107 protein-coding genes and 1 pseudogene (1 of these 108 running past the window's edge) are annotated in these 111,719 nt (G+C 67.4%); 68 read left to right on the forward strand and 40 right to left on the reverse strand.

What is annotated here, in order from left to right:
• On the forward strand, positions 1 to 368 hold a 368-nt coding region (locus tag AC6EUH_RS03330), incomplete at its 5' end, for an acyl-CoA carboxylase biotin carboxyl carrier protein subunit (protein WP_499737800.1).
• On the opposite strand, the gene AC6EUH_RS03335 is transcribed toward AC6EUH_RS03330, so the two are convergent.
• Positions 334 to 1,248: a helix-turn-helix transcriptional regulator gene (locus tag AC6EUH_RS03335; protein ID WP_499737801.1), complete on the reverse strand. Its 915-nt coding sequence runs from the start codon at positions 1,246 to 1,248 to the stop codon at positions 334 to 336. The genes AC6EUH_RS03330 and AC6EUH_RS03335 overlap by 35 nt on opposite strands.
• Positions 1,249 to 1,438: 190 nt before the next feature.
• On the opposite strand from AC6EUH_RS03335, the gene AC6EUH_RS03340 reads away from it, so the two are divergent.
• From AC6EUH_RS03340 to AC6EUH_RS03355, 4 genes are all read left to right on the forward strand, one after another.
• On the forward strand, positions 1,439 to 2,479 hold the full coding sequence (locus AC6EUH_RS03340) for an NAD(P)-dependent alcohol dehydrogenase (RefSeq protein WP_499737802.1): 1,041 nt from the start codon (positions 1,439 to 1,441) through the stop codon (positions 2,477 to 2,479).
• 109 nt (positions 2,480 to 2,588) lie between these two features.
• On the forward strand, positions 2,589 to 2,978 hold the full coding sequence (locus AC6EUH_RS03345; RefSeq protein ID WP_082492638.1) for a DUF7793 family protein: 390 nt from the start codon (positions 2,589 to 2,591) through the stop codon (positions 2,976 to 2,978).
• A gap of 74 nt (positions 2,979 to 3,052) precedes the next feature.
• A complete protein-coding gene (locus AC6EUH_RS03350; protein ID WP_499737803.1) occupies positions 3,053 to 5,458 on the forward strand; it encodes an ATP-binding cassette domain-containing protein in 2,406 nt (801 codons plus the stop codon).
• A gap of 33 nt (positions 5,459 to 5,491) precedes the next feature.
• Positions 5,492 to 6,118, forward strand: coding sequence for a dihydrofolate reductase family protein (locus AC6EUH_RS03355; protein ID WP_056428577.1), 627 nt, complete (start codon positions 5,492 to 5,494; stop codon positions 6,116 to 6,118).
• A 46-nt stretch (positions 6,119 to 6,164) separates the two neighbouring features.
• Here AC6EUH_RS03355 and AC6EUH_RS03360 read toward each other — a convergent pair whose 3' ends face one another.
• Complete coding sequence (locus AC6EUH_RS03360) at positions 6,165 to 7,004, reverse strand: SDR family NAD(P)-dependent oxidoreductase (RefSeq protein WP_056428575.1); 840 nt, start codon at positions 7,002 to 7,004, stop codon at positions 6,165 to 6,167.
• Between the two features lie 147 nt (positions 7,005 to 7,151).
• On the opposite strand from AC6EUH_RS03360, the gene AC6EUH_RS03365 reads away from it, so the two are divergent.
• Complete coding sequence (locus AC6EUH_RS03365) at positions 7,152 to 8,024, forward strand: helix-turn-helix transcriptional regulator (RefSeq protein WP_499737804.1); 873 nt, start codon at positions 7,152 to 7,154, stop codon at positions 8,022 to 8,024.
• A gap of 82 nt (positions 8,025 to 8,106) precedes the next feature.
• Here AC6EUH_RS03365 and AC6EUH_RS03370 read toward each other — a convergent pair whose 3' ends face one another.
• On the reverse strand, positions 8,107 to 8,805 hold the full coding sequence (locus AC6EUH_RS03370; RefSeq protein WP_056428568.1) for a TetR/AcrR family transcriptional regulator C-terminal domain-containing protein: 699 nt from the start codon (positions 8,803 to 8,805) through the stop codon (positions 8,107 to 8,109).
• A 263-nt stretch (positions 8,806 to 9,068) separates the two neighbouring features.
• Between AC6EUH_RS03370 and AC6EUH_RS03375 the strand changes: the two genes are divergently transcribed.
• The 3 genes from AC6EUH_RS03375 to AC6EUH_RS03385 all read left to right on the forward strand — a co-directional run bounded on the left by AC6EUH_RS03375 (position 9,069) and on the right by AC6EUH_RS03385 (position 11,188).
• Positions 9,069 to 9,326: a hypothetical protein gene (locus AC6EUH_RS03375; RefSeq protein WP_056428565.1), complete on the forward strand. Its 258-nt coding sequence runs from the start codon at positions 9,069 to 9,071 to the stop codon at positions 9,324 to 9,326.
• 510 nt (positions 9,327 to 9,836) lie between these two features.
• Complete coding sequence (locus tag AC6EUH_RS03380; RefSeq protein WP_056428562.1) at positions 9,837 to 10,889, forward strand: iron-containing redox enzyme family protein; 1,053 nt, start codon at positions 9,837 to 9,839, stop codon at positions 10,887 to 10,889.
• A 44-nt stretch (positions 10,890 to 10,933) separates the two neighbouring features.
• Positions 10,934 to 11,188: a CDGSH iron-sulfur domain-containing protein gene (locus tag AC6EUH_RS03385; RefSeq protein ID WP_056428558.1), complete on the forward strand. Its 255-nt coding sequence runs from the start codon at positions 10,934 to 10,936 to the stop codon at positions 11,186 to 11,188.
• Positions 11,189 to 11,274: 86 nt separating this feature from the next.
• On the opposite strand, the gene AC6EUH_RS03390 is transcribed toward AC6EUH_RS03385, so the two are convergent.
• Positions 11,275 to 11,967, reverse strand: a complete 693-nt coding sequence (locus tag AC6EUH_RS03390) for a TetR/AcrR family transcriptional regulator C-terminal domain-containing protein (protein WP_499737805.1) — start codon at positions 11,965 to 11,967, stop codon at positions 11,275 to 11,277.
• A 91-nt stretch (positions 11,968 to 12,058) separates the two neighbouring features.
• On the opposite strand from AC6EUH_RS03390, the gene AC6EUH_RS03395 reads away from it, so the two are divergent.
• Together AC6EUH_RS03395 and AC6EUH_RS03400 are read left to right on the forward strand one after the other, a co-directional pair.
• Complete coding sequence (locus AC6EUH_RS03395; RefSeq protein WP_499737806.1) at positions 12,059 to 13,105, forward strand: NAD(P)-dependent alcohol dehydrogenase; 1,047 nt, start codon at positions 12,059 to 12,061, stop codon at positions 13,103 to 13,105.
• A 147-nt stretch (positions 13,106 to 13,252) separates the two neighbouring features.
• Entirely contained in the window at positions 13,253 to 13,897 is a 645-nt protein-coding gene (locus AC6EUH_RS03400; protein ID WP_056428553.1) for a class I SAM-dependent methyltransferase, read from the forward strand.
• Here AC6EUH_RS03400 and AC6EUH_RS03405 read toward each other — a convergent pair.
• The 3 genes from AC6EUH_RS03405 to AC6EUH_RS03415 all read right to left on the reverse strand — a co-directional run bounded on the left by AC6EUH_RS03405 (position 13,894) and on the right by AC6EUH_RS03415 (position 17,496).
• Positions 13,894 to 16,578: a PEP/pyruvate-binding domain-containing protein gene (locus tag AC6EUH_RS03405; protein WP_056428551.1), complete on the reverse strand. Its 2,685-nt coding sequence runs from the start codon at positions 16,576 to 16,578 to the stop codon at positions 13,894 to 13,896. The genes AC6EUH_RS03400 and AC6EUH_RS03405 overlap by 4 nt on opposite strands.
• A gap of 226 nt (positions 16,579 to 16,804) precedes the next feature.
• Positions 16,805 to 17,251, reverse strand: a complete 447-nt coding sequence (locus AC6EUH_RS03410) for an NUDIX domain-containing protein (RefSeq protein ID WP_499737807.1) — start codon at positions 17,249 to 17,251, stop codon at positions 16,805 to 16,807.
• Entirely contained in the window at positions 17,248 to 17,496 is a 249-nt protein-coding gene (locus tag AC6EUH_RS03415) for a GNAT family N-acetyltransferase (protein WP_056428545.1), read from the reverse strand. Before AC6EUH_RS03415 ends, AC6EUH_RS03410 begins: the two co-directional genes overlap by 4 nt.
• A gap of 118 nt (positions 17,497 to 17,614) precedes the next feature.
• Here AC6EUH_RS03415 and AC6EUH_RS03420 point away from each other — a divergent pair, with 118 nt between their 5' ends.
• On the forward strand, positions 17,615 to 17,851 hold the full coding sequence (locus tag AC6EUH_RS03420; RefSeq protein WP_056428542.1) for a hypothetical protein: 237 nt from the start codon (positions 17,615 to 17,617) through the stop codon (positions 17,849 to 17,851).
• A 103-nt stretch (positions 17,852 to 17,954) separates the two neighbouring features.
• On the opposite strand, the gene AC6EUH_RS03425 is transcribed toward AC6EUH_RS03420, so the two are convergent.
• Positions 17,955 to 19,241, reverse strand: coding sequence for an MFS transporter (locus AC6EUH_RS03425; protein WP_499737808.1), 1,287 nt, complete (start codon positions 19,239 to 19,241; stop codon positions 17,955 to 17,957).
• A gap of 22 nt (positions 19,242 to 19,263) precedes the next feature.
• Positions 19,264 to 20,502, reverse strand: coding sequence for a M20 metallopeptidase family protein (locus AC6EUH_RS03430; RefSeq protein ID WP_056428535.1), 1,239 nt, complete (start codon positions 20,500 to 20,502; stop codon positions 19,264 to 19,266).
• 139 nt (positions 20,503 to 20,641) lie between these two features.
• Between AC6EUH_RS03430 and AC6EUH_RS03435 the strand changes: the two genes are divergently transcribed.
• From AC6EUH_RS03435 to AC6EUH_RS03460, 6 genes and pseudogenes are all read left to right on the forward strand, one after another.
• Entirely contained in the window at positions 20,642 to 21,676 is a 1,035-nt protein-coding gene (locus tag AC6EUH_RS03435; protein ID WP_056428533.1) for an Lrp/AsnC family transcriptional regulator, read from the forward strand.
• 294 nt (positions 21,677 to 21,970) lie between these two features.
• Positions 21,971 to 22,235, forward strand: a pseudogene (locus tag AC6EUH_RS03440) (GntR family transcriptional regulator); the annotation flags it as partial.
• 56 nt (positions 22,236 to 22,291) lie between these two features.
• On the forward strand, positions 22,292 to 22,864 hold the full coding sequence (locus AC6EUH_RS03445) for a GNAT family N-acetyltransferase (RefSeq protein ID WP_499737809.1): 573 nt from the start codon (positions 22,292 to 22,294) through the stop codon (positions 22,862 to 22,864).
• A gap of 263 nt (positions 22,865 to 23,127) precedes the next feature.
• On the forward strand, positions 23,128 to 24,528 hold the full coding sequence (locus AC6EUH_RS03450; RefSeq protein WP_499737810.1) for an MFS transporter: 1,401 nt from the start codon (positions 23,128 to 23,130) through the stop codon (positions 24,526 to 24,528).
• Positions 24,529 to 24,584: 56 nt separating this feature from the next.
• On the forward strand, positions 24,585 to 25,844 hold the full coding sequence (locus AC6EUH_RS03455; RefSeq protein WP_499737811.1) for an aminopeptidase P family protein: 1,260 nt from the start codon (positions 24,585 to 24,587) through the stop codon (positions 25,842 to 25,844).
• A 79-nt stretch (positions 25,845 to 25,923) separates the two neighbouring features.
• Positions 25,924 to 26,748, forward strand: coding sequence for an IclR family transcriptional regulator (locus tag AC6EUH_RS03460; protein WP_499737812.1), 825 nt, complete (start codon positions 25,924 to 25,926; stop codon positions 26,746 to 26,748).
• A 16-nt stretch (positions 26,749 to 26,764) separates the two neighbouring features.
• On the opposite strand, the gene AC6EUH_RS03465 is transcribed toward AC6EUH_RS03460, so the two are convergent.
• Positions 26,765 to 28,336: a PucR family transcriptional regulator gene (locus AC6EUH_RS03465; RefSeq protein ID WP_499737813.1), complete on the reverse strand. Its 1,572-nt coding sequence runs from the start codon at positions 28,334 to 28,336 to the stop codon at positions 26,765 to 26,767.
• A gap of 124 nt (positions 28,337 to 28,460) precedes the next feature.
• Here AC6EUH_RS03465 and AC6EUH_RS03470 point away from each other — a divergent pair, with 124 nt between their 5' ends.
• From AC6EUH_RS03470 to AC6EUH_RS03480, 3 genes are all read left to right on the forward strand, one after another.
• Positions 28,461 to 29,978, forward strand: a complete 1,518-nt coding sequence (locus tag AC6EUH_RS03470; protein ID WP_499737814.1) for a purine-cytosine permease family protein — start codon at positions 28,461 to 28,463, stop codon at positions 29,976 to 29,978.
• A 28-nt stretch (positions 29,979 to 30,006) separates the two neighbouring features.
• Positions 30,007 to 30,810, forward strand: coding sequence for a creatininase (locus AC6EUH_RS03475; protein WP_499737815.1), 804 nt, complete (start codon positions 30,007 to 30,009; stop codon positions 30,808 to 30,810).
• A 148-nt stretch (positions 30,811 to 30,958) separates the two neighbouring features.
• Positions 30,959 to 31,546: a TetR/AcrR family transcriptional regulator gene (locus AC6EUH_RS03480; protein ID WP_056428509.1), complete on the forward strand. Its 588-nt coding sequence runs from the start codon at positions 30,959 to 30,961 to the stop codon at positions 31,544 to 31,546.
• 27 nt (positions 31,547 to 31,573) lie between these two features.
• Here AC6EUH_RS03480 and AC6EUH_RS03485 read toward each other — a convergent pair whose 3' ends face one another.
• The 6 genes from AC6EUH_RS03485 to AC6EUH_RS03510 all read right to left on the reverse strand — a co-directional run bounded on the left by AC6EUH_RS03485 (position 31,574) and on the right by AC6EUH_RS03510 (position 38,449).
• Complete coding sequence (locus AC6EUH_RS03485) at positions 31,574 to 33,313, reverse strand: CocE/NonD family hydrolase (protein ID WP_499737816.1); 1,740 nt, start codon at positions 33,311 to 33,313, stop codon at positions 31,574 to 31,576.
• Positions 33,306 to 34,274 (reverse strand): MBL fold metallo-hydrolase, encoded by a 969-nt coding sequence (locus tag AC6EUH_RS03490; RefSeq protein ID WP_499737817.1) that lies wholly within the window; start codon positions 34,272 to 34,274, stop codon positions 33,306 to 33,308. Before AC6EUH_RS03490 ends, AC6EUH_RS03485 begins: the two co-directional genes overlap by 8 nt.
• Positions 34,271 to 35,203, reverse strand: coding sequence for an alpha/beta hydrolase (locus AC6EUH_RS03495; RefSeq protein WP_499737818.1), 933 nt, complete (start codon positions 35,201 to 35,203; stop codon positions 34,271 to 34,273). Before AC6EUH_RS03495 ends, AC6EUH_RS03490 begins: the two co-directional genes overlap by 4 nt.
• 5 nt (positions 35,204 to 35,208) lie before the next feature.
• Complete coding sequence (locus tag AC6EUH_RS03500) at positions 35,209 to 36,348, reverse strand: FAD-dependent oxidoreductase (RefSeq protein WP_499737819.1); 1,140 nt, start codon at positions 36,346 to 36,348, stop codon at positions 35,209 to 35,211.
• 81 nt (positions 36,349 to 36,429) lie between these two features.
• On the reverse strand, positions 36,430 to 37,383 hold the full coding sequence (locus tag AC6EUH_RS03505) for a phosphotriesterase family protein (protein WP_056428493.1): 954 nt from the start codon (positions 37,381 to 37,383) through the stop codon (positions 36,430 to 36,432).
• Positions 37,384 to 37,438: 55 nt separating this feature from the next.
• On the reverse strand, positions 37,439 to 38,449 hold the full coding sequence (locus AC6EUH_RS03510) for a phosphotriesterase family protein (protein WP_499737820.1): 1,011 nt from the start codon (positions 38,447 to 38,449) through the stop codon (positions 37,439 to 37,441).
• Positions 38,450 to 38,761: 312 nt separating this feature from the next.
• On the opposite strand from AC6EUH_RS03510, the gene AC6EUH_RS03515 reads away from it, so the two are divergent.
• From AC6EUH_RS03515 to AC6EUH_RS03535, 5 genes are all read left to right on the forward strand, one after another.
• Positions 38,762 to 40,483, forward strand: coding sequence for an MFS transporter (locus AC6EUH_RS03515; protein WP_499737821.1), 1,722 nt, complete (start codon positions 38,762 to 38,764; stop codon positions 40,481 to 40,483).
• A 53-nt stretch (positions 40,484 to 40,536) separates the two neighbouring features.
• The gene (locus AC6EUH_RS03520; RefSeq protein WP_499737822.1) at positions 40,537 to 41,709 is read left to right on the forward strand and encodes a cytochrome P450; all 1,173 of its coding nucleotides are present in this window, start codon (positions 40,537 to 40,539) and stop codon (positions 41,707 to 41,709) included.
• Positions 41,706 to 41,900 (forward strand): ferredoxin, encoded by a 195-nt coding sequence (locus AC6EUH_RS03525; RefSeq protein WP_499737823.1) that lies wholly within the window; start codon positions 41,706 to 41,708, stop codon positions 41,898 to 41,900. The genes AC6EUH_RS03520 and AC6EUH_RS03525 overlap by 4 nt, the downstream gene beginning before the upstream one ends.
• Positions 41,897 to 43,144: an NAD(P)/FAD-dependent oxidoreductase gene (locus AC6EUH_RS03530; RefSeq protein ID WP_499737824.1), complete on the forward strand. Its 1,248-nt coding sequence runs from the start codon at positions 41,897 to 41,899 to the stop codon at positions 43,142 to 43,144. Before AC6EUH_RS03525 ends, AC6EUH_RS03530 begins: the two co-directional genes overlap by 4 nt.
• Before the next feature lie 100 nt (positions 43,145 to 43,244).
• Positions 43,245 to 43,859 (forward strand): TetR/AcrR family transcriptional regulator, encoded by a 615-nt coding sequence (locus AC6EUH_RS03535; protein ID WP_499737825.1) that lies wholly within the window; start codon positions 43,245 to 43,247, stop codon positions 43,857 to 43,859.
• Positions 43,860 to 43,892: 33 nt separating this feature from the next.
• Here the strand turns inward: AC6EUH_RS03535 and AC6EUH_RS03540 are convergent, their stop codons facing one another.
• Together AC6EUH_RS03540 and AC6EUH_RS03545 are read right to left on the reverse strand one after the other, a co-directional pair.
• Positions 43,893 to 44,708 (reverse strand): CPBP family intramembrane glutamic endopeptidase, encoded by an 816-nt coding sequence (locus AC6EUH_RS03540; RefSeq protein ID WP_499737826.1) that lies wholly within the window; start codon positions 44,706 to 44,708, stop codon positions 43,893 to 43,895.
• Positions 44,709 to 44,754: 46 nt separating this feature from the next.
• Positions 44,755 to 45,930, reverse strand: a complete 1,176-nt coding sequence (locus tag AC6EUH_RS03545; RefSeq protein WP_499737827.1) for a zinc-dependent alcohol dehydrogenase — start codon at positions 45,928 to 45,930, stop codon at positions 44,755 to 44,757.
• 178 nt (positions 45,931 to 46,108) lie between these two features.
• Between AC6EUH_RS03545 and AC6EUH_RS03550 the strand changes: the two genes are divergently transcribed.
• The 3 genes from AC6EUH_RS03550 (at position 46,109) to AC6EUH_RS03560 (ending at position 49,433) form a co-directional block, all read left to right on the forward strand.
• A complete protein-coding gene (locus tag AC6EUH_RS03550; protein ID WP_499737828.1) occupies positions 46,109 to 46,582 on the forward strand; it encodes a MarR family winged helix-turn-helix transcriptional regulator in 474 nt (157 codons plus the stop codon).
• 87 nt (positions 46,583 to 46,669) lie between these two features.
• Positions 46,670 to 48,127 (forward strand): MFS transporter, encoded by a 1,458-nt coding sequence (locus AC6EUH_RS03555; protein WP_499737829.1) that lies wholly within the window; start codon positions 46,670 to 46,672, stop codon positions 48,125 to 48,127.
• Between the two features lie 232 nt (positions 48,128 to 48,359).
• The gene (locus tag AC6EUH_RS03560; RefSeq protein ID WP_499737830.1) at positions 48,360 to 49,433 is read left to right on the forward strand and encodes a TRAP transporter substrate-binding protein; all 1,074 of its coding nucleotides are present in this window, start codon (positions 48,360 to 48,362) and stop codon (positions 49,431 to 49,433) included.
• A 16-nt stretch (positions 49,434 to 49,449) separates the two neighbouring features.
• On the opposite strand, the gene AC6EUH_RS03565 is transcribed toward AC6EUH_RS03560, so the two are convergent.
• The 4 genes from AC6EUH_RS03565 to AC6EUH_RS03580 all read right to left on the reverse strand — a co-directional run bounded on the left by AC6EUH_RS03565 (position 49,450) and on the right by AC6EUH_RS03580 (position 53,119).
• A complete protein-coding gene (locus AC6EUH_RS03565; protein ID WP_499737831.1) occupies positions 49,450 to 50,217 on the reverse strand; it encodes a maleylpyruvate isomerase family mycothiol-dependent enzyme in 768 nt (255 codons plus the stop codon).
• Complete coding sequence (locus tag AC6EUH_RS03570; protein ID WP_499737832.1) at positions 50,217 to 51,038, reverse strand: fumarylacetoacetate hydrolase family protein; 822 nt, start codon at positions 51,036 to 51,038, stop codon at positions 50,217 to 50,219. The genes AC6EUH_RS03565 and AC6EUH_RS03570 overlap by 1 nt, the downstream gene beginning before the upstream one ends.
• Positions 51,035 to 52,180, reverse strand: a complete 1,146-nt coding sequence (locus AC6EUH_RS03575; protein WP_499737833.1) for a cupin domain-containing protein — start codon at positions 52,178 to 52,180, stop codon at positions 51,035 to 51,037. Before AC6EUH_RS03575 ends, AC6EUH_RS03570 begins: the two co-directional genes overlap by 4 nt.
• Positions 52,181 to 52,297: 117 nt before the next feature.
• Complete coding sequence (locus AC6EUH_RS03580) at positions 52,298 to 53,119, reverse strand: IclR family transcriptional regulator (protein WP_499737834.1); 822 nt, start codon at positions 53,117 to 53,119, stop codon at positions 52,298 to 52,300.
• A 49-nt stretch (positions 53,120 to 53,168) separates the two neighbouring features.
• Between AC6EUH_RS03580 and AC6EUH_RS03585 the strand changes: the two genes are divergently transcribed.
• Together AC6EUH_RS03585 and AC6EUH_RS03590 are read left to right on the forward strand one after the other, a co-directional pair.
• Positions 53,169 to 54,521 carry an MFS transporter gene (locus tag AC6EUH_RS03585; RefSeq protein WP_056428444.1) on the forward strand — a complete coding sequence of 451 codons (1,353 nt, stop codon included), beginning with the start codon at positions 53,169 to 53,171 and terminating at the stop codon, positions 54,519 to 54,521.
• The gene (locus AC6EUH_RS03590; protein ID WP_056428441.1) at positions 54,514 to 55,785 is read left to right on the forward strand and encodes an FAD-dependent oxidoreductase; all 1,272 of its coding nucleotides are present in this window, start codon (positions 54,514 to 54,516) and stop codon (positions 55,783 to 55,785) included. Before AC6EUH_RS03585 ends, AC6EUH_RS03590 begins: the two co-directional genes overlap by 8 nt.
• Before the next feature lie 180 nt (positions 55,786 to 55,965).
• On the opposite strand, the gene nagA is transcribed toward AC6EUH_RS03590, so the two are convergent.
• Both nagA and AC6EUH_RS03600 read right to left on the reverse strand, forming a co-directional pair.
• Positions 55,966 to 57,207: an N-acetylglucosamine-6-phosphate deacetylase gene (gene nagA, locus AC6EUH_RS03595; protein ID WP_499737835.1), complete on the reverse strand. Its 1,242-nt coding sequence runs from the start codon at positions 57,205 to 57,207 to the stop codon at positions 55,966 to 55,968.
• 6 nt (positions 57,208 to 57,213) lie between these two features.
• The gene (locus AC6EUH_RS03600; protein WP_268753747.1) at positions 57,214 to 57,342 is read right to left on the reverse strand and encodes a hypothetical protein; all 129 of its coding nucleotides are present in this window, start codon (positions 57,340 to 57,342) and stop codon (positions 57,214 to 57,216) included.
• A 128-nt stretch (positions 57,343 to 57,470) separates the two neighbouring features.
• Here AC6EUH_RS03600 and AC6EUH_RS03605 point away from each other — a divergent pair, with 128 nt between their 5' ends.
• Positions 57,471 to 57,797, forward strand: a complete 327-nt coding sequence (locus AC6EUH_RS03605) for an antibiotic biosynthesis monooxygenase family protein (protein ID WP_235500166.1) — start codon at positions 57,471 to 57,473, stop codon at positions 57,795 to 57,797.
• On the opposite strand, the gene AC6EUH_RS03610 is transcribed toward AC6EUH_RS03605, so the two are convergent.
• Complete coding sequence (locus AC6EUH_RS03610; RefSeq protein ID WP_499737836.1) at positions 57,794 to 58,414, reverse strand: DUF6919 domain-containing protein; 621 nt, start codon at positions 58,412 to 58,414, stop codon at positions 57,794 to 57,796. The genes AC6EUH_RS03605 and AC6EUH_RS03610 overlap by 4 nt on opposite strands.
• A gap of 178 nt (positions 58,415 to 58,592) precedes the next feature.
• Between AC6EUH_RS03610 and AC6EUH_RS03615 the strand changes: the two genes are divergently transcribed.
• From AC6EUH_RS03615 to deoC, 7 genes are all read left to right on the forward strand, one after another.
• Entirely contained in the window at positions 58,593 to 59,210 is a 618-nt protein-coding gene (locus AC6EUH_RS03615; RefSeq protein ID WP_499737837.1) for a LacI family DNA-binding transcriptional regulator, read from the forward strand.
• A 164-nt stretch (positions 59,211 to 59,374) separates the two neighbouring features.
• Positions 59,375 to 60,385 carry a LacI family DNA-binding transcriptional regulator gene (locus AC6EUH_RS03620; protein ID WP_499737838.1) on the forward strand — a complete coding sequence of 337 codons (1,011 nt, stop codon included), beginning with the start codon at positions 59,375 to 59,377 and terminating at the stop codon, positions 60,383 to 60,385.
• Between the two features lie 33 nt (positions 60,386 to 60,418).
• A complete protein-coding gene (locus tag AC6EUH_RS03625) occupies positions 60,419 to 61,393 on the forward strand; it encodes a ribokinase (RefSeq protein ID WP_499737839.1) in 975 nt (324 codons plus the stop codon).
• A 50-nt stretch (positions 61,394 to 61,443) separates the two neighbouring features.
• The gene (rbsD, locus tag AC6EUH_RS03630; protein ID WP_056428425.1) at positions 61,444 to 61,848 is read left to right on the forward strand and encodes a D-ribose pyranase; all 405 of its coding nucleotides are present in this window, start codon (positions 61,444 to 61,446) and stop codon (positions 61,846 to 61,848) included.
• A gap of 1 nt (position 61,849) precedes the next feature.
• Positions 61,850 to 63,340 (forward strand): sugar ABC transporter ATP-binding protein, encoded by a 1,491-nt coding sequence (locus AC6EUH_RS03635; RefSeq protein ID WP_499737840.1) that lies wholly within the window; start codon positions 61,850 to 61,852, stop codon positions 63,338 to 63,340.
• On the forward strand, positions 63,337 to 65,328 hold the full coding sequence (locus AC6EUH_RS03640) for an ABC transporter permease/substrate-binding protein (RefSeq protein ID WP_056428417.1): 1,992 nt from the start codon (positions 63,337 to 63,339) through the stop codon (positions 65,326 to 65,328). The genes AC6EUH_RS03635 and AC6EUH_RS03640 overlap by 4 nt, the downstream gene beginning before the upstream one ends.
• Before the next feature lie 22 nt (positions 65,329 to 65,350).
• Complete coding sequence (gene deoC / locus AC6EUH_RS03645) at positions 65,351 to 66,025, forward strand: deoxyribose-phosphate aldolase (protein WP_499737841.1); 675 nt, start codon at positions 65,351 to 65,353, stop codon at positions 66,023 to 66,025.
• A gap of 69 nt (positions 66,026 to 66,094) precedes the next feature.
• On the opposite strand, the gene AC6EUH_RS03650 is transcribed toward deoC, so the two are convergent.
• Both AC6EUH_RS03650 and AC6EUH_RS03655 read right to left on the reverse strand, forming a co-directional pair.
• Positions 66,095 to 67,093: a bile acid:sodium symporter family protein gene (locus AC6EUH_RS03650; protein WP_499737842.1), complete on the reverse strand. Its 999-nt coding sequence runs from the start codon at positions 67,091 to 67,093 to the stop codon at positions 66,095 to 66,097.
• A 115-nt stretch (positions 67,094 to 67,208) separates the two neighbouring features.
• Positions 67,209 to 67,595 carry a helix-turn-helix domain-containing protein gene (locus AC6EUH_RS03655; protein WP_499737843.1) on the reverse strand — a complete coding sequence of 129 codons (387 nt, stop codon included), beginning with the start codon at positions 67,593 to 67,595 and terminating at the stop codon, positions 67,209 to 67,211.
• A 178-nt stretch (positions 67,596 to 67,773) separates the two neighbouring features.
• Between AC6EUH_RS03655 and AC6EUH_RS03660 the strand changes: the two genes are divergently transcribed.
• The 7 genes from AC6EUH_RS03660 (at position 67,774) to AC6EUH_RS03690 (ending at position 75,843) form a co-directional block, all read left to right on the forward strand.
• Entirely contained in the window at positions 67,774 to 69,297 is a 1,524-nt protein-coding gene (locus tag AC6EUH_RS03660; protein WP_499737844.1) for a SulP family inorganic anion transporter, read from the forward strand.
• 147 nt (positions 69,298 to 69,444) lie between these two features.
• Entirely contained in the window at positions 69,445 to 69,885 is a 441-nt protein-coding gene (locus AC6EUH_RS03665) for a protein-tyrosine phosphatase family protein (RefSeq protein WP_499737845.1), read from the forward strand.
• 122 nt (positions 69,886 to 70,007) lie between these two features.
• The gene (locus AC6EUH_RS03670) at positions 70,008 to 70,292 is read left to right on the forward strand and encodes a DUF1540 domain-containing protein (RefSeq protein ID WP_056428399.1); all 285 of its coding nucleotides are present in this window, start codon (positions 70,008 to 70,010) and stop codon (positions 70,290 to 70,292) included.
• A 148-nt stretch (positions 70,293 to 70,440) separates the two neighbouring features.
• Positions 70,441 to 72,015, forward strand: a complete 1,575-nt coding sequence (locus AC6EUH_RS03675) for a pyridoxal phosphate-dependent decarboxylase family protein (protein ID WP_499737846.1) — start codon at positions 70,441 to 70,443, stop codon at positions 72,013 to 72,015.
• Entirely contained in the window at positions 72,012 to 73,385 is a 1,374-nt protein-coding gene (locus AC6EUH_RS03680) for a lysine N(6)-hydroxylase/L-ornithine N(5)-oxygenase family protein (protein ID WP_056428396.1), read from the forward strand. The genes AC6EUH_RS03675 and AC6EUH_RS03680 overlap by 4 nt, the downstream gene beginning before the upstream one ends.
• The gene (locus AC6EUH_RS03685; RefSeq protein WP_056428394.1) at positions 73,382 to 73,945 is read left to right on the forward strand and encodes a GNAT family N-acetyltransferase; all 564 of its coding nucleotides are present in this window, start codon (positions 73,382 to 73,384) and stop codon (positions 73,943 to 73,945) included. Before AC6EUH_RS03680 ends, AC6EUH_RS03685 begins: the two co-directional genes overlap by 4 nt.
• Entirely contained in the window at positions 73,942 to 75,843 is a 1,902-nt protein-coding gene (locus AC6EUH_RS03690; protein WP_499737847.1) for an IucA/IucC family protein, read from the forward strand. Before AC6EUH_RS03685 ends, AC6EUH_RS03690 begins: the two co-directional genes overlap by 4 nt.
• A gap of 19 nt (positions 75,844 to 75,862) precedes the next feature.
• Here the strand turns inward: AC6EUH_RS03690 and AC6EUH_RS03695 are convergent, their stop codons facing one another.
• The gene (locus AC6EUH_RS03695; RefSeq protein ID WP_056428387.1) at positions 75,863 to 76,969 is read right to left on the reverse strand and encodes a GTP pyrophosphokinase; all 1,107 of its coding nucleotides are present in this window, start codon (positions 76,967 to 76,969) and stop codon (positions 75,863 to 75,865) included.
• A 224-nt stretch (positions 76,970 to 77,193) separates the two neighbouring features.
• Between AC6EUH_RS03695 and AC6EUH_RS03700 the strand changes: the two genes are divergently transcribed.
• The 10 genes from AC6EUH_RS03700 to AC6EUH_RS03745 all read left to right on the forward strand — a co-directional run bounded on the left by AC6EUH_RS03700 (position 77,194) and on the right by AC6EUH_RS03745 (position 86,756).
• Positions 77,194 to 77,988, forward strand: a complete 795-nt coding sequence (locus AC6EUH_RS03700; RefSeq protein WP_499737848.1) for an alpha/beta hydrolase — start codon at positions 77,194 to 77,196, stop codon at positions 77,986 to 77,988.
• A gap of 52 nt (positions 77,989 to 78,040) precedes the next feature.
• A complete protein-coding gene (locus AC6EUH_RS03705; RefSeq protein WP_499737849.1) occupies positions 78,041 to 79,432 on the forward strand; it encodes a TrkH family potassium uptake protein in 1,392 nt (463 codons plus the stop codon).
• Positions 79,425 to 80,120 (forward strand): potassium channel family protein, encoded by a 696-nt coding sequence (locus AC6EUH_RS03710; RefSeq protein ID WP_235500165.1) that lies wholly within the window; start codon positions 79,425 to 79,427, stop codon positions 80,118 to 80,120. Before AC6EUH_RS03705 ends, AC6EUH_RS03710 begins: the two co-directional genes overlap by 8 nt.
• 76 nt (positions 80,121 to 80,196) lie before the next feature.
• On the forward strand, positions 80,197 to 81,546 hold the full coding sequence (gene nhaA / locus AC6EUH_RS03715; protein WP_499737850.1) for a Na+/H+ antiporter NhaA: 1,350 nt from the start codon (positions 80,197 to 80,199) through the stop codon (positions 81,544 to 81,546).
• A gap of 133 nt (positions 81,547 to 81,679) precedes the next feature.
• Positions 81,680 to 83,053 (forward strand): MBL fold metallo-hydrolase, encoded by a 1,374-nt coding sequence (locus tag AC6EUH_RS03720; RefSeq protein ID WP_499737851.1) that lies wholly within the window; start codon positions 81,680 to 81,682, stop codon positions 83,051 to 83,053.
• A 51-nt stretch (positions 83,054 to 83,104) separates the two neighbouring features.
• A complete protein-coding gene (locus tag AC6EUH_RS03725; RefSeq protein ID WP_499737852.1) occupies positions 83,105 to 84,100 on the forward strand; it encodes a carbohydrate kinase family protein in 996 nt (331 codons plus the stop codon).
• A 9-nt stretch (positions 84,101 to 84,109) separates the two neighbouring features.
• Positions 84,110 to 84,616: a YbhB/YbcL family Raf kinase inhibitor-like protein gene (locus tag AC6EUH_RS03730; RefSeq protein ID WP_499737853.1), complete on the forward strand. Its 507-nt coding sequence runs from the start codon at positions 84,110 to 84,112 to the stop codon at positions 84,614 to 84,616.
• Between the two features lie 109 nt (positions 84,617 to 84,725).
• Positions 84,726 to 85,544, forward strand: coding sequence for an HAD family hydrolase (locus tag AC6EUH_RS03735; protein WP_056428368.1), 819 nt, complete (start codon positions 84,726 to 84,728; stop codon positions 85,542 to 85,544).
• A gap of 100 nt (positions 85,545 to 85,644) precedes the next feature.
• Positions 85,645 to 85,893 (forward strand): hypothetical protein, encoded by a 249-nt coding sequence (locus AC6EUH_RS03740; protein ID WP_056428366.1) that lies wholly within the window; start codon positions 85,645 to 85,647, stop codon positions 85,891 to 85,893.
• A gap of 50 nt (positions 85,894 to 85,943) precedes the next feature.
• Positions 85,944 to 86,756, forward strand: coding sequence for a glycerophosphodiester phosphodiesterase family protein (locus tag AC6EUH_RS03745; protein WP_056428363.1), 813 nt, complete (start codon positions 85,944 to 85,946; stop codon positions 86,754 to 86,756).
• A 17-nt stretch (positions 86,757 to 86,773) separates the two neighbouring features.
• On the opposite strand, the gene AC6EUH_RS03750 is transcribed toward AC6EUH_RS03745, so the two are convergent.
• Positions 86,774 to 87,733: an ADP-dependent NAD(P)H-hydrate dehydratase gene (locus AC6EUH_RS03750; protein ID WP_499737854.1), complete on the reverse strand. Its 960-nt coding sequence runs from the start codon at positions 87,731 to 87,733 to the stop codon at positions 86,774 to 86,776.
• A complete protein-coding gene (locus AC6EUH_RS03755) occupies positions 87,717 to 88,499 on the reverse strand; it encodes a histidine phosphatase family protein (protein WP_499737855.1) in 783 nt (260 codons plus the stop codon). Before AC6EUH_RS03755 ends, AC6EUH_RS03750 begins: the two co-directional genes overlap by 17 nt.
• A gap of 112 nt (positions 88,500 to 88,611) precedes the next feature.
• Here AC6EUH_RS03755 and AC6EUH_RS03760 point away from each other — a divergent pair, with 112 nt between their 5' ends.
• On the forward strand, positions 88,612 to 89,736 hold the full coding sequence (locus AC6EUH_RS03760; RefSeq protein ID WP_499737856.1) for a glycerate kinase: 1,125 nt from the start codon (positions 88,612 to 88,614) through the stop codon (positions 89,734 to 89,736).
• An 18-nt stretch (positions 89,737 to 89,754) separates the two neighbouring features.
• Here the strand turns inward: AC6EUH_RS03760 and AC6EUH_RS03765 are convergent, their stop codons facing one another.
• Positions 89,755 to 90,465: a DUF6766 family protein gene (locus tag AC6EUH_RS03765; RefSeq protein ID WP_499737857.1), complete on the reverse strand. Its 711-nt coding sequence runs from the start codon at positions 90,463 to 90,465 to the stop codon at positions 89,755 to 89,757.
• A 1-nt stretch (position 90,466) separates the two neighbouring features.
• Positions 90,467 to 90,955 carry a DUF6328 family protein gene (locus AC6EUH_RS03770; RefSeq protein ID WP_499737858.1) on the reverse strand — a complete coding sequence of 163 codons (489 nt, stop codon included), beginning with the start codon at positions 90,953 to 90,955 and terminating at the stop codon, positions 90,467 to 90,469.
• A 265-nt stretch (positions 90,956 to 91,220) separates the two neighbouring features.
• Here AC6EUH_RS03770 and AC6EUH_RS03775 point away from each other — a divergent pair, with 265 nt between their 5' ends.
• Together AC6EUH_RS03775 and AC6EUH_RS03780 are read left to right on the forward strand one after the other, a co-directional pair.
• Complete coding sequence (locus AC6EUH_RS03775) at positions 91,221 to 92,120, forward strand: SDR family oxidoreductase (RefSeq protein ID WP_499737859.1); 900 nt, start codon at positions 91,221 to 91,223, stop codon at positions 92,118 to 92,120.
• A gap of 61 nt (positions 92,121 to 92,181) precedes the next feature.
• Positions 92,182 to 92,706, forward strand: a complete 525-nt coding sequence (locus AC6EUH_RS03780) for a hypothetical protein (protein WP_056428348.1) — start codon at positions 92,182 to 92,184, stop codon at positions 92,704 to 92,706.
• Between the two features lie 121 nt (positions 92,707 to 92,827).
• Here AC6EUH_RS03780 and AC6EUH_RS03785 read toward each other — a convergent pair whose 3' ends face one another.
• Positions 92,828 to 94,165 (reverse strand): uracil-xanthine permease family protein, encoded by a 1,338-nt coding sequence (locus AC6EUH_RS03785; RefSeq protein ID WP_056428346.1) that lies wholly within the window; start codon positions 94,163 to 94,165, stop codon positions 92,828 to 92,830.
• Between the two features lie 211 nt (positions 94,166 to 94,376).
• On the opposite strand from AC6EUH_RS03785, the gene AC6EUH_RS03790 reads away from it, so the two are divergent.
• A complete protein-coding gene (locus AC6EUH_RS03790) occupies positions 94,377 to 94,982 on the forward strand; it encodes a malonic semialdehyde reductase (protein WP_499737860.1) in 606 nt (201 codons plus the stop codon).
• 347 nt (positions 94,983 to 95,329) lie between these two features.
• Positions 95,330 to 96,493 (forward strand): GGDEF domain-containing protein, encoded by a 1,164-nt coding sequence (locus tag AC6EUH_RS03795; protein ID WP_056428344.1) that lies wholly within the window; start codon positions 95,330 to 95,332, stop codon positions 96,491 to 96,493.
• Between the two features lie 45 nt (positions 96,494 to 96,538).
• Here the strand turns inward: AC6EUH_RS03795 and pgm are convergent, their stop codons facing one another.
• A complete protein-coding gene (pgm, locus tag AC6EUH_RS03800) occupies positions 96,539 to 98,188 on the reverse strand; it encodes a phosphoglucomutase (alpha-D-glucose-1,6-bisphosphate-dependent) (RefSeq protein ID WP_499737861.1) in 1,650 nt (549 codons plus the stop codon).
• Between the two features lie 135 nt (positions 98,189 to 98,323).
• Between pgm and AC6EUH_RS03805 the strand changes: the two genes are divergently transcribed.
• A complete protein-coding gene (locus tag AC6EUH_RS03805) occupies positions 98,324 to 99,019 on the forward strand; it encodes a DUF4190 domain-containing protein (protein WP_499737862.1) in 696 nt (231 codons plus the stop codon).
• Here AC6EUH_RS03805 and AC6EUH_RS03810 read toward each other — a convergent pair.
• From AC6EUH_RS03810 to AC6EUH_RS03825, 4 genes are all read right to left on the reverse strand, one after another.
• Positions 99,016 to 99,873 (reverse strand): phosphotransferase, encoded by an 858-nt coding sequence (locus AC6EUH_RS03810; RefSeq protein ID WP_499737863.1) that lies wholly within the window; start codon positions 99,871 to 99,873, stop codon positions 99,016 to 99,018. The two genes, AC6EUH_RS03805 and AC6EUH_RS03810, sit on opposite strands and share 4 nt — an antisense overlap.
• A gap of 4 nt (positions 99,874 to 99,877) precedes the next feature.
• Entirely contained in the window at positions 99,878 to 101,347 is a 1,470-nt protein-coding gene (locus AC6EUH_RS03815) for a peptide MFS transporter (protein WP_056428333.1), read from the reverse strand.
• A 195-nt stretch (positions 101,348 to 101,542) separates the two neighbouring features.
• On the reverse strand, positions 101,543 to 102,655 hold the full coding sequence (locus AC6EUH_RS03820) for an alcohol dehydrogenase catalytic domain-containing protein (RefSeq protein WP_056428330.1): 1,113 nt from the start codon (positions 102,653 to 102,655) through the stop codon (positions 101,543 to 101,545).
• Positions 102,656 to 102,759: 104 nt separating this feature from the next.
• Positions 102,760 to 104,202: an amidase gene (locus AC6EUH_RS03825; protein WP_056428327.1), complete on the reverse strand. Its 1,443-nt coding sequence runs from the start codon at positions 104,200 to 104,202 to the stop codon at positions 102,760 to 102,762.
• Positions 104,203 to 104,589: 387 nt separating this feature from the next.
• Here AC6EUH_RS03825 and AC6EUH_RS03830 point away from each other — a divergent pair, with 387 nt between their 5' ends.
• The 3 genes from AC6EUH_RS03830 (at position 104,590) to AC6EUH_RS03840 (ending at position 106,254) form a co-directional block, all read left to right on the forward strand.
• Positions 104,590 to 104,916, forward strand: coding sequence for a rhodanese-like domain-containing protein (locus tag AC6EUH_RS03830; RefSeq protein WP_056428324.1), 327 nt, complete (start codon positions 104,590 to 104,592; stop codon positions 104,914 to 104,916).
• 18 nt (positions 104,917 to 104,934) lie between these two features.
• On the forward strand, positions 104,935 to 105,915 hold the full coding sequence (pheA, locus tag AC6EUH_RS03835; RefSeq protein ID WP_056428321.1) for a prephenate dehydratase: 981 nt from the start codon (positions 104,935 to 104,937) through the stop codon (positions 105,913 to 105,915).
• A gap of 93 nt (positions 105,916 to 106,008) precedes the next feature.
• Complete coding sequence (locus AC6EUH_RS03840; protein ID WP_056428319.1) at positions 106,009 to 106,254, forward strand: hypothetical protein; 246 nt, start codon at positions 106,009 to 106,011, stop codon at positions 106,252 to 106,254.
• Here AC6EUH_RS03840 and AC6EUH_RS03845 read toward each other — a convergent pair.
• Positions 106,251 to 107,315 carry a diacylglycerol/lipid kinase family protein gene (locus AC6EUH_RS03845; RefSeq protein WP_499737864.1) on the reverse strand — a complete coding sequence of 355 codons (1,065 nt, stop codon included), beginning with the start codon at positions 107,313 to 107,315 and terminating at the stop codon, positions 106,251 to 106,253. The two genes, AC6EUH_RS03840 and AC6EUH_RS03845, sit on opposite strands and share 4 nt — an antisense overlap.
• A gap of 89 nt (positions 107,316 to 107,404) precedes the next feature.
• Between AC6EUH_RS03845 and serS the strand changes: the two genes are divergently transcribed.
• Together serS and AC6EUH_RS03855 are read left to right on the forward strand one after the other, a co-directional pair.
• Positions 107,405 to 108,685, forward strand: a complete 1,281-nt coding sequence (gene serS / locus AC6EUH_RS03850) for a serine--tRNA ligase (protein WP_499737865.1) — start codon at positions 107,405 to 107,407, stop codon at positions 108,683 to 108,685.
• A 132-nt stretch (positions 108,686 to 108,817) separates the two neighbouring features.
• Positions 108,818 to 109,708, forward strand: coding sequence for an HAD family hydrolase (locus AC6EUH_RS03855; RefSeq protein ID WP_499737866.1), 891 nt, complete (start codon positions 108,818 to 108,820; stop codon positions 109,706 to 109,708).
• Positions 109,709 to 109,729: 21 nt separating this feature from the next.
• Here the strand turns inward: AC6EUH_RS03855 and AC6EUH_RS03860 are convergent, their stop codons facing one another.
• On the reverse strand, positions 109,730 to 110,329 hold the full coding sequence (locus AC6EUH_RS03860) for a MarR family transcriptional regulator (RefSeq protein WP_499737867.1): 600 nt from the start codon (positions 110,327 to 110,329) through the stop codon (positions 109,730 to 109,732).
• Between the two features lie 220 nt (positions 110,330 to 110,549).
• Here AC6EUH_RS03860 and AC6EUH_RS03865 point away from each other — a divergent pair, with 220 nt between their 5' ends.
• On the forward strand, positions 110,550 to 111,719 hold the 5' portion of the coding sequence (locus tag AC6EUH_RS03865) for a phosphoketolase family protein (protein ID WP_499737972.1). Its footprint extends 1,251 nt past the window's final position; 1,170 of the gene's 2,421 nt are visible here — the first part of the coding sequence; it begins with the start codon at positions 110,550 to 110,552; its stop codon lies off the right edge, out of view.

Consider the following 111,719-nt stretch of genomic DNA (forward strand, 5'->3'; position numbering starts at 1 on the left):
TCACCGTCGAGGTGGACGGCCGCCGGATGGCCATCGGGCTGCCCGCGGATCTCCTGGACGGCTGGGCCCGCTCCGGTGGTCCTGTCCCAGCGGGAGTCTCCGTGGACGGGGCGTCAGAAGGCGGATCCTCCGACGGCGGCTCTGCCGCCGCGGACCCGGGGGAGCTGCGCGCCGGCATGGCCGGGACCGTGGTGAAATGGCTCGTCGCACCGGGCGCCGCAGTTTCGGCGGGGGATCCCGTCGTCGTGCTGGAAGCGATGAAAATGGAAACCCAAGTCGCCGCCCACCGCGACGGGACGGTGACGGGCCTCCGCGCGGAGGCCGGCGGCGTCGTTACTGCTGGAGCGGTGCTGGCCCTGATTGGGTAGGCGCTGGCTTCTGCGCCTGGTCCGCTTCGGATTGCTGCGTCGCGGCCCAGCTGGCCAGCAGCCGCAGCCCGTCCGCGGTGGCAGAACCGGGCTCCGCGGTGTAGACGAGCAGGGACAGTCCGGCATCGGCCGGAAGATCCAGTGCCTCGTACATGAGGTGGAGGTCCCCCACCACCGGGTGCCGGAAGTGCTTGCGGCCGGTGTAGTGCAAGCGCACGTTGTGGGCCGCCCACCGGGTCCGGAACTCCTCACTGCGGGTGGACAGTTCCCCCACCAGGTCGGTCAGGCCGCGGTCGTATGGGTCGCGGCCGGCCTCGGTACGCAGGATCGCCACCGTGTCATTCGCGGCGCGCTCCCAGTCCGGGTAGAAGCCGCGGGAACGGTCGTCCAGGAAGAGGAACCGCGCAAAGTTGGCCGGCCGGACCGGGCCGCCGTACATCTCGTAGTACATGGCGCGGCCGAGCTGGTTTGCGGCGAGGACGTCCAGGCGCCCGTTGCGCACGAACGCCGGGGCGTTGGTGATCGCGTCGAGCATCAGCTGCACGCTCGCCCGGACGGGCTGGACGGCGGCGCGGCGGCGCTGCGGCTTGAGGGTGGTGCTGGCGGCCCGGGCCAGGTCGAACAGGTGCGCCCGCTCCGCCTCGTCCAGCTGCAGCGCCCGCGCGAGGGCGTCCAGGACCCCCTCGGACACTCCGGAGAGGTTTCCGCGTTCCAGCCGGGTGTAATACTCGACACTGACCCCGGCCAGCAGGGCGACCTCGCCTCGCCGCAGCCCGGGGACGCGGCGGTTGCCGCCATAGACCGGCAAACCCGCCTGCTCCGGGGTGATTTTCGCCCGCCGCGTGGCAAGGAAGTCCCGGGTTTCGCTTTGGTTGTCCATACGTCAACGGTAGAGGGTGCGGCCGCTTAAGGGAGTCCCTGCCAGTACCCCTCACAGCAGGACCTCCCTCACCGGCAGCTCAGTGGTGTTTGATGGATAGTGCCCCCCGAAGACGTCCGGGCCGAAAGACCGCACCTGACCCGTGCCGGACGCCGGGGAACCCCCAAGACCATCCACAAGCAGGAGATCCATGCTTACCGTTAACGCTTACGCCGCCACTTCCGCGACGGAACCCCTCGTCGCCACCACCATCGAGCGCCGGGATGTCGGCCCGCACGACGTCCTGATCGACATCAAGTTCGCCGGCATCTGCCATTCCGACATCCACACCGTCCGCGGTGACTGGGGCCCGCAGCAGTACCCGCTGGCACCGGGCCACGAAATCGCCGGCATCGTCACCGAAGTCGGTTCGGCCGTCACCAAGCACGCAGTCGGCGACCGCGTCGGCGTCGGCTGCATGGTCAACTCCTGCCGCGAGTGCGTCAACTGCCTGAAGGGCGAAGAGCAGTACTGCCTGGCCGGGAACACGGGCACCTACGGCGCCGTGGACCGTGACGGGACCATCACCCAGGGCGGCTACACCACCCACGTGGTGGTGACCGAGGACTTCGTCGTGCGGATCCCCGAGGGCATCGAGCTCGACGTCGCCGCGCCGCTTCTCTGCGCAGGCATCACCACCTACTCGCCGCTGCGCCACTGGGGCGCCGGACCCGGCAAGAAGGTCGCCGTCGTCGGGCTCGGCGGGCTGGGACACATGGCCGTTAAGATCGCGCACGCCATGGGCGCCGAGGTTACGGTCCTTTCGCAGTCGCTGAAGAAGCAGGAGGACGGACTGAAGCTGGGCGCGGACCACTACTACGCCACCAGCGACGAAAACACCTTCACGGACCTGGCCGGCTCCTTCGACCTGATCATCAACACCGTCAGCGCCTCGATCGACATCAGCTCCTACCTGCAGCTGCTGACCCTCGACGGCGCCCTGGTGAACGTGGGCGCCCCGGCGGAACCGCTGCCGGTGAACGCGTTCGCCCTGATCATGGGACGCCGGTCCTTCGCCGGATCCATGATCGGCGGCATCCGGGAGACCCAGGAAATGCTTGACTTCTGTGCCGAGCACCAGCTTGGCGCCGAGATCGAGGTCATCCCGGCCGAGAAGATCAACGACGCCTACGAGCGCGTGCTCGCCTCCGATGTGCGGTACCGCTTCGTGATCGACACGTCCACGCTGTAATCGCAGCGCAGGGGCCCGGCCGGTGAGAGAACCGGCCGGGCCTCTTTCGTCTGGCCGGGAGGGAACCGGCTGCAAAGCATCGTCCCTGCTCAGGCCTAGAATGAAGTTAATGATGCCTGATCGAGCTGTCGCCGCTGAAGGGAAGAATTCCTTGCGCGTGCGCGCCGGGATCATTGAATCCGTCTGGCGTCCCGGCTCGTTCGTCGACGTCGAAGACGCCAGGGACGCCATGCTGGCCGTGGAGCGGATCAGCGGCGGAATCCCGATGCCGATGCTCTCGGAAATGTCCGACGTGGAGATCACGGCGGCAGCGCGGTACGAGTTCGCGCGGACGACGGGTGTGCTCGCTATCGCCGTCCTCGGATCCAACGCCGTGGACCGGGTCATCGCGGCTGCCATGAGCCGGCACACGCATTACCCACACGCCTTCTTCACCTCCAGGAGCGCGGCCATGATCTGGCTGACGGATGTCACCTCCCTGGAGCCGCGGGGTCAATGAGCCGCTGCTAGCATGACCGTCAGGGGCATGAGCAGGCAGCCCTCCCAAGAGATGGAGACACGATGAGCATGGCCATGACATCGGAAACGCAGCCGGGTGCACAGACGGACCAGCAGCCGGCAGCACTGCACGAAGCGGACAGCCACGATCTGATCCGCGTGCAGGGCGCGCGGGAGAACAACCTCAAGGACATCAGCATTGAGATCCCGAAACGCCGCCTGACGGTGTTCACGGGCGTCTCCGGCTCGGGCAAGAGCTCGCTCGTGTTCGCCACCATCGCCGCCGAGTCGCAGCGCATGATCAACGAGACCTACAGCGCCTTTGTGCAGGGATTCATGCCCAACCTGGCGCGGCCCGATGTCGACCTCCTCGAAGGGCTGACGACGGCGATCATCGTCGACCAGGAGCGGATGGGAGCGAACCCCCGCTCCACGGTGGGCACTGCGACCGACGCCAACGCCATGCTGCGCATCCTCTTCAGCCGGCTGGGGACGCCGTACGTGGGGCCCCCCACCGCGTTCTCCTTCAACGTCCCGACGCGGAAGGCCAGCGGCGTGATGAGCACCGAAAAAGCCGGCGGCAGGGTCGAGAAAAGTGTGGTCCAGAACGCGGTTTACCTCGGCGGAATGTGTCCGCGCTGCGAGGGCATGGGCTCGGTCTCCGACTTCGACCTCACGGCGCTCTACGACGAGTCCAAGTCGCTCGGCGAGGGTGCGCTGACCGTCCCCGGCTACAGCATGGACGGCTGGTACGGCCGCATCTTCAGCGGCGCCGGCTTCGACATGGACAAGCCGATCGCGAAGTTCACCAAAAAGGAAATGCACGACCTCCTCTACAAGGAACCGACCAAGATCAAGGTCGAGGGCATCAACCTCACCTACGAGGGCCTGATCCCGAAGATCCAGAAATCGATGCTCTCCAAGGACGTCGACGCGATGCAGCCCCACATCCGGGCTTTTGTGGAGCGCGCCATCACCTTCCAGGCCTGCCCCGAGTGCGACGGCACACGGCTCAGCCCGGAGGCCAGGTCAGCGAAGATCCGCGGCAGGAACATCGCCGAGCTGTGCGAGCTGCAGATCAGCGACCTCGCCGACTGGGTCCGCGGGCTCGACGAGCCGTCGGTCGCGCCGCTCCTCAAAGGCCTGCAGCACCTGCTCGACTCCTTCGCCGAAATCGGGCTGGGCTACCTCTCGCTGGACCGTCCCGCGGGCACACTCTCCGGCGGAGAGGCGCAGCGTACCAAGATGATCCGGCACCTGGGCTCGTCCCTCACCGACATCACCTACGTCTTCGACGAACCGACGATCGGCCTGCACCCGCACGACATCCAGCGCATGAACCAGCTGCTGCTGCAGCTGCGGGACAAGGGCAACACCGTGCTCGTCGTCGAGCACAAACCGGAAACCATCGCCATCGCCGACCACGTGGTTGACCTCGGTCCCGGCGCGGGCACCGGCGGCGGCAGCGTTTGCTTCGAGGGAAGCGTGGAGGGGCTGCGGAGGAGTGACACCATCACCGGCCGCCACCTCGACGACCGGGCAAAGGTCAAGGAATCGGTGCGCACGCCGTCCGGCGCGCTCGAGGTGCGGGGGGCGTCGACGCACAACCTCAAGGACGTCGACGTCGACGTTCCGCTCGGTGTGCTGTGCGTCGTCACCGGGGTTGCGGGCTCGGGTAAGAGCTCGCTGATCCAAGGCTCGGTGGCCGGCCGCGAGGGTGTGGTGGTGATCGACCAGGGGGCCATCAAGGGCTCGCGGCGCAGCAACCCGGCAACGTACACGGGCCTGCTCGAGCCGATCCGCAAGGCGTTCGCCAAGGCGAATGGCGTCAAGCCCGCGCTGTTCAGCTCCAACTCGGAGGGGGCCTGTCCCAGCTGCAACGGCGCAGGCATCATCTTCACCGAACTGGGCGTGATGGCCACCGTCGAATCCATCTGCGAGGAGTGCGAAGGCCGGAGGTTCCAGGCGTCAGTCCTGGAATACCGGCTGGGCGGCCGCAACATCGCCGAAGTGCTGGCCATGTCGATGACCGAGGCCGAGGCGTTCTTTAGTGCCGGCGAGGCGAAGACACCGGCGGCACACAAGATCCTCGACCGGCTGGTGGATGTCGGGCTCGGCTACCTCACCCTCGGCCAGCCGCTCACCACACTGTCCGGCGGCGAGAGGCAGCGCGTCAAACTGGCCACCCAGATGGCGGAGAAGGGTGACGTCTACGTCCTCGACGAGCCCACCACCGGCCTGCACCTCGCCGACGTCCAGAACCTGCTGGGCCTCCTCGACCGCCTGGTCGAGTCCGGCAAGTCGGTCATTGTGATCGAGCACCACCAGGCGGTCATGGCGCACGCCGACTGGCTCATCGACGTGGGCCCCGGCGCCGGTCACGACGGCGGGCGGGTGGTTTTCGAGGGCACCCCGGCCGAGCTGGTCGCCGCCCGCTCCACCCTTACCGGCGAGCACCTCGCGGCCTACGTCGGCGGCTGATTCTTCCCGGTCTGATGTTTCAAAGGAGAGACCATGAAGCTGACGGTATTCGAGTTCGTGAGTGTCGACGGCGTATCGCAGGGTCCGGGTTCGCCCGAGGAAGACACCAGTGACGGGTTCACCCAGGGTGGATGGCTTGTCCCTTTCATAGACGGAGCATTCATCCGCCAGGCCGCGGCATGGCTCGGCCAGGCCGACGCGCTTCTGCTCGGGCGCCGCACCTACGACGCGTTCGCGAGGGACTGGCCGCAGATCACAGATCCGGACGATCCCTTCACCGTGCTCATGAATGGCCTGCCGAAATACGTCGCCTCGCACACTCTTACTGCGGGCAGTTGGAATCCGACCACCATCCTCTCGGGCGACGTCGCAGCGCAGGTCGCAGAACTCAAGCAGCAACCCGGGCGGGAGCTCCAGATCCACGGAAGCGCCCGGCTGGCGCAATCGCTGCTGGCCGCAGGGCTGATCGACGAGTTCCGGCTCGTGGTCGCTCCGGTCATCGTCGGTCGCGGCCGCCGCCTCTTCCCCGACGGCGGCGCGTCAGCGGGACTGCGCCTCGTCAGCAGTCAGACCACCCCCGGCGGACTTACCCTCCAGGTGTACGAACGAACCGGTCCCGCCACTTACGCGACCTACACGGGCGTTTCAGACCTGGGCTAAGTTTCTGGACGTGTCGGCGGGCTGATGAAGGGCGGGGTGGTGCGGGTTAGGCGTCGTCGAGCTGGAGGTTGGAGGACAGTTCGCGGTGCGCGTTCACCTGCTCGAGAAGAGCCGCGATTTTTTGTTCGACTCCCGCGATGACGTCGGCGCCGGCCTGCCAGCGCAGTGGCGGGGTCTCCAGGGCGGCGATGGTGACCAGGGCTGCGCCGAGCTTGGCAGGGTCTCCGCCCTGCTGGCCGTTCATGCTCTTCCACGCTGCGATGGTCCGGGTGGTGCGCTCGGCGTAGTCGTCGATGGACAGTTCGGGCCAGATGGAGGACGCGCCCTCGACCAGGAGTTCGGTGCGGAAGAAGCCGGGTTCGACGATGGTGGTGTGGATGCCGTAGGGCTGGACGTCGTACTGGAGGGATTCCATCCAGCCTTCGAGGGCGAACTTCGAGGCGGCGTACGCGGCGCAGAATTCCTGGCCGATGATGCCGGCGGCGGAGGTGATGGTGATGACGTGGCCGCTGCGCTGCTTGCGCATGACCGGCAGGATCGCGCGGGTGACGCTCAGCGGGCCGAAGAAGTTGGTCTCCATCTGCCTGCGGAACTGGTCGTCACTGATCTCCTCGAAGTAACCGGCGTAAAAGTTGCCGGCGTTGTTGACGAGAACATCAATGCGTCCAAAACGTCCGACGGCGGTCTCGGCGGCGGCAGCGGCCGCTGCGGCGTCGGTGATATCCAGCGACAGGGCGAGAAGGTTCTCGTGTTCGCCCAGCGCCGCGGTGACCTTGGCTGCGTTGCGGGCGGTGGCGACGACGCTGTGGCCGGCGTCGAGGGCGGCCTTTGCCAGGTCGACGCCCATGCCGCGGGCTGCTCCGGTGATGAACCAAACGTTGGTCATGATGATGCCTTTCTCAAGTCCTGGCCGGCCGGTTCGGGCGGCTGATGTTAAAAGTCAACAGGCCGGCGCAGGGGCCAGCGAGACCCTATCTGGAGGTTCCCTGACAGGGACCCCCTAGGGAGCGCGGGGTGCGGTACCTTCGACTTCATGGACAACCGGGACGACCTCAGCAAGTTCCTCATCTCGCGCCGCGCCAAACTCGACCTGCAGCAAGCGGGCCTGCCCGACTACGGCGGACGGCGCCGCGTTCCCGGCCTGCGACGAGAAGAAGTCGCCCTCCTGGCCGGCATGAGCTCGGAGTACTACAAACGCCTTGAACGCGGCAACGCCAAAGGAGTGTCAGAGGCAGTGATCGACGGGGTCAGTCGTGCCCTCCAGCTGGATGAGGCCGAGCACGCGCACCTCTATCAGCTCATCCGCTCAGCCAATGCCGGGACCCACCCGCAGCGCAGACGCCCGACACGCAAAACCCAGGTCAATCCGACCTTGCAGCAGACCATCGACGCCATGTCGACCGTTCCGGTGTTCGTGCAGAACGGCCGGCTCGACGCGGTCGCCACCAACCACCTCGGTCGGGCTCTCTTCTCGGAGATGTTCGACGACGCCCGGCCGCCGGTGAACGCCGCGCGCTTCGTGTTCCTCGATGCCAGGGCCCAGACGTTCTACCAGGACTGGGAATCCAACGCCAGACAGGTCGTCGCCCTCCTCAGAGTCGAAGCGGGCCGTTCCCCCTACGACCGCCAGCTCAGCGACCTCGTCGGCGAGCTCTCAACGCGCAGCGACCTCTTCCGAAAGCTTTGGGGAGCGCACGATGTCCGCGAACACCGCACCGGCGTCAAGAGCATTCACCACCCGCTCGTGGGCGACCTCGACCTGAACTACCTCGGGCTGGACCTGGCCTCCGACCGCACCCTCCAGATGCTGGTGTTCTCCGCCGAACCAGGCTCCGCGTCCCACGACGGACTGCAGCTGCTGGCTAACTGGGCGGACACGAACAGCGTCGGGTTGAAATCCACGTAAGCTCCCGGCCGGGTTGGTCCTTCGGGGCGGTCTTGAGGCGGAACAGGAGGAACATCGGCGGCGTCTTGCGAAAGGGAGCGGATTACGCTTCCGGCGAGAGTCGGGCGGCGAGGCCAGAGAGGAGGATGGTGATTCCTTCGTCCAGTTCGGCCTTCCCGTCGTAGTCGGCGAGGACGGGTGCGAGGGCCCGAAGGCGGGGGAAGTCTTTTGGCGGCAAGCGATGAAGACCCAGGCGGAGGAGGGCCTCATTTTCGTCGGGGTCGACGATGAACTCCTGCAGCTCGTTGAGGATGTGCCCGTAGAGGTAGCCGTAGTAGGCGCGGTAAACGTGCAGGGCGTCTGCGGGAGCGAACCCGGCGTCGATCAGCAGGGACAGGATCTGTTCCAGCGGCCGCAGCGTCCCCAGCGGCCGCAGGCCCAGGGGGGTGGACAGCGGGCGGGTCACGAGGAGCGGCACAACATTGGGGTGACGGAGTGCCAACTCGCGCAGATCGTGGGCAATGCGGCGCAGCTGTGCCTGCCAGTCGGGGTCATCGGGAAAGATGGCCAGTTCATTGAGGACCAGTTCGGAGACGCCGTCCAGCAGTGCTGCGCGGTTTTCCGCGTAGCGGTACAGGCCCATGGGATCCCGCCCGAGTTGCTGGCCCAACCTGCGCATGGTGAGTGCCTCGAGTCCTTCCGAGTCCACCAATTCCAGCGCCGCGGAGAGGACAATCTCCCGGCTGAGCCGCTTCTTCGTGCCGGGAGCCGCCGGCGGTACCGGATTCTCTTCGGGTGACATGATGTTCCGTTCGGGTCGGTGCTGCAGGCCGCAACGAGTCAAAAAGATGCAAGTTGCTTATTCTGTAGTCTACGCCTAGAGTCTACATTGTAGAGACGTTCAGCCGGTGTCCGCACCTGGATAACCCACGGCGACTCTTCCACCCCGGGACTGCCGTAACGCAGCCCGGGATGACGCTTCGGTGCTCCCGTGCAGGACCTTGAGGCTTTAGCTGCTGTAGCCACACGGCGGCACCAAATGCACCGCGAGGAAACGAGCCACTCATGGCAAATTCTCAGTACGACAAATTCCTGCAGGAAGCCACCACAGCTGACCCTGCGTCCGACCGCGCCCTGGGCCGGAGCCGCCTCTACGGCCTCTACACCAGCTGGTGCTTCCTTCACCAGGCCGCGCCCCAGCCTGAAGTGGCCTTCTGGGCGGCGATGAAAAAGAAGCAGATCCACCCCAAGGGGTCCGGCCTGCGCATGAAAGGCCCTGCCGCTGCGGACTACATCCTGGCCAGCTACCCGGGCCTGGTCTGACCCGGGTGAGCAGCACATCCAACACGTATGTGCCCCGTGAGGCCCACCAGCCCCGTGGCGGGCGCCCCTGGTGCTCCACCTGCCGCACGGACCGGCACCTTCTCGCCGACTCGGTCACCGACCTGAACTCAGGGCAGGAGACCCTCGCACTCGCCGTCACCTGCACCCGATGCGGAGGCTCCCGGGTTCTGGCAACCACCGCAACGCTGGCCGCTGACGTTTTGGGCAGGACCGGAAAGGGCGACACCTCCGATCCGGCGTCGGCCGCCGTCCACTGCAGGGAACCGATGTATCGGGTGGCACTAGCCAAAAATTCCGCTGCCGGACAGACCGTGCCGCCGAACGCACCAAGGGGATTCGTCCCTGCCCACGTGCTGAAGTGCCGATGCGGATTTCAGATGGATGCCCCTGCCGGCCGCCGACCCACCCTGCCGGTCGGACGACGAAAGACACGGACGCCATGACGGGCCACAGCGGACCGACCACCTCCGCCGTCGCCAAGGAGAATAAATGAACATCCCAGAACCACGGGGACCCATCAGCGCCGGAGTGTGCGCCCTCCTGACCGGAGACCCCGGCGCCGATCCGTCCGCCTTGGCCGCCTTGCACGCACTCGTCACGGAGCGCATGGCCGTGGTCGAGGATCTGATCGACGACGACGTGCAGCTCGCCTTGTTCTGCCTCTATGAGCTGCATTATGGCGGGTTGGCCGGCGTCGATGACCGCTGGGAATGGCACCCCGGGCTGATCGGAATCCGGCAACTGCTGGAGGAACCCTTCGAGGCGTGGCTTCGCTCCGAGGCCGGCGTGGTGACGGATTCCGTCCGGCGGCCGGTGTCGGGAACCCCAGGCAGCGATGCCACCGCGGCCCTCCTGTTTGACCTGGCGGCCCGTGACTGCGGGCCCAGCGTCTCCCGCCACGTGGCGAAGAAGGCGACTGCCGAACAGCTCAGCGAATTCCTGATCCACAAGTCCTTGTATCAACTCAAGGAAGCAGACCCGCATACCTGGGCCATTCCGCGCCTCACCGGCCGGGCCAAGGCCGCCCTCGTTGAAATCCAGGCCGACGAGTACGGCGGCGGTCGCCCGGAGCGCATGCACAGTGCACTGTTCGCCCGCACCATGAGGGGCCTGGGACTCAAGGACAGCTATGGCGGCTACGTCGACGTCGTACCGGCCATCACCCTGGCGTCGGTGAACATGATGTCCTTGTTTGGGTTGAACCGGAGGCTCCGCGGAGCCATCGCAGGGCATCTGGCGATGTACGAGATGACTTCCTCACGCCCCAACCAGCTGTACGGAAACGGATTCCGGCGTCTCGGTTTTGACGCGGCCGTCACCGGCTACTTCGACGAGCACGTCGAGGCGGACGCTGTCCACGAGCAGATCGCCGGAAGGGACCTTGCCGGGGGACTCGTCGAGGCGGAACCGGATCTCCTCGAGGACGTTCTCTTCGGCGCGGCGGCGGTGTCCTGCATCGACGCGCGCTTCGCCGCCCTCCTCCTGGACGCCTGGGAAAACGACCGGTCCTCGCTGCGCCCGCTTGTACCCGCCACGACATAACGACCCGGATCCTGCCCGTCCCCACGCCGAGATCGGAACCACTCATGAACGAGATCCCCCTGCATCCCGCCAACGCCTCGCTTGTCCTCTGCCCCGACGGGCCCATTCTGGTCCGCGGCGACTTCGACGTCGTGATGCCCTCCGGGGAACCCGTGCCACGGCAGCGCAAAACCGTCGCTCTCTGCAGATGCGGAGCATCCGCCATCAAGCCCTACTGCGACGGCACGCACAAAATGATCAACTTCCGCACCGAACCTCCTGACGTGCAGGGTCGCGGAACGTCCGGGCGTCCGAATTAAGGAAAGTCTCCGCGCGAATCCTGAGGACTCAAGCGCGGAGACTTCCTGGCTCTCCAAGCTGGGGGGACTGGAGAGCCGCTTCCAGCCTAGTCGCTCCAGGTGTTGCCGGCGCTCTCAGCGTGCTGCAGCGACCTCGCGAGGCCGTCGAGGACCAGGTCCAGCCCAAACTCGAACTCCGCGCCATAGTTGTAGCCAGGCTTCATCACGTGTTCGACCGTGAACTCGACAAGGTGGGGATAGTCCCCGGGGGAATACTGATCCATCATCCGCCCGGCAACCTCGGTGACGGTTTCGGGGCCGTTGACGGGCAGCGTGGCCTCCGAGAGGGCGAATCCGTAAACGTAGGCATCGATCAACGCGAAGGCGTGGGCGGTCATTTCCACCGAGAAGCCCGCCTGACGCAGAGTGCCAATGACGGCGTTGTGGTGCTTCAGCGTCGCCGGGCCGGGGCTCGTCCGCGTCTCCACGAGCCCGATCGCCCAGGGATGGCGCCGCATCGCCTCACGGGCCGAGGAGGCCCGCCGCCGCATCTCGGCGTGCCAGTCGCCGCCGATGACGGGCAGGTCGATCTCGCTGAAGACGATGTCAACAATGCCGTCAAGGACGTCATCCTTGTTGGCGACATGGTGGTAAATCGACATCGGCTTGACCTCGAGAGCGTCCGCGAGTGAGCGCATCGTCAAGGATCCAATGCCGCCGGCATCGGCCACCGCGACGGCGCCGCGCAGCACCGACTCCCGGCTGAGCCGCGGGCGGCTCGGGGACATTCCTGCAGGCATTTGCACTCCACGTTTCCTCAGGCCATAGACCATTCGTACTTAGTACGATACATTAACCGTACTTAGTACGAAACCTCTGAAAGGGCACGACATGACGAACCACATCAGCGCGATGGCGGGGGACAATTCCGGAACCACTGACGGCACGATGCGCGCCATCGTGCAGGACGGTTACGGCCCCGTCGATGTCCTTCAATCCGGCCGGGCCGCGCTGCCGCGCATCGCGGAGAACGAGGTCCTGATCCGTGTGCACGCCGCCGGCATGGACCGCGGAACGTGGCACATGATGACGGGGCGCCCCTATCTCCTGCGCGTCCTGGGATTCGGGTTCCGCAGGCCGAAGAACCCGGTGCCGGGCATCGACGTCGCCGGCACTGTCGCTGCGGTCGGTTCCGCCGTTACCCGCTTCGCAGTGGGGGACGAGGTGTACGGGATGTCCCGGGGGGCGTTCGCCGAATACGCCGCCGCGCTGGAGGACAAGCTGGCCCACAAGCCCTTGAGCCTGTCCTTCGAGCAGGCGGCGGTGGTTCCCATCTCGGCGGGCACGGCCCTCCAGGCCCTTGACGCCGGGCGGGTAGAGCGCGGGCAGAAGGTGCTGATCCTGGGTGCCTCCGGCGGCGTCGGCTCCTACGCGGTGCAGCTGGCCAAGTCCCTTGGGGCGGAGGTCACCGGCGTGAGCAGCACCGGGAAGACCGGTCTGGTGCGTTCCCTCGGGGCCGATCACGTCCTCGACTACACGCAGGATGACTTCGCCGACGGGGCGCGTCAGTTCGATCTGATCCTCGACATCGGAGGGAACCCGCCGCTGTCACGACTGCGCCGCGCCCTCACCCCCACCGGCACCGCCGTGATCGTCGGAGGCGAGGAAGGCGGCAAGTGGACAGGAGGTTTCGGCCGGAGCCTAAGGGCTCCTTTTGTGTCCCTGTTTGTGCGTCAGCGCCTTACCATGCTCGCCTCCAAGGAGCGCGCCAGCGACCTCGAACGGCTCACGCCCCTCCTCGAGGCCGGGCAGGTGACGCCAAGCGTCGAGAGGACATACCCGCTCGACGAGGTACGGGATGCCATGCGTCATCTCGACGCCGGACACGTGCGAGGCAAGATCGCCATCACCGTTTTCAGCAACGAAGGAAACTCATGATCACGCCCTAATTTTGCCATTTTGGCAACGCTGCTTGCATATTTGCCCGGCCCATCGGCACGATCGACTGTAGAAAGTGAGTTCCGGGCGGAAAGGGTACGACATGGCAGGGACGGTAGCGGCGTTGGCCGATGTGGTGGTGGCCCGATGACGCACAGCTTCGACAGGGATTACTGGGAAGGGCACTGGGAGCAGGCTCACGACGCTGCCCCGGCTGATTTGGCAGGGAGCGGCCCAAACCCCTATCTCGCCAGTGGAACCAGCGGTCTCGCCCCCGGCACCGCGCTGGATGCCGGCTGCGGGACGGGCGCAGAGGCAGCATGGCTGGCCGCGCACGGCTGGCAGGTGACCGGCGCCGACATCTCGGCCGCCGCTCTCGCGCAGGCAGCCGAGCGCGTGGCCTCGCAGCCAGGGTCCGGAAGGCTGGCCTGGGTCGAGGCAGACCTGACGATGTGGGAGCCGGGGCGCCGGTTCGACCTGGTGACCACCAACTACGCGCACCCCGCGATGCCGCAGCTGGCCTTTTACGAACGAATCGCCGATTGGGTCGCCCCCGGCGGCACCCTGTTGATCGTCGGGCATCTGCACGACGCCGCCGCGGATAGTCACGGGCATCACCCTCCCGCCGAGGCCACGGTTACCCTCGCGGACATCACCCGTGGACTCGGCTCTGACGCATGGAGCATCAACCGCGCAGAGGAGCGGACGCGCACACTCGCCGGACCCGGCGGCCTGGCCGTCACCCTGCGCGACGCCGTTGTGCAGGCCATGCGGCACCCCGACGGCGGCTAACTGGCGTGCCCTGATCCCGGCCCCTGGGTAACAGGTGGCCGCTCGGTCGTCACAGTGCCCGCGTCTCCGTCTACGGTGATCTGTTGGCCGCTGGTGAGCCGTTGGGTGGCGACTCCGGTGCCGAGCACGGCAGGGATGCCGTACTCCCGGGCCACGATGGAGCTGTGGCTCAACGGGCCGCCGACGTCGGTGACCACGGCCGAGGCCATCGCGAACAGAGAGGTCCAGGCAGGAGTGGTGATGCGGGCGACCAGGACGTCGCCCGGGACCATCGCGGCGAAATCCTGAGGTCCGCTCAGGACGCGGGCAGGAGCGCTGACCCGCCCCGAGCTGGCGCCGGCGCCTTTGATGATGTCGCCGGGCTGGTCCGGCGACCCTGCCGGCATCATTGAGCCGAAGGCCCGCTCCATCCACCGGCTCTCGGGCAGCAGTTGCGGGGCCGCGGCCTTAGCCTGGCCCCGCCACAGCATCTTGCGCTCTTCGACGGCACCGGCACGGACTGGCCTGTCCGCCCCCGTAATTGCCACGGCCGCCTGTGTGCCCGCCCCCGCGAGCCCGAACTCGACGGCGCTGCGCAGCTCCCGGTGGCGCAGCCAGAAGACGTCGGCGGGCTCGGCGATGACAGTCGAGTCGACCAGGCGTCGACCGAGCTCGAAGAGCATCCCCCGCAGCAGCGGCCACGCCAGGCCGACGTCGGCCAGGGCATCCTCGCGGATCGGGGCCGCACCTTGTGCCCACCGAAGCAGGCGGAGGAACGCGGTCCGGCGTTTCGGCCCGAGCCGCGCGATCGTTCGGCTCGTTTCATCCTCCCGGCGGGCGGCCGACAGCCGCTGGCGCTCGTGCGGGTCATTGCCGTGTCCCCGCAGGTAAAACTTGACAGTCTCCAACAGCGGCGAGGGATCGTCGGCCGGCACCGGGCTGACGAAGTCCAGGTTGTAGACCGCATGGCCGAACCGGCCGAGGTGTTCCTGGAAGCGGGGATGCCATTGCTGCCACAGGGCCGGGTCCACCCCGGCAGGCGGGAGCCCGGTCCGCTGCGACTCGGCCAGTGCCGCGGTGGGTTCAGTGAGGATCGCCTGGGCCAGCCCCGGAACTTCCCGTGCCCAGGCCGCGAGATCGTAAAGCGACTTCTCGGTCCGGATGGGTTCGCTGTCGTAGCCGAGGAGGAACGTCAGCGCGGGGGGATCCCCGTCGCGGCGCACAAACTTGTCGTAATAGGCCCGGAAGGAGATTTCGCTGGTGGCCGCGATCGGAATGATGGACTGCACGGCCGTGTAGTACACAGTACCGGCGTCCAGCAACGTCTGCACCCCGTCGAGCAGTTCCTCGCCGGAGAGCTCCCCGACGGGCTTCGCCGACCAGTCCTTGATCACCTCCTCGTAACGGGGATGCGAGAATTCCCGCCAGCCGGCCACTCCCATGTGCGCCTTGCCGCGGGCCAGCGCGCGCATCGCGGTCAGCGACTTGCCCATCACCCGCCACATTCCCGAGTTGCTGTAGTAGTAATAGGCGTAGCCGTTAATGGTGGGCAGTCCGACGTCGTCCTCGCGGATGACGTCCTTGCCGACGGCGCCGGCCATCAGTGCCCGCAGCGACCGGGACACCGAGCCGTCGATCATGTCGGCGAACAGCGGCGAGAGCGGGTCGGGCAGCTGTTCCACGATGCTCGCCCGGAAGTAGAGCCCGTGCGGATAGGGCACCGTCCACGTGTCCGGGATATCGGCGGCCGGTTCGGGCAGTGCGGTGATGGGCCGGGATTGCAGGATGAAGAACCCGCCACCGGACCGTGCCCATTCGATGTCCTGCGGCGTCCCGAAATGCGCCGCAATCCGTGTTCCGTAGCCGGCCAGCTCGGCCGCCGCCCGGTCGTCCAGTACGGGCTGGCGCCGGCGCGCCGCCGGCACCGGCTGCTCCCGCGTGCCGTGCTCCGCGTAGACAGTCATGACCTCCTTGTCAGCGGTCCGTCGCGACAGCACACTGCCCGTCCCCGCTTCGACGACGACGTCGTCCGTGGTGACCGTTCCGCTGACTACGGACTCGCCAAGGCCCCATGCGGCACTGATAGCTGTCTGGTCGCGGCGTCCGTTGGCCGGATTGGCGGTGAACATCACCCCGGCGGCCTCGGCCTCGACCATCCGCTGAACCACGACGGCGAGGCGTACCGTGTCCGGCCCGATGCCTTCACGGGCCCGGTAAGCCATGGCACGCGCCGTCCACAGGGAAGCCCAGCAATCGGTCACGGCCGCGGCAAGGGCCTCCGCCCCGCGGACGTTTAGGAAGGTTTCCTGCTGACCGGCGAAGCTGGCCGAGGCGAGATCCTCCGCCGTGGCTGAGGAGCGCACCGCTACGGCGGCATCCCCGTTGCCCAGCTTCACGTAGGCGGCGCCGAGTTCACCTGCGATTGCTGCCGGCATGGTTCCGCCGCTGAACAGGGCACGAATCCGCTTCGAGGCATCCTCGTAGTCCCGTGGCGCCGCCGTCGGTGACAGCGCAGCCAGCTCATGAATGCCGCCCTGAAGGTGATTGGCTTCCACAAAGTCGGCATAGGCAGCGGTGCTCAGCACAAACCCGGAAGGGACCGGCAGTCCGGCCTGAACGAGGCCGCCCAGGCCCACGCCCTTGCCGCCCGCCGTGGCCACGTCACCTGGTCCCGCATCCCCGAAGTTGTAGATGTAGGTCATGACCGTCCATCCCTTCTGGAGCCGGGCCGCCCTCGCCGGGCCTGATTCTCAACATACTGGCACTCCGGCAGGGTGGAGGCTATAGCTGGGCTCGGCGCCGCTGCCCGGAATCGAGGGCCTGTGACGGGAAGCTGAGGGGATTCAAACGTCCGCGAAGAAGTTGAGGGCGTCGTGGCGAGAGCCGACCCGCAGGGCGAATTGTCAGCGCAGGCCGCCTGAAACCGGTTCAAGGCAAGAACTTCGCCTGCATCTGGCGCGGGGCGGGCGTGCTCCGGTAAAGCTGCTTCAGGAGGGCGAAGTAAGCGTGATGTGCGAGGTCGAGTTCGAGGGCCTGGATTGGGGTGAACCACCGTATATCGTCGTGTTCATCCCGGGCCAGGTTCTCCGGAGCGCCTGACCACTCGGTGATTACCCACCCGGACAGTGCCAACCCGTCGGTTGCGCCGCGGTTGTCGTGGATACTGAACGTCGGCGCATCCTCGGGGACGACTATGCGGATATTGACCTCTTCGAGGAGCTCCCGGGCCAGGGCCTCGCCGGCCGTTTCGCCATCCTCGATGTGGCCTCCAGGAAAATCCCACTTGGCCGGGTACCACTGCAATGATGGGCGCCGGTGGCACATCAGAACGCCCAGCGGGCCGACCAGTGCGCCGACTGCGATGCGGTGGGTCATGGCGTCTGCCGACCACACCGGGGTCCGGTGCGCAGGTCCAGCGTGAAACCTGGATAGTCGGGGAAGTCCCCAACGCGATCGGCCGGGAAGCCCAGCGCTTCGTAGAAGGCAACCGCGGAGGGGCTTGCCTGCCAGTCAAGGACCATAGCGTGGGGCCGGGCCCCCGCCCATCCGAAGATATAGTCCATCAGAGCTTGGCCCGCGCCGGTCCGGCGCGCGTCGGGATCCACAAAGAGGTCATGCACGCTGGTTGTCCCGATTCCTGATCAGCATACGGTCAACTTCCGTCACGGTGACCGTGGTGCCGCGGTAGCTGGTTCGGCCGGACTATCAGCGGCTGTCGGGGCATGACAGACTGCGGGCATGAGCATGGAGCAATGGTGGCCGAAGCTGAATCCCTCAACGCGGGAATGGCTGATTGACAACAACGGCGACGCAGTTCCGGCCGAGACGCTCGTTGAGATTGCGGATGCTGGCGGGTCTGTAGCATCCGGCGACTGGTGGGTGGGGGAAAACGGGCCCTCAGGGTTCCATTTTTCGGACGAAGCCGTGGACTGGATTGAAGCTGTGGGCAACGGAGAGACACCCCGCAGTCGCTGAAAGTCTTCAGGGAAATTGGCCTTCAACCCGCGAAGTGCCCCCTGGCCTGCAAAGGTAGGGGGCACTTCGTGGAGTCCGGAACGGCCCGGACGAGCCGTTGCAACTAGTGCGTCAGGTCCTTGCCTTTCGTCTCCGGGATGGTGAAGACGAACAGCGCGCTGACCAGCAGCAGCACTACGGCGTACACGTTGAACACGTTGGCGAGGCCGAGGGTGCCGAGCCAGGTCTGCAGGTACGGGGCGGTCCCGCCGAACACGGCCACGCAGATGGAGTACGGGACGCCGACGCCGATGGTCCGGATGCTGGTAGGGAACAGTTCCGCGTAGACGGCCGGAACAATCGCGGCGCTGGCGGCGATGAAGATCAGCATGACTGACATGGCCACGGCCAGCTGCCAGGCTGAATCCTTCAGCAGCCAAGTCATGGGGAAGTGCATGACGGCACTGCCGGCGGCGCCGGCCCAAAGGACCTTTTTGCGGCCGATCCGGTCGGACAGCTTGCCCCAGACGGGCAGGGCGGCAATGAACACGATGTTGGCGATCACGCTGGCCCAGAGGGTTTCCCCGCGATCGATCTTCAGGGTGGTGGCGGCGTAGCTCGGGGCCACAACGCCCCAGATGTAGTAGATCACCGTCAGGCCCACCGTCAGCCCGATGACCTGGAGGGCCTGCTTGCGGTGCTTCACGATCTGCGGCCAGATCGGCGCGCGCTTCTCGGAAGCCGTTTCGCCTTCGAAGGCCTCGGTCTCGTGCAGCTTGGAGCGCATGATCAACGCGTACAGGCCCATGGCGGCGCCGACCAGGAAGGGCACACGCCAGCCCCAGTCATTCATGGCCTCGGTGCTCAGCGTCATGTTGAGAATGGCGCCCAGCAGGGTGCCGGCCAGGATTCCCACCGTGCCCGAGGTGTAGATCAGGGTGGCCCACAGCCCGCGCTTCTCTTTCGGGGCCACCTCGGAGAGGTACGTCTGCGACGACGGCAGCTCGCCGCCGTGGGCCAGGCCCTGGATCAGCCGGGCGACCAGGAGCATCAGTGACGCCCAGACGCCGATGGTGGCGAAGGACGGCGCGACGCCGATCATGAGGCTGCCCAGCGACGCGAGGCCGACGGCGAGCGTCATAGAGGTCTTGCGGCCCACCCGATCGCCGATCCAGCCGAACAGGAAGCCCCCGACCGGACGCGCCACAAAGCCGACGGCGAAGATCGCCAGCGTTGCCAGCACCGCCGAGGCGGGATCCGCCTTGCTGAACAGCTGGCTGGCGATGAACGGCGTGAACGTGGCGTAGATGGCCCAGTCGTACCATTCGACGGCGTTCCCGATGCCGGTGCCGAGGAGCGTCTTCCGCGTGGCCGCCCGGTGGGCTAGCTGCGGGTCAATGATGGTGGTCATGATTTCTCCGAAAGATCTAGGGCTATGAAGCGAGGGGCGAGGGGTGGCCGGCCGCCAGTGCTGCGATCCGGGAAATGGCGAGCTCCGCGTACAGCGCCGCGCCGTCGGTGAGGACGCCGTCGTCGAACGTGGCGTAGGGGGAGTGGTTGAACGCGGTGGCGGTGTGGTCCGCTCCGGGGGCGACGGCACTGAGTCCGATAAAGGTGCCGGGCACCTCGTCCATCACCCGGGAGAAGTCCTCGGATCCGCTGAGCGGCGTGGCCCAACGCGTCAGCCTGGACTCGCCAAACAGGTTCTGGATGGTCTTCTCCGCAGTGAGGGTCTCGTTTTCGTCCGTGATGCTCAGCGGATATTCGGGACGGTATTCGACGTCCACCTCCAGGCCGTGGGCGTGGGCGATGCCCTTCAGGAGGGTGGGGACGGCGGTCATCATCCGTTCGCGGGAGGCGTGGGAGAACGTTCGGACGGTCGCTTCGATGCGTGCCGTTTCGGGGATGACGTTGCGTGCGGTGCCGGCCCGCAGGACGCCGACGGTCAGGACGACGGGGTCGAACATGTTGAACTGCCGAGTGATCATGACCTGCAGGGCGGTCACCATTTCGGCGGCTGCGGTGACGGGGTCCTTGGCCGTGTGGGGGGCGGAGCCGTGGCCCCCGGCGCCCAGGATGGTGACAAACAGCCCGTCCGAGGCGCTGAGCATCACCCCGGGCTTGGTGGCGAACTGGCCGTACGGCTCCAGGGAGGAGAACACGTGCATGCCGTAGGCGGCGTCCGCGCGGCGGCCCGCGGCATCCAGGACCCCCTCGCGGATCATGTGGCCCGCGCCGTCGTGGCCCTCCTCGCCGGGCTGGAACATCAGCACGACGTCGCCGGCCAGCTGCCCGCGGCGTTCGGCGAGCAAGGTGGCCGCCCCAGCCAGCATCGAGGTGTGGAGATCGTGGCCGCAGGCGTGCATGGCACCGTCGATCCGGGAGGTGAAGTCGACGCCGGTGCGTTCCTGGACGGGAAGGCCATCCATGTCCGCGCGCAGCAGGACCACGGGTTTGTCGGCTGAAGTGTGCGGTGCGCCGCCGCGCAGAACTGCGGTGACCGACGTCGTGGTTTCGCCGAGGGTGATTTCGTACGGCAGGCCGTCGAGGGCCTTGAGAACTTTCTCCTGGGTGCGCGGGAGGTGAAGGCCGATCTCCGGTTCCTGATGCAACTCGTGGCGCAGCCGGATGATGTGGCTCTGGAGTTCCCTGGCATCGGCGGTGACCGACATATGTTTCCCTCTTTCCGAACGGTTGGTAGGTGCCTTACAACCATTGTGGAGTGACTGGTGTCACAGCTGGAGGAATGGCTGGAAAAATGCAAAACTAGGATAGTTAGAGCAGGAATCATTCAGTGACAGCGGGGGCCCGGTGGAGATCAGCGAGGAAGACCTCAGGCTCATCAATGCACTGCAGATCGCGCCGCGGATCAGCTGGTCGGATGCCGCCGGCATTCTGGGCGTCCACGCGACCACCCTGGCTGCCCGCTGGGAACGGCTCAGGGCCTCCGGTGCAGCCTGGAGCACCGCTCACCTGATGGGCGACCCGAAGCAGATGTGCCTGGCGCTGGTTGATGTGGACTGCGACATGAGGCTGCGGGCCGAGGTGACGGCCGCGCTGGCAGCCATCCCGGAAGTGGTCACAGTGGAAGAAGCGGCCAGCAACCGCGACCTCATGCTGACCGTCATCACTCCCACGCTGTCACGGTTCAGCGACATCGTCGTGGAGCAGCTCAAGGAGATCCCGGGCCTGACCAAGTACCAGACGGCGCTGTGCACCCGGCTGCACTCCGGCGGGTACGCGTGGCGGCTCAACGTCCTGGACAAATCGCAGCTGGCCGCCCTTCAGGCCCTGGCCGGGCCCGAAGCGGCCGGCCCGGCAACCCCTGCACACCAGGGTGCGCCGTTGCCTCAGAGTCACCTGGACCTGATCCCGTTCCTGGCCAGGGACGGGCGTGCGGCGGCTGCGGATATTGCCCGCGCCCTGGGACGCAGCCCCGCCACGGTCCAGCGCCAGCTGAACCGGGTTCTGGCCAGTCGGGTTCTGTCGTTCCGGTGTGAAATCGCCCAGAAGTACTCGGGGTTTCCGGTCAGCTGCCAGTGGTTCGCCAACGTTCCGCCGGGACAGCACGAAGCGGCCGCCGCCGAGCTGCGCAGTTTCCGCAACGTGAGGCTCACTGCGTCCACCACCGGCCGCACCAACTTCGTGATCCTGATGTGGCTGCATTCCCTGGCGGAGGTCCTCAACGCCGAACAGGCACTCCAGCAGCGGATCCCCGGAATCGAGCTCGTGGAAAGCGTGGTGGTGCTCAACACTGCCAAGCGGGTCGGTTGGATGCTGAACCCGGATTCGACCGCGACCGGGGCCGTGGTGGTGCCGGCTGCCGAGCTGGCCCCGACCGCCTGAGGCGCGGGGGAGCCGGGCCTTCGCCGAATGTGGCTTTAGCTGTTCTTCTTCCAGCGCTTCGGCCACTTCGCGTTGAACAGCAGCAGCCCCAGCAGGAGCGCGTCAATGGTCATGATCGCGGCCATAAGGTAGGCCCAGCCGATCATCATGTGGTGCTCACCGCCAATCGGCGGCACGAAGAGTGGGGGTGCATCAGAATGCCCATGACAATCTCCTGACTCGGATTCCCCCCCCGGCCACTCGATAGTTTTCCCAGTGTGCCACGGCGCCGCCCCGGATGGAACGGCGCGTGACGCCACCAATGTGGATTTCACGGAACTGGCCGACGTCTCTGAGATCCGGGAGCTGCTCGAGCCGCTGGCGACGCGCCGCGCGGCCACCCGGGCAAACGCACGCATCTTGTGCCTCGTCCTGGACAAGGTGCCCTCGGTGAGCGGCCACATCACCGAGCACGTGGAGCTGCTCAAGGCGGTGGCCCCGGGGGACGCCGACCAAGGCGGCCGAACTGGCTCTGCACCACGTCACGAGCTTCGAAGAGACCATCCGGAAGGTGCTCTAGGCGCGAGGCCTGTGTCGGGCGCAGAATCGGAATCGGAAACGAGAGGACTCTGCGCAATGGCCATCGAAGTCCGTCCGGCGACTCAGTTCGGGGATGTAGAGGCAGTAGTGGGCCCCAAACGGCCCGATGCCAACGTGTGCTGGTGCCTGAGCTACCGCATCCCCTCCAAGCAGAACCTGGAGTTGCGCGGCCCGGAGCGCGGGGAACTGGTCAGGCAGTTGACGGGCCAGGACCCGCCGCCCGGAGTGCTCGCGTACGACGGCGGTGAGGTGGTGGGCTGGGCGGCTGTCCATCCGCGCGCCGACACCAGCTTTGCCCGCAACCGCAAGATCCCCCACGTGGACGACCTCGACGTGTGGTCTGTGTGGTGCATCCGGGTGCGGCCCGGGCATCGCGGCAGGGGAATCTCCCATCAGCTGTTGAAGGGCGCCGTCGACTTCGCCCGCAGCTACGGCGCGCCGGCCATCGAAGGCTACCCGGTGGACAATCAGGGCCACCACGTGGACCTCACCATGGCCTACGTGGGAACCCGGAAGCTCTTCGAAGAGGCTGGGTTCATCATGGTTTCCGGCACCGACTCCGTGCTCAACGGCTTTCCCCGCGTGCTGATGCGCTGGGACCTTCAGTGAGGCACGGCCGAGCCACACTCCCCGTGTACGAGGCCAAGGCGGACATGACGCTCCCGTAGGCACCTTCCCCGACGCTGCAACCATGTTTCGTTCAGTGCAACGGATTTCACGTCGGCTCGCTCGCTCGTAACCCCTGGGGAGCCGCCGCCGCTGCCTTTAATTTGCGGTTCGGAAATACAAAAGCATTGACTGTGTCTCACGTCACGCCTAATCTAGTGCAACAGCGTTGCACTGAATGCAACCCCAAAACCTTTGGTGGATACATGAGTAACGAAACTTCCTCCCCCGCCACACTTGCGGGACCGAGCGGCCCGGAGTCGAATAGCGGGCATGGCGGTAGTTCGTCCGCCCAATCAACGTTGAACGGCCCAGCAGACCCTGGCGACGGCGTCAGCAAGGAAACGCGCCGCCGGGTGATCGCGGCGAGCTTTATCGGAAATTTTGTGGAGTGGTTTGACTACGCCGTGTACGGCTACCTGGCCGTTACTATCGCGGCGGTATTCTTCCCCGAGTCAGATCCCCAGACCGGGCTTCTGCTCACCTTCGCTCTGTTTGCGATCTCGTTCCTGGTCCGGCCCCTCGGAGGCTTCGTGTGGGGCCACATCGGAGACCGCGTCGGGCGCCGGACTGCCCTTTCCCTGTCCATCCTGATCATGTCCGGAGCGACGTTCTGCATCGCGCTGATTCCGGGCTACGACACGATCGGCATCTGGGCTCCGATCCTGCTCCTGATCATCCGCGTCGCCCAGGGCTTCTCAGCCTCCGGTGAATACGCCGGCGCCTCCGCATTCCTCGTGGAGTACGCCCCCGCCAACAAGCGCGGCCTCTACGCAGCCGTCGTGCCGGCAAGCACCGCGGCGGGCCTGCTTCTGGGCTCCCTGCTCGCGGGCCTGCTGACCACTCTGCTCAGCTCCGAGGCGATGCAGAGCTGGGGGTGGCGTCTGCCTTTCCTCCTTGCGGCCCCGATGGGCCTGATCGGGCGCTACATCCGCACCAAGCTCGAAGACACGCCTGTATTCCGAGAGCTCGCAGCAGAGGACCAGACCATTAAGGCCCCCGTTTTCGGGCTCTTCCGCAATCACTGGCGGCTGCTGCTGAAGGCCGTCGGCGCGGTGCTGCTCAACGCCGTCGGCTTCTACGTGATCCTCAGCTACATGCCGACCTACCTGTCCTCCGAGCTTGGCCTCGGGGCAACCGAATCCTTCCTCGCAACCACCATCGCGCTGTTGACGTACATCGGATTCATTTTCCTCACCGGAATGCTCTCAGACCGCTACGGCCGCAAGAAGGTGCTCATCGCCGCATCCATCAGCTTCATCGTGCTGACCGTGCCCGCCTTCGCCCTGCTGGGAACTGGAAGCTTCCTCGTCATCGTCCTGGTCCAGATCCTGCTGGGCGCCATGCTCACCCTCAATGACGGCACTCTGCCCAGCTTCCTCGCGGAAATGTTCCCCACCCGTGTCCGCTACAGCGGCTTCGCGGTCAGCTTCAACCTCTCCAACGCGCTTTTCGGCGGCACCGCGCCCTTCATGGCCACCCTCCTGATCGCCGCCACGGGCAACGACCTTGCTCCGGCCTGGTACCTGGTCGCGGCCGCAATCATTTCCCTGATTGCAGTCGCACTTTCCCGCGAGACCAGCAAGGAACCACTGACCCACGGGTAAAACAACCCGTTCCAACTTTCCCCCTGAAGAAATCATCGAAGAAAGGCACCACCAAAATGACCATCACTACATCCGACAACGCTTCGTCCATCGCCGAGCTGGAGCGCCTCAAGGTCCTGAACAACGGCAAGAAGGTCAGCCTCACGTTCTCCGATGCCGAGTTTGAGCGCCGGCTGTCCGGCCTGCGCCGGATCATGGCGGAGAAGAGCCTGGACGCCGTCGTCCTGACGAGCTACCACTCCATCAAGTACTACTCCGACTTCCTTTTCACCTACTTCGGCCGCTCCTACGCCATGGTGGTCACCAAGGATGACACCGTGACTGTCACGGCCAACATCGACGCCGGCATGCCTTGGCGCCGCAGCTACGGCGACAACGTGGTCTACACGGACTGGCGCCGCGACAACTACATCTTCGCCATCCAGGAGGTGCTGCGCACCCGCGGCATTAACCCGCGCCGGATCGGCGTCGAAGATGATTCGCTCCCGCTGGACAACCGCAACAAGATCCGGGCGGCGTTTGAGTCGGCCACCCTGGTGGACGTCGCCCAGGCCGCCATGCGCCAGCGGATGATCAAATCGGCCGAAGAGATCGAGGTCATCAAGCACGGGGCCCGCATCGGTGATCTGGGCGGCGAGGCCATCCGCAACGCCATCACCGCCGGGATCACCGAATACGAGGTCGCCCTGATCGGCACTGAAGCGATGGTCCACGAAATCGCCCGGACCTTCCCGAACTCGGAAATCCGCGACACCTGGGTCTGGTTCCAGTCCGGCATCAACACCGACGGCGCCCACAACTGGGCCACCACCCGCAAGATCCAGGAACACGACATCCTGTCCCTGAACTGCTTTCCCATGACCTCCGGCTACTACACGGCCCTGGAGCGCACCCTGTTCTACGGCGAGCCCGATGCGCGCTCGCTCGAGCTGTGGAACATCAACGTCGAAGTCCACAAGCGCGGCCTTGAACTCATCAAGCCGGGTGCGGTCTGCAAGGACATCGCCGCTGAACTGAATGAGATCTACGTGGGCCACGGACTGCTGGCCAACCGGACCTTCGGGTATGGTCACTCCTTCGGCGTCCTCAGCCACTACTACGGCCGGGAGGCCGGACTCGAGCTCCGCGAGGACATCGACACCGTGCTGGAACCGGGCATGGTGGTCTCCATGGAACCAATGATCACCGTGCTGGACGGACAGCCCGGCGCCGGCGGCTACCGCGAGCACGACATCCTGGTGGTCGGCGAGGACGGGGCCGAGAACATCACCAAGTTCCCCTTCGGCCCGGAATACAACATCGTGGGCGCCGCCTGACCATCCCGACCGGCAAGGAAGCGGCGCCACGTCCCACGTGGCGCCGCTTTCGTCCCCTGTACGGAATGATGGGATCACCATGAGTCCAGAAGAATCCCCTGACACCAACGGAAACGGCGACACGAAGGGCACCTCCGTCATCGTCAACGCCATCGCAGTGCTGCGGTCTTTCACCGCCGATGAACCGCTGCTTGGGGTCACCGAGATCGCCAACCGGGTCGGCCTGCACAAGAGCACGGTGTCCCGCATCCTGTCCACCTTCGAGCAGGAGCACCTGGTGGAACGGGACCCGGAAACGCGCCGTTTCCGCCTGGGCCTGGGCCTGATCGCCGTTGCCGGCCCGTTGCTCGCGGAACTCGAGGAACGCCGCGTGGCCTACCCGGTCCTGCGCGAACTCACCGAACAGACCGGCGAAACCAGCGCCCTGATGGTCTGGAACGGCAACGAATCGATGTGCGTGGAGCAAATCGCCAGCCACCACCAAATCAAGCACACCACTCCGCTGGGAGCCCGGTACCGGGACACCATGAGTGCGTCCGTCCAGGTCTTCCTGTCGGCCGAACCGGCCGAGCGGGTCCGCGCCCTGCTCCGCAGCGGAACCATCACCTATCCGGGGCTGGACGATGCCGGCCTGGATAACTACCAGGCCAAACTCGGCGACGTAGCCCGCCGGGGCTGGGCCATCAACTACGGGGAATCATCCATCGACGAAGTCGGCGTGGCCGCGCCCGTTTACGATCACCGTGGCGACGTCGTGGCCGCCGTCCTTATCCCGGCCCCCCGGTTCCGTGTGTCCCGCGAGCGACTGCAAAGCCTGGGTGAGGCGTGTGCCGCGGCTGCGCATCAGGTCACTACACGCCTGGGCGGACGTCCGCCCGGAAACCCGGAACGCGGCCCGAGCTAAAGGGCGGGCGGGAGCGTCAGGCGAGCTTCGCCAACCGGGCGGCCAAATGCAATGCCGCGAGCCGTCCCGTGTCCCGCGGGTCACCGCCGCACAGGTCGAAGATCCGCCGCAGCCGCTGATGCATGGACTGCCGCTCCACGTGAAGCTCGCGGGCGGCGTGGGCGGTATTGCACCCGCAGTCCAGCCACGTAGCCAGGGTGTCGAGCAGCCGCGAATTGCGTTGTGCGTCGTGGTCCAGGAGCGCACCCAGCTGCCGGCGTACGAAGTTCCGTCGCTGGTCCGGGTCCAGGGCCTGAACGGCGAGACGTTCGACGGCGAACGCCTCGGCGTCGATGACGGGACTGTATGCGCCGTCGGCTCCCGGCCGGGCGTGCCGAGGAGAGTCCGCCAGTTCCAGGGTAAGCTTGGCCTCGGCCACTGACCAGGGAGCATCCGCAATTCCGGCCACCACCGGACCTACCGCAGCCAGCGTCCCGGCCATGGCGGGCAGCTCCATCAGTCCGGCCAGGAGCCCCTGCCGGCTCGCTTCCGAAGCTTCTCCGGCCAGGCTGGCCACTGCCAGCAGCTCGGCGTTGTCGACATAGGTTGCGTGGGACCGCGCTGTCCGGGCCAGATGCTGCTCCACCGACGTCCGCAGCTGTTGTGAGATCTCCGACCGCACCACCATGGCGACCAGTGGGGCGGAGGCCGGAATTCCGGCTGCTAAGGCCAACTGCTGAAGCCGCCAGGGCTGGCTGCCGGAATCAATCGCACGCATCAGCGCAGCTCCCGCCACCTCCCGCAGCCCGGGCGACATCCGCTGCAGCATGGCCAGCGCCAGAATATCCACGGAGCGTTTCCCCGCCGTCCGGGCCAGGTTCTCGTCCTCGCCCGGCGGGACACGGAGCAACAGTTGCGCCGCCAGGATTCCGCGTACCGGAACGTCGATGTGGATCAGGCGTGCATGGTCCGCCAGCGTGGGCGCGGACTCCGCCGTCGAGCCGGCAGCGAAGGCGGCGTCATGCGCGTCGGGCGCGTCGCGCGCCGGCGCTGCGCTGGCCAGGGTCGCGCCCGTGAGCGACACCAGGGTCACCTCAGCGTGGGTGATGCCGGCGAGTACGGCCAGGATCCGGTCCAGGCTGCCTCCGTGCGCCAGTTCAACGGCCATCGCGTGGCTGGCCTCATCTGCCTGCCGCAACTGGGAAACCGACTCGCTCACGAGCGACGAGTTGATCGCCTGCATAACACTGACAAACGGCACCACTTTGCGAAGCTCGATCAGGGGAAGGCCCGCTGCTTCGGCAGCCGACACCATCGAGGACGGGAGCGACGGGAGGGCGACGCCGGTTTCGATGGCTAAGGCGGCCACGCCCCGCTCCGCCAGCTGGCGGATGTAGGTGATGCGCCGCTCCTCGGAAGCAAGTGCGAGGGCTTCGCCGCCCGTCAGCAGGAGTTCCCCGCCGTCAAGTAACGGGGCGATGTCCAGAATCTCACTTGAGTGGATCCACCGGAGCTGGGTTCTGGCAGCGTTGCCTGCCCCCGCCCGGATGACGGGATCGGCGGCCGTGAGGGTCGGGTGGTTGAGCACATCCTGAAGACGTATTGGCATGACACTCCGTCGCGTAAGGCAAGTATTAACTAGACACATCATATATAGGCGGATGTGGCATGTGCCACATAATCTTGAAGGACCCCACTCACTCACGGAGGCTCCAATGCGTGAAGAACCCCCTATGATTTCCGCCACCCCCGCACCGGCGGCCGGCGAAGACTGCGAAGCCTGGCTTCAGCCCATTCCCGAATCCCAGCGGACCCGGAAAGTCTCCGGCCAGTTCTGGATCTGGGCCGGCGCCAACCTCGCCCCGATCAACTGGGTGCTTGGCGCCCTCGGCATCCACCTCGGCCTCGGCTTCGCCGACACCGTCACCGTTCTGGTTTTGGGGAACCTGATCGGCATGCTGCTCTTCGGCTGCTTCGTGCTGCTGGGGCAGAAGACGGGGGCAACCGGCATGGTCCTGGCCCGGGCCGCCTTTGGCCGTCGCGGAAACTACCTTCCGGCAGCCATCCAGGCCCTGCTGGTCATCGGCTGGTGCGCGGTCAACACCTGGATCATCCTGGACCTGGTGATGGCGCTGTTCGGCACCCTCGGCTGGGTGGACCCGACGGCCCATAACTACGCCTGGAAAATCGGCGTCGCCACGGCCATCATGGCCGCGCAGGTCGCCATCGCCTGGTTCGGCTACAAGGCCATTGCGGCCTTTGAAAAGTGGACCGTGCCGCCCACCATCATCATCCTCGCCGTGATGTCCGCCGTCGCGTGGTTCGGCATGAAGATCAACTGGTCCTACGCCGGGCCGGCCGGCAATATCCTCGAGGGCTCGGAGCGCATCGCCGCGATGAGCGCTGTTATGACCGCGATCGGCATCGGCTGGGGCATCACCTGGTTCACGTACGCCGCCGACTACTCCCGCTTCGTCAGCACCGAAGTGCCGAAGCGCAAGGTCTACCTGGCCTCGGTCCTGGGGCAGTTCATCCCCGTTGTCTGGCTCGGGATCCTGGGTGCCAGCCTGGCCACCAACAGCGGAGAGATCGACCCCGGCAAACTCATCGTCCAGAACTTCGGTGTGATGGCGCTCCCGGTTCTGCTGATGGTCCTGCACGGGCCGATCGCCACCAACATCCTGAACATTTACACCTTCTCGGTCGCGACGCAGGCCCTCGACATCACCATCAGCCGCCGCAAGCTCAACCTGTTCGTCGGTGTCTTCTCACTGGCCGCCGTTGTCTTCTTTATCTTCCAGGAGGACTTCGCCGCTGTCCTGGACGCGTGGCTGATCGGACTCGTAGCCTGGGTTGCCGCCTGGGGCGGTGTCATGCTGGTGCACTACTTCTGGATTGAGAAGCGCTGGCCCGGCGACCCGGCCCGGCTGTTCGACGCCGTCGGCACCAAGCGCCTGCCGGGCGTGAACCCCGCCGGCATCGCATCCCTGCTCATCGGCATCTTTGCCACCTGGCTGTTTATGTACGGGCTGGTACCGGCAATGCAGGGCCCCGTCGCCGTCGCCCTCGGCGGATGGGATCTGTCCTGGCTGGCCGGTGGACTGTCCAGTGCCACGGCCTACGCCCTGATGGGTCCGCGCTTCCACCGGAAGTTCCTGCAGGTGCCCGGCGCCGCGGAGGCGGCCCCCGTCTCTGAACTGCCCCGTGTGACAGACCTCCCCGCCGCCACAACCGCCCCCGTCGGCCTCTGACCAGCACTCATCAAGGAGCATCACCAGCATGGACAAGTCAGTATTTCTGGAAGACCTGGATGCCTTTGCCTACCGTGAAGCCTTGGCATCCGGGGAGACGATTGTTCTCATTCCCGTCGGGTCCCTGGAGCAGCACGGCCCTCACCTTCCACTGGGAACGGACACCATCCTGTCCTCCCACTTCGCGGAAGGGGTCGCCCGGCGGCTGGGAGCAATGGTTGCCCAGCCGATCGCCTACGGGTACAAGTCGCAGCAGAAGTCCGGCGGCGGCAACCACCTCCCGGGTACTGTCAGCCTTGATGGCGCCACCCTGATCGGCGTGGCGCGCAACCTGGTCAAGTCCTTCTTGAACCAGGGCGTCCGGCACGTGGTCTTCATCAACGGCCACTTCGAGAACTACCAGTTCCTGTACGAGGGAATCGACCTGGCCCTGGACGAGCTTGGGATTGAGCCCGGGGCACAGCAGAGCGTGCTTCTGCTGTCGTACTGGGACTTTGTCAGCCAGGACACGCTGTCGCAGGTCTACCCCGACGGCTTCCCGGGCTGGGACATCGAGCACGGCGGGGTCCTGGAAACCTCACTCATGCTCCACCTCGAACCGGCCCGGGTTGCCATGGACCGCCTGGTCGACGGTCCTGCCGCCGTCCTGCCGCGCTTTGACAGGCTCCCGGTGGTGCTGGAGCGGACCCCCGCCACCGGCTGCCTGTCATCGGCCGCGGGGTCCAGCGCAGCCAAAGGCGGTCTGCTGTACGGGCAGGTGGTTGGAGATCTGGCCGTCGAACTCGCAAGCGAACTGGTCCGTGAACCCACGGCCGCAGCTGTTCCGGCGTAGGGCACAACGATCCACAGGGCAACGCGATTCACACAGTAAACTCAGGCGCCGCGGGGAGACTTCCCCGCGGCGCCCTTCCTGTCACGGCGAAACTGCGCTCCTGCCAGGTACCTCTTCGGAGGAGGCCCGGCTGCACTAATCTGGGGGAGTGGCCAGCATTCGAGAAGCTCAAAAGCAGATGACCCGCCGATTGTTGCTCGAAAAAGGGCTGGAGCTTTTCGAGGAGAAGGGGTACGCCGCCACGACCGTGGATGACATCGCCGCCGCCGTCGGAACGACCCGGGCCACCTTCTACGCGCACTACCCGTCCAAGGCCCAGCTGATGCGGTCGCTGGTGGAGCGGTCCAACGAGATGCTGACCGAGGCGGACGTTCCGCCGTTGCATTCGGTGGTGGAGTCCGGGGACCGTGAGCTGATCAGGGTCTGGCTCGCCCGGAAATTTGACCAGTGGGCCGAAATCCGCCCCTACGTGGTGGCGGCGCACCAGGCCGCGGCGAGTGAACCGGATATCCAGGCGGCCCTGGACCAGTGGTTCGACACCGCGATCGATGACATGGTGGCCGGCTTGGAGCGGGCCGGGCGGTTTGATCCGTCCAGCCGCCGCGTGCGGTGCGCGCTGGCGTTCGGGGAACTGGAGTTCTTCTCCCGGCGCTGGATGCGGCTCGGCTGGACCGTGGACCGCGACATTTCGCTGGATTTGATGGTCGAGAACTGGTGCTTCCTGCTGGCTGAGTGAGCAGGAAGCACCAGGTGACCGGTGGGGTCAGCCCGCTGGGTCCCCGGCCGCCTTGTTCGTGGTGAACGGCAGCACCAGCCTGGACGGGTGGGCGGCGTCGCGGTAGATCTTATGCGTGACAGGCCGGCCCACGGGCAGGTGGAACGCGTCCGGCGGCAGCAGCGCGTTGTGTTCGTCTGCAAGCGGCTCGGCGTTGGACAGTTCCACCGTCAGGACGTGACCCGGCCTGAACGTGTTCGCGAACGGGTAGAGGCGCAGCACGTACTCCTCGATCTGCCCAGGCTCCACCGGAACGGTCCGGGTGTGCGGGTGGAACGGGTTGCCCTCGGTGGTCCGCCCGTCGAGTTCGCGGTGTGAGGCCTTGAGGTAACCGCTGGTGATCAGCTGGCGCTTGCCGTTGGGGGCGTAGTCCCACAGGCGCAGGATGAAATTTGTGTCCGGCTGGTCGATCGCGGCGAAAATGTGCGCGGCGCCGGTACCGATCATCTCCGTGTCCTCCTCGAACGGCGGGGTGGACCAGCTGATGATCTCCACCTTGTCTGTCACCGTCAGCGGCGCCTGGTAGAAGCCGTCCGGGGCGGCGTACTCGGCCCCCATCAGCTCCGGTTCGGTGGACAGCTTGTGGCGCGGGCGCAGGAAGAGGGACGTGTACTCGACGTCCTTCGGCGGCCACGAATCGGCGGTCACCAGCTCCCTGGAGCCCTCCACGAAGACGCTGACGGCGGGCTCGTCCATCACGCCGTTGTCGATGCCCTTGATCCAGTAGTCATACCAGCGGAACATCTTGTCGTGCTCTTCGATGAAGGGGCGCGACTGCATCGGGGGATAAGGGCCGATGTCCAGCTTCTTCGGGCCCTTCAGCTCGTTGAACAGCTCGATCGTGCCGTCCATGGTCCACCCGCGGCCCTGGTCGATCTGCAGCCACACTGGAATGTCGATGTTCGGGGCCAAGGTGATGGGGTTGCGCTCTTCGTACCAGTCGCCGTCGAGCTCGTTCATCACGATGTCGAACCATGCTTCGTGGTTCTTCGGATAGTTCAGGACGTGGACCAGGTTCGGCCACGCGGCGACGTCGGGATCCTCGAGGCGCTTGGCCACGAGCTTCTTCAGTTCCTCCGGCGAGTACTTTTCGATCATCCGGGACTTGACTCCGTCGGTGAACGCCCAGCCGGAGTCGCCGCCGCGGCCTTCGCGGGCAGCACGCGGCATGAACCACATCACGCCGCCGTGGTAGGTGGTCTCGTAGAAGTCGTAGTGGCCGCCGGAGACGAAGATCGCCTTCAGGTGCGGCGGGCGCTCGGCCGCGGCCAGCACCTGCATGGAGCCGAAGTAGGAGATGCCCACCATGCCCACATTGCCGTCGCACCAAGGCTGCTCGGCCACCCACTCAATGAAGTCGTACGCATCCTGGCCCAGCGAGACACCGCCGGCGTTGTAGTTGCCGATGTGCTCGCCGCCCGAGTGGCCGGAGCCGCGCAGGTCGCCGATGACGTGGACGTACTCCTCCTTGACGATGCGGGCAATGTCGCCGGCCTCGATGCAGCCGTCCCACATGGGGCTGGGGCGCCGCTGCGGCGGGGTGGTGAGGGCCAGCGCCTGCAGTTCCTTGCCGTAGGGGCTCAACGCCACCAGCGCCGGGCGCGGTTTGTCCTCAACGCCCTGGTAGGCGTCCGCGGCGAGCTCGACGCCGTCCCGCATCGGGACCCGGAGGTCCTTGCGGACGACGATCTTTTCCCCGCCGGCATTCAGTAACTGGAAGTCATCCATGAGTGCTGATCTCCTCATCTTCGGTCATGTGGTCGAATGTCGTGCGGTATCCGTTGAGCGTCGTGAAGAACGGGGACGGTTCCAGCGCGGGATCCCCCTCGTAGCCAAGCTCCTCGGCCACGCGGGCGAAGGGCGAGTAGGGCGAGTCTGAATCCTGCAGCCCGGCAGCCAGGCAGCCGCAGGCCGCACTGTTCACGCGGGACTCGATCTCCAGGCTGGCCTGGAGCGCTTCCCCGGCCTGCCCGGCGTCGAGCTCCACGCCGTAGGGTGTGCCGTCCGCGCGGCGATACGGGTGCCCCAGGTAGAGGTGCCGCGGACGGATCTCATCGCGGAGGTACCGCAGGCTGGCGCGGTAGCCCACCGGATCCACGAATCCGGGAAAACCGTTGGCCGCACCGTGGACCTGGACGGCATCGCCGACGAAAACGTCGTTTTGTCCGTCAACGACGTACGCCACGGAGCCGGGGGTATGGCCCGGAATCGAGTGGATGGAGACGGTGACGTCGCCGCCGAGCGAGATGGTCTCGCCGCCCTTCACCAGCATGGTGGGCTCCATCTCGCCCGAGATGACGGCATTCGTGGCGTCAGTCAGCTTCGCCTCGCCGTCGGGGTCATCCAGATACTGCGCCCGGCCGGCAAGGTATTCGTCCACGTGGGCCCGGCGCGAGCGCAACATCGGTGCATCCGCCTCGTGGATGACCACCTGCGCGCGCCGTCCGGTGAGCTCCCACAGGGCGTATGCGCCGCCGATGTGGTCGATATGGCCGTGGGTCAGCAGGATCCAACGGACGTCCTCGATCCGGCGGCCGATCGCCTCCAGTGCAGGCACCATGCCTTCGGCCGGCGAGGACGCGATCCCCGTGTCGACGATCGCCGGCTCCGGGGCGTCGATGAAGAAGCTGTAGAGACCGAACCTCCCCCAGGGGGAGACCAGGGGATAAACGGCGACCGACTCCGTCATTTCCGGGCGTTCCCGCCCAGAAAGGCGGCGGTCTGTTCGAACGCCCCGTAAAACTCCGGAATCCAGGAGAAGTTCTGGACGAAGCCGTGGTTGGCCCCCGCATAGCGGCGAACCGCCGCGTCCACGCCGGCTTCCCTCAGGCGCCGGCCGTAGAGCTCGCCCTCGTCGCGCAGCGGATCGTGCTCGGCGGTGATGATGAGTGCAGCCGGCAGACCGGCGAGGTCCGCCCTCTTGATGGGGGAGACGAGGGGATCCGCCGGATCCGCCCCGCTCTCAAGGTAGAAGGAGTTGAACGGCAGCAGTCCCGCCGTCTCCAGCCCGTAGCCTTCGCCGTTTTCCCGCAGCGAGGCGTAGCGGTCGACGTCGAAGTCCAGGTCCAGGGACGGGTAGAACAGGATCTGGTGCGTGATCTTGGCGAACCCGTCGTCGTGGGCCCTGGCGGTGACAGCGGCCACGAAGTTGCCGCCCGAGCTGTCGCCGGCGATGGCGAGGTTCTTTCCGTCCCACTTCAGGCCCGCGCCCTGTTCGGCGGCCCAGCGGACCACGCCGTAGCAGTCATCAAGGCCGGCCGGGAAGGAGGCTTCGGGGGCCAGACGGTAGCCGACCGAGATGACCTTGTAGCCGGATTCCCTGGCGAGGGAGCGAGCGACGTGGTCGTGGGTGTCCAGGCTGCCCAGGAAGAACGCGCCGCCGTGGAAATAGACCAGGATGCCGTAGGTGTCGGCCTCTGCCGGCGTGTAGATCCGCACCGGCACCTCGCCCGACGGCGTCACGGCCGTCGCGTCCTCGACGGTGTGGAGGGGGAGGCGCTCACCCGGCGGCGGGACCTGCGCAGCCTCCCCGGCGCGCATGGCGCCGGGGTCCAGGGGAGAACCAGCGGGTGCCGGCAACGTTGCCAAGATTTTGGCGATTTCAGGATGAATGGTCATGGCGTTCAGGCCTTTGCCGGTGCTGCCGCGCTGGCGGCGGGCTGTTGGGACTTGGGCTTCTGGCCCGGGAAGACGTCGTTGACCTCTTCCTCGGACCAGCCCTGGCGCGAGATGCGCTGCAGTTCATCCGTGACGGGTTTGCGGGTGGCCTGAAACAGCGCCAGTGCCTCCGGCACCGAGCCGGCCTCGGCCAGCGCATCGGCCAGTGCTCCGGCGTCCTCGATGGCGGAGTTCGCGCCCTGGCCCTGGTGGTGCAGCATGGAGTGCGCCGCATCGCCCATCAGGACAACGGAGTCGGTGTGCCAGCCGTCCACGGGGTCGATGTCGTAGACCGCACGGATGTTGACGGTGTCCATGTCCAGGCCGCGGGCAATCGCCACGATCCGCTCGTCGAAACCTTCCACCGTCCTCAGGAGTTCGTCCATCGTAATGACCGGCGCCCAGGTCCCGTCCGGATTCAGGGCGGTGATGTCGAAGGACATCTGGTTGCGGTGCCGCAGCGGCAGCAGATAGACCTTTGTGCCCCTGCCCATGTACATCCGCAGGTTGTCGTCGACCACCATCCCGTGGGCGTCGTCGGCGGAGATCACCACCCGGTAGGCGTGCTCGCCGGAGAACACCGGGCCCTTGTCGCTGAAGAGTTGCTCGCGCACCGCGGACTTGATGCCGTCGGCACCGACCACCAGGTCGGCTTCGACCGTCTTGCCGTTGGCGAAGGTCAGGACGGAGTGGCCGCCCTTGTCCTCGATGGTCTCCAGCCTGTGGCCAAGCTGCACCATGCCCTCGGGAAGCACGCCGAGAAGGGCCTCGATGAAGTCGCGGCGGTGGATGAGGTACGTCTGATTCTCGTCGCCGAACTCCGGCCACGTGTCCTTCATGATCGGCTCGCCGGTGGCCGTGAGGATTTCAAAGTAGTCGCTCGCCGAGCTCACCTTGGCGACCGCGTCGAAGATCCCCCACTGGCGGAACCGGGCCATGGTGGCAGGACGCAGGCCGATGCCGGCGCCCACCTCTCCCATCTGGGGAGCCTGCTCATAGACTGTGACGTCCGCACCGAGCAGGCTCAGGGCCTTGGCCGCCGCAGCGCCGCCGTAGCCTGCGCCGACGACGGCGATCTTGAGGTTCTTGATGTCTTCAGCCTTCATGGTTTCATCTCTTTCTTGACTCTTTCGTGGCCCGGGGCCATGCCTGGCGGAACGGGTAAGTTGTGGGTGCCTGTCCGCAGGTCAGGCGTTCAGCGACAGAAAGTCGGCCGGGTTGTCCTGCAGCAGGAGTTTGATGGTGGCGTCGTCGATGCCGGCGGTGCGCATGTCGGGGATCATGTCCTCGAAGATGTAGTTGATGGTGTGGCCCTTGACGCCCGGCCAACCCAGCGGGCTGCAATTGGCGTCGGCCGAGACGAGGAGCTTGTCCGCATAGCCCTTGTTCACCAGGTTGACGAAGTGCTCCATGCGTTCAGCGCGTTTGCGGCCCCAAAACGGCGGATCCGGCAGCTCGAGGTCGTAGCCGAAGGTGTCGAAGCCGATGCGGCCGCCCTGCTCGTAGATCCAATCATGCGGGGTGATCGGAGCGTTGAGGCCGTCGTCGGCGTGGCCGAAGAGCACGCGGTCCAGCGAAAGGCCCTCTTCGTTGAAGATGGTCACGGCCGGTTCGGGATCTATCGCCAGGTGGGTCAGGATCGGCGCGCCGGTGACGACGGCGGCGCGGGCCGCGGCCCGGTAGATCCGCTTGTCCAGGTCCGTCATGCGTCCGCCCCGGCTTACGCCGACCTTGATGACGCCGGCCTTTGAACCTGTGTTGCCGATGCCGACGGTGATCTCGTGGATGAACACCTTCGCGAGGTAGTCCACGGTGGCGCGGGAGAAGTGCGGCAGGGCTGTGTCGCCGCCGACGAAGCCGGTGCATGCCACGATGTGCACGCCCGTCTTGGCGGACAGGGACTTGTAGTAGTCCACGTCGCGGCCGTTGCAGATGCCCGTGGCGTCCACAAAGGTCCCGCCGCCGTTTTCGCGGAATTTCCGCAGTTTCGGCACGGTCTCCTCGTAGGCCTGCTCCGGCGACTTCCACCATGTGGTGTCCAGTTCGGAGCCGGGCATGCCGTACCCGATGTGTTCGTGGACCGCCACGATTTCCAGTTCTTCGGCCGGGATGGTTCCCAGCACGGTGTTGACCTTGGTCATTCGTTCACTCACCTCAGGGGTTCGAAAGTTTGTTGAGTGGGGGGCCGACGCGTTCCTAGCGAACGGTCAGCAGGTTGCGCGGGTTCTCCACGAGGATGCGCCGGGCGTCCTCGTCGCTCAGGCCGTGCGCCTTGAGGAAGGGCACGAACGTGGACACGACGTGGCTGAACGGCAGGTCGTAGTCAGGCTGTCCCTTGGCCACGCCGATCGAGTTGCCCGAGAGGATGATCTTGTCGGCATGGCCGGCCTTGACGAGCTCGAGCACAAGTTGGGCACGGTCATGGTCGGTGAGGTAGTCGGCGTGGTCGTTCAGGCCCACGTGGTCGATGCCGACGAACGCTCCGCGCCCAGCCACCTCGAGGGCGGCGCCGTTGGCGTCCTTGCGGTCGAGGCCGCCGACGAGCACCCGGTCGGCCCCGATCTGCTCGTCCAGCACGATGTCCAGATCGTGCAGGGCATCGGCGCCGAAGCGGATGGAGACCGGGACGCCGGTCTTCAAGGACGTTCTGGCCGCACCGCGGAACAGGCTTTCCTCGGTGGGGGTCATGCCGGCGCGGTCGGCCGTGGTGGTCACGAGCCCGGCGGCGCCGCGACGTTCAACGCGCGGAACCACCATGCCCTCGGTAACTTCCTTGCTGAAGAGGTCGGCGAACTTCTCGGCGGGCCACGGCGTCGGCGGGTTGGTCTGCGGCGTCAGGAAGTAGCCACCGAGCATCTCCTCCGGACCCATGCCCGTCGAGGCCACGATGTGCACCCCGGTTGAGCGCGACAGCGCCTCGTACAGTTTCACGTCGCGACCGTGGAACATGCCCGTGCTGTCCACGATCGTCCGTCCGCCGTGCTCGCGGAAGTCCTTGAGCTTCGCGGCCAGGGCCTCGAAGATCTCCGCCCGGTCCATGGAGATGTCGGGGGCGTACTGGGCTCCCGGCAGCACCGACAGCAAGGCCTCATGGACGGCAACCACACCCAAATCCGAGGCTGGGATGGGGCCAAGGACCGTGTTGACGGTTTGTCCGGTGGGGGCGTGGAACGTATCACCGGTGGCGACGGGTGGGGTGTGACTCACTGGCTTCTCCCTTGAAGATCGGTACTGGATGCAGGGGGCCGCGGAGCTTGACTGTGCCGGCGTCGCTCCGTTGCGGTGTAGTCAGCGTCACATGTTTCTTTACATCGTGTCAAGTGAATAGTCGCAATGTACATGAAAAGACCCCCAAAGCGCCTGCAAAGCCCACGGTCCGTTAAAACTCTTGACATCATGTAAATCTAATGGCCACAATGTGTGGAGCGCCACACCTGCCCCGGTTCAAGCCGATGTCCGGCAGGGCACCAGTCCCGGCGCAACACCGGAGAATCGACCGGAAACAAAGGAGTTTCATCGATGAGTCAGACCATTAAGGTGTCGAGCCGAGGCTCGGTACGGGCGACTTTCGTCGCCGCCTACAGCGCGGTCACCCTCGCACAGATCACCAACGCACTGCCGGGCGCCCTCAGCGGCACCTTTGCCGCGGAATTCCACACTTCGGGTGCAGGCCTGACGTGGATCGCGGGCATGTTCTTGATGGGGATCGTGGTGTTCGAGCTGAGCTGGGGGCTCCTGGGCGACCTGTTCGGGCGCAAGAAGCTGCTGTACGCCGGCGCTGCCCTAAGCGTCGTCGGCTCCGTCCTGGCTGCGCTGGCGCCGACGACCGAGATGATGATTTTCGCGCAGGCGGTCGGCGGCATCGCGGCCGGCATCCTCTTTCCCATCTCGCTGTCCATGATCGCGGCGATCACCCCGGACCACCGGGCGCGTGCCCGGGTTATCGCCACGTGGGCCGGGTTCCTGTCGCTCGGAGCCGTCATTTCACCCGTGCTCGCCGGCCTCACGGCCCAGTTTTTCACGGTGCCGGGCGCTGCACCCGGCGCGCCGAACGTGTTCAGCGGCTGGCGTGTGGCCTACCTCGTTGCGGCCGGCGTCGCCGTCGTTGTTCTCCTCGTCGCGCTCCGGGCGAAGGACTCCGCTGCTGCCCGGGGACGCAAACTCGACCTGCCCGGCCAGTTCACCCTTGCGCTCGGACTCATCGCCGTGCTCTTCGCGACCGTTCAGGCGGTCGACGCCGGGTTCGGCGCTTGGGATGTCATCGTGAGCTACGTCGTCGGCGGCCTGCTGTTGGTCCTATTCGTTGTCATCGAGACGCGCACCAAAGAGCCGCTCATCCACCTTTCGCTCTTCAAGAACAGCGCCTACTCGATCACCGGCGTCGTCGCGGTTACCGGCATGTTCGCCTTCCTGGCGATCTGCTTCAGCACCAGCGTCGCCGTCGGCGGTCTCGCCCTGGCCGAGACGTGGAAGGTCGGGGTGCTGTTCGTCTTCATCCAGGGTCCGGCGTTCGCCTTCATCCCGGTAGTGGGCTGGCTCATCCACCGCGTAGCGCCGCGCTGGGTGCTGACCTCGGGCTTCGCGTTGATGGCGGTCTCCGGCTATTGGCTCTCGACGTTCTCCCTGGGCGCGCCCGAGGCCTTCGGCGGTACGCCGTGGACGGCGTTCATTCCGCCGCTTCTGCTGCTGGGCATCGGCTTCGCGCTCACCGTTGGCTCCGTCACGTCGGTGGCGATCAACACCGTCCCGCCCCAGCACATCGGGATGGCCTCCGCGACGACGAACCTCCTGCGCGACCTTGGCTTCGCCCTCGGCCCGGTCATCGGCTCGGTTATCGCGTTCGGCATTGGCGCCTCGATCTTCGCGGCCCCGCTCGGCGGGATCCTGGGCGAGGCGGGGCTGCCCGCCACAGCCGTCGCCGGGCTCTCCCAGGTGCCGCCCCTGGGCTATCTCTCGGGCTGGGATGGCGTCATCGCGCAGTTCTCCGGCCAGGCGCTGGCCGGCGGCGCACCCGCCCCGGCCGTCGACGGCATGGTCCAGGCGCTCACGGCTGCGCAGCAGCAGATCCAAGGCGTGGCCGGGGCCTCGCTCGGCCAGGGCTTCCAAATGGTGTACCTCGTTGCTGCCATCGCGGCGGCCGCCTCCGCGATCCTCACCCTCTTCATCTCCGCTCGTTCCTCGGCGCCCGCGCCCGAGGCAGTCGCGGAGGCGACAGAGGAGAACGCCGAAGTGGCTGTCTGAGTCTGACGGCTTCACCTCACCCACCACCACCCACTATCCGCAAGGAGAGCAGCGTGACTGCACCCACCGAATCAGCCATCGACATCTGGGACGACGACATCCTCGTCGACCCCTACCCCGCCTACGCCGCGCTCCGCGAGCAGGCCGGCGTCGTCCACCTGCCCAAGAACGACCTTTACGTTCTGACGCGCTACGACATCATCCGCGACGTGCTCGGCGATCCGTCGACGTTCTCGTCCACCACGCTCGGCTTCAACCCCATGGTGAACGAGGCGCTGCAGGGCACCTCGCTCGCCTCCGACCCGCCAGTGCACACCCAGCTGCGCGCGACGCTGTCAGAGAATCTCACACCCCGCGCCCTGCGCGGCCTGAAAGTCACCATTGACGAGAAGGCGGACAAGCTCGTCGCCGAACTCGTGGCCAGCGGCAGCTTCGAGGCCATCGACTCCCTGGCCCGCGCCTTCCCGCTTGAAATCGTCGCCGAGCTCATCGGCTTCAGCGGACACGTCAAGGACAACATGCTGCGCTGGGGGCAGGCCGCGATGCAGGTCATTGGGCCGTTGAACCAACGCACCCAGGAGAGCTTCCCGATCGCCGGCGAGCTATACGGCTGGTGCTCTTCCGTCACCGGCGACGACCTCACCCCCGGCTCGATCGGCCGCGGAATCTTCGACGCCGAGTCCCGGGGCGACATCCCCGAGGGCTCCGCGGGGCACATCATCCACCAGTACCTGGGGGCAGGCGTCGACACGACGATCGCGTCGATCGGGAACATCGTCGCTCTGTTCGGCCGCCACCCGGAGCAGCTCCAGCTCGTCCGCGAGAACCCGGAGCTCGTCCCCGCAGCCTTCGCCGAGGTGCTGCGCTACTGGACTCCGCTGCACATCTGGGGCCGCACGGCGACCCGCGACGTGCAGATCGACGGCGTAACGGTTCCCGCCGGCGCCCAGCTGGGCATTCTCCTCGGTGCCGGCAACCGCGACGCCCGCCACTACGAAAATCCCGACGATTTCGACGTGACACGCAACCCCGTGGACCACCTGTCCTTCGGCTACGGGCCGCACGGCTGCGCCGGCCAGGGCCTGGCCAAGCTCGAGGGCCACGCCATCGTCGGCGCCCTCGCACGCCAGATGAAGTCGATCACGATCACCGACGAGGCCCGCGTGCCCAGCAACATGACCCGGAGCATCGAGAAGCTCCACGTTGCCAAGGTGGTGGCCGCATGAGGATCGAACTCGACCGGCCGCGCTGCGAAGGACACGGCCTCTGCGAGGAAGCCGCGCCCAGGCTCATGCACCTCGACGACGACGGCGAACTCCTCATCGATGTCCCGGAGGTGGACGGGGCCGACCTCGACGCCGCCAAGGCCGCGGTCAGGGTCTGCCCCGTCGCCGCGCTCCGGTTGGAGGCGGCATGACAATGCGCCGGATCGTCGTCGTCGGCAACGGCATCGCCGGGCTCACGGCCTGCGACTCGCTGCGCTCGGCCGGCTTCGACGGCGAGCTGACGGTCGTCGGTGCCGAGCCCCACCACCCCTACAGCCGCCCGGCCCTGTCGAAGGCGCTGCTGCACGGTGCTACTGGGAACGGTGCCGACGGGAACGGCGGCGACGGCCTTCAAGCCCACGAACTGCCCGAGCCGACGCACGAAGCGACCGAGCTGCTCGGCGTCAGTGTGTCGGGCCTGGACATCGACGCCCGGATAGTGCGGCTCGACGGCGGCGGCGAAGTGCCGTATGACGGACTTGTCATCGCCTCAGGTTCCCGGGCGAAGCGCCTCGCCCCCACGGAGGGAGCACGTGAGCCGCGGGACGACGGCTTTGCCCCGGAGCTCACCCTGCGAACGATCGAGGACGCGATCACGCTCAAACAGCGCGTCGCGGCGCGCCCGTCGGTCATTGTGGTCGGCGGCGGGCCGCTCGGCATGGAGGTGGCGTCGGGTTGCCTGCAAGCTGGCTGCGACGTCACGCTCGTCTCCGACGTCCAGCCCCTCTCGCGCCAGCTGGGTGGCCATTTGTCCGGGATGTTCACCGCTGCCGCCGCCCGGCGCGGCCTGAGGGTCGTTGGCGGCGGGAAGGCGCGCCTCATCGACTTGGATGAAGGGGCAGACTCCTTCGCCGGGGCGCGGGTGGTCCTGGCCGACGGGACCCAGCTGGAGGCAGAGCTCGTCGTCACGGCCATCGGCGACGAGCCAAACACCGGCTGGCTGGCGGGCTCCACACTCCTGGTCGACGGGTCGCTGCGGGTGGACACCCGCGGCCGGCTCCGGCCGGAGATCGTTGCCGCCGGCGACGTGGCGTCCTTCCCGACCCGCCGCGGAGTACAGCGCGTTCCCTTGTGGACCAGCGCCATCGACCAGGCCAAGGTCGCTGCCGTCGGCCTGCTGCAGGGCGACGCGGCCCCCGAGCTCAACTTCCAGCCGTATTTCTGGACGGAGGGCTTCGGTCTGTCACTCAAATCGGTCGGCTTCACTCCCGTGGCCGGCGCGCCCGACTACTGCGAGTCCGGCAAAGACCCGGAGTCTAGGCTGTTGCGCTGGGAGAACGACGACGGCTCCGGAACCGCCGCGGCGGTCAACTACCGGATCCCCATCCCGAAACTGCGCCGACTGGCCGACGTCGGCCCTGGGGCACTCCGTCCGGCAGCGCCCGCGAACGCCTGAGGCGCGGCGTCGCGCTATACAGCACGTCGGGCCACTTGCCGTGACGCATCTTTTGCTCGTCCGCCGGGCAACTCCCGCACACCATGGATAGGATTGACTCATGTCGTCGTTGCGAGAGGCCCAGAAGCAGCTCACCCGCGACATGATCGTCGACCGCGCGCTCGAGCTCTTCACCGAGAAGGGCTACGCTGCGACCACCATCGACGAGATCGCCGTGGCGGCCGGGACAACCCGGGCGACCTTCTACGCGCACTACCCTTCGCGTGCTGACCTGATGAGGGACTTCATGGCCCGCGTCAACGCCGTGCTCGACCGCGCGGATGGCCCCGACCTGGCGACGACCGCCGCCGGACTCGTCGACGTGGTCCGGGCGGGCGAGCTGGACGGAATCCTTGCCTGGCTCGAATCGCGCGCTGCGCTCTGGCCGGTCTTCCGCCCGTACCTCGACGTGCTCGACGAGGCCGCCGCCGTCGATCCCGAGGTGCGGGCTTTGGTCCGCGGATGGCATGAGGAGGTCATCTCCGACATCGTCCGCGGCATGCACCTGGCCGGCCGCTTCTCCCAAGAAACGCACCACATCCGGGGAACGCTCGCCTTCACCCAGCTCGACTACGTCGCCACGCTCTGGACGCGCCGCAAGCTCGAGCCAAACCGCGACCACGCGCTCGAGGTGCTCGCCGACAGCTGGTACCACCTGCTCTGCGACGAAGACTAATCAGCGCGACGGGCACCTCGTTCCAGGCAGGGCTCAGTACAGGAAAATCGGTAGCCAGTCGCGGTCGTGGGCGTGCACCAGCGCGAGGAACAGGACGAAGTCGAAGGTCAGGTGCACTGTCACAACGTGGGTGAGGGACTTCGTCAGCTTGAAGGTGTAGCCCTGCAGCAGCGCGAAGGGAAACGTCAGAAGCGGCCCCCAGGCCTGGTAGCCGATCTCCCACAGGAATGACGAGAACACTACGGCCTGCAGGATGTTGGCCAGCCAGTCCGGAAAGTGTTGCCGCAACAGGGTGAACATGGTGCAGATGAAGAACAACTCGTCCCAGATGCCTACAGCGTTCACGCCGAGAAAGAGCCGCCAAAAGATGGTCGGGTCGGAGGCATCCGGCCAGTTTTGGTACACCCCGGTGCGGATCAGGTACGCCGGCAGGATGCAGTATCCGAGCAGCACAACGCCGACCAGGTACAGCTTCGCGGTCAGCGGCCATGTGCGGCCGGTGTTCACCGGAAACCTGATGATCCTCTCGCCGTAGACGAAGCGCGACACCAGCCACGGCAGCAGTACGGCCAGGGCGAGGGCGCCGCCCATGAGCACCATGTGCTGGATGCTCAAGTCGGCGTTCAGCGGCACCACGCTGATGATGACCATTCCCGCGGCGATCAGCGCGAGGTGCCGCAGCAACGCGCGGTCGATGAAAGCCGCCGTGACCACGCCCATGGCGAGGACTCCGTAGCCAAGGTCCTTCTCGGCGCCGAACAACAGCACGCCGGACACCGAGGCAAGCCCCGCCGGCACCAGCTTCCAGCTGAGCGCGGTACGGGGACTTTCCGTCGAGACCGATGTCACCTCACCAGCATGTCAGGGCCGACGGCGGCACGCACCGGTTGTCCGGCTACGGCTTCAGCACCACCTTGATGCAGCCGTCTTCCTTTTTCTGGAAGATCTCATAGGCGGCTGCGGCGCCGTCGAGCGAGACCTCGTGGGTTTTGAGGTCCATGACGCCGAGCGGGTCTGCGGCGTCCTCCACCAGCGGGAGCAGCTCGTCCGTCCACCGGCGGACGTTGCACTGGCCCATCCGGAGCTGGATCTGCTTGTCGAACATCGTGAGCAGCGGCATGGGGCTGGCCGTTCCCCCGTACACCCCGCTGAGCGAGACGGTCCCGCCCCGGCGCACGGAGTCGATGGCAGCGTGGAGGACTGTCAACCGGTCGACGCCGGCAGTCTCCATGGCTTTCTTGGCCAAGGCATCGGGCAGCAGGCCCACCGCATTCTGGGCAAAGGCCCCGACGGGCGAATTGTGCGCTTCCATGCCGACGGCGTCGACCACCGCGTCAGGGCCCCGGCCGCCGGTCATCTCGCGAAGCTGGTCGCCGATGTCCTTCGTGAAATCGACCGTCTCCACGCCGTGCCTCTCGGCCATGCGGCGGCGCTCCGGAACCGGCTCGACAGCGATGACCCGCTGGCCGAAGTGCCGGCCGATCCTGCTGGCGAACTGCCCCACCGGACCCAGCCCGAAGACGGCCAGCGTCCCGCCGTCGGGGACGTCTGCGTATTTCACGCCCTGCCAGGCTGTGGGAAGAATGTCGGAAAGGTAGAGGTACCGCTCGTCGGGCAGTTCCTGCCCCACCTTGATCGGCCCGTAGTCGGCGTGGGGCACGCGCAGGTACTCTGCCTGCCCGCCGGGGACCGAGCCGTACAGCTCGGAGAAGCCGAACAGGCTCGCTCCGCTGTTGTGGGCGTGGACCTGGGTGGTCTCGCACTGGGACTGCAGGCCTTGCCTGCACATCCAGCAGTGGCCGCAGGAAATGTTGAACGGGATGACCACCCTGTCGCCGGGCTTGAGGTTCGAGACCGCGGGGCCCACCTCCTGGACGATGCCCATGGGCTCGTGGCCCAGGATGTCGCCGGCTTTCATGTATGGCCCGAGGACCTCGTACAAGTGGAGGTCGGAACCGCAGATCGCCGATGAGGTGATTTTGACGATCGCGTCCGTTGGTTCCTGGATTACCGGGTCCGGAACCTCCTCCACGCTGACCGACCGCTTTCCCTGCCAAGTAAGTGCCCTCATGCCGCTCCTTCAGTCATTACCGGAATTGATAAGTATGCTGACCATCCGATTATTGCTTGTTCCCGCCGCAAAAGGAAAGGCGGCCCCGTCTGCCGGCCGGATGCCCGGGCCCCGTCCGTCGCGCCCCCCGTCACCCGGGCCGCAGGGGCATCGGGGGCCCGGCGCCTATGCTGGTGGCATGGAAAGTGCTGGCGCAAAAGAAGGACCGACGGAGGCTGTGGACCACCGCGCCCTTGCGGTCTCGGTAATCGATATTTCCTCCGATATCCGCCGGAAATCACACAATGACACCGGCGTCCGGCCGCTCTCCAACGGTGTGCTCGAAATCCTCCGGGTCATCGAAAGCCACCCGGGTATCACCGTCGCGGAAGTCGCTTCCCGCCTCGGCCGGCAGTTCAGCAACGTCAGCGTTCAGCTCCGCGAACTGGTCGCCGGGGGCCTTGTCACCCGGGTCCGCGACCCGGCCGACAAGCGCTACGTCGCCCTCCATCCGACGGCGGAATCCCAGCGGATCAAGGCGCTCCTTGAGGGCGCCTGGGCCGAGGCGCTGTCCTCGGCAAGCTCCCGGCTGCTGCCCGAAGAGCGCCAGCAGATCGCGGCCAGCCTGCCCGCCCTGCAGCGGCTCGCGGCGCTGCTCGCCGAGCCCGAGTAGACCGCATCACCGCAATCGCCACCCGGACCACTCCTCAAAGTAGTTATACTTTTGTAAGTATTATTACTTTGAAGGGTGGAATGTGGCGTGGCAACACAGCTAGCAAATGCAGACGTACAGCAGGGGAGCGTGTCCGGGAAGCGGTGGTGGGCGCTGGTGTTCCTTGCCCTCGCGCAATTCATGGTGGTCCTGGACGGCACCATCGTGAACCTGGCACTGCCGCGCCTGCAGACCGAGATGGGCATCAGCGACTCGACGCGTTCCTGGGTGGTCACGGCCTACGCCCTGGCCTTCGGCGCTTTCCTGCTGCTCGGCGGCAGGATCGCGGACTTTTGGGGCCGCAAACGGACGTTCATCGTGGCCGCCGTCGGTTTTGCCGTCGCGTCCCTCATCGGCGGCATCGCGCAGCAGCCGGGGGAACTCATCGGCGCCCGCGCACTGCAGGGTGTGTTCGCCGCGCTGCTGGCCCCTGCCGCCCTGGCGCTCCTGACCGTCGCCTTCCCGGGCGGGAAGGACCGCGGCACGGCGTTCGCGATCTTCGGCTCCATCACCGGCGTCGGCGCCGCCGTCGGCGTGTTGCTGGGCGGGTTCCTGACGGAACACGTGAGCTGGCGCTGGTGCTTCTTCGTGAACGTGCCCATCGCCGTCGTCGCGCTCGTCGGTGTATGGTCACTCGTCAGCGAAAGCAAGGCGCAGGGGTCCACGAAGTACGACTGGCCCGGAGTGGTGCTTGCCGCCCTGGGCCTGGGATCCCTCGTATACGGCTTCACCAACGCGGAACACGGCTGGGACGCTCCCGAAGCCTGGGGTTTCATTGCCGCCGGCGCGGTGCTCATAGCGCTGTTCGTCGCCGTCGAGCGGAAGGTCAAGCACCCTCTGCTGCCACTGCGCGTGGCCACTGAGCGGAACCGCGGGGCGGCGTTCCTGGCCGCGCTCCTGTCCGGCGCGGTCCTCATCGGCGGCATCCTCTTCATCAACTTCTACATCCAGATCGTGCTGGGCTTCGCACCGTTCCTCGCCGGCCTGGCGTCCCTGCCCATGACGGTGGCGCTGATCATCACGGCAGGTGTTGTGGCGAAGAACCTGCCGAAACTGGGCGCAAAGATCCCGACGGCGGCGGGTCCGGTCTTTATGGCGGCTGCGATGCTGTGGCTCACACAGGTCAGCGCCGAGGGGAGCTACTTCGTCACCATGCTGCCTGCGCTGCTCCTGCTGGGGGTCGGCCTGGGCATGGTCTTTGTGCCGATGCAGAACCTCGCCCTGTTCGGGGTGGACCAGGATGATTCCGGCGTGGCCAGCGCCCTGGTCAACGCCTCGCAGCAGATCGGCGGGTCCCTGGGCATCGCCCTGTTCAGCACTATCGCCGCGGCCGCAACAGCCGGCGGAACCACGCTGGCGGCCCTGTCGCGCGGCTACTCCATGGTGTTCCTCTGGGCCGCGGGCGTCGCGATCCTGATCACCCCAATCGCCCTGCTGCTCATCACCATCCACCGCGGGAAATTCGCCGGCACGGACGGTGACGCTCCCGTCGTCCACCTGGGCTGAGGGTCCGGGCCCCGTGCCGCCTTTGGCTCACCGCGGGAATGGGCGGCACGGAGGGGGCGCCTGCCTGAAGGTGTGGACGGCGATGAAAACTGTGACGGACCTGTGAACTGACTATTAGTTGCGGCCTTGGTATGGATGCTGTTTGCCGGGCGGCGTAGCTTGCTAATCAGAGGCTTTCCTGCCGCCGCCCCCAACCGTCGAGGGGGAGCCTCTGAAGACGAAAGAGGCCACCATGAACGCCCGCCGGATCGTTATTGCCATCGCCGCCGGAGCGGCCGTTCTTTCAGCATCTGCCGGATGTAACGCATCCCGCGAGGCGCCGCCGGGCCAGGATGATGCCACGATCCTCAGCATCGCGACCGCTACGGGTCCGGACCGGCCGGGCGCTGTGCAGATCGACGAGTTCGCCCGGCGGGTGAACGAAATTTCCCGCGGCGAAATCCGTATCGACCCGGTGCTGAAGGCGGCCGGCGACGAGGCTGACGCCTGGAACCACGTCGTGGCGCAGTCAGTGGAAGCGGGCGATTTCGACATGGCACTGATCCCTACCCGGACCTGGGAAGGGGAAGGCGTGACATCCTTCGCCGGGCTGTCCGCACCCTTCCTCGTTGACTCTGATGACCTGATGGCCAGGCTGGTTTCCCCCGATGCCGCGGCTGGAATGCTGGCCGGCCTGGACGAAGTCGGGCTGACCGGACTGGCACTCTTCCCGGAGGGGCAACGGCTGCTCTTCTCCTTTGACGGCCCGTTGTTGGCGCCCTCCGACGTGGACGGAAAACTGGTCCGGGCTCCGCGTTCGGAAACCACATACTCCGCGCTGACCTCCCTCGGAGCCCAACCCCGTGCGCTGGTGGGGGACCTGTTCACCGCTGCGTTGGAGGATGGCACCCTGACGGCAGCCGAGTCATCCTACGAGAAAGCCAGTTCGTTTGCGAAGGCCTCAACTGTCGTCGGCAATCTTCCCCTCTACCCCAAGATCAACTCCCTCGTGGTCAATTCGGCCACTCTTACTCACCTGACGGCCAACGAACGCCGCATCCTGCAGGAAGCCGCGACCAAAAGCCGGGATCAAATCACCGCATCCATGACCCCGACAGCCGATTGGGCCGCATCCTTCTGCCAAAAAGGCGGGACGGTGGTCTCCGCAACAGAGGAGCAGATCGCCGCTTTCAAAACCGCCACGGCACCGGTCTATGCCCAGCTTGAAAAGGACCCCGGCACCAAAGCGCTCATCGCAACGATCCGCTCCCTCGCAGCTGAAACCACCGCGTCAACTGAGACCGCGACCTGCTCCCACGTTCACTAGAACATCCCCTGGGGGCTCAGATCCACTTCGGTGCGGCCGGGACCGCGCCGTTTGATGGTCCAGCGCCGTTGGCGCGGGGGCCGGCCGCGGTGACGCCGCCGTTGCCGCGGCCCGCGGCCCATTCGACGACGGCGGCCAGCGGCCCGGAGACCACCGTGGGGGACGCCGTCGTCGTGTCCCCGAAGGTGAGGCCGCGGTCGGTGACCATCACCAGGAGGCCTGCGTCGGTGCCGCGGGTTTTCCAGGCGCCGGTGATGTCCGCCAGGAGCCGTTCCAGGACGGGGACCGGGATGTCCCGGAAGGCTGCACCGTTGGCGAGATCGACGGCGTGCATCCAGACTTCGCGGCTGCGCATCCAGACCGTTTCCGTGGCGGGCACCTCCCGGCCCTGGATGGTCCGGACCTTGTGGTGCCAGGCGTCCTCGGGCAGGTCCCGCCATTCGACGTTCAGGTGCACGGCGGAGTGGTCGAAGAGGTGCCGCAGCGCGATCGGGCTCAGGGTGGCCCCGAAGTTGATCTCGTGGTCCCGGACCTCGGTGGAGGCGTACATCGGGGTTTCCACCCCGGTGGCCGCCCACTCGACCAAGCGGGCGATGGCCCGGGCGTTGTAGCCGATGTGCGCCGTGATGTGCCGGCGGGTCCAGCCCGGCAGCAGCGAATCGCCGTCGAGCTCCGCGTCGGAGAGTTCGTTAAGCTTGCGGGCGAAGAACGCCGTGCCCCGGCGCGCCTGCAGCAGTGCCGCGAGCAGCTCCGGGTCCGTCGTCTGGTCGTGGCGGGCAACCATCAGGCTTCCTTGACCACGCGGTTCTTCAGCTGTCCCAGTCCCTCGATGGTGGTGACCAGGATCTGGCCTTCCTGGAGGTAGCGCTTGGGGTCCTGGGCGTGGCCCACGCCGCCGGGGGTGCCGGTGGCGATGACGTCGCCCGGGTTCAGCGTGATGATGGTCGAGATGTAGGAGACCAGGAACTCGGGCGTGAAGACGACGTCGTTCGTGGGGGTCTGCTGCTGGATGTCACCGTCCACCGCGGTGGTCATGAGGCCGCCGCTGAACTCGTCCTTGGTGACCAGGGCAGGTCCGAACGGGGTGGACTTCTCCCAGGTCTTGCCCTGCAGCCACTGGACGGTGCGGAACTGGTAATCGCGCATGGACACGTCGTTCAGCACGGCGTACCCGGCGATGTGGTCGGCGGCGTCGGCTTCTCTGATCCGGCGGCCCTTCTTGCCGATCACGACGGCGAGTTCGGACTCCCAGTCAACCGTGTCCGATTCCTGCGGCAGGGCCAGGTCGTCGTTCGGGCCGATCAGGGATTCCTGGTACTTGGCGAACAGGGTGGGGAACTCGGGGACTTCCCGGCCCATTTCCTTGATGTGGTTGCGGTAGTTGTGGCCCACGCAGATGATCTTGCCGGGGGAGGGGACCACGGCGTCGAGGTCCGCGCCCTCGAGCGGGTGCGTGGCGCCATTCGCGTTCTGCGCGGTCGCTTCCCATCCTTCTGAGCGGAGCAGGTCTCCGACGTCGGCGAAACCGTCGATCTCGGTCAGGGTGTCGCCGTCCTGGCGCACGGCCTTGGTGACTGTTTCAGTGCGGAGGGTGAGGAGTCTCATTTGTTGTTGCGTCCTTCGATGTAGGTGCGGTTGAAGTTCAGCCGTTCGAAAATGGGGGCGTCGCTGAAGCGGAACAGATCAAACTCCGTTTGAGAAACAGCGTCAGCCTGGAGTGACCACGCGGCCCAGGACGGGACGACGAACAGGTCGCCCTTCGCCAGGGTCCTGGTTTCGCCGTTGAGGACCACGGAGCCGGAGCCCTCGAAAACCTGCCAGACGCTGGAGCCGACCTCGTGGAGCGTCTCGGTGGAGGCGCCGGCGCGGAGGCGGTGGAATTCGGCCCGGATGGTGGGCATCACGTCCCCGCCGGTGGTGGGGTTGGTGAAGCGGACGGCGGCGTGGCCCTGGGACACGGTGGCCGGGTGGCCCTCGTCCTCGAGCAGCAGCTGCTCGCGCAGGGCACGGTCCGTGTATTCCCAGCGGTACGCCGCGATGGGAGAGCTGGTGGTGTCGTCCAGGCCGGAGAGCGGACGCAGGCCGGGTTGGGCCCAGAGCCGCTCGGAACGGGAGATGTCCGGGGTGGCCTCGTCGGTGACGCGTTCGGTACCGAACTCGAAGAAGCCGGCGTCGGCGTAGTGCACGAACGGGATGTCCAGGCCGTCGATCCAGGCCATCGGCTCATCGGTGTCGTTGTGGTGGCCGTGGAAGTTCCAGCCCGGGGTCAGCAGGAAGTCCCCGCGGGACATCCGGACCGGATCCCCGTTCACCACCGTCCAGACACCCTCGCCCTCGACGACGAAGCGGAAGGCGTTCTGGGAGTGGCGGTGCTCCGGGGCGGTCTCGCGGGCACCGAGGTACTGGATGGCTGCCCACAGGGTAGGAGTGGCGTACGGTGTCCCTGCCAGGCCCGGGTTGGCCAGGGCGATGGCGCGGCGTTCGCCGCCGCGGCCCACGGGGACCAGGTCGCCGGCGCGGGCAGCCAGCGGGTACAGGTCGCTCCACCGCCAGACGTGCGGCACCGCCTTGGGGCTCGGGACCATCGGCATCAGGTCCGCGATCTCGGTCCAGAGCGGGATCAGGTTCTCGCGGTCAAAATCCCGGTACAGCTCCTGCAGCTGGGCCGCTTCTTCGGGCGTCGGCTCCGGGGCAGTATGCCCGGCGGCCACTGATTCGTGAGTCGTGTTCTCGGCACTGATGGACACGTGGGCCTCCTCGGTAGGGTCAGAACAGTTTCTTGGCGTAGTTCGACTCTACGGACGGGGCAGTGTGACCCCCAACATATTCTGCTGGTCAGAATTGGGGGAGGGGCGGCCGGGCGCTCAGTCCGGGTCGGCCGGATTCGCTGCGATGTCGATCTCCAGCTGCCGGCACGTTTCCCGCATTGCGGGGACGAGTCCGGCGTCGAACACTTTTCGGAAGCGGGTGGCGGGTGTGGCGACGCTGAGCGCGCCCACCACGTTCCCATGCCGGTTGTGCAGGGCGATGCCGAGGGCGCTCACACCGTCCTCCGTGCCTTCGAAATTGGCGGCGAAACCGTTGTTGCGGATGGATTCCAGCTCGCGCAGGAACGCAGGGTACTCCGCCGCCGGAATGGTGTCCCCGCCGATCTCTGCATTGTTGCTGCGGAAGAGCTGGTCGATCATCGGTGGTTCCAGCTCGGCGAGCATGGCCTTGCCGCCGGAGGTTTTATTGGCAGGCATCACCGTCCCCTGCCGGTCACCCACCCGCAAGACGTTGTTTCCCTCCACCGTGGCCAGGAAGCGCACTTTCGTCCCCACCCGCACCATAAGGTTGACGGTCTCGTTGAGTCGCGCGGAGAGCAGTTCCATGTGCGGCTGGGAGAGCGAGCGGAGGAGCCTGGTCCAGCTCAGCCCGGCCGGCCCGACGCCCATGGCCGGGCCAGGCACGTACCGGCGGTTTTCATCCTGCACGGCGAAGCCCCGGTAGACCAGCATGGCCAGGAGGCGGTGGGCGGTGGACGGCGCCACCCCCAGTTCCTCGGCGGCGTCCTTGAGCCGCAGCGCCCCGCCGTCGCGAAGCAGCTGCAGGAGCTGCAGCGCGTTGTCCACTGCCTCGATGGAGTAGGTGGGCCGCTTCTGGACGGGCTTCCGGGCTGATGCGGGCGGGGGCTTGTTCTGCACATCAGAATTCTATTGTGGTTCACCTGCGGCGGCTAGGACAGTTAGTGGCATGAATCACACACCTCCCGCTGCAGCGCCGCACCGGTCATCGCCGGGGGCCTCCGCCCCCACCACCGCTGATGGGTCTGCATCGCGGTTTTCCAAAGGCTCGGCAGCTGCCGTGCTTGTCTGCTGGCTGCTGGTGGTCTTCGACGGCTACGACCTCATCGTCTACGGCACCGTCCAGTCCTCGCTGATCTCCGAAACCGGCTGGGGCCTGAACAAGGCCACCGCCGGAACCATCGGATCCATGGCTTTCCTCGGGATGATGATCGGGGCGATCTTTGCCGGCCGCATGGCCGACTCGTGGGGCCGCCGCCGGACCATCCTGGGCTGTGCTGTTATCTTCTCGGTCTTCACCGTCCTCTGCGCCTTCGCACCCAACGCCGCCGTCTTCGGCTCCCTGCGGCTCCTCGCCGGCATCGGGCTTGGCGGACTGGTGCCCTCCGCGAACGCCCTTGTTGCCGAACTGGTCCCCACCAAATGGCGGTCCACCATCGCCACCCTGATGATGTCCGGCGTCCCGATCGGCGGGTCCATCGCCGCCCTCGTCGGCATCCAGCTGATCCCGGCCTTCGGCTGGCAGTCGATGTTCCTGGTGGCGGGCCTGGCCCTGGTGATCGTGGTGCCGCTTGGCCTGAAATACCTCCCGGAGACGCTGGCGCCGGTCAGTGCAGCAGACAAGGCCGCCCGTAAGGCGGGCGGCAAGGCCAACACCATCAAGGAGCCGTCCGGCTTCTCCTCCCTGCTCCGCGCCCCGTACCTGGGGGTCAGCATGCTGTTCGCCCTGGCGACGATCGCCACCCTCTTCGCCTGGTACGGGCTGGGCACCTGGCTGCCGAACCTCATGCAGCTGGCCGGTTACAACCTGGGCTCCGCCCTGACCTTCGCCCTCGCCCTCAACCTGGGTGCGGTGGCCGGCTCGGTCATCACGGCCTGGGCCGGGACCCGGTTCGGCCCGGTGCCGACCGCGATCGCCGCGGCCGCCGTCGCCGCCGTCGCGCTGATGGTCCTGGTCACCGGACCGTCAGTCACGGTCGTGTACCTCATGCTGGTCCTGGCCGGCGTCGGAACCCACGGCACGCAGTGCCTCATCATCGCCGCCGTCGCGAGCCACTATCCCGGACACCTGCGGGGAACCGCGCTGGGATGGGCGCTGGGGACGGGCCGCATCGGCGCCGTCGCCGCACCCCAGGTGGGCGGCCTGTTGCTGGCCGCCGGGCTGGGCGTCAATTCCAATTTCCTCGCCTTCGCCGGGGCAGCCGCCATCGCCGCGGTCCTCCTCGCCGCCGTCGGCCTCAAACTCAAGTCCAAATCTTCAATTTCCCCCTCCCTCTCAACAACAGGAGCAAGCAATGTCTGAGCACGTCCAGTCCACCGGTGCAGAGTCCACCGATGTCCTCGTCATCGGAGGGGGAATGGCCGGACTGGCCGGGGCCCTCGCGCTGCGGGAGAACGGCGCCAACGTCACCCTCGTGGAACGGGCCCCCGAATTCGGCGAGGTCGGCGCCGGGCTGCAGATGGCCCCCAACGCCTCCCGCGTCCTGAAGCGCTGGGGCCTGCTGGAAAAGGCACTGGAAATCGGCGTCCAGCCCAAGCACCTGGTCTTCCGCGACGCCGTCTCGGGCGAGGAGCTGACGCGCCAGACCCTCAACGGGGAGTTCGCGGACCGCTACGGCGCACCGTATGTCGTGATCCACCGCAGCGACCTGCACCGGGTCCTGCTCGAAGGCTGCGAGGCGGCGGGCGTCAAGCTGGTCAACGACGTCATGGTGGAGAGTGTGGAAACCGTGAACGGCCGCGGCGTCGCCCACACCGCGGCCGGTGTGGACTACGAGGCCGACGTCGTGATCGGCGCCGACGGACTCAAGTCCACCCTGCGTCCGCTCGTGGCCAGCGATGAGCCCGTCTCCTCGGCCTACGTCGCCTACCGCGGCACCGTTCCGATCACCGAGGACACCCCCAAGGCTGACCTCGAGGACGTCATTGTCTACCTCGGCCCGGACTGCCACCTGGTGCAGTATCCGTTGCGCAAGGGCGAGCTGCTGAACACCGTTGCCGTCTTCAAGAGCCCCTCGTTCGAGCGCGGCGAGGAGCAGTACGGCGGAGTGGACGAGCTCGAGGCGGCGTACAAGGACTGCGTCCCGGCCGTTCAGGAAGCGCTCAAGAACCTGGCCACGGGGATCCGCTGGCCCATGTACGACCGCGACCCGATCGAAAACTGGGTCGCCGGCCGGATGGTGCTGATGGGCGACGCCGCGCACCCGATGCTCCAGTACCTCGCCCAGGGCGCCTGCCAGGCGCTCGAGGACGCCGCAGCGCTGCAGGATGTCAGCAACGGCACCGTCTTCACCGCCGACGGCGTGCACCCGGAAGCCTGGGACGCTGCGATCAAGGAGTTCAACAACAACCGTGCCGGCCGCACCGCACGGGTCCAGCGCACCGCCCGTGTCTGGGGCGAATCCTGGCACGTCGCCGGACTGGCCCGGACGCTGCGCAACCTGCTCTTCAAGAGCCGGAAGGACAACGACTTCCAGTACAACGACTGGCTGTACGGCCAGGACGGCGACGGCGTGCCGGCCGTCCGCGCGGCCCGCTCCGGCCTGGCGGACAAGGTTCCCGCCTGAGCCGGCCGGTTCCCTGATGATCCGGTGCGCTCCTGCCCGGTTGCTTCGCCCCGACACGCCGGAGGACCGGCGTGTCGGGGCGTAGGCGGCCGCTTCGCCCGGCAACCGGGCGGGAACGCACGACGGCGGCGCCCAGCCAGCCCGGCGCGTAGCCAGCCAGCCCGGGAGGCCGCGCCGGTCTCAGGCGGGGGAGTCCAGAATCCGCCCGCCGCGCAGGACCGTCACCAGCTCGAAGCCCGGGTCGACGGCGATAAGGTCGGCGCGCATTCCGGGCCGGAGGCTTCCGATTTCGGTTTCGAGGCCCAGGACACGGGCCGGGACCAGGGTTGCCGCCAGGACGGCGTCGGCCGGGCTCACGCCGGCAGCGATCGTGGTGCGGACAACCTCCAGCAGGGTCGCCGTTCCCCCGGCCAGGGCGCCGTTGCTTCTCAAGGTGGCCACGCCGTCGTGCACCACCACGTCGGAGGGGCCCAGATCGTAGTCGCCGTCGGGCAGCCCGGTTGCCGCCATGGAATCCGTCACCAGCGCGATGTTTCTGGCGCCGACCAGGTCGAACACCATCCGGACCGTCTCCGGGTCGAGGTGGACGCCGTCGGCGACGAGCTCGACGGCGACCGTCCCCGCGGCGGCCAGCCGCAGGCAGGCTGCCGCCGGCCCCGGGCTGCGGTGATGCAGCGGCGGCATGCCATTGAACAAGTGGGTCACCGTCGGCCGGGCCTGCGGCCCGAAAGCCCCTGCCTGCGCCGCGCTGCCCACGAACGCTGCGGCCTCGGTCAGTGAGGCCGCCGCCGTCCGCGCGTCGGCGTCGGTGTGGCCCAGCGAGGGCGTGACACCGTGCTCGGTGAGTATCCGGACCAGCTCGCCGGCGCCCGGAAGCTCGGGTGCGTAGGTCATCGTTTTCAGCACACCGCCGGCGGCCGCCAGCATCTCCCGGAGGAGGCCCGGATCCGGGTCCCGGAGCCAGCGCGGATTCTGCGCGCCGCAGCGGGCGTGGGAGAGGAAAGGGCCTTCGGCATGGACTCCGGCGATGAGACCCTCGGCGGCAAGGACTTCAAGGACGCCGAGGGACCGCAGCAGTTCGTCGGCCGAGGCGGTGACGAGGCTGGCCAGCAGTGTGGTGGTCCCGTGGCGGTGCAGGAAGTCCGCTGCCTCCCGGCACGTTTTGTCGTCACCCGTCGGGAATCCGCCGCCGGCCGCACCATGGCAGTGGAGGTCGACAAGCCCGGGCAGCAGTGAGCTGCCGGGCGGCAGCGGGAGCTCCTCGGTGGCGGGAAACTGCGCGTGATCGTAGCGGCTGCCGGGTCCCGCGTAGGCGATGCGGCCGCCCGTCACCACCACAACGGAGTCCGCGGCACGGGCACCGTCGGTGAGGAGGGCGCCGCGCAGGATGTAGGCAGGGGGGGCGTCGCGGGATTCCGGCATCTGTCCTCAGGCCATCAGGGTGAGCACGGCGATCCGGTACCCCTCGGTCGAATCGATGAGCTGGGAACAGAACCGCTCGGGGGCCCGGGTGCCGTAGGACCAGGTGAGGTCGGCCTTCTGCTGCGTCTCAGTCATGGCATCAGCCTACAAATCCTTGGCGCCCGGCGCACCGGCTTCTTGAAACCGCCAGGTGGGCCGCCCTCGGGTAAATCGGCCCTACCCGCAAGCCGGCGGACGGGCCGATAATCAGGGGTATCCACCCCGTGCAGACTTTGGAGGCGATCGACGTGTCGGTTTATACGCTGGGAATCTGGTTGGTGCACCCCGGCCGCGAGAATGATTTCGTGCAGGCGTGGCGGGATCTGGCCCGCAAGACCCAGGAAGACTTCCCGCACGCGAAGGCCGTGCTGATGCATGACCACGACGTCCGGAACCGGTTCATCAGCACCGGCCCGTGGGAATCCCTGGAACAGGCTGAAGTGTGGCGGGCGTCCGAGATGTTTAAGCAGAGCTTGGAGGGCATGCACGAGATGCTGGAGCATTTCGAGGCACGCACCCTGGACGAGGCCGCCAGCATCGGCTGGGATTAGCCCAGGCCGCCTGATTCCGCGCCCGTCAGCGCATTGAGGACTGCGGGCAGGAGGACCCCGTCCCGGCCCCAGACCGGATCGAAGACCTCCACGTACCAGGACTCGGCCAGAAGCAGGGCGAGGGTTTCGTTGGCCTCCTCGGTCCAGTCCCGAAGCTGTTCCTCGGTGACCGGGCCTTCGCTGCTGCCGAGGACCGTGGCCACGGCGCCGTCCCGCAGGGTCACAGGGATGGAGGCCTGGCTGGCTTCTCCGGGAGCATGCGCCACGGTCACCAGGTCAGTCCGGCCGGACAGCTCCAGAAGCGCCGACGCCGACTCCGCACTGCAGAAACCCGTCACGTAGGCACGCTGCGCGTGTCCCTCGGAGAGCACGCCGGGCTGCGATTCCTTGGTGAAGAGCCCGTTCCGGCCCAGCTCCGCGAGCCTGCCGGCGATGGCCCGGGTTTCGGCGTCGAAACCGGGCGTGAAGGTCCCCGGCTGGTACTCGCTGCGGCCTTCCAGCCAGCGTGCGGTGAGCTCGCCGGCCGCCGGGATGGTGCCCGCCTGCCGCCAGACTTCACGGTCTGCCAGGAGCCGCCCGAAGCCGTCCCTCTCGGTGGTGTATCTGTCCTCAGCCATCTCTGAACGCTACGCCTTTCGCGCGGTGGCCGCCCAGAGGAGTACATAACCCTTAACAATGCAGCCGGCGGAAAGTCCTCGCCGTGACCCTGGCGCGTGATTTCCCGCTACAGTTCAAGGAGAAGCCAGCCTCAAGGCCGCCGCCAAGCTGCGGCGGAGAAGTACCCGGGAGTCATCAGTGCGGCACGGATCCAAGCCCACCATCCGCGACGTTGCGGAGGCGGCAGGCGTGTCCCTGACCACCGTGTCCTACGTGCTGTCCGGCCGCCCCGGCGGAAACACCCGGATCAGCCAACCCACGCAGGACCGTGTCCATGCCGCGGCCCACGAACTCGGCTATGTGCCCAACGGGGCCGCCCGCGGGATGCGGCGCGGCCGCACCGACGTCGTCGCTGTGGCCATCACCGATCTGGACGATTCCCGGGACCGGGAGCTTGCCACGGCCGCGGCCCGGATCCTGCCCCGGCACGGCTACCAGCCGGTCATCCTGCTCGGCGACAGCTGGCGTCCGTTTATGCTCTCCGGCGGCGCCGACGGCGTCATCCTCGGCTCCCGCCCGGCCGAGCGCACCGCCGCCGACATCGGCGCCATGATGGAACTCGTGGACCGCGGCGTGGCCCAGCTGGTCGTCTCGGACACCCCGCCGCCGGCCGGCGTCGACGTGCTGCCGACCGGAACCAGCACGACGGCGGATGCCCTCGCCGAGCGGGCCGTGGCCCGGCTGATCGCCCGGCTGAAGGTCTCCGTACGCGACATCCCAGGCACGCCCCCAGGACTTGGGCCCGGGGATTCCTGAACGCCGCTCCGGCAAAAACAGCTGGTCAAACCAGCTCTTGTACTTCCAACTGAAAACGTTTACAGTTGTCGAATGCCGGAGTGATTGGGTTCACAACCGGCGCCTCATCCCGGCCAAGAAGGGCCGGACCAGCAGACCCGGCCGACTCAAAGGAGAGGGCATCCGTGGCAAACATCCATGACGTGGCAAAACTTGCCGGCGTGTCGATCGCCAGCGTCTCACGCATGCTCGCCGGGGAAAACGTCCGCAGTGCCGAGGCGATCCGGCAGGCCATCACGGATCTCGGCTACCGGCCCAACGCCAGTGCCCGCGGGCTGCGCCTGGGCAAGCATCACAGCATTGCCGTGATTGTCCCCGACATCTCCAACCCGTACTTCGCCGCCCTTGTCCGCGGCATCGAGGAACGGGCCATGACGCAGGGATTCCGCATCGTCGTGGCCAGCAGCGATGAGCAGTTCAGCGCGGAATCGGAACTCCTGGGCAACCTCATCGACGCCGTCGACGCCGTGGCGATTGTGCCGGCCGAAGAAGGCGACCGCACCCGCAGGATGCTGGCGGACCTCAACAAGCCGGTAGTGCTGATCGACCGGACCGTGGGGGATGAGCCGGGCTTCGACCTGGTCCACGTCGACAACGCCAGCGGGGCCAAAGCCGCCGCAGACTATCTCCTGTCCCTGGGGCACCGCAGCTTCGGCATCATCAGCGGCCGCCAGGACACCGTCCCCGGACGGGTTCGCCACCAGGCCTTCCTGCAGACTTTGGCCGACGCCGGCATCCAGGTCCCGGCCGAAGCCGTCAAGATCGGCGAATTCAGCCGTGATTTCGGCCGCCGCGCAGCCCAGGAGCTGATCGATAATCCCACCGGAATCACGGCACTGTTCGTGGGCAACAACACTATGGCCCAGGGTGCCTTGCTCTCCCTGCACGCCGCCGGCGTGTCAATCCCCGGGCAGCTCTCCTTCCTTTGTTTTGACGACTTCGACCTGGCGGAACTGCTCCCGGCGCCTGTCACCGTGATTTCGCGGCCCGCCATCGCCGAGGGCCACGCCGCCGCGGACCTGCTGCTCGAGCGGATTGAACATTTCGGCAGTCCCGACCAGCCCCCGCTGGAGCACAAAGTCCTCCCGGTCAGCCTGACCATCCGGCAGTCCTGCTCCGCTCCCGCCTCCAACTAACGCTCCCACCTGACCACATCACTAAGGAATCCCATGACAACAACTGCGCCCGGAAACGGGAATGTACTGGTGATCGGCAGCATCACCTGCGACCTGACCAGTTTCAGCGACCGCCTCCCGCAGCCGGGGGAAACCGTCCTCGGAAACGCCTTCACCATGGTCCTCGGCGGTAAGGGCGCCAACCAGGCGCTGGCGGCGGCACGCGCCGGGAGCCAGGTATCCCTGATCGGAAGCGTGGGCAATGACGGCTTCAGCGAACTGGTCCTGGGGACCCTGGCCGAAGAGAACATCGACACCTCACGCGTGATGCGCACTGAAGGCCCCACCGGAATCGCCCACATCCGGGTGGACGCTTCGGCGGAAAACGACATCGTGATGATCCCGCTCGCCAACTCCCACCTGAGCCCGGGCCACATCAGGGAATCCCTGGACCAGTCCGCACGTCCCGCCGAGGTCGCCCTGATCCAGCTGGAGATCCCGCACGAATCGGCGCTGGAGGCAGCACGCGCGTGCAAAGCCCGCGGCATCACCGTCATTCTGGACCCCGCCCCGGCGCCGGCGTCGGCCCTTGACGAGGACTTCTGGCCCCACGTGGACATCGTCACCCCGAACGAGACCGAAGCGCGCCTCATCACCGGAATCGAGGTAACAGATCACGAATCAGCCACCGCGGCGGGCCGCTGGTTCACCGACCGCGGCGTGCAGCGTGCCGTCGTCACCCTGGCCGGCGCCGGCGCCGTCGTCGTTGAGCGGACGTCCGCAGACAGCACAACCGTGACCCTCCAGGAACCCTTCCGTGTCACCGCGGTGGATACCACGGCCGCCGGCGATGCCTTTGCCGGCGTGCTTGGCAGCGCGCTGGCCGAAGGTTTGGACTGGGACGAGTCCCTGCGCCGCGCCATGGCGGGCGGCGCGCTGGCTGTCACCGTTGCCGGGGCCAGCCCCAGCCTCCCGCAGCGTGAAGCCATTGACGCGTTCCTCGCCGGGCAGGCCGCCACGGCCCGCTAGCCGGAAGAGCCACCCACCACCCCATCCCTCTACAACGCAGTGGAGCAACTATGCGCAAAAACAGCGGTACCCTCAACGCATCCCTCGCCCGGGTCATCTCGGAACTGGGCCATACCGACGAACTTGTCGTGACCGACGCCGGCCTGCCGATCCCGGCCGGCGTGGAACGGATCGACCTTGCCCTGACAGCCAACGTCCCCCGGTTCCTGGAGTGCCTGGACGTCGTCCTGGCCGAAGTCGAGGCGGAAGGCGCCATCGCGGCGTCGGAGATCGCCGAGCACAGCCCGGAACTCCTTGAGGCCCTCAAGGACCGGCTGGGCAGCCACGGCATCCCGCTGGAGCTGGTCCCGCACACGGAATTCAAACAGCGGACCAGGAACTCCCGGGCCGCCGTCCGCTCCGGCGAATTCACCCCCTACGCCAACGTGATCCTCGTGGCCGGGGTGGTGTACTGACATGACAGTCACCCTCAGCGGCATCACCAAGTCCTTCGGCCCCAACCGGGTGCTCCGCGGTGTCGACCTCAGCATCGAACCCGGCGAGATCGTGTCCCTCGTAGGCGAAAACGGGGCCGGAAAATCCACCCTGACCCGCATCATCGCCGGGGCCTACCAGCCCGATTCCGGTGAGATCACCATCGACGGCGTGCCGCGGAAGTTCAGCGGACCGCAGGACGCCATGGGCGCAGGCATCCAGGTCATCTACCAGGAACTGAAGAACAACCTGTTCCCGCAGCTGGACGTTGCCTCGAACATCTTTGCCCATGACGGCACCGGCGAGTTCGGCAGGTTGTTCGTCAACAAGGACAAGATGCATGCCCGCGCCGCCGAGCTCCTGAGCCAGGTGGGGATTGACGTCGACACCCGACTTCCGGTGGGGAAACTCAGCTTCGGCCAGCAGCAGCTCGTGCAGCTGGCCCGCTGCCTCAACCACTCGGTCAAGCTGCTCATCCTCGACGAGCCGACAGCCGCCCTTGACGACCGCGAATCGGAGCTCCTGTTCGCCCAGGTGCGCAAGATCCAGGCGGCCGGCGTCGCCGTGATCTACATCAGCCACCGGCTCCCCGAAGTCTTCGCACTGTCCGACCGCATTGTCGTGATGCGCGATGGCCGCGTATCGAAGACGGGAACCGCCGCCGAACTGACCGAAGCCGCCGTCGTGTCCGCCATGGTGGGCGGAGAGGTGGAGAACTTCTACCCCAAGGAACACCACGCCACGGACCGGGTCCGGCTGGATGTCCGGAACCTGGAATCGGCCGTCGTCAACGGGGTTTCCTTCCAGGTCCGGGCCGGGGAAGTCCTCGGGATCGGCGGCGTGATGGGCAGCGGTAAGGGCGAGGTCCTGCGCGCGCTGTTCGGACTGGACAACGCGGCCGGCTCCGTGAGCATCGACGGCAAGCCGCTGACACTGAAGTCGCCCCGGCACGCCATCACCGCCGGCGTGGCCTACCTGACCCCGGACCGCCAGGCGGAGGGCCTCACGCTGGCGCAGCCCATCTCGCACAACGAATCCCTGGCCACCCTTGGCGCCATCACCCGGAACGGGATTGTGGCCCTGAAACGCGAGCGGGACCGGTGCCAGGAGATCTCCACCCGGCTCAGCGTCAAATGCAACAGCATTGACGACGCCGTCGGGACACTCTCCGGCGGCAACCAGCAGAAGGTCCTCCTGGCCCGCTGCCTGCTGAGCAACCCCGCGATCCTGCTGATGGAGGAACCCACGCGCGGCGTCGATGTGGGCGCGAAGGCGGAGATTTACTCCATCATCAACGACGTCGCCGCCCAGGGCGTCGCCGTCGTCCTTGTCTCGTCTGACCTGCCCGAACTAGTCGAAATGTCGGACCGGGTGCTGGTCATGCGCGGAGGCAGCATCAACGCTGAGCTGACCTCCGGCGCCCTGACCCAGCAGTCCGTCCTGGAACACGCAATGGAGACCGTATCCCGATGAAAAAAATATCCCTCTTCAGTGACCAGCTGCGCGCGGTGTGGATGCTGGCCTTCGTGGCCATAGCGCTTGTCTTCGCCACACCGCTGTTCCTGCAGCCGTCCAACATGCTCAACGTCCTGCTCACGGCCGCCGTCGTCGCCCTGATCGCTGCGGGGCAGACATACGTGATCATCCTCGCCGAGATCGATCTGTCCGTCGGAGCGGTCCTCGGCTTCAGCGCAATCACCACCGCCAGCGTGATCAGCCAATACGGTGTGGTGGCCGGGCTCGCCGCAGGCCTCGCGGTCGGCGCGCTGGCGGGCTTGATCAACGGTGTGCTGGTCACCAAAGCCAAAATGCCTTCGTTCATCGCCACGCTGGCAACAATGTCCATCTTCGCCGGACTGACGCTGCAGTTCTCCCAGGGCAACCCCGTGAAGGTGACCAACGAGGCGTTCCTGGCGCTGGGTCAGGGCAACCTGCTCGGCATTCCCACCCCGATCTGGATCATGCTGGTCCTCGGTGTGCTGTTCGGCTACATCCTGGCCCGCACACGGTACGGCCGCGAGCTCTACGCCACGGGCGACAACGCCGACGCCGCGCGGCTCGCCGGCATCAGCACCGACCGGGTCAAGATCCTGGCCTTCATGATTTCGGGCGTCCTCGCCGCGACCGCCGGGTTCATCCTTACCGCACGTCTCGGCACGGCACAGCCCACCGCCGGTACCGGCCTGGAGCTCGCTGCCATCGCAGCCGTGATCATTGGCGGGACCAGCCTCGCCGGCGGCCGCGGAGCGCTTCTGGGCACCCTGGTCGGCGCGGTCCTGCTGGCCATGATCGACAACGGGCTCAACCTGCTCAACGTCTCCCCGTTCCTGCAGAGCGTCGTCAAGGGCGCCGTGATCCTGCTGGCCGTGTTTGTGGACCGGAACTCCGGGGTCCTGATGCGCATCTTCCGGTCAGGGCGGCCCGCCGAGGCAACGCCCACGACGGCGCCCGCAACAGGCCCCGGCGCACCGGCTCCCCTCCTTCCGAAGGTCGCTATGATCTCCGTGGCGGGCCTCCTGGTGGTCGGCGCAGGCGTCACCACGGCCGTACGCTCCACGGACGACGGAAGCGCGGGGGCCGAGCAGAAATCGGCCACATTGGTCATCTCGACGCTCAACAACCCGTTCTTCGTCTCCGTCGGCGACGGCGCCAAGGACCAGGCCGCGAAACTCGGCGTGAACCTGGATGTCCAGAACGCCAACAACAACGACACGGCCGCGCTGAACCAGGCCACCACCGCGCTCGTGAAGAAGCCCGGAGTGCTGCTGCTTGACCCGACCTCGAGCGAAGCCGGCGGATCGATCACCGTCAAGGCCAACCAGGCAAACGTCCCCGTTGTCGCCTTCGACCGCGTGCCCGATCAGGGCAAACTGGCCGCCTTCATCGGCTATGACGCCGTCCAGGCGGGCAAGAACGGCGCCAAAGCCCTCTGCGACGCTGTCGGCGGTACCGGCAAAGTGGCTGAGCTGCAGGGCCTCCTCGGCACCAGCGTTGCACGGGACCGGTCCGAAGGGTTCAAAGCCGGAATGAAGGAATGCCCGGGCGTGCAGGTTGTCGCCGTGCAGTCCGCAGACTTCGACCGGGGCAAGGCCCTCGATGTCACCACCAACATCCTCCAGGCCAACCCGGGCATCACCGGGATCTACGGCGCCAACGATGAAATGGCGCTCGGCGCGGTGGCCGCCGTCAAGTCACGGGGACTGCTCGCCACGATCAAGATCGTCGGAAACGACGGAATCGGTGATGCCCTCGCCGCAGTGAAGAGCGGAGAGATGTACGCCACGAACGCCGAGTCCCCGTTCGCGCTCGGCCAGGAAGTCGCCAAGATCGGCCACGCCGTTGCCGCCGGCGAAAAAGTCGAAGAGTCCCGGGTGCTCCAGGGCAAGCTCGTCACCGGCAGCGGAGTCGACGAGTTCTGCTCCTACCTGCGCGGCATCGGCGACACGGCCACCTGCAAGTAGCCCCCTACCCCCAAGGAGAATCATGACTGAACTGAATGCGGCCGGCCTGGCCGGGATCGTGGACCACACCTTCCTACAGTCCACGGGAACCCGGGCCGAGGCCGAGGAGGCAGCCGCCGAAGCCGCCCGCCTAGGGGCCTGGTCGGTCTGCGTCTCGCCATCCATGCTGCCGCTGGCCGGCATTGGCACGGGAACCCGGATCACGGCGGTCTGCGGCTTCCCGTCGGGCAAGCACCACAGCAGCGTCAAGGCAGCGGAGGCCCGCGAGGCAGTGCGCAACGGTGCCGACGAGATCGACATGGTCATCGACGTCGGAGCGGTCCGGGCCGGTGACTACGACGCCGTCGAACGGGACATCAGCGCCGTCCGCGAGGCCGTGCCGGCGCCGACCGTGCTCAAGGTCATCCTGGAGACCGCGGCGCTGACGGATGAGCAGATCGTGCGGTGCTGTAACGCCGCTGAAAGCAGCGGAGCCGACTTCGTCAAAACCTCGACGGGCTTCCACGGGGCTGGCGGAGCCACAGTCCACGCAGTCGAGCTGATGGCACGCACGGTGGGTCCGCGGCTTGGCGTCAAGGCCTCCGGGGGCATCCGGGACTGGGCCGCCGCTCAGGCCATGATCGCGGCAGGCGCCACCCGCCTGGGGCTGTCCGGGACCGCCGACGTCCTTAGCGGCGGACGCAGCACCGGGTACTAAACCTGTATCCCCTGCGGGCCGCCCGGCTGAAGCCGCGGCCCGCAGGGGGACGCTGTGGAGTTACAGCCGCTAAGCGTCACGCAGCGGGCGCCGCGCCAGCCAGGCCGCGACGACGGCGCCGGAGATGTTGTGCCAGAGTGAGAACACCGCGGAGGGCAGTGCGGTCAGCGGGCTGAAATGCGCCGTCGCCAGTGTGGCGGCCAGACCCGAGTTCTGCATGCCAACCTCGAAGGCCAGCGCCCGGCGTGCCTTGTCATCCAGACGCCCCAGCTTGCCGGCCAGGTACCCGAGGCCGAGGCCGAAGCCGTTGTGCAGCACTACAGCGAGGAACACGATCCCTCCGGCGGCGACGATCTTGCTGGCGCTGCCGGCGACCACAATCGCGACGATGAGTGAGATAACGACGGCGGAGGCCCAGGGCAGGGCCGGCAGTACTTTGGCCACGAGCTTCTTGAGGAACAGGCGTGCCAGCAGGCCGGCGATCACCGGCAGGAGAACCGTCTTGACGATGTCCAGGACCATGCCGCCGGCGTCGATCTGCAGGTAGGACCCGGCCAAGAACAGGACCAGCAGCGGCGTCACCACCGGGGCGATCAGTGTCGACACAGAGGCGACCGCGACCGAAAGTGCGACGTCGCCCTTGGCCAGGAACGCCATCACGTTGGACGCGGTGCCCGAGGGCGCGCAGCCGACGAGGATGAGCCCCACGGCCAGTTCCGGTGGGAGATTCAATGCGACGGCGATGATCCAGCCGGCACCGGGCATGATGACGTAGTGCGCCACAATACCGAGAACGACGGCCCAGGGGCGCTTGGCCACGGAGGCGAAGTCGGGCGGCGTCAGCGTCAGGCCCATGCAGAACATGATGATGCCCAGCAGGTACGGCACGCTGGGACCGAGGTGCTTAAAAGCGCCCGGCACCAGGTAGCCCGCGACGCCCGCGACGACGACGAGCAGCGGGAAGATGGTGACCGCGATGCGGGAGATCTTCGCCTCGGCGGCGAGGGCTGGGTTGGCCGGGACCGCACTGGTCTCGGGGGCAGACGAAGTTTTGGTTGCCTCAAGCATCCAAATATGGTGCCATCGCGACCACACCTAAGCCAGTTCGTGACTGCCCGGTCCGAGAATATGTCCGATTTTAGGAGGTTCGCTGGCGTACCGCTGACCGGACAGTAGAGCGTGCCTATGCGGTGATGCGCCCTAGCATGGCGATGAAGTCGTCCGCCTGCGCGAGGTTGCGGGCCATTTTGGCGCGCTGGTGTGCGGCCTGTTCCAGGATTCCCGCGAGACGCGCGGCAGATCCTGGCGCGCCCGGTCCGTTCGCAAGAAGACCCAGGATCTCGGCCATTTCCTCCAGTGAGAACCCCAGCGGCTTCATCTGCTTGATAACCATCAGACGCTCGAAATCATCCTCTGAATAGACGCGAAAGCCGCCGTCGGTGCGCGCCGTCGCGGGCAGTAGCCCGACGTCGTCATAGTGACGGATGGTCCGCAGTGACAGGCCGGTCCTGTCCGCCAATTCGCCGATGTGCATGGTGCTGGTGCTGGTGCTGCCGGTTTTAGCCGTCATCAGGGTCTCCGTTCTGTTCTGATTTAAACCCTACCATCACGTTAGGGTAGGGTTTGGGTGGTGGGGTTGAGACCTTAGAGACTAATTCCCCCTCATGCCGGCGCGGCGCTGCGCCCCTCAATCATTAGCAGAACGAAGCCGCCGTCGCGCGTCTTCTTGACCACGAACGGAGCCAGCAATGGCCGTCGCAAAAGCCGAACACCCTCCGGCGTTCACTCCAGAACAGCTGCAATCCGTCCGGTTGACCCTGAGGTCACCGCGCCGGCTCAAAACCGAGGTCCTCGGCGGGCTCGTCGTCGCGCTGGCGCTCATCCCGGAGGCCATCGCGTTTTCGATCATTGCCGGCGTGGACCCAAGGATCGGGCTGTTCGCGTCCTTCACCATGGCGGTGACGATCGCCTTTGTCGGCGGCCGTCCCGCGATGATTTCGGCGGCCACCGGCGCCGTTGCCCTCGTGATCGCCCCGCTGGTGAAGTCGCACGGCCTGGACTACCTCGTCGCCGCCGTCATCCTGGCCGGCATCTTCCAGATCATCCTGGGCTTGTCCGGCGTGGCGAAGCTGATGCGCTTCATTCCCCGCTCAGTGATGGTGGGCTTCGTCAACGCCCTGGCCATCCTGATCTTTCTGTCCCAGGTCCCTGAGCTGATCGGCGTGCCGTGGCTGGTCTATCCGCTCACCGCGGCGGGCCTCCTGATCGTCTTCGGCCTGCCCCGGCTCACCAAGGCCGTGCCCGCCCCGCTCGTCGCGATCATTGTGCTGACCCTCATGACCGTCCTGGCCGCCGTCGCGGTCCCCACGGTGGGGGACAAGGGTGCGCTGCCGGACTCGCTGCCGTCGCTGTTCGTGCCCAACGTGCCGTTCACGCTCGAAACTTTGCAGGTCATCTTCCCGTTCGCGCTGGCCATGGCGTTCGTGGGGCTGCTGGAATCCCTCATGACCGCCAAGCTCGTGGACGACACCACGGACACCCGCTCACCCAAGACCCGCGAGGCCTGGGGGCAGGGCGTCGCGAACATCGTCACCGGCTTCTTCGGTGGCATGGGCGGCTGCGCGATGATCGGCCAGACCATGATCAACGTCAAGGCCTCAGGCGCCCGCACAAGGATCTCGACATTCCTCGCCGGTGTCTTCCTGCTCATTCTCGTGGTGGTTCTCGGCGACATTGTGTCCCTGATCCCCATGGCCGCCTTGGTGGCCGTGATGATCTTCGTTTCCGTCGCCACCTTCGACTGGCACAGCATCCACCCCCGGACCCTGAAGATGATGCCCAAGAGCGAAACCGCGGTCATGCTCGCCACCGTCATCGTCACCGTCGCCACCCACAACCTCGCGATCGGAGTCGGAGTCGGCGTACTCGTGGCCATGGTGATGTTCGCCCGCCGCGTGGCCCACTTCGTCACCGTGGAACGGACCGTCAAAACCATCGGCGGCCACGAAACGGCCACCTACGTCGTGGACGGAGAGCTGTTCTTCGCCTCCTCCAACGACCTCTACACCCAGTTCGAATACGCCTTGGATCCCGAGCACGTGGTCATCGACATGCACGCCTCGCACCTGTGGGACGCGTCCACCATCGCAGCGCTGGACGCCATCACCGAGAAATACCACCATCACGGCAAAGACGTGAAGGTCATCGGCCTCAACGACGCCAGCATCCTGATGCGCGAACGCCTCGGCGGCAAGCTCGGCGCCGGCCACTAGGCTGCGTTCCCGCCCAGTTACTTCTGCCCGGACCCGGAAGACACCGATGTGTCCGAGGTTTTTGGCCGGTCTTCGGGTACCGGCCGGGGAGTAACCGGGCGGGAGCGTGCGGTGCGTGTCGCCGGCGGAAGGACTACGCTCGGGATCATGACGGAGACCTGGGAGCCGGGCAAGGAGGGAGTCCTTGAACTCCCGTCTGGCCGGCTTGTCCGCGGCCGGGGGCTGATCAGGCCGATTCCGGCCGGCCCGCGGCCCGTGTTTGGCCTGTACCTGCTGGGAAACCGTCCGGCGCCGGTGGCCTGGGAATCCCGCTGGGTCCGCTGGCGGGATTTCGGCCTGCCGGCCGACGACGCCGACACCCTGGACGCCCTTATGGAGGCGTGGCGCCGAGCCGAGACCGAGCGGGTTGAAGTCGCCTGCTGGGGCGGCCGCGGGCGGACCGGAACCGCCCTGGCCTGCCTGGCCATCCTCGACGGCGTCCCGCCCGCGGAGGCCGTGGCCTTCGTGCGCGCACACTATCGCCGGGGCGCCAGCGAGACCCCGTGGCAGCGGAAGTACGTCGCCCGGTTCCGGAGCCCCATGGCGTAGCGCGCTAGTCGAGCTCGCCGGCATTAGGTAACACAATTGGGTCTTTTTGTTTGCCGTGGACGGGCCTACCGTGGACACACTGAGCCGCCAGCCCGGGTGGCCGGAGCACGGAGGAATATCCCATGACGACGCATGTAGCCGACTGCAGTGTGACCAATTGCTCCTTTAACGACCACTCCAACTGCAACGCCGCAGCCATCACCGTCGGCGGGGCCGAGGATCACGCCTCCTGCGCCACATTCATCGATATCGGCGTTCACGGCGGGTTGCCCAAGGTGCTGGCCGACGTCGGTGCCTGCCAGCGTTCCGAATGCGCCCATAACGACCACCTGATGTGCAAGGCGACCGAGGTGCACGTGGGTCCAGGCGTCGACAACGCTGACTGCCTCACCTACGCCCACCGGTAGCGCCCGCCATAATCCGGAGGCGGCACTCATCCTTTCCACTCGTTAGCCGTCCCCGACGGGAATTAAGTCACACAAGTTTGACGTTAAGGTTCACCTAAGTAAGGGTTAGCTTAGTCGATGCTACTCACGTCAAACAAAGGATCTTTCTGTGGCGCCCGTCATTCCCGCGGATTTTCACCCCCTGTCTCCCGGCCCCGAGACCGGACCCGGTTCACCGGCACAGCTGCTGCACAATGCCACCGCCCACCTCTTCAACGCCCGCAATGCAGACGGCTACACGGCCCGGGTTCTTGAGGGTGTCGAGGCGGTGGCCGGCAAAGTCTCCCAGTGCACCCGCCCCTTTACCGGGGCCACGCCCGCCGAGCTCAAGAGCCGCGTCCACGCCGTGGACCTTGGCACCCCGCTGGCGGATACCGCCGCTGCCCTTGACGAGCTGGAGGGCCTCTACCTCCGGGACGCCGTCTACTTCCACGACGCCAAGTACGCAGCGCATCTGAACTGTCCCGTCGTGATCCCGGCACTCGTCGCCGAGGCTGTCCTGTCCGCGGTGAATTCCTCAATGGACACCTGGGACCAGAGCGCGGGCGCCACCATGATCGAACGCAGGCTCATCTCATGGGCAGCCGGGCAGCTCCAGCTGGGCGGCTCCGCCGACGGCGTGTTCACCTCGGGCGGGAGCCAGTCCAATTTCCAGGCCCTCCTGCTGGCACGGAACCAGGCCGTGGAGTGGCTGAAGCTCGACCCGGAAAATGACGGGCTCCGGCTGCCTTCCCTTCTGGAGAAGCTGCGCATCTTCACCTCGGCGGACAGCCACTTCAGCATCCGGAAGTCGGCGTCCATGCTGGGACTGGGGTACGACGCCGTCGTGTCCGTGCCCTGCGGCCCGGAGCACCGGATGGATCCCGTGGCGCTGGGCGGGGAACTGGCGCACGCCCGCAACGAAGGCCTCGTGCCCATGGCGGTGGTGGCAACGGCCGGCACCACCGACTTCGGGGCGATCGACCCCCTCGACGAGCTGGCCGCGGCGGCCCGTGAGCATGGTGCCTGGTTCCACGTGGACGCGGCGTACGGCGGCGGGCTCATGGTGTCCGCGCGGCACCGGCATCTGCTGGACGGGATCCACCGGGCGGATTCGGTCTCCGTAGACTTCCACAAGACCTTCTTCCAGCCGGTCAGCTCGAGCGCGTTGCTGGTCCGCGACGCGGCGACCCTCCGGCACGTGACCTACCACGCCGACTACCTGAACCCGGCCTCCGCCGTCGACCGCCCCAACCAGGTGGACAAAAGCATCCAGACCACCCGCCGTTTTGACGCCCTGAAGCTCTGGCTGACGCTGCGGATCATGGGCGCCGATGCCCTCGGGGCGCTTTTCGACGGGGCCATCGACCTGGCGTCGAGCGTGGCTAAGGTCCTGGCCTCGGATCCGGACTTTGAGCTCGCCGCAGCGCCGCAACTGAGCACGCTCGTGTTCCGGTACCGCCCCCGGCAACCGGACGGGAGCCGCTTGGCCGAGGACACGGCGGACCGCCTCAACCAGGACATCCGCTCCGCCGTCTTCTCCTCGGGCGAGGCCGTGGTGGCGGGGACCACCGTGGCGGGCCGGCACTACCTGAAGTTCACCCTGCTGAACGCCGAGGCCCGCGTGGAGGACATCCGCAGCATCATTGACCTGCTCCGGACCACCGGGGCATTGCTGCTCGAGGACGCGGAGGTGTCGGCATGAACGCAGGCAACCAGAGCGCAAGCCGGCGCGTCCACGATTTCGCCGCGATCGGCGTCGGGCCGTTCAACCTGGGCCTCGCCGCGCTGAGCGAACCTGTCGACGGGCTGGACGGTGTTTTCCTGGAACGCCGGGAATCCTTCGACTGGCACCCGGGCATGATGCTGGAGCCCGCGCACCTGCAGGTTCCGTTTATGGCCGACCTGGTCACCCTGGCGGACCCGACGTCGCCATACTCGTTCCTGAACTTCCTCAAGCAGACCGGACGGCTGTACCGGTTCTACATCCGGGAGAACTTCTATCCGCTGCGCGCCGAGTACAACCAGTACTGCCAGTGGGTGGCGGGCCAGCTGGATTCCGTCCGGTTCGACACGGACGTCCGGGAGATCGGTTACGACGACGGCGTGTACCGGCTGGCGCTGGAAGGCCCGGACGGGCCGGAGGTGCTGCACGCCCGGCGGCTGGTCCTGGGCACCGGCACCTCGCCCTACGTGCCGGCGGCCTGCGACGGCATAGTCGACGCCGGCGGACTGGTCCTCCACAACGCCGAGTACCTGCCGCGGAAGAGTGAACTGCTGCAGCAGCGGAGCATCACGATCGTGGGCAGCGGCCAGAGCGCTGCCGAAATCTACTACGAGCTGCTGCAGGAGATCGACGCCCACGGCTACCGGCTGAACTGGGTTACCCGCTCGGGCCGGTTCTTCCCGCTCGAGTACACCAAACTGACCCTTGAAATGACGTCGCCCGAATACGTGGATTACTTCCACGCGCTCCCGCAGGAACGGCGCGACGGCCTGGTCAAGAGCCAGAAGAGCCTCTACAAGGGCATCAACTCCGAGCTCATCGACGCCATCTACGACCTCCTGTATGCCAAGAGCCTCCCGGGCATCGTGGAGACCCGGCTGCTGACGCACTCGGCGCTCACCGGCGCGTCCTGGAACCCGGCAACCGGCTCCCACACCCTGCAGCTGCGGCACGAGGAGCAGGACACCGACTACTCGCTGGAGACCGACGCCGTGGTGCTCGCCACCGGGTACGGCTACCGGGAGCCGGAGTTCCTTGCCGGCGTGCAGGACCGCATCGCCCGGGACAGCCTCGGCAGGTTCGCCGTCGACCGCAACTACAGCACCGGCGTCGAACCCGGCGAGATCTTCGTCCAGAACGCCGAGCTGCACACCCACGGGTTCGTGACGCCCGATCTGGGCATGGCCGCCTACCGCAATTCCTGCATCCTGCGAGACATCACCGGCCGCGAGGTCTACCCGGTGGAACAAAGCATCGCGTTCCAGCAGTTCGGAACGCGGGAGCCCGCCGGGTTCCCGGGCGGCGTCCGAAAGGCTGCTGACCGTGAGCCGGCAGGAGTGAACGCATGAGTTTCACCTTCCGCTGCTTCGACCCGGACACCGACGCACCCCTCCTCCACAGCTGGGTCACCCGGCCCTATGCCTCCTTTTGGGGGATGCAGTCCGCCACCGTGCAGGACGTCGCGGAGGAGTACGCGACGATCCAGTCCACCGGCCACCACCATGCGCTGATGGGGCTCGACGGCGGCGTCCCCGCCTTCCTGATGGAGGAGTACCTTCCGCCGCTGTCGCCGCTGGCCGGTGTGTACGCCACGCAGTCCGGCGATATCGGGATGCATCTGCTGGTCGGCCCGCCGGAGGGGCCGGTCCGGACCGGCTTCACCACCCGGGTGATGGAGGCGGTGCTGGACCGGTTGTTCGCCGACCCGGGCGTGGGGCGCGTGGTGGTTGAGCCTGACGCCCGGAACCACAAAATCCATGCCCTCAACGCGCGGCTTGGCTTTCAGCCTGCCGGGGAGGTGGTCCTGCCCGGCAAGACTGCGCTGCTCAGCTTCTGTACCCGGGAGGCCTTCCACGCTGCCCGCGTTAACCTCCATTCATCCCCGATCCGCCAGGGAGCCCCGCTATGACCACCGCTGAACTCGAATCCGTCCTCACGGCCGGCAACGCAACCGTCCACCTGACCCCCGAACGCTGGGCCGTCGCCAACCGGCACGTGGTCCGCAAGGCCCTTGCCGAGTTCTCGCATGAACGGATCCTCACGCCGGAACTCCTGGGGCCCGGTCCCGTTGCCGCGGAGCCCGCCCGCTACCGCGTCACCAGCGACGACGGCTCGGTGGAGTACCGGTTTTCGGCCCGGAAACTGGAGCTCGACCACTGGTCCATCGTGGACATGTCCATCCGCCGCCTCGAGGCACGGGCATATCCCGACATGCCCGCGCCAGCGGCCGAAGAATGGGCATGTCCCCAAGGGGAGGCGGAGCTCGATGCCCTGCGATTCATTACCGAGTTCCGGGACACCCTGGGGATCCGCGAGGAGATGCTCCCGGTCTACCTCGAGGAAATCAGCAGCACGCTCTCCAGCCACGCCTACAAGCAGTGGATGGGCCAGCCCTCCTCCGCTGAACTGGCAGCCGGGGTGACCGGCGGGGCGGATGCCGCCATCGATTTCCAAACCATCGAACGGAGCATGACCGAGGGCCACCCCTGTTTTGTGGCCAACAACGGCCGGCTGGGATTCGGCATCGCGGATTACCGCTCCTTCGCCCCGGAGGCCGGCGCCCCCGTGCAGCTCGAGTGGATCGCGGTGCACCGGAACCAGGCTGTCTTCACGTCCGCCGAGGGCCTCAGTTACCGGAACCACCTCGACGCCGAACTGGGGGCGTCCGCCGTCGCGTACTTCGACGAAGAGCTGGGCGCCCGGGCCCTGGACCCGGCGGACTATTTCCTGATGCCGGTCCACCCGTGGCAGTGGGACAACAAGCTGACGGTGACGTTTGCGGCCGAAATAGCGCAGGAGCGCATCGTCCATCTGGGGATAGGAGCGGACAGCTACCAGGCCCAGCAGTCCATCAGGACGTTCTTCAACACGGTGTCGCCGGAGAAGTGCTACGTCAAGACGGCCATGTCCGTGCTGAACATGGGGTTCATGAGGGGGCTGTCGCCGCAGTACATGAAGGCCACCCCGGCCATCAACGACTGGCTCCGCGACCTGATCCTCGGCGACGCCGCCCTGCAGAAGCGCCGGCTGACGCTCATCCGCGAGGTGGCCGCCATCGGCTATCACAACGGCCACTACGAGGCCGCGTCGGCGAAGGGTTCACCGTACCGGAAGATGCTGTCCGCGCTGTGGCGGGAAAGCCCCGTGCCGCTCCTGGAGGACGGGCAGCAACTGGCCACCATGGCGTCCCTGCTCCACGTCGACGCCGCGGGAAGACCCATGGTGTCCGCGCTGATCGAGCGTTCCGGGCTGGCGCCCACGGCGTGGCTGCGCCGGTATTTCGAGGCGTATCTCGTCCCGCTGGTCCACTGCCTCTATGCCTACGAGCTGGCGTTTATGCCGCACGGCGAAAACGTCATCCTGATTCTCGAGGATGGCGTGCCGGTCAGCGCCATCATGAAGGACATCGCTGAGGAGATCGTGGTGATGGGTGACCGGCTGGAGCTGCCCGACGACGTCGCCAGGATCAAGGCCGAGATCCCCGACGAGGAGAAGGTCCTGGCGATTTTCACCGACGTCTTCGACTGCATCTTCCGGTTCGTCAGCGCGCTGCTGGAGGAAGACGGCACGCTCAGCGGTGAGGAATTCTGGCGGACCGCCGCGGCCGTCCTCCGGGAGTACCAGGGCGAGCACCCCGAGCTCGCGGAGCAGTTTGCCCGGCATGAGCTGTTCGCCTCGGATTTTCCGCTGTCCTGCCTCAACCGGCTGCAGCTGCGCAACAACCAGCAGATGCTGGACCTGGCCGACCCCTCAGGCGGACTGCAGATGGCCGGCCGGCTGCAGAACCCACTGGCACGGTTCGCCTAACAGGGGCGGGCCCGGCGGCCTACCCCTGGGTCAGGCGGTACCGCTCGATCTGCTTAAGACGGCGCAGGAGGCTGTCGCGCCGCGGGTGCGGGACGGCGTCGGCCGGTTCGGCGGTGAGGTCGATGTGTTTGGTGCCGTACTGCCAGAGCAGCAGGTCATCGAGGAGCCGGTCCGGGCCGGGGGAGTAGCGGTGGTCCAGGGCCCTGCGGACCTCGGTGATCCGGTTGGCGCTCAGCAGCCCGGCCAGCTGCATGGTCTGGTTGAGGCCGTGGGCGGCCATCAGCTCGGCGGCCCAGCCCCAGTCGTCGTCGACCTTCCGGTCCACGTGCGGCAGGAGAGTGCGCCAGACGTCGCGGATCCGGTTCGGCGTGAGCTGGGCTGCCCCTTCGCCGTCCATGTCCCAGTAACTGCGGACCTCTTCGTAACGTTCGTGCAGGTCAGCGAAGGCACCCTCCACGGTTTCCAGCATGGCCGCGGTGGCGGTGAACTGGCGGTCGAAGTGCGGGGTCCACGCCCGCGGGTCCTCGGCCTTAAAGCGGATATCGTGCTCGATCTCGCTCCAGGCGTGCGCGAAAACAGTGCGGATCTGGCATTCGAAAAAGTAGCTGCCGTTCGCCGGGACCTCCGGGTTGAAGGCCTGCTGGTACTCCTTAACCGCCTCGTTCTGGATGGTCCGCAGGATCAGGTGGCGGCTGGAATAGCCGTAGGTCCCCGACTCGATGGAGCCGATATCCTTCTCGCGGTCGCCGCGGCAGTCGAAGAGCTGGCGCTGGCGCTTGATGATGTTGGCCACCACCGCGTTTTCCGCCGGCAGCTTCGTGATCACGCGGACGCCCACCATGTCATTCAGGGTCCGGAACGGATCCGGGAACTTCAGCACCGGCGGACCGCCCGGTTCCAGGGGCTCCTCAGTGCGGGAGATCTTCTCGCGGAAGGACTCGACCGTCTTGGTGCGCCCGGTAACGAACAGCGGCGTCACCTCGGTGCCCTTGAGCATGCTCCGCAGCGTCAGCAGGACCTCGCGGGTGACCAGCTTCAGGGCAGGACGCACCCGCTCGTAGAGTTCCACGTTTTCCTGCACGGACTCGCGCAGTTTCGGGTCCAGTCGATCCCAGTTACTCGCCATGCGTCCAGCTTACGGCCGGGGTACGACGGCGGCGGGCTGACACCCCCGCGGTGACGGCCCGCGGCCAACCCGAGCCCGATGCCGCCTTGCACCCTGCCGCGCGGCGCTCAAGGTAGGCTCGGCACATGGCTGATGTGCGGCGTCGGGCTCTAATCGCGGCCGCAGCGACGGTGACTCTGGGGGCAGTCTCCGCCGCCTGTTCACCGGGCCCCAAGGAGGACAGTGTGAAGCGGCAAAGGTACAGCTACGGCGATGACTCCAGCCAGTGGGGGGAACTCTTCCTGCCGGAGGCAGCCGGCACCAAGGGTGTGGTGGTGGTCATCCACGGCGGATACTGGCGCTCACAGTACGGCGCGGAACTCGGCGAACCCCTGGCCAAGGACCTCGCGGCGCACGGCATGGCGGCCTGGAACCTGGAGTACCGCCGCGCCGGGAACGGCGGAGGCTGGCCGCACACCTTCTCCGACGTGCTGGCCGGCATCGACAAACTCGGCGAGATCGCCGGTGAGCACGGCCTTGACCTGGACCGGGTCGTGGCGTTGGGGCACTCCGCCGGCGGGCACCTCGCGGTCTGGGCTGCGGGGCGGGGCCGCCTTGCCCAGCTCGGCGCCCCTGACGCGGACCGGCAGTTGATCCGCAAGGACGACGGCGGCGCGGTGCACCTGACTGGCGTCGTCAGCCAGTCCGGTCTGCTCAACCTCGCTGAAGCTGAACGGCTGAACCTCAGTAACGGCGCGGTCAGCAACCTGCTGGGCGGCTCCTCGGAAAAATACCCCAAACGGCATAAGTATGCCGATCCGATGAGCGCTGTGCCGCTGAAGATCCCTGTCTATGCCGTTCACGGCACGGACGATGACAGCGTCCCCGTGAGCCAGTCCGACTCCTATTCGGCGGCAGCCAAGGCCGCCGGCGCCCCGGTCCAGCTCCTGAAGGTCCCGGGCGACCACTTCGCCCTGATTGACCCGAAGGCCGCCGCGTACCGGAAGTGCCGCGAACTGGTGCAGCTGCTGCTCGGCTGACCTCTGTCAGCCACGGACGCACGGCCGCGCGGCCGGTGATAGCGTGGCGCCTATGCAAGTCGAAGTTCCCGCGGTTCTGCGCGCCCTGACTGCGGGTTTCAACCGGTTCATCCGGGCGTTCGCACCACGCCACCCCGCCCAGGTGATCGTGCTGGGCTTCGCCGCGGCCGTCGCCGTCGGGACCGGACTGTTGTTGCTCCCGGTGGCCAAGGCCGGCGGGGGCGGAGCCAGCCTGCTGGAGGCGCTGTTCACTGCCACGTCCGCCGTCTGCGTCACCGGCCTGATCACCGTGGACACTCCTGTCTTCTGGAGCGGCTTCGGACAGGTGGTCATCCTGGTCCTCATCCAGGTCGGCGGCTTCGGTGTGATGTCCTTCGGCACGCTGCTTGGGGTCCTGACCGCCCGTCGGCTGGGCCTGAAATCCCGGATATCTGCCGCCGCCGAGACGAAAAGCAGCGGCTTCGGCGACGTCCGCCGTGTGCTGGTCGGTGTTCTGCTCATCAGTGTGATCGTGGAAACAGTGCTGGCGTTGATTCTCGCGGTCCGCTTCAGGGCCGGTTACGGCTACGGGCTGGGCGACGCGCTCTGGCACGGGGTGTTCCATTCGATCTCGTCCTTCAACAACGCCGGCTTTGCCTTGTACTCGGACAACCTCATGGGGTTCGTCGGAGATCCCTGGATCTGCCTGCCGATCGCGGCCGCCGTGATCATCGGCGGACTCGGATTCCCGGTCCTCTTCGAACTGGGCCGGCAGTACCGGCGTCCGATCCTCTGGAGCATGAACACCAAACTCGTCGTCGTCGGCTCGGCCGTCCTCCTGGCCGGTGGGACCGTGTTCCTCACTGCCGTTGAATGGGCCAACCCGGCCACACTGGGCGGCCTCCATCCCGCCGAGCGCGTGCTCGCCGGCTTTTTCCAGTCCGTCATTACCCGCACCGCCGGCTTCAACAGCATCGACATTGCCCAGATGGATCCGGTGTCGTGGCTGGGCATGGACATCCTGATGTTCATCGGCGGCGGCCCGGCCGGTACGGCCGGCGGCCTGAAAATCACGACGTTCGCCGTGCTGTTCTTCATTCTCAGCACCGAGCTGCAGGGCGGGACGGCCGTGAACATCTTCGGCAAGCGGCTTTCCCGCGCTGTGCACCGCCAGGCCATTACCGTGGTGCTGCTGGCGATCGCCCTGGTCACCGGGTCCACGATGTTCCTGATGCTGATCACCGACTTCGGGCAGGAACGGATCCTGTTCGAGGTCGTTTCGGCCTTCGCCACGGTGGGGCTGTCCACCGGGATCACGGCCGGCATGCCGCCGGCCGGACAGCTCGTACTGATCCTGCTGATGTTCGTTGGGAGGCTGGGCCCGGTCACGCTGGGCGCGGCACTGGCCCTGCGCGAACGACCCCTGCTCTATGAATACCCCAAGGAAAGGCCCCTCATTGGCTAGGAATATCTTCTCGTCCCACTCCGCCGCCGCCAGTGACAAGGCGTCCTCGGTGGTGGTCATCGGCCTGGGTCGCTTCGGCGGCTCGCTGGCCCTGGAACTGGAGGCGCAGGGTACCGAGGTCCTCGGCATCGACGCCAGCGAGGAAATCGTCCAGTCCTTCAACGGGCGCCTCACCCACGTGGTCAGGGCCGACTCCACCAAGGAAGAGGCACTGCGCCAGCTCTCGGTCCACGAATTCGACCGTGCCGTCGTCGGAATCGGCTCGGACATCGAAGCCAGCATCCTGACGACATCACGGATCCTGAAATTCCAGCGCCCCCAGATCTGGGCGAAGGCCATCAGTGAACCGCACGCCGAGATCCTGGGCCAGCTCGGCGTCGAGCACGTCATCCGGCCCGAACACGACATGGGCAGGCGCGTCGCACACCTGGTCCTCGGTTCAATCCTTGACTACGTGGAATTCGAGGACGACTTCGTGATGATCCGCACCAGCCCGCCCTCCGCCGTCCGGGACCGGCCGCTGGGCGTGCTCGGACTCCGGGACAAGTTCGGCGTCACCATCGTGGCCGTCAAGCGTCCCGGCGGCACCTGGGGGCACACGACGGCGCAGACGGTGCTGTACGACGACGACCAGATCATCGTCCAGGGCAGCAAAGCCAAGGCCGAACGGTTCAGCACCATGCCCTGACCCACTAGACTGGGACGCAGGTGCGCCGGGAAGTCTGGTCGGCATAGTTCAGTCGACCCAAATTTTAGGACTCCGCATGAGCCCCACACCCCCTCCCACCCGGCCGCGTTTGACGATCTTCGGCCGTGGCAGCTACGCCGAATCCCTCCGGATCGGCGAGATCCTCCGCAAGGAGACGGTCGGCGGCGCCCTGCTCGTCGCGGCGGCCGTGATCGCACTCATCTGGGCCAACTCGCCGGCGTCCGAGAGCTACTTCGCCCTGCGGGACTTCAAATTCGGTTACGAACCCTGGCACCTGGAACTGAGCCTGGGCGCGTGGGCGGCCGACGGGCTGCTCGCCATCTTCTTCTTCCTGGTGGGCCTCGAACTCAAGCGCGAGTTCATCGCCGGGGACCTGCGGCAGATCAACAAATCGATCGTGCCGGTCGCGGCGGCCGTGGGCGGCGTCGCCATCCCGGCCATCATCTACACGATCGTCAACTTTGCCAGCCCGGAGACCCTCCGCGGCTGGGCAATCCCCACCGCCACCGATATCGCCTTCGCCGTCGCTGTGCTGGCCATCATCGGCTCGCATCTGCCCAGCGCCCTGCGGATCTTCCTGCTCACCCTGGCCGTCGTGGATGACCTGATCGCCATCACCATCATCGCCGTCTTCTACACCAGCGACCTCCAGCCCATGCCGCTGCTGCTGGCACTGATTCCCCTGGGCATCTACACCTATCTGGCGCATAGGTACCGGCGCTTCTTCAAAATCCAGGCGTCGGCCGCGTGGCTGATCCTGCTGCCGCTGGGTGCCGTCACCTGGGCCCTCGTCCACGCCTCCGGGATCCACGCGACTGTGGCCGGTGTGCTGCTCGGCTTCGCCGTCCCGGTCCTGCGTTCGAAGGCCAGCGGCGGCCCGGAGGCCGGCCCGGGCCTCGCGGAGGTCTTCGAGCACCGGTTCCGCCCGATCTCGGCCGGCGTCGCCGTTCCGATCTTCGCGTTTTTCTCTGCCGGTGTGGCCGTGGGCGGCTGGGAAGGGCTCGGCTCGGCCCTGACTGACCCGGTGGCTGTCGGCATCATCATGGCCCTGGTCCTCGGCAAGCCGCTCGGCATCATGGGCACCACCTGGCTGCTCACCAAGGTCACCAAAGCCCGGCTGGACACGAGCTTCAAGTGGATCGACGTCTTTGGAGTGTCCCTGCTGGCCGGCATCGGCTTCACGGTTTCGCTCCTCGTGGCGGAGCTGAGCTTCGGCCACGGCAGCCTCCACGACGACCACGCCAAGGTGGGCATCCTCACGGCTTCCGTGCTGGCGGCGCTGCTGGCAATGGCGGTGCTGCGGACCCGGAACCGGCAGTACCGGAAGGCCGAAGAGGAAGAGAAAGTCGACTCCGACCACGACGGGATCCCGGACGTGTACCAGCAGGACGGCACCGCCCGGTAGCCCAGGCCATCCAGCCGATCCATCCAGCCGGTCCATCCAGCCCGGCGCACGACGCACGAGGCTTGCGCTCATACCCTCAGGGGTTTGACCATGGAAGCGAGAGGCACGGATCGCCGGACCGCAGGAGTGAATCATGGACGTCATCGTCATCGAGACCACACAACTCGGGGACCGCAGTTACCTCGTCCATGACGGCTCCGTGGCACTGGTCATCGACCCCCAGCGGGACACGGACCGTGTCGAGGCGGCCGCGCGCGGCGCAGGCGTGCGAATCACCCATGTCGCCGAGACGCACATCCACAACGATTACCTCACCGGCGGGCTCGAACTGGCCAGGGCGCACGGCGCGAGCTACCTCGTGAACGCCGCGGACCCGGTTACCTTCGAGCGGCAGCCGATCGCGGACGGGCAGACCGTCCGGGTCGGTGCGTTGTCGGTCAAAGCCGTCGCGACACCTGGCCACACCCACACCCACCTGTCCTTTATCGTGAACGACGGCGAGCAGCAGGCCGTTTTCTCCGGCGGAAGCCTCCTCTACGGCTCGGTGGGGCGCACGGACCTGGTCGGCACCGAGGACACGCTCGGCCTGACCCATGACCAGTACGCCTCGGTGCGCCGCCTCGCCGGGGAAGCCGCTCCCGGCGCCGGCCTGTTCCCGACCCACGGTTTCGGGTCCTTCTGCTCCTCCGGCCCGGCCAGCGGAGCCGGATCGTCCACCATCGGCGAACAGCTCACCAGCAACCACGCCCTGACGGATCCCGACGAGGACCACTTCGTCCAGGAACTCATCGCCAACCTCACGGCCTACCCCTCCTACTACGCCCACATGGGGGTCACCAACACCGCCGGCCCCGGCCCCGCCGACCTGACCGTGCCGGAAGCCCTCGACGCAGGGGAGCTCATGCGCCGGCTGGAGGCGGGTGAGTGGGTGGTGGACCTGCGCCGCCACGTGGCCTTCGCCAGCAGCCACCTCAAGGGAAGCGTGAGCTTTGGCTACGGGAACAGCTTCAGCACCTACCTCGGCTGGGTGATGCCGTGGGGGGAGCAACTGACCCTCGTCGGATCCCGCGCCGACGTGGAGAACGCCATCCGCGACCTCGCCCGCATCGGGATCGACTCGCCCGACGCCGCCCTCGGCACGGACCCGCACGCCTTGGCGCCCCGCGCCGCCGTCGCGTCCTTTCCCTGCGTGGGCTGGGACGGCGTCCCGGCCACCCGCTCCGGCGGCGCTGACGCCGTCGTCGACGTGCGGCGGACCGAGGAGTACGCCGCCTCGCGGGTGGCGGGGGCCGTCAATGTCCCGCTGCACGAACTGCTGCCGCGCCTGGCCGATCTCCCCGTCGGGAGGCTGTGGGTGCACTGCACCTCCGGCTACCGGGCCGGCATCGCCGCGAGCCTGCTGCAGCGCGCCGGCAGGGATGTGGTCCTCATCGATGCGAGGTTCGACGACGCGGAGGCCGCCGGGATCCAGCTGGAAAAGTCGGGGGTCGCCTTCGGTGGCGGCTAGGCCCGCCGAAACACTGGGGCACCGGCCCGCGTTCTCTGGCAGAGTATGAGCATGCTCACAGTTATAGGCGAGGGCCTGGTTGATGTGGTCCAGCGTTCCTCCGGTATCCAGGCCCACGTGGGCGGCAGCCCCCTCAACGTCGCCGTGGGGCTGGCCCGGCTGGACCATCCGGTGCAGTTCATCGGCCGCTACGGACGCGACGCCTACGGCGAATCGGTGGCCGCCCACCTGAAGTCCAGCTCGGTGCTCCTCCCGGTGGGCCCGGACGAGCTCCCCACGTCCGTGGCCACCGCCCTGATCGACGACGACGGCGCCGCCAGCTACACGTTCGAGCTCGCGTGGGAGCTTCCCGGGCTTGCGGACCGGTTGCCGTTTATGTTGCAGGCAACGACGCTGCTGCATTCCGGTTCGATTGCCACGATGCTGGCCCCGGGCGCCGCCGAGGTGCTCTCCGCCGTCGAGCATGCCCATCCCTTGGCGACCATCAGCTTTGACCCCAACTGCCGGCCCAGCATCATCGCCGACGTCGACTACGCTCGCCGGCAGGCGGAAAAGTTCGTCACCCTGGCTGACGTGGTCAAGGCCTCGGACGAGGACCTCGAGTGGCTGTACCCGGGCGAGGATCCGTTGGACTCGGCCCGGCGCTGGCTGTCGCTCGGCGGTTCGGAAGGCCCCGCCATGGTGGTGGTCACGCGCGGCGCCCGGGGGCCCTGGGGCGTGAACGCCGCCGGCGAGGCGGACTTCCCCGCGCCGTCCGTGAAAGTGGCCGACACCGTGGGCGCCGGGGATTCCTTCATGGCGGCGCTGCTGTCCGCCATCGTGGACCTGGGTCTGGACGGGGCGCAGAACCGCAAGGACCTGCGCGGGCTCTCCGCCGAGAGCCTCCGGGATCTCCTGGCCCACGCCGCCCGGGCCGCCGCCGTCACCGTGTCCCGGGCCGGCGCCAACCCGCCCACCCGCGCGGAACTGAACCGGATGGAGGCCGACGCGCAGGCACCCAAGAAAACGGGTCACGATGCTGAAAGTGCAGAACTCCCCAGCAACTGAAAGGCAGCCATGACACACCACGATGCCCCGTCCTTCCGCGTCAGCAGTGAGTCATTCCAGGACGGTCAGACCCTCCCGCCGGCCCAGCGCGGCGCCTCAACCGGTGCTGGCGCCAGGGACGAGTCTCCGCAGCTGAGCTGGAGCGGCGCCCCTGCTGGGACCTTGAGCTACGCCGTCACCGTGTTCGACCCCGACGCCCCCGGCCGCGGCGGTTTCTGGCACTGGGCAGTGCTGGACCTCCCCGCGGACGTCACTTCCCTGCCGGCCGGGGCGGGATCTCGCCACGGGCACCTGCCGCCCGGCGCCTTCCAGCTGAAGAACGACGGCGGCGCCACCGGTTACCTCGGGGCGGCGCCGCCCAGGGGCCATGGCCCGCACCGGTACATCGTCACGGTCCACGCCCTCGGTACAGCGCACTCCGGGCTCGACGCCGGAGCCCACCCCGCGAAACTCGAAGCGAAGCTCGCCCCGCACACCCTGGCCAAGGCGAGCCTGACCGGTATCTACGAGCGCTGAGCCGCGCTGAGTTCGACGTCGGCGACGTCGGCCGCACAGGACACGGTTCCGTGCAGCCCCAGGGCCCTGCCCCGCGCCGAGGCAGGCACCGCCAACGTAGACTGGCGGTATGCGGCTGGTAGCAAGTGACATTGACGGAACGATCCTCGGCCACGACGGCAAAATCAGTGACCGGACCGTCCGGGCGTTTCACGCGTGCCGGGAGGCCGGCGTCGAACTGGTCTTCGTCACGGGCCGCCCTCCGCGCTGGCTCCACCCGCTGCAGGACCGGCTGGGCCACACCGGAACGGTCATCTGCTCCAACGGTGCCGTCGTCTGGGACCTTGAGGCGGACCGCCTTGTGTCGGCCCGGGGTCTGCAGCTCGACGCCGTCTTCGAGGCGCGCCGCATCATCCAGCGTCTGCGCCCCTCCGCCGTCTTCGCCGCCGAGACACTGACCGGCTTCCACCTGGAACCGGGGTTCCTCAACTCCGGCAGCAGCGCATTGCTGGCTGAGGTGACCCCCGCGCCGCTGCACAGCACCCTTACGGCCGTAGACACCGTGGTGAAGTTCATGGCCATCGTCCGGGAGGGGACGGCCGACGAGTTCCTGGCTGAGGTGACCCCCGCCGTCGCTCACCTGGCCGCCGCGACGCATTCGGCGCCGAACATGGCCCTGCTGGAGCTGTCCTTGCCCGGTGTGAACAAGGCCGTCACACTCGCCGAATATGCGGCCTCCCTTGGCGTGGACTCCGCCGACGTCGTGGCCTTCGGGGACATGCCCAACGACATCGAGATGCTGCGCTGGGCCGGCGACGGTTACGCGATGGCCAGCGGCCACCCGGAAGCCATCCTCGCCGCCGGGCAGCAGGCCCCGCACTTTGACGACGACGGCGTCGCCCAGATCCTCGAGGCGAAGCTGGCTGCCCTGGGCGTCCGGTTGCCCTGACCCGCAGTCACCGGACTCCCAGCTCCCGGTCAACTGGCGTTCACCTTGGCGTCCTACGCTGACAGCTCACGACGGATCAGCTGACTGACGGTGGGAAATCATGGCCAGGTACCGCACGAAGAACATGGACGACACGCCCCTGCGCCCGGCGGCGCCGGACGCGCACTGGAAAAGCCTGCAGCGGGGCGACCGCGTCAGCGTGCGGCTGGCGCCGGGCTACGAAACCGGTGGCCGGGTGGAAGCCGTAACGGCGGACCACACCGCCGTCTGGGTGGACCTCGACGGCGGCCGGGGCCGCACGCTGCTGCACTGCAGCGACGGCGTGGAGATCCTCCCGCCCGCCAACTGACCTGCGCCGGCAGGCCCGCGAGGCCCGCGGGGCTCGGATAGGCTTCAGGTGTGAGCACCCCGCACCCGTTTTTTGCCTCCGGTTCTGCCGGTGGCGACGGCCCTGATCTTCCCCTGGCCATGGCCCACCGCGGCTTCTCCCGGGATGGCCTGGAGAATTCCATGGCGGCGTTCCGCGCCGCCGTCGAGCTGGGGTTCCGGCATCTCGAGACGGACGTCCACACCACCGCCGACGGCGTCCTGCTGCTGTTCCACGACGAAACCCTGGACCGCGTCACGGACGGCCGCGGCCGGATCTCGGAGCTCCCGGCGGAGGCCGTGGCCCGGGCAAGGATCGGCGGCACGGAACCCATCCCCCTGTTCGAGGAACTCGCCACGGCCTTCCCGGACGTCCGGCTCAACCTCGACGTCAAGGACTGGAACTCGGTGGACGCCCTGGCGGCGGCGATCGAACGGTACGGCCTGCACGACCGGGTGCTGATTGCCAGCTTCTCGGACCGTCGACGGCGGGCCGTGCTCAAGCAGTTGAGCCGCCCCGCCGCGGGTTCGGCCGGAATCGTGTCCAACGCGCTCTTCGTCCTGCTGGGCCCGGTGCTCCCGGCGTCCCTGCTGCGCCTCACGGCAGGGCGTGCGCTCCGGGGGGTCCAGGCGCTGCAGGTCCCGGTCAGCTACGGCGCCGTACCAGTCGTGACGCCCGGCTTCGTCCGGCGCGCCCACCTGCACGGGCTGCAGGTGCACGTCTGGACGGTCAACGATCAGGCGGAAATGCGACGCCTGCTGGACCTTGGGGTGGACGGGATCGTCACCGACCGCGCGGACCTGCTCAAGAACGTCCTGCTGGAACGCGGCCGCTGGGCCGGTTGACCCCCGGTCACGTCTGGTCAGGAGCTGAGCTCCATCATGAGAGGCGGCAGTTCCCCCGTGAGTTCGCGGGCGAGGTAGCCGAGAGCGCCCAGTCGGCTCGCGAGCCGGTCGCCGGCGGCCGCATGCAGATGGGTGCCCCAGCAGGCGGCCTGCGCGTCTGTGGTTCCCCGCGCCCGCAGCCCGGCAATGGTGCCGGACAGCACATCGCCGGAACCCGAGGTGCCCAGGCCGCTGTGTCCCGTGGTGATCTCCCACAGCGAGGCCCGGGCCCCGCCGCCCTCAGCCGCGCCGGCCCGGCGGGATGCCGCGACCGGCCGCGCGATCACACCCTGGCAGCTCACCACCGCACTGTACTTCTCCGCGAGCTCGGGCACGTCCCGGGCGAGGTTCCCGGCGTCGTGCCCCAGCAGGATGCCCGCCTCGGTGACATTCGGGGTCAGGATCAGCCGGCCCGCCCAAGGGCCCAGCTCCCCGGCCAGTTCGGGCAGGCTGCCCAGGGCGAAGGCATCGAGGATGATGGCTGGCGGCTGCTTCCCCGCCGGCACCTTGAGGAGCCCGCGGAGCAAGGCGGTGGCCTCGTCCTTGTCGTCCAGGCCCGGGCCGATCAGGACCGCGTCTGCGGCTTCGACCGGTGCCGCGAGGACGGCGGCTGCCGAAGAGCCCTTGACCGTGCCCGACGCGGTTTCCGGCAGCCTGAGCACGCCCGCCTCGGGCAGCGCGACCGCGAGGTGCACAGCCACGGATTCCGCCACGGCCAGGGTCAGCCGTCCGGCGCCGGAGCGCAGCGCGGCCACCCCGGAGAGCAGGGCGGCGCCCGGCGTCATCCGCGCCCCGCCGATCACCAGCACCGATCCGCGGTCGTCCTTGCCGGAGCCCCCGCCGGGCAACCGCCAGGCCCGCAGCAGGGTCGGCGTCACGGGCTCAGGGCGGGCCGGCTCCTGGCCGCCCCCGGGGGCAGCCTTAGCGTGGGTGGACATTGGCATCTCCGGCATGTTCGGTTACGGGGACTCCCTCGGTCAAGAGGTGGTCAGCCATGTTGAAGCTCTCCAGCCGCCACGGTCCGGTGCCGTCCGGCCGGACGAATCGGCTCACGGAGGCGTTGAGGATGGCGGTGGAGGCGGCGAGGTCCAGCAGTTGGCGTTCCGTCAGCCCTTCCAGGATGTAGCGGATCAGCAAGATGACGGCGTCGTGGCAGACCAGGAGCACCTGCTGGCCGGGGTACGCGCGGTCCAGGTCGGCGATCAGGGAGCGCAGGCGGAGTACGACATCTGCCCACGATTCGCCGCCCGGTGGGCGGTAATAGAACTTGCCAAGCCAGCGCCGCCGTTCCGCTTCCTGCGGCAGCCTGGCCTCTACGCCGGCCGAGGTGAGCATGTCCAGGATGCCAAGTTCGCGGTCGCGCAGCCTCTCGTCCAGCGTGACCTGCGTCGTCCAGCCCCCGGTGTGCACGGCCAGTTCCGCCGTCTGCCGCGCCCTGAGATATGGGGAGGACCACACGGCGGCCCGCCGGTCCTCCGGGAACCCGGCGAACAGGCGGCCCAGGGCCAGCGCCTGCTCGCGCCCTGTTCCGGACAGCTCAACGTCGGCGTCGCGCGCCGGAACATTGATGACGTGCGCCCCGGACTCGTGCGCCAGTGTGGCGGCGACGTTGCCCTGGCTCTCGCCGTGCCGGACGAGCAGAAGCCCGGCCATGCCGGGCTGGCAGGTCGTGTGTTGTCGGGTCTTGCCGTTGACGTTCACCATTGCCCCCTGAATTCGGGTCGTTTCTGTGTGGCTGCCACGTTACTACCGGCGCGACGGCCTGTCGCCGTTGTCCCGACGTCGGGAGCGCCTGCGGGACTGGCAGGATGGAATCATGCTTATTCTCATCGCCCCGGACAAATTCAAGGGCTCCCTTACCGCCGCCGAAGCAGCCGCCGCCATCGCCGAAGGCGCCCTGCGCGTCTATCCCGAGGCCGAGGCCATCCAGTTTCCGGTGGCCGACGGCGGCGAGGGAACCTTGGAGGCGGCCGTCGCCGCCGGGTACGAGGAGCGGCTGAATGCCGTCGTCGGCCCCATCCTGGCGCCTGTGGGCGCGGCGTGGGCGATCCGGAAGGACGCCTTCGGCGGGGCCACCGCAGTGATCGAGACCGCGCAGGCCTCAGGGCTGGCGCACATGGAGCCCACGCCCGCCAACGCCCTGCGCGCGCACAGTTACGGCTGCGGCCAGCTGATCGCCGCCGCCCTCGACGCGGGCGCAACGGAGGTCGTGCTGGGCCTGGGCGGTTCGGCCATGAGCGACGGCGGCAGCGGCGCCCTGCGCGCGCTCGGCCTCAAGCCGCTCGATTCGGCGGGCAACGTGGTGCCGCTCGGCGGCGGGTCACTTGCGGACGTGGCTCAGCTCGATGTCAGCGGCCTCGATCCGCGGCTGGGTTCGGTCACGTTCCGGATCGCCGTCGACGTGCAGAATCCGCTCTACGGCAGCGACGGTGCCGCCCACGTGTTCGGCCCGCAGAAGGGCGCCGACGAGGACGCCGTGGAACTGCTCGACGCCGGACTCCGCAACTGGGCCTCGGTGCTGCGCGAGTCCACGGGCCGCGACGTCAACGTCCCCGGGGCCGGGGCGGCCGGCGGCTTCCCGGCGTCGTTCCTGGCGTTCAGCGACGCAGCGCTGGAAGGCGGGTTCGAGCTGGTGGCCGGACTCACCGGACTGGCCGGCAAACTGGCGCAGGCGGATCTGGTGATCACCGGGGAGGGGTCAATGGATTCCCAGTCTCTGACCGGCAAGGCCCCGATTGCGCTCGCCGATGCCGCGCAAGGCCTCGGGATCCCGGTGATTGTGGTCGCAGGACGGATCCTGGTCACCCCGGAGGAGCTCGCCGCCCACGGCGTCGTGGCCGCTGCGCAGCTGCTGGACCTGGCGGGGAGCCCGGACGACGCCGTCGCGAACGCCGCGAAGTACCTTGCCTGGGCCACCAGTCAGGTGCTCGAGGGGGCCTAGCACGCAGGCGCCGGTGTCTCAGGCGCCCGTCTCGTAGTGCGGCTCCGCGACCGGCTTGGATTCGGGGGAACCCCGCTCGCGGAGGTACACCGAGGCGCCGACCAAGACGGCGACGGCCAAGAACTCACTTTGCCAGTTCTGGAAGGACTCAAACCAGAAACGGCTCGTTGCCAGGTACTCAAAGACCGTCACGGGAGCTTCTCCGTGGCTCTGCCGCTCGGAGCTGTACTCGTCCGCCCCGCCCACGGCATGGAGCGCAAAGGACGCCAGGAACAGCAGCAGGAACATGATCGACAGGGAATGTTCATAGAGCCTGAGGATCCAGCCTCCGCTCCGGACGGGCCACGGGGTGGCCGGCTTGAGGTCCGCGTCCCGGGGATCCTCATCCTGCGGGGCCTCCCGGCCCACCGGCTTGGACTCCGAGGAACCCTTCTGGAAGAGGAACACCGTCAGGATGACGTACATGCCCATCTGCAGGAACTCGGACTCCCAGTTCTCAAACGTCGCTTCGAGGAACGCCCCGGTGCCGAGATAGCCCAGCAGCGTTACGGCCGGTTGGCCGTGAGCCAGTTGGTCCTCGCTGTATTCGGCGGCTCCGCTGAAAACCATGCCGCCGAAGAAAACCAGGAACAGGGCAATGTTCGCCAGCAGCAGGCCGTGGTCCTTCGTCCAGTCCCGCACGCTTTGTCGCGGCCCAGCCACGCCGTGCCCTTCAGCGGCCCTGGTCATGTCAGCTCTCCTTTTCAGCCCGCCGGCGCAACCGGCTCGGCACATAGACCAGCAGGATCAGCAGCACCGTCAGGAGCACCGCACCGGCCCACAGGCCCGCCGCCCGGCCCGCCGTCACGTCGAAAACCAGCGACGACGTTCCGACGCTGAGGAGCCCGATGCCGGCCAGTGACACCTTCGCGATCCTGTCGGCGCTGGACACGAGGGCCGCCCTGAGGTGCAGCCGGAAGAGGCGGCGGTGCACACTCACCGGCAGCAGAATCAGGGCCGTGGTCAGTGCGGCCAGCGCCACGTTGGCGAGGTAGACGGTGGTCTGGTAATCGTCCAGCGTCTCGAATCTCGACTGGAACGGCAGGGTCAGCAGGAACCCCGCCAGGATCTGCACACCGGTCTGCAGCACCCGAAGCTCCTGCAGCAGCTCCATCCAATTGCGGTCCAGTTTCTCGACGGCGGACTCGTTCCTGCTGCCCTGCGCGGACCGTTCCTGCACGGATTCAGTTGGTCCGGACTCTTGTGGAGCGGACTCCGGCTCTAAGTCTGACACTTGCGCCTCCACGAGGATGATGGCCGGGCTGCGGCGGCAGTCAACTTCAACCTAGGCTCGAGCGTTACGAAATTCAAGCCGATACTAAGGTTGCTGATGAATCCCGGGTAGGGTGTAATTGTTTACTCCGCGGGGACGCGCCGCGGGTCCGGGCCATGGCCCGCGGCCCAGAAGCGGCCCCTGGAAAACCGACACGTTGGGTAGGTGGACTATGAGTGATTCAAGCAAACAGCGGGACCAGCCGCGCGACCCCCGGGGCGGCTACTACTCCGGGTCCTTCCCGGAGCAGGTGCAGGAACAGCCGGGCCTCACCGCGCCCATGGACCCCAAACCGGACCACGGCGAGGAGAGCTACCAGGGCAGCGGCGCCCTTGCCGGCAAGGCCGCGCTGATCACGGGCGGAGATTCCGGGATCGGGAAAGCGGTGGCCATCGCCTTCGCCCGGGAGGGCGCCGACGTCGCCATCTCCTATCTGCCGGAGGAGGAAGCGGACGCGCAGGATACTGCCGCGTGGATCCGCAAAGCTGGCCGCAAGGCGCTGCTGATCGCCGGGGACGGCCGCAGTGAAGCCTTTGCCACCCGGATCGTGGATGACGCGCTCGCCGAATTCGGCCGCCTGGACGTCGTGGTACTCAACGCCGCGTACCAGAAGAACCGCGACAGCTTCGAGTCCCTCCCCACCGAGGAGTTCGACCGCGTCTTCCAGACCAACCTCTACTCGCTGATCTGGACCGCACAGTCGGCGGTACCGCACCTGACGGCCGGCGCGTCGATCATCACTACGGCCTCGATCCAGGCGTTCAACCCCTCGCCCGAACTCATCGACTACGCCATGACCAAAGCCGCGCAGGTTGCCTTCACCAAGGCCCTGGCCCAGGAGCTCGGCCCGAAGGGAATACGCGTCAACGCCGTGGCCCCGGGCCCCATCTGGACGCCCCTGATCCCGGCAACCGAGTGGCCGGACAAGCTGCCGTCCTTCGGCCAGGACACCCCGCTGCAGCGTGCGGGGCAGCCGGCGGAACTCGCGGCGGCCTACGTGCTCCTGGCCTCCGATCACGGCTCCTACATCTCCGGCGCGGTACTGCCCGTCACCGGCGGCAAAGGCCTCTGAGCCTTCACGAATTTCCGGTAAAAATCCACGCAGTTCAACATTCCACTACGGGAGGAACGGCATGACCCAGGAAAAGCAGCAGGATCCCATCGAGGAAGCCGGCGGCTACGGAACGCCGACGGCGGAGCAGGAGCTGCCCGGCGGAGACACCAGGAAGTTCGCCCAGCCCCGGGAAGAGGAAGCCTTCGACGCGGCAGGACTCAGCCAGGACAGCCCGGACGGGGAAACGTACCCGGCCGGCGCCCCGGACCTGAGCCAGTTCGGCGCCCAAGACCAAGACAGTGCAGGAGAGCCCGGAGCGGGTCGCTTCGGAGGAACGGAGGAACAAATGAGTTCAGAAAACGCCAGCACAGCCCCCGGCTATGACGCCGACGCCTCGGAGAACTCCGAGGCAGCCATGCCGTCCGCGGAGGCGGAGATGGACGCATCCAACACCGAGGAGCCCGACGCCGGGCGGCCCTTCTCCTCCGAGCCGGGCCAGGACGCCGCCGGGCTGCCGGACGGATCGGGAACGGACCTGCCTGGAGGCAAATCCGACCAGGCTCCCAAGGACGACGACGATGAGGAAACCTTCGACGCCGGCTAAAGCCGCTGCCCCGAACAGCTGAGGCCGGGTCCCGAACACCTAGGGTGTCCGGGAGCCGGCCTTTTGGTTGCGGCGCAGCGGTTGCGGCGCAGCGGTTAGCGGCCCGGTGGGGCCAGAGCGGCTAGCGGCGCTTCTTCGGCGCGCGTTTCACGGCGGCCGTGGCAGCGGCCACGGCGCCTTCGGTTTCGGGCTCGGCGACGGTGCCGCGGACCTTCGCGATCGCCGTCATGCCGTGGTAGATCACCAGCGCCGCCGCGGAGCCCAACGCGATGCCGGTGAACACCAGGTCGCCGATGGTCCAGGTGTAATCGGCAATGCCGACGATCAGTGCGACGGCGGCCGTGGTCAGGTTGATCGGGTTGGAGAAGTTCACCTTGGCCTGCACCCAGATCTTGACGCCCAGGACGCCGATCATGCCGTAAAGCATCGTCGCCGCGCCGCCCAGCACGCCGGCCGGGACGGTGGCGATGAGTTCGCCGAACTTTGGCGAGAAGCTCAGCACAATGGCGAAGAGGCCGGCCACCCAGTAGGCCGCCGTCGAATAGACCTTGGTGGCGGCCATAACGCCGATGTTTTCCGCGTAGGTGGTGGTGCCGGAGCCGCCGCCCATGCCGGCAAGCACGGTGGCGGCGCCGTCGGCCATCAGCGCCCGCCCGGAGACGCCGTCGAGGTTCTGGCCGGTCATTGCGGACACGGACTTCACGTGGCCGATGTTCTCCGCCACGAGCACCAGCACCACCGGAACGAACAGGCCGACGACGCCGAGGTGGAATTCGGGCGTTTGGAAGAACGGCAGCCCCACCCAGGCGGCGGAGTCCATCTTGGAGAAGTCCACCTCGCCGCGGGTCATCGCCACGAGGTAGCCGACCACCACGCCGACCAGGATGCTCAACCGGCCCAGGATGCCGCGGAAGAAGACGCTGACCACGATGATCGTGGCGAGGGTGATGAGGGCCGTGACCGGGGCGGCGTCGAAGTTGGCCTTCGCCGCCGGAGCGAGGTTGAGGCCGATCAGGCCCACGATGGCGCCCGTGACGATCGGCGGCATCAGGCGGTTGATCCACCCGGCACCGAACTTCTGCACGATCGCGCCGATCATTGCCAGCCCGACGCCGGCCAGCACCACACCGCCGAGCGCTCCGGCGACGCCGTACTGCTGCTGCGAGGCCATGATCGGTGCGATGAACGCGAAGCTGGACCCGAGGTAGCTCGGAACCTGGCCCTTGGTGATGACCAGGAACAGGAGGGTGCCGATGCCCGAGAAGAACAGTGTGGTGGCCGGCGGCATGCCCGTGATGATCGGGACCAGGAAGGTGGCGCCGAACATGGCGACAACGTGCTGCATCCCGATGCCAAGAGTCAGCGGCCAGGCAAGGCGTTCATCCGGCTTCACGACTTCGCCGGGGCGGATGGACTTGCCGTTGCCGTGCAGCTTCCATTTGGTTCCGAGCATGCTCATTGCCGGGGCCTTTCAGAGAATATTTGGCGGAAGGGAAGGAATCTTCCGGAGCAACATTACCGCGACGGTGTTTCCGGCATGCTTCGCCGCCGGCGCCGCTGTGCCGGACGTCACGGGGCATTTCGGGAAGCAGGAGGCAGAAGTTGAAGTTGCAACTATGGACAGTGACCAGTGGCCGCCGCCGGCGGGCACCCCAGCGAAAGGGACGCTCATGACCATCGCCCATGACGAAGCAGTAATCGACGCCGCCGCAGTGGACGCCATCTTTGCCGAGGCCCGCACCCCCAACACCTTCACCGGCGATGTCACCGATGAGCAGGCCCGGGCCATCTACGAGCTCACCAAGTTCGGGCCCACCGCGTTCAACTCGCAGCCGCTGCGCGTGACCTATGTCCGGTCCGCCGAAGCCCGCGCCACCCTGGTCGGCACCCTTGCCAACGGCAACCGCGCCAAGACCGCCGCGGCACCGCTCGTCGCCATCCTCAGCTACGACACGTCCTGGCAGGAACAGTGGGACAACTTCCTTCCCGGATACAACGCCCCGAAAGCCATGTACGACGCCGACCCGGACCTTGCCGCGGCCACCGGCAACAACAACGCCCACCTGCAGGCCGGGTACTTCATCCTCGCCGTCCGGTCCCTGGGGCTGTCTGCCGGACCGATGACGGGCGCGGACTTCACCGCGATCGATAAGGCCTTTTTCCCCGACGGCGGCCAGGAGAGCTTCCTGGTGGTCAACATCGGGCAGCCCGCGGCCGACGCCTGGGGCGCGGCCAAGCCGAAGTTCGCTTACGAGGATGTTGTCCGCACCGTCTGACACGACCCGTCACTGACGCGGAGGTGCCTCCGGCGCTGTACTAACGCGGAGGTGCCTCCGGCACCATGGGGGACAGGCCGGAGGCACTCGGGATGCAATTCTGCGGTTGAGCGCAAGGCCGCATCCGGGGCCGCTTCCAGTTTAGTCCGCTTCGGGTCCCTTGCCACAGGGCCGTTGGCCCCGCCTTGGGGGTTCGGGGCCGACGTGCCGGCCGAGCCGCAGGGCGTGTCAAGTCACATCCGAGACGGTGATCACACTTTATCCGGCCGGGGTGCAATACTAGGGTCAAATGCGGCGCATAGTCGACGCAATATCGGGTTATTGCGTGCGGACCGGGGGGCCACTACATGACGCTTGACACCTCAACCTTGCGTGTCGCATTGGCAGCAGTTGACCTGACTTTGCTGCTGCTCTTTTACTTCATCACGTTCCGCCGGACACGTTCGACGTACAGCGGCTCATGGTGCCTGGCGCTCCTGCTTTTCCTGGCCGGCAATGCGGCGTACCTCATGGACGGAACGCCGCACCAGGTCTGGGCCAACCCGCTGGGGAACGTGTTTCTCGTGGCGGGCGCGTCCAGCATCTGGGCGGGGGCCCGTTCCCTCCGGACGACGGTCCCCAAGTTCTGGTACCTGGCAGCAGGGCCCGCCATCACGGCCGTTGTGTCGGCGCTGGACCAGCCCGCCACCAACGTGTGGTCCGGCGGGCCGGCCTATCTGGGATTCATGGGCCTGCTGATCGGCCTTGCCTGCCGTGAACTGTTCCTGCTGGACCGGCACTTCTCGCGTGTGCACCGCACATTGGCGTGGGGTTCCGGCATTCTCGCGGCGTTCTATCTTGGCCGCCTGGTCGCCTTTGTGATCGAGGGGCCGGAGGGCGACGTCTTTCTGACGGTCTTTGGCTCCGTCCCGGCAACGGTCTGTTCGGCGGTGATCATGGTGGTGGCGTCCTTCACCATGGCCGAGCTGAGCTACGAGCAGCAGACCCAGGACCTCCGCGCCCGCGCCACCGTGGACGGGCTGACCGGGCTCTTGAATCGCGCAGCATTCCTGGACCTCGCCGAGGACGAACTGCGCCGCCTCACCAGGACAAGGACCACGGCGTCGCTGATCCTGGCGGACCTGGATCACTTTAAATCCATCAACGACGAGTACGGCCATTCAGCCGGCGACGCCGCCCTGCAGGCGTTCGCGGAGGCCTGCACGTCCACCGTCCGTTCCACCGACCTCGTGGGCCGCTACGGCGGAGAGGAATTCATCATCCTCCTGCCCGGAGTGACGCAGGAACGGGCCGGCCAGATCGCCTCGGACATCAGCGCCCGGCTGCAGGCGTCGGCGTCGCCGCTCATCCCGCGCCTGCCTACGTCCAGCTACGGGATCGCGTCGACCGCTCCCGGCCGCGTCGATCTTGACGCGATGATCGCCTCCGCCGACGCCGCCCTTTACCGCGCGAAGACCCTCGGCCGTGACCGCTCAGTACTCGCCGGCAGCTTCGAGGAAGAAACAGCCTGAGCGGGCGGCCCGCCGACCGCGGGCGCCCGCATCACCGGACCGCCGCTAGGAGATGACCCCGTCCACCAGCGCTTTCGCCTCGGCCTGCACCTGCTTGAGGTGCTCGGCGCCCTTGAAGGACTCGGCGTAGATCTTGTACACGTCCTCGGTGCCGGAGGGGCGCGCCGCGAACCAGGCATTCTCCGTGACCACCTTGAGCCCGCCGATTGCCGCCCCGTTGCCCGGGGCTTCGGTCAGCTTGGCCGTGATGGTTTCCCCTGCAAGTTCGGTGGCGGTCACGTCCGAGGGGGAAAGCTTGCCAAGGGCAGCCTTCTGCTCGCGGGTGGCCGCCGCGTCGATCCGGGCATAGACCGGGTCACCGAACTGGTCGGTGAGGCCCTTGTACAGCTGCGACGGCGACTTGCCCGTTACCGCCGTGATCTCCGAGGCCAGCAGGGCCAGCAGGATGCCGTCCTTGTCCGTCGTCCACACGCTGCCATCCATCTTGTTGAAGGAGGCGCCGGCGGATTCCTCGCCGCCGAATGCGCCTTCGCCGGAGAGCAGCCCGGGGACAAACCACTTGAAACCAACCGGCACCTCAACGAGCTTGCGGCCCAGGCTTTCGGCCACGCGGTCGATGATCGAGGAGGAAACCAGGGTCTTGCCGATCACGGACTGCGGGTTCCATCCGGTCCGGTGGCGGTACAGGTAATCGATGGCGACGGCGAGGTAGTGGTTGGGGTTCATCAGGCCGCCGTCTGGCGTCACAATGCCGTGACGGTCGGCGTCGGCGTCGTTGCCCGTAGCGACGTCGAAGCTGGCACCGCCGGACATCCGGTTGATCAGCGAGGCCATCGCGGACGGGGAGGAGCAGTCCATCCGGATCTTCTCGTCCCAGTCGAGCGTCATAAACGCCCACTGCGGATCGACCGTGGGGTTGACCACCGTGAGGTTCAGGTGGTGGCGTTCGCCGATCTCGCCCCAGTAGTCCACGGACGCACCGCCCATCGGGTCGGCGCCGATCCGGACGCCGGCCTCGCGGATGGCATTGAGGTCCAGGACGGAGGGTAGGTCGTCCACGTAGCTGCTGAGGAAGTCGAACTTGCCCGTGGTGCCGGCGCTGAGTGCCTCGGCGATGGGGATGCGCTTGACCCCGCGCAGTCCGTTCTCCAGCAGTTCGTTGGCCCGGTTGGCGATCCACCCGGTGGCGTCCGAGTCGGCGGGCCCACCGTGCGGCGGGTTGTACTTGAAGCCGCCGTCGCCGGGCGGGTTGTGGCTCGGCGTCACCACGATCCCGTCCGCCTGCGGGGCCCCGGCGGGAGAGTTGTTGTTGTGCGTCAGGATGGCGTGGCTCAGTGACGGGGTGGGGGTGTAGCCGTGCCGGGCATCGATCAGCACATTGACGCCGTTGGCTGCGAGGACCTCCAGGGCGGAGTTCTGGGCCGGCTCGCTGAGGGCATGCGTGTCTTTGGCGAGGTAGAGGGGCCCGGTGATCCCCTGGCCTGCCCGGTACTCCACGATCGCCTGCGTGATGGCCAGGATGTGGGGTTCGTTAAAGGACGCTTTCAGGCTGGAGCCCCGGTGCCCGGACGTGCCGAACGCCACCCGTTGGCCGGGGTCGCCCAGATCCGGTGAAACATCGTAGTACGCATCCAGAAGCGCAGTGAGGTCGACAAGGTCTTGGGGTTGGGCAACAGTGCCCGCGCGGCTAGCCATGGCACCAGCATGCCAGACCGTCGTGGCAGGCAACATGTTTTCGACGGATTACGGCCCCTGTGACGTCAGAAATGTCCTGCTCAAGGAACCGGGACGGCGGTAGGCTGAATCCTGAGACTTCACGAGGGGAAAACCATGACTGACCAGCCGAAACCGGACAAAGACGAGACGCCTGAGGGCTACCAGCCGCCGTCGTATATTCCGGCGCAGGAGTCAGACGTTCCTGCAGCGCTGACGCCGCCCGCGACGACGGAGTTCGAGCAGCCGGGCTACGGGCAGCAACCGTCCGGAGCGCAGGGCTACGCGGGCGAGCAATACGGCCAGGCCGGGCCGGACTACAACCAGCCCACGGAACCGTACAACACGCCGTCGCCGTACGCCCAGCAGCCGTACGCCCAGCAGCCGTACGCCCAGCAGCCGTACGCCCAGCCGCCCTACGGTGCGCCGGGCCAGCCGCCCTACGGTGCGCCGGCGCAGTATGGCCAGCAGCCGTATGGCGGACAGCCGCAGTACGGCCAACCGGGCACCCCGTTCAATGCCTACGGCCAGCCGGCCTATTACGGTCTGCCGCCGGAACCCAAGGGCCTGAGTATCGCCAGCCTGTGTTGCGGCATCGCAACCTTCGTGGGCCTTGGCTTTTTCCTCCTGCCGCAGCTCGCAGCAGTCATCCTCGGGCACATGGCCCTCAAACGCGAGCCGGCCGGCAAGGGCATGGCCATTGCCGGCCTGGTGATGGGTTATGTAGGGATCGCGTTGACCGTTCTGATATTCGTGCTCATCGCGGTGGGACTGGCCGTCGGACGGTCAACCTTGGGGTCGTCCGGCGCCTAGCCTCCGCCGGCGGACGTAAGCGCCGCCACCAGCCGGCCGGCGTTGGCGTCGAGCCAGGTGCCGCGGCGGCGGATCGTCTCGCCCACGCCTTCGTCCCACATCCGCGCCCAGCCGCCGCCGAGTTCCCGCGCGTTGTGTTGCATCCGCTCGTAGCTCAGCCGCGTGGCCTCGATGCCAAACGCGGGCAGGCTTCGCCGTTCCTCGTCGTTCCAGCCGTACGCGTCGGCGAAGATCCGGAGCCGCCGGAACGGGTCCGCCGCCTCCCATCCCGGCCACGCGTCGGCGGGGTCCGGGAGCGGCACCCAGTGCATTGCGGTGTTGAAGGAGTCCTTGAAAGCCGTTGTGGGGCCGGCGAGGTCGAAGTCCACCAGGCCGGCGGCACGGCCGTCGCGGACCACCACGTTCTGCGGGGTGACATCGAGATGGCAGACCAGCTCCGCCGGATCCTGCCGGACCGGGCGCGGCGGGAACGGATAGTCGCCCGGCGCAAACCCGGCCGAGGCCGAGTGCAGCCGGCGCAGCAGCTGCGCGACCGAGACCAGGAGCTCCTCGGACCGGACCCAGGCCTCCGGGAGCGGCCCGGAGCACTGTCCGGGCAGAAACGTCAGCACGTCCCGGCCCTCTCCGTCCCGGCCCAGGAACCGCGGGGAACCATCGAAACCGGCGTCTTCCAGCCAGTCGAGGTACGCGGCGACAGCGAAAGACTGCGGCTGGTGCGGGCGGCGGATGGTTCCGCCCACCCGCACCACGCCGGTGGTGACATCGCCCGCCGGCATGAGTTCGACGTCGGACGCCTCGCCTGCGGCGGGGACGTAAACGCGGAACTCAAGCGGTGGGCGGTGCCTGGAGGTCATCGGCTCAGCGTACGCCGCCCATGAGCTTCTTGATCGCCGGCGAGGCCGCGGCCAGGCCGACGGCCAGCAGCATCGCGGTGCCGCCGATGCCGATGAAGTACGGCAGTTCGTCCTCTGGGTTGTACAGCCCGGATAGGATGCCGGCCAGCGTGGTGCCCAGGGACACCGAGAGGAAGAACAGTGCCACCATCTGGGTGCGGAAGGCCTCCGGCGCCAGCTTGGTGGTCACGGACAGCCCGATGGGGGACAGGAACAGTTCCGCGAGCGTGAACAGGAACAGGATTCCCACGAGTGCCAGCAGCGGGGTCTTGCCGTCCCCGGCCAATGGGATGAACGCCAGGAACGCCAGGCCCATCACAAAGAGGCCGATCGAGAACTTCAGGGCCGAGCCGGGCTGCTTGCGGCCCAGCCGGGTCCAGAGGGCAGCCATGACGCCGGCGAAGATGATGATGAACACCGGGTTGATGGACTGGACCCAGGCGGCCGGCATTTCCCAGCCGAACAGGTTGCGGTCCAGTTTCTCCTCGGAGTACACGGCGATGAAGGTGAACTGCTGCTGGAACAGTGCCCAGAATGCGGCGGAGGCGATGTACAGCGGGATGAACGCCCCCACACGCCGGCGTTCGGTCCCGTTGACCTTCTTGCTGCTGAAGATCAGGGCGAAGTAGAGCACGGACGCGCCGATGGCCGCGTAGGCCATGGACATTGCCAGGTTCTCCGCATTCACGATGCCCGTGGCCAAAAGTACCGCGATCACGGCGGCAATGGCGCCGAAGCGCAGGCCATACTTGGTGCGCTCGTCGGCGGCAAGCGGGTTGTGCACCCGGTTCGCCGACTCGGGCAGGTTCTTGCGGCCCAGCGCGTAGATGACCAGTCCGACGCCCATACCGACGGCGGCGGCGCCGAAGCCCCAATGGAACCCCTGGCTTTCCTGCAGCCAGCCGGTGACCAGCGGGCCGATCAGCGCGCCGGCGTTGATGCCCATGTAGAAGATGGAGAATCCGGCGTCGCGGCGTTCGTCCTTCTCCCGGTAGAGGCTTCCCACCAGGGCGGTGGCGTTGGCCTTCAGGCCGCCGGATCCGACGCCGACCAGCACCAGGCCGGCGATCAGGCCGGGAATGCCCGGCACGACGGCGAGGCCGATGTGGCCGGCCATGATCAGGATGGCGGAGCCGAACAGCACCTTTTCGGAACCGAACAGCCGGTCCGCGAGCCAGGCACCCAGGATGGTGGACAGGTAGACGCCGCCGCCGTAGGCGCCGACGAGGCCGGCGGCCAGGCCCTGCTCAATTCCCAGGCCGCCCTCGGCGGCCGTGAAGTACATGTAGTAGAGCAGGATGCCCTGCATTCCGTAGAAGGAGAAGCGCTCCCACATCTCTACGGAGAAGAGGCTGGCCAGCATCTTTGGGTGGCCGAAAAAGGATGTGTCGCCCGGCGTTGTAGCGGGGGGACGGGATAAATGAGTAGTGCTCATTTACTTAATGCTGACAGTGTGACGCGGGATTGTCACATTCGCGGCGCCCCGGGGCAAGTCATTCGCCCGGTGTTTCTCCCGTTGCGCTATCACTGGATGTTGCTTTGGACCGGGCATAACAACAACGAGTGACAGCGCAACGGGCGGGCGGCGCGGGGGTGTGCGGCGGGGGTGTGTGGCGCGGGCCGGCGGGGGCTACTCGGCGTCGAACATGATGACCTGGCGGACCGCTTTCCCGTCGGCCAGCTGGTCCATCGCCTGGTTGATGTCCGCCAGGGCGATGCGCGCCGAGATCAGCTCTTCGACCGGCAGCTTCCCTTCCCGCCAGAGCTGGGCGTATTTGGGAATGTCCCGAGCGGGAACGGCGGAGCCGAGGTAGCTGCCGATTATTGTCCGGGCCTCGGCCGTGACGGTCAGCGGCGAGATCTGGGCGCGGGCGTCCGGGTGCGGCAGGCCTGCGGTGATCGTGGTCCCGCCCACCGCGGTCGCAGCGAAGGCAGTTTCGAAGGCCCGCGGGTTCCCGGCGCATTCGATCACGTACTTCGCCTTGACGCCCTCCGCCAGGACCTGCTGCGGGGTGTAGGTCTCGTGAGCGCCCAGGCGGCGGGCGTGTTCGAGTTTTTCCTCCAGGGTGTCCACAGCGACGATGCGTGAAACACCCTGGGAGATTGCCGTGATCAGCGCGGCCATGCCAACGCCGCCCAGTCCCACGATCATGATGCTGTCCTGCGGCCGGGGCCGGGCCGCGTTCAGCACGGCACCGCCGCCGGTCAGCACGGCGCAGCCCAGGACGGCGGCGACGTCCGCCGGGATGTCGTCGTCCACCCGCACGGCCGAGGCGCGGTCCACCACGGCGTGGGTGGCGAAGCCGGAGACGCCCAGGTGGTGGAAGACCTTCTCGCCGCCGCGGTCCAGGTGCATCGATCCGTGCAGGAGGGTTCCGTCGCCGTTGCTCTTCGACCCCGTGGTGCAGGGCAGGCGGCCGTCTTCGGCGCAGTTCTCGCACTGTTCGCAGCGGGGGAGGAAGGACATCACCACGCGCTGGCCCGGCGCGAGGTCCGTCACGTCCGCGCCGACCTCGACGACGCGCCCCGCAGCCTCGTGCCCCAGCAGCATCGGCACCGGCCGCACGCGGTTGCCGTCCACAACGCTCAGGTCCGAATGGCAGATGCCTGCGGCCTCGATCCTGACCAGGATTTCGGTGGGTCCGGGGCCCTCCAGGTCCAGCTCGGAGACGGTGATAGGCCGGGAATCTGCGAACGGGCGGGGACGGCCGATTTCCTCAAGTACTGCACCGGTGATCTTCATCGATCCCTCTCATGTGGTTTCCAGGCGGGGCGTGTTGTGGCGCTGCCCAGCTAAACCGTATCGTCGCCCGCCCGTGAAATCACCCACCCCGGCGGGTCGCGAGGCTAGAACCCCAGCTGCGCGGCCACCTGCAGCAGCAGCGCCTCGGAACCCATTGGCCCGACCAGCTGGACGCCCATCGGCAGTCCGGCACCCGTCGCCCCGCCGGTCCAGTGCACCGGAATGCTGATCGCTGGCAGCCCGCACACGTTCACCATGGATGACCAGGGCGCGTACTCGCACTGCTTGCGGTAGTCGCCGTCGGCGTCCCCTGCCCATTCGGACGCCGGCCAGTAGCCGTCGCCGTGGGCCGCCCCGGTGAACCAGCCCACCGGGCGCGGGGTCTGGGCCAGAGACGGCATCAGCATCAGGTCCCAGGCAGCGTACTGGGCGATGGTGTCCCGCTGGAACTGGCGCAGGAAAGCGAGGGATTCGGCGAGCTTCGCCGGCCCGCGCTGCTGCGCGCGGCGCCGGAACGTCCGGGTCAGCGGGGTCAGGAGCGCCTCGCGCTGGGGGGCGATCCGGGCGCCCCCCACGCCGGCGGTCCAGGCAGTGGTGAACGCGGCCGGGTAACGGTTGTCGTAGCGGATGGAGGCTTCCGCGGTTTCGTGCCCGGCCGCTTCAAGCCGCCGGATGCCTTCGGCGAGGGCGTGGAGCGCCTCGGCGTCCGGCGTGAACGGGAAAACCGTCTGCCACGGGCTCTCCAGGCTCACTCCGATCCGGACGCCGGGCGGGTCCTGGGCGGCGAGTTCATGGTAGCCGGGTGCGGGTGCCGCGGACTCGCCGGTTCCGGCGCCGGGCACCAGGGCATCGAGCAACAGTGCGGCGTCCGCCGCGGAGCGGGCCAGCGGCCCGGACGCCACCAGTCCGGCGGGGTCCCCGGAGCTTTCCCCCGCCGGCACCAGGCCGCGGCCGGGTTTCAGGCCCACCAGCCCGCACGCGGCGGCCGGGATGCGGACAGAACCGCCGCCGTCGGACCCGGGGGCGAAGGGAACCAGCCCGGCAGCGACCGCCGCGGCGCTGCCGCCGGAGGACCCTCCCGAGCTGCGGCTGAGGGCGAACGGATTCCGCGACGGCGGCGCGATCAGGTTCTCGCTATACGCCGTCAGCCCGAATTCCGGCACCTGGGTCTTGCCCAGCGAGACCACCCCCGCACCTTTGAGTGCGGCGACAAGGGCGCCGTCGGCCAGGGCGGGTTTGTAGTCCAGTGCGGCGCTGCCGTGGGTGGTCACGACGCCTGCAACGTCCGTCAGGTCCTTGAACGCCACCGGCATCCCGTGCAGGAGTGCCAGCCCGGTTCCGTCCCGCGCGGCCCGGGCGTGGGATTCGTCCGCTGCGGCCGCGTCCAGCAGGGCCTGCTCCGCGGTGACGGTGATGAAGGCGCCAAGGTGCTTGTTTTCGGCGGCGATCCGTTCCAGGAAATGCCCTGTGGACTGCCGCGAGGACAACTCGCCGGAGCGCAGGGCGTCGCGCAGCTCGACGGCGGAGAGCTCATGGATTTCAGCCACGGAAACGCGGCTCCGACGGGTTCCTGGCGCGGCCCGCCGTGGGACATATCCAGTCTTGGTGCGAGCGGGTGGGCATGGTGGCATTGTGCCCGGTCGTCGCGGCGGGGGGAGGGCATGTCCCGCGGGCGATAGCGCGGCCCTTCGTGGGACATGTCCAGTGTTGGTGCGAGCGGGTGGGCATGGTGGCATTGTGCCCGGTCGTCGCGGCCGGGGGAGGGCATGTCCTGCGGGAGGAGGTGCGGGGAATGGCGGGAATTGAGGGCCGGTCCGATGCTGCGAGTCTCCTTTGCGCCATCCAAGAAGCGTAACCTGCAGCCGGGTGAGGCCGCGGAACGGTGGCTGGCGATACGCTGGGGGGAAGACCATGCATTCTGCGGAGGGACGACCATGAGCGACTTTGACACCGTGACAGTGTCCGATATCCCCGACGGGGCCAGGATTCTCGACGTCCGCGAAGACTACGAATGGGTGGCGGGCCACGCCGCCGGCGCACTGCACATCCCCCTGGACCAGCTCCCCGCCCGGCTTGACGATCTGGATCCCGACGAGGACCTCTATGTCATCTGCCGCACCGGAGGCCGTTCCTTCCGTGCCGCCCAGTGGCTTTCCGGCCAGGGGTACTCCGCGCTGAACGTGGCCGGCGGCATGGACCAGTGGCTGGAAGCCGGAATGCCGCTGGTGTCCGACAACGGACTCAAGCCCGTCATCCTGTAATTGAAGAAAGAAGCGCCGATGCCCGCCTCACCCGTCACGTACACCTTTCTCGGACCCGCGGGCACCTTCACCGAGGCTGCCCTGATGCAGGTTCCCGGTGCGGCGGACGCGGTCCGCGTACCGTCGTCGAACGTCAACACGGCGCTGGACAAGGTCCGCGACGGCTCGGCGGATGCGGCGATGGTGCCGATCGAGAACTCCGTGGAGGGCGGCGTCACCGCCACCCTGGATGCGATCGCCACGGGACAGGAACTGCGGATCCTACGCGAAGCCCTCGTCCCGATCAGCTTCGTGCTGGTGGCCCGGCCCGGGACACGGATCGAAGACATCCGCCGGATCTCCACCCATGGCCACGCCTGGGCACAGTGCCGGCTCTGGGCCGAGAAAAACATTCCGGACGCGGAATACATTCCGGGATCCTCCACGGCCGCGGCGGCGATCGGGCTCCTGGAGGGCGATATTCACTACGACGCAGCGATTTGCGCCCCGATTGTGGCGACCGAGCAGCCGGGCCTCACCGTGCTTGCGGAGAACATCGGCGACAACCCCGGAGCTGTCACGCGTTTTGTGCTGGTCGGACGGCCCGGCGAGCTGCCGGAGCCCACCGGTGCGGACAAGACAACCGTGGTGGTGCCCCTGCCGGAAGACCGTCCCGGGGCCCTCATGGAAATCCTTGACCAGTTCGCCACCCGCGGTGTGAACCTCAGCCGGATCGAGTCGCGCCCCACCGGCCAGTATCTGGGCCACTACTTCTTCAGCATCGACGCCGACGGCCACGTGGCCGACGCCCGCGTGGCGGACGCCCTGGCCGGACTGCACCGGATCAGCCCCGCCACCCGTTTCCTGGGTTCGTACGGCCGCGCCGACGGGCACCGGACGGTCGTGGAGCCGCACACTTCGGACCAGGCGTTCCGGGCCGCGCATGCCTGGGTGAAAGACATACTGTCCGGTGCATCCGTGGTGCCGGAATATACGTCCGGGGCTTCGCCCACAGCGTAGACAAATGCCACATCAGGCACTTCCGCCCCTATGAAACTGTGCGTATGCTTGCCTGATCCATATTGGGGAAGTCCTCTACCGAGGGAGCAGGTCATGGCAGGAACCAGCCTTGAAAATGACGGCCAGGGAATGATCGTGAATCCCAAGCCGACCGCTGACAACCAGGACTGGGACGGCGACGACGCCGACCGTGCAGACCGGCTGCGCTTCGAGGAGGAGCAGGCCATGATCCGCGAACAGTCCGAGGCGCGCGCCGCGAAGGCGGCCGCGGAAGCGAAGAAGACCGCAGCCGCGGACGCGGGCGACGCGGACGCCGCCGCGAAGGACGCCGGCGCCTAATCTCCCTCGGTGCCGTCCTTGACCCGGACGAGCAGCGAGCCGGGGGCAACCTGCACGGTGACCTTCGTGGCCTCACCGGACGGATCACCGTCAACCTGTGTGGGCATCGGCTCCGCGCAGCGGATGGTGATCTTGCCGGAGCGGTAATACGTCATCACCGGCAGGTTTCTTTTGTGCTTCAGCACGATCTTCCAGTACATCGCCAGCCAGCCGATGGCGCTGCGCGGGCTCATCACCACGACGTCGAGCATTCCGTCGTCGATCATGGCCTGGGGGATGAAGTCGATGCCGCCGGGGATCAGGCCGCAGTTGGCGAACAGCACGCTGCGGATCTTCCGGCTCTGTTCCGGCTGGTCGTCCAGCGAGATGGACACCTTCTTGCGGCGGCCGGGGAGGTGCCGTACGCCCGCCTCGGTGTAGGCCAGCCAGCCCACGGCCTTCTTCAGCCCGTCGTTGGTGTCTCCCACCACCTCGGCGTCCATGCCAATGCCGGCGATGACCAGAAACGTGTGTTCCGCGGCCTCGCCGGTGCGGGAGTTCTCAACCTTCATCCGCGCCGTATCGATGAAGCGCTGGTGCCCGAACAGGGCGGTCTGGACACTGCCTTGCAGGTCGCCTATGTCGAGGTGGATATTGCGGGCCAACAGGTTGCCGGTGCCGAGGGGGATCAGGGCCATGGCGGTGTCCGTGCCGGCGAGGACGTCCGCCACCACCCGGACAGTGCCGTCGCCGCCGCCCACGAGAATGACATCGGCGCCGTAGTCCAGCGCGGCGCGCGCCTGCGAGGCCCCGGGGTCCTCGGCTGTGGTGTCGAAGAACCGCGGCGGCACCCAGCCGGCAGTGGCGCACCCAGTTTCAATCAGGGTGCGGGCCTCATCGGACCGGGACTTGATCGGGTTCATCACCACGGCCACCTTTTGCTGGCCCAGCCCCGGACTGTGCGTTTCCTCCCACACGGCGCTGCGCGCGTGCCTGGCTTTGAGCCTGCGCACCCCCCACCAGCTGGAGACGGCGAACACCAGGACTCCAGCGATGATGAGGTACAGCAGCCAGTCGCGCATTGTGCTCCAACACTATCCCGCCCGTGGCCGGTGGCCTGATTGCCCGGCGATTGCCCGGTAATGGTGCCCGGATTGGATAGTCTTGTCACGTGATCGACGTAAAAGACCTCAGCGACAATCCGGACAAGTTCCGGGCCAGCCAGCGCGCCCGCGGCGCCGACGAATCCGTGGTGGACGCGATCATCGCCGCGGACTCGGCCCGGCGTGCCGCCCTGATCCGCTTTGAAAACCTCAGGGCCGAGCAGAATGCCTTCGGCAAGAAGGTGGCGCAGGCCAAGGGCGAGGAGAAGCAGGCCCTGCTGGCGGAGGTCAAGGTCCTCGCCGGCCAGGTCAAGGCCGCGTCCGCCGAGGCCGACGCCGCCCAGGCCGACCACGACGAACTGCTGCGCGCCATCCCCAACCTCATCGAGGACGGCGTCCCCGCGGGCGGCGAGGACGACTACATCGTGGTCAAGACCGTCGGCACGCCCCGCGAGTTCACGGACTTCGAGCCCAAGGACCACCTGGAGATCGGCGAGCTGATCGGCGCCATTGACATGGAGCGCGGCGCCAAGGTGTCCGGTTCGCGGTTCTATTTCCTGCGCGGTGCGGGAGCCCGGCTGGAAATGGCGCTGCTTCAGATGGCAATGGAGCAGGCGATCGACGCCGGTTTCGTTCCGATGATCACCCCCACCCTGGTGCGTCCGGAGACCATGCAGGGCACCGGCTTCGACGTCAAGCACGACGCCGAGATCTACCGACTCGCCGAAGACGACCTCTACCTCGTGGGCACCTCAGAAGTGGCGCTCGCCGGCTACCACGCGGACGAGATCCTGGACCTCTCCGCCGGCCCGGTCCGCTACGCCGGGCAGAGCTCGTGCTACCGCCGCGAGGCCGGGTCGCACGGCAAGGACACCCGCGGCATCATCCGGGTCCACCAGTTCAACAAGGTGGAGATGTTCATCTACACCACGGTCGAGGAGGCCGCGGCCGAGCACGCCCGGCTGCTGACCTGGGAAGAGGAGATGCTGGCCAAGTGCGAACTGCCGTACCGGGTCATTGATACCGCGGCCGGGGATCTCGGCAACTCCGCCGCCCGCAAGTTCGACTGCGAGGCCTGGGTTCCGACGCAGGGCGCCTACCGCGAGCTGACCTCCACCTCGAACTGCACCACCTTCCAGGCCCGCCGGCTCAACATCCGCGAACGCGTGCTGAACGAGGACGGGGCGCCCAAGGGCACCCGGGCCGTCGCCACGCTCAACGGCACCCTTGCCACCACGCGCTGGATCGTCGCCATCCTGGAGCATCACCAGAACCCGGACGGCTCCGTCAACATCCCGCAGGCCCTGCAGAAGTACCTCGGCGGCATGACGGTCTTCCCCGTCATCTGAGCCGCCGTTTCCGGCCCATGACCCGGCGGACTGCCGCGGGGTCATGGGCGTCAACAGCTGTTCATCCCGGGTTCACCGCGCGCTGTGGCGCGCGTCCTAGCGGCCGTCGGGGGTGTCTGCTCTACTTGTGAGATGACAACATTGACTGAAACCTCAGTCGCCGGCAACGATGACCGGCGAGATAACAACCGCAACAACGAGAACAACAAGAACAACAGCAACACTGCAGCCCACAAGCTGATGGTCGCGCTCGATGTCGACGGCACCCTTGTGGACCACGACGGCCACATGTCCGTGCCCGTGCGCGAAGCCGCCCAGGACGTCGTGGCCGCAGGCCACCACGTCACCATCGCGACCGGCCGGTCACTCAACGCGACGCTGCCCATCATCGAGCACATCGGCATCGAAAACGGCTATGCCGTGTGCTCCAACGGCGGTGTCACGCTGCGGCTGGATTCCAGCCTTTCTGCCGGGTACGAGATTGTGCACAAGGCCACCTTCGACCCCGGCCCCGTGCTGCGGGCACTGCGCAAGCGGCTGCCCACGGCCAAGTACGCCCTCGAGGACGAGGACGGCGCGTTCCTCTCCACCGAGCGCTTCCAGGACATGAGCTTCGGGGTGGAGGCCATCGGCGTCGACTTCCAGACCATGTTGGAAGCCACCGCGGTCCGCGTGGTGGTCTTCAGCGCCGAGAACACGCCCGAGGAGTTCAACACGGCCATCCGGCACATCGGCCTGGCCGGCGTGACGTACTCGGTGGGCTGGACGGCGTGGCTGGACATCGCCGCCGCAGGCGTGACCAAGGCCAGCGCGCTGGAGCACCTCCGTGGCCGGCTGGAGATCGAGGCGCACCGCACCGTCGCCGTCGGTGACGGCCGCAATGACATCGAGATGCTCACCTGGGCAGCACGCGGTGTGGCCATGGGCCAGGCACCGGAGGAAGTCATCGCCGCCGCGAACGAGGTCACCCACTCCGTGTTCGACGACGGCGCCGCCCACGTGTTGCGCAGCCTGCTGCTCTAGCGACGCGGCCGGGCGGAGGTGTCAGCGCGCCTCGAGGATGAGGCCCAGGAGCCTGGCTGCGGCGGGACGCGCCGCGTGTTCCTCATTCCACTGGGCCCGCGCCACGGCCTTGCTGACCGCCTGGGTGGTGATCCCGAGTTCCTCGGCCACCGCTTTCTGCTGCCCGCGGACGCCTGGCGTCAGCAGGTCCAGGACGCGCCATTCGGCGGGGCTGCGGTCGTGTACGATGTGCCCCAGCAGCCGCAGCACGGCCTCGGCCTCTGCCGCGAGCTCGGCCAGCGGTCCCTCGACGGCCACCGGAATCCGGTCCTTGCCGTTGCGCAGCCGGTCCACGGCCCGGCGGGCATAAATCAGCCCGTGGCCTGAGGCGTCCTTGATCTGGTTCGGCAGCGGCTCGTTGACAGGCCCGACGCCGATCCCGACGTACCAGCTGCCGGTCCGCAGCGCGATCATCGCCGCTTCGACGGCCTGGTGCGGGACGTCCACAATGCCCTGGACCTCGTCCTCCACCGAACGGTCGAAGTCGAGGCGCGCGGGAATGTGCCGCAGGTCCTTGAGGAGCTGCGGCACGCAGTCGCCGTCGCGCCGGCTGTCTGTTTGATTGATGGTCAGCGTGAACATTCTGGGACCACACTACCCGGTGGCAAGGGGCTGGCAAGCTCCGCCCCTTGACACGTGCGGGCAGGCTTGTGTCCGCCCCGGGGACATGTTGCGATGGAGGTTGCGCGCCGCCCAAGTCCCCCGTGAAGTGAGGAATCCCGTGACCCGTGACCAGACCCGTGACCAGACCACCGACGCCGATCCAGTCGTCAGCAGCACCCAGGGGCGGGCTCCCGAAACTGTGCCGGAGACTGCCTGGCGGACGGGTGGCGACGAGGCCGAACTGGCGCTGGTGGACCGCTGGTGGCGGGCCGCGAACTACCTGTCCGTAGGGCAGATCTACCTCCGCTCCAACCCCCTGCTGCGCGAACCCCTGAGCGCCGGGGACACGAAATCCAGGCTGCTGGGCCACTGGGGCACCACCCCGGGGCTCAACTTCGTCTACGCCCACCTGAACCGGGTCATCCGCCGGGACAACCAGAGCATGCTGTTTATCGCCGGTCCGGGGCATGGCGGCCCCGCGGTGGTGGCGAACGCCTGGCTGGAGGGCACCTACTCCGAGATCTACAGCAACGTCGGCGACGACGAACCCGGCATGGCCGAACTCTTCCGGCAGTTCTCCTACCCGGGCGGCATTCCCAGCCACGCTGCCCCGGAAACCCCGGGCTCCATCAGCGAGGGCGGAGAGCTGGGCTACTCCCTGGCGCACGCCTACGGCTCCGTCTTCGACAACCCGGACCTGATCACCGCCGTCGTCATCGGCGACGGCGAGGCCGAAACCGGGCCGCTGGCCGCGAGCTGGCACTCCCATAACTTCCTGGACCCCGTGGCGGACGGAGCGGTGCTGCCCATCCTGCACCTGAACGGCTACAAGATCGCCAATCCCACCATCCTTGCCCGCATGCCCGAAGCCCAGCTGGAGCAGTTGCTGCGCGGCTACGGGCACGAGCCGCACTTCGTGACGGTGGGCCACCCGGACGGCACCGCGGCTGCGCACCGGGACTTCGCCGCCGTCCTGGACCGCTGCCTCACGGAGATCCGGGACATCCAGGCGGCGCGCCGGAGCGCGGCCGGCAGCGGCGAATCACCCGGCGGCGTGGCAGCCGGGGACGCCCCCGCGGCCCGCTGGCCCGTGATTGTGCTGCGCTCGCCGAAGGGCTGGACCGGCCCCCGGGTGGTCGACGGACTGCCGGTGGAAGGAACGTGGCGGAGCCATCAGGTGCCGCTGTCCGAAGTGCGCACCAACCCGGAGCATCTGGCGCAGCTGGGCGAGTGGCTCGAGTCCTACCGTCCCGACGAACTCTTCGACGACGCCGGGCGCCTCCGCCCGGACGTCGCGGCGAACGCCCCCGCTGGCCCCTTACGGATGAGCGCCACCCCGTACGCGAACGGCGGCGTGCTGCTGCGGGAC

The organism is Arthrobacter sp. 001422645 (assembly GCF_059816125.1).

Coding starts and splice junctions, on each gene's coding strand:
- AC6EUH_RS03335 (WP_499737801.1), bottom strand. CDS start 1,248: ATGGACAACCAAAGCGAAACCCGGGACTTCCTTGCCACGCGGCGGGCG.
- AC6EUH_RS03340 (WP_499737802.1), top strand. CDS start 1,439: ATGCTTACCGTTAACGCTTACGCCGCCACTTCCGCGACGGAACCCCTC.
- AC6EUH_RS03345 (WP_082492638.1), top strand. CDS start 2,589: ATGATGCCTGATCGAGCTGTCGCCGCTGAAGGGAAGAATTCCTTGCGC.
- AC6EUH_RS03350 (WP_499737803.1), top strand. CDS start 3,053: ATGACATCGGAAACGCAGCCGGGTGCACAGACGGACCAGCAGCCGGCA.
- AC6EUH_RS03355 (WP_056428577.1), top strand. CDS start 5,492: ATGAAGCTGACGGTATTCGAGTTCGTGAGTGTCGACGGCGTATCGCAG.
- AC6EUH_RS03360 (WP_056428575.1), bottom strand. CDS start 7,004: ATGACCAACGTTTGGTTCATCACCGGAGCAGCCCGCGGCATGGGCGTC.
- AC6EUH_RS03365 (WP_499737804.1), top strand. CDS start 7,152: ATGGACAACCGGGACGACCTCAGCAAGTTCCTCATCTCGCGCCGCGCC.
- AC6EUH_RS03370 (WP_056428568.1), bottom strand. CDS start 8,805: ATGTCACCCGAAGAGAATCCGGTACCGCCGGCGGCTCCCGGCACGAAG.
- AC6EUH_RS03375 (WP_056428565.1), top strand. CDS start 9,069: ATGGCAAATTCTCAGTACGACAAATTCCTGCAGGAAGCCACCACAGCT.
- AC6EUH_RS03380 (WP_056428562.1), top strand. CDS start 9,837: ATGAACATCCCAGAACCACGGGGACCCATCAGCGCCGGAGTGTGCGCC.
- AC6EUH_RS03385 (WP_056428558.1), top strand. CDS start 10,934: ATGAACGAGATCCCCCTGCATCCCGCCAACGCCTCGCTTGTCCTCTGC.
- AC6EUH_RS03390 (WP_499737805.1), bottom strand. CDS start 11,967: ATGCCTGCAGGAATGTCCCCGAGCCGCCCGCGGCTCAGCCGGGAGTCG.
- AC6EUH_RS03395 (WP_499737806.1), top strand. CDS start 12,059: ATGACGAACCACATCAGCGCGATGGCGGGGGACAATTCCGGAACCACT.
- AC6EUH_RS03400 (WP_056428553.1), top strand. CDS start 13,253: ATGACGCACAGCTTCGACAGGGATTACTGGGAAGGGCACTGGGAGCAG.
- AC6EUH_RS03405 (WP_056428551.1), bottom strand. CDS start 16,578: ATGACCTACATCTACAACTTCGGGGATGCGGGACCAGGTGACGTGGCC.
- AC6EUH_RS03410 (WP_499737807.1), bottom strand. CDS start 17,251: ATGACCCACCGCATCGCAGTCGGCGCACTGGTCGGCCCGCTGGGCGTT.
- AC6EUH_RS03420 (WP_056428542.1), top strand. CDS start 17,615: ATGAGCATGGAGCAATGGTGGCCGAAGCTGAATCCCTCAACGCGGGAA.
- AC6EUH_RS03425 (WP_499737808.1), bottom strand. CDS start 19,241: ATGACCACCATCATTGACCCGCAGCTAGCCCACCGGGCGGCCACGCGG.
- AC6EUH_RS03430 (WP_056428535.1), bottom strand. CDS start 20,502: ATGTCGGTCACCGCCGATGCCAGGGAACTCCAGAGCCACATCATCCGG.
- AC6EUH_RS03445 (WP_499737809.1), top strand. CDS start 22,292: ATGGCCATCGAAGTCCGTCCGGCGACTCAGTTCGGGGATGTAGAGGCA.
- AC6EUH_RS03450 (WP_499737810.1), top strand. CDS start 23,128: ATGAGTAACGAAACTTCCTCCCCCGCCACACTTGCGGGACCGAGCGGC.
- AC6EUH_RS03455 (WP_499737811.1), top strand. CDS start 24,585: ATGACCATCACTACATCCGACAACGCTTCGTCCATCGCCGAGCTGGAG.
- AC6EUH_RS03460 (WP_499737812.1), top strand. CDS start 25,924: ATGAGTCCAGAAGAATCCCCTGACACCAACGGAAACGGCGACACGAAG.
- AC6EUH_RS03465 (WP_499737813.1), bottom strand. CDS start 28,336: ATGCCAATACGTCTTCAGGATGTGCTCAACCACCCGACCCTCACGGCC.
- AC6EUH_RS03470 (WP_499737814.1), top strand. CDS start 28,461: ATGATTTCCGCCACCCCCGCACCGGCGGCCGGCGAAGACTGCGAAGCC.
- AC6EUH_RS03475 (WP_499737815.1), top strand. CDS start 30,007: ATGGACAAGTCAGTATTTCTGGAAGACCTGGATGCCTTTGCCTACCGT.
- AC6EUH_RS03485 (WP_499737816.1), bottom strand. CDS start 33,313: ATGGATGACTTCCAGTTACTGAATGCCGGCGGGGAAAAGATCGTCGTC.
- AC6EUH_RS03490 (WP_499737817.1), bottom strand. CDS start 34,274: ATGACGGAGTCGGTCGCCGTTTATCCCCTGGTCTCCCCCTGGGGGAGG.
- AC6EUH_RS03495 (WP_499737818.1), bottom strand. CDS start 35,203: ATGACCATTCATCCTGAAATCGCCAAAATCTTGGCAACGTTGCCGGCA.
- AC6EUH_RS03500 (WP_499737819.1), bottom strand. CDS start 36,348: ATGAAGGCTGAAGACATCAAGAACCTCAAGATCGCCGTCGTCGGCGCA.
- AC6EUH_RS03505 (WP_056428493.1), bottom strand. CDS start 37,383: ATGACCAAGGTCAACACCGTGCTGGGAACCATCCCGGCCGAAGAACTG.
- AC6EUH_RS03515 (WP_499737821.1), top strand. CDS start 38,762: ATGAGTCAGACCATTAAGGTGTCGAGCCGAGGCTCGGTACGGGCGACT.
- AC6EUH_RS03525 (WP_499737823.1), top strand. CDS start 41,706: ATGAGGATCGAACTCGACCGGCCGCGCTGCGAAGGACACGGCCTCTGC.
- AC6EUH_RS03530 (WP_499737824.1), top strand. CDS start 41,897: ATGACAATGCGCCGGATCGTCGTCGTCGGCAACGGCATCGCCGGGCTC.
- AC6EUH_RS03535 (WP_499737825.1), top strand. CDS start 43,245: ATGTCGTCGTTGCGAGAGGCCCAGAAGCAGCTCACCCGCGACATGATC.
- AC6EUH_RS03545 (WP_499737827.1), bottom strand. CDS start 45,930: ATGAGGGCACTTACTTGGCAGGGAAAGCGGTCGGTCAGCGTGGAGGAG.
- AC6EUH_RS03550 (WP_499737828.1), top strand. CDS start 46,109: ATGGAAAGTGCTGGCGCAAAAGAAGGACCGACGGAGGCTGTGGACCAC.
- AC6EUH_RS03560 (WP_499737830.1), top strand. CDS start 48,360: ATGAACGCCCGCCGGATCGTTATTGCCATCGCCGCCGGAGCGGCCGTT.
- AC6EUH_RS03565 (WP_499737831.1), bottom strand. CDS start 50,217: ATGGTTGCCCGCCACGACCAGACGACGGACCCGGAGCTGCTCGCGGCA.
- AC6EUH_RS03570 (WP_499737832.1), bottom strand. CDS start 51,038: ATGAGACTCCTCACCCTCCGCACTGAAACAGTCACCAAGGCCGTGCGC.
- AC6EUH_RS03585 (WP_056428444.1), top strand. CDS start 53,169: ATGAATCACACACCTCCCGCTGCAGCGCCGCACCGGTCATCGCCGGGG.
- AC6EUH_RS03590 (WP_056428441.1), top strand. CDS start 54,514: ATGTCTGAGCACGTCCAGTCCACCGGTGCAGAGTCCACCGATGTCCTC.
- nagA (WP_499737835.1), bottom strand. CDS start 57,207: ATGCCGGAATCCCGCGACGCCCCCCCTGCCTACATCCTGCGCGGCGCC.
- AC6EUH_RS03600 (WP_268753747.1), bottom strand. CDS start 57,342: ATGACTGAGACGCAGCAGAAGGCCGACCTCACCTGGTCCTACGGCACC.
- AC6EUH_RS03610 (WP_499737836.1), bottom strand. CDS start 58,414: ATGGCTGAGGACAGATACACCACCGAGAGGGACGGCTTCGGGCGGCTC.
- AC6EUH_RS03625 (WP_499737839.1), top strand. CDS start 60,419: ATGACAACAACTGCGCCCGGAAACGGGAATGTACTGGTGATCGGCAGC.
- rbsD (WP_056428425.1), top strand. CDS start 61,444: ATGCGCAAAAACAGCGGTACCCTCAACGCATCCCTCGCCCGGGTCATC.
- AC6EUH_RS03635 (WP_499737840.1), top strand. CDS start 61,850: ATGACAGTCACCCTCAGCGGCATCACCAAGTCCTTCGGCCCCAACCGG.
- AC6EUH_RS03640 (WP_056428417.1), top strand. CDS start 63,337: ATGAAAAAAATATCCCTCTTCAGTGACCAGCTGCGCGCGGTGTGGATG.
- deoC (WP_499737841.1), top strand. CDS start 65,351: ATGACTGAACTGAATGCGGCCGGCCTGGCCGGGATCGTGGACCACACC.
- AC6EUH_RS03650 (WP_499737842.1), bottom strand. CDS start 67,093: ATGCTTGAGGCAACCAAAACTTCGTCTGCCCCCGAGACCAGTGCGGTC.
- AC6EUH_RS03655 (WP_499737843.1), bottom strand. CDS start 67,595: ATGACGGCTAAAACCGGCAGCACCAGCACCAGCACCATGCACATCGGC.
- AC6EUH_RS03660 (WP_499737844.1), top strand. CDS start 67,774: ATGGCCGTCGCAAAAGCCGAACACCCTCCGGCGTTCACTCCAGAACAG.
- AC6EUH_RS03665 (WP_499737845.1), top strand. CDS start 69,445: ATGACGGAGACCTGGGAGCCGGGCAAGGAGGGAGTCCTTGAACTCCCG.
- AC6EUH_RS03670 (WP_056428399.1), top strand. CDS start 70,008: ATGACGACGCATGTAGCCGACTGCAGTGTGACCAATTGCTCCTTTAAC.
- AC6EUH_RS03680 (WP_056428396.1), top strand. CDS start 72,012: ATGAACGCAGGCAACCAGAGCGCAAGCCGGCGCGTCCACGATTTCGCC.
- AC6EUH_RS03685 (WP_056428394.1), top strand. CDS start 73,382: ATGAGTTTCACCTTCCGCTGCTTCGACCCGGACACCGACGCACCCCTC.
- AC6EUH_RS03690 (WP_499737847.1), top strand. CDS start 73,942: ATGACCACCGCTGAACTCGAATCCGTCCTCACGGCCGGCAACGCAACC.
- AC6EUH_RS03695 (WP_056428387.1), bottom strand. CDS start 76,969: ATGGCGAGTAACTGGGATCGACTGGACCCGAAACTGCGCGAGTCCGTG.
- AC6EUH_RS03705 (WP_499737849.1), top strand. CDS start 78,041: ATGCAAGTCGAAGTTCCCGCGGTTCTGCGCGCCCTGACTGCGGGTTTC.
- nhaA (WP_499737850.1), top strand. CDS start 80,197: ATGAGCCCCACACCCCCTCCCACCCGGCCGCGTTTGACGATCTTCGGC.
- AC6EUH_RS03720 (WP_499737851.1), top strand. CDS start 81,680: ATGGACGTCATCGTCATCGAGACCACACAACTCGGGGACCGCAGTTAC.
- AC6EUH_RS03725 (WP_499737852.1), top strand. CDS start 83,105: ATGCTCACAGTTATAGGCGAGGGCCTGGTTGATGTGGTCCAGCGTTCC.
- AC6EUH_RS03730 (WP_499737853.1), top strand. CDS start 84,110: ATGACACACCACGATGCCCCGTCCTTCCGCGTCAGCAGTGAGTCATTC.
- AC6EUH_RS03735 (WP_056428368.1), top strand. CDS start 84,726: ATGCGGCTGGTAGCAAGTGACATTGACGGAACGATCCTCGGCCACGAC.
- AC6EUH_RS03740 (WP_056428366.1), top strand. CDS start 85,645: ATGGCCAGGTACCGCACGAAGAACATGGACGACACGCCCCTGCGCCCG.
- AC6EUH_RS03750 (WP_499737854.1), bottom strand. CDS start 87,733: ATGTCCACCCACGCTAAGGCTGCCCCCGGGGGCGGCCAGGAGCCGGCC.
- AC6EUH_RS03755 (WP_499737855.1), bottom strand. CDS start 88,499: ATGGTGAACGTCAACGGCAAGACCCGACAACACACGACCTGCCAGCCC.
- AC6EUH_RS03760 (WP_499737856.1), top strand. CDS start 88,612: ATGCTTATTCTCATCGCCCCGGACAAATTCAAGGGCTCCCTTACCGCC.
- AC6EUH_RS03765 (WP_499737857.1), bottom strand. CDS start 90,465: ATGACCAGGGCCGCTGAAGGGCACGGCGTGGCTGGGCCGCGACAAAGC.
- AC6EUH_RS03775 (WP_499737859.1), top strand. CDS start 91,221: ATGAGTGATTCAAGCAAACAGCGGGACCAGCCGCGCGACCCCCGGGGC.
- AC6EUH_RS03780 (WP_056428348.1), top strand. CDS start 92,182: ATGACCCAGGAAAAGCAGCAGGATCCCATCGAGGAAGCCGGCGGCTAC.
- AC6EUH_RS03785 (WP_056428346.1), bottom strand. CDS start 94,165: ATGAGCATGCTCGGAACCAAATGGAAGCTGCACGGCAACGGCAAGTCC.
- AC6EUH_RS03790 (WP_499737860.1), top strand. CDS start 94,377: ATGACCATCGCCCATGACGAAGCAGTAATCGACGCCGCCGCAGTGGAC.
- AC6EUH_RS03795 (WP_056428344.1), top strand. CDS start 95,330: ATGACGCTTGACACCTCAACCTTGCGTGTCGCATTGGCAGCAGTTGAC.
- pgm (WP_499737861.1), bottom strand. CDS start 98,188: ATGGCTAGCCGCGCGGGCACTGTTGCCCAACCCCAAGACCTTGTCGAC.
- AC6EUH_RS03805 (WP_499737862.1), top strand. CDS start 98,324: ATGACTGACCAGCCGAAACCGGACAAAGACGAGACGCCTGAGGGCTAC.
- AC6EUH_RS03810 (WP_499737863.1), bottom strand. CDS start 99,873: ATGACCTCCAGGCACCGCCCACCGCTTGAGTTCCGCGTTTACGTCCCC.
- AC6EUH_RS03815 (WP_056428333.1), bottom strand. CDS start 101,347: ATGAGCACTACTCATTTATCCCGTCCCCCCGCTACAACGCCGGGCGAC.
- AC6EUH_RS03820 (WP_056428330.1), bottom strand. CDS start 102,655: ATGAAGATCACCGGTGCAGTACTTGAGGAAATCGGCCGTCCCCGCCCG.
- AC6EUH_RS03830 (WP_056428324.1), top strand. CDS start 104,590: ATGAGCGACTTTGACACCGTGACAGTGTCCGATATCCCCGACGGGGCC.
- pheA (WP_056428321.1), top strand. CDS start 104,935: ATGCCCGCCTCACCCGTCACGTACACCTTTCTCGGACCCGCGGGCACC.
- AC6EUH_RS03840 (WP_056428319.1), top strand. CDS start 106,009: ATGGCAGGAACCAGCCTTGAAAATGACGGCCAGGGAATGATCGTGAAT.
- AC6EUH_RS03845 (WP_499737864.1), bottom strand. CDS start 107,315: ATGCGCGACTGGCTGCTGTACCTCATCATCGCTGGAGTCCTGGTGTTC.
- AC6EUH_RS03855 (WP_499737866.1), top strand. CDS start 108,818: ATGACAACATTGACTGAAACCTCAGTCGCCGGCAACGATGACCGGCGA.
- AC6EUH_RS03860 (WP_499737867.1), bottom strand. CDS start 110,329: ATGTTCACGCTGACCATCAATCAAACAGACAGCCGGCGCGACGGCGAC.